Below are 115,343 nucleotides of genomic sequence, written 5' to 3'. Positions count from 1 at the left end.
CGTGCTCGAGCGCCGAGATCACCAGGTGCCGTCCGCTCGGCGATCCCAGCGCGAGGCCCTTGACCGCCGTGTTGATCGACTCCGTGCCGCCGGAGGTGAAGAGCGTCTCGGAGGCGCGGCCGCCGAGGAAGCGGGCCACGTGAGCGCGCGCCGCCTCCAGCGCGCGCGCCGCGGCGTCGCCGAGCGAGTGGCTGCTCGACGGGTTGCCGTACTCCGCGGTGAGGAACGGCCACATGGCCTCCAGCACCTCGCGGCGCACGGGCGAGGTCGCGGCGTGGTCGAGGTAGATCACTCGACCGCGATGTCCAGGCCGAGGTCGAGCGAGCGGACGCTGTGGGTGAGCGCGCCGACGGAGATCACGTCGACCCCCGCCTCCGCGATCGCGCGCACGGTCGAGAGGTCGACGCCGCCGCTCGCCTCGACCACGGCCCGCCCGCCGATGAGGGCGACGCCCTGGCGGAGCAGCTCGGGGGTGAAGTTGTCGAGCATGATCGTGTCCGCGCCTCCCGCCAGCGCGGGCTCGATCTGGTCGAGCCGGTCGACCTCGACCTCGAGGTGCGCCGTGTGCGGGATCGAGGCGCGCGCCGCCCGCAGGGCCGCGGTCAGGTCGATCCCGCGCGCGGCGAGCACCGCGAGGTGGTTGTCCTTTGCCAGCACCGCGTCCGAGAGCGAGAAGCGGTGGTTGCGGCCGCCGCCGCTGCGGACGGCGTGCCTCTCGAGCGCGCGCAGGCCCGCCGTGGTCTTGCGGGTGTCGACGATGCGGGCGCGCGTCCCCTCCACCGCGGCGACGTACTGCGCCGTCAGGGTGGCGATGCCGCTCATCCGCTGCACGAGGTTGAGCGCGACCCGCTCGCCGCGGAGCACGCCGCCCGCGGGGCCCTCGATCCGGGCGAGGGTCTGCCCGGCCTCGAAGACCGCGCCGTCCTCTACGAGCACCGAGCAGCGGATCCGGGAGTCGACCTGCCGCATCGTGCCGACGAGGACGGCGCCGCCGCTGAGGACGCCGGGCTCGCGGGCCATGAGGGCGGCGCTCGCGGTGGCGTCCGCGGGGAGGAGGGTGTCGGAGGTCAGGTCGCCCCAGGGCGCGTCCTCCTCGAGGGCGAGGGTGACGACGCGGTCGATGCTCTGGCGGGTCAGCACGGAAGGGCCGCCTCTCTGGTGGGGGCGGCGGCGCTCGCCGTCGCGGGGTCGGGGGAGTCGGTGCGGTGGTGGGCGCCGACGGAGTGCGTGCGCGCGAGCGCGGCGTCGATGAGAGCGAGGGCGCAGGTCAGCAGGTTCGCGTCCTCGAGCGTCCTCAGTCCGAGCGGAGCGGGCGAGGCGGAGGCGACGAGCACGTCGCGCGCCGCTGTGAGCCCCGCCGCGTTCCGGGAGAGGCCGGCTCCCGCCCACATCGCGTCCTGGAGAGCGGCGCGGTCGAGCGTCATCGGGACGACGGCGCGGGGAGGGGCGACCGGGCCGCCGCTCCAGGAGAGGGAGTCGAGGGCGAGCGCCGCGCGGCGCGCGAACACGACGCCCTCGAGCAGGCTGTTGGAGGCGAGGCGGTTCGCGCCGTGGACGCCGGTGCGGGCGACCTCGCCCACTGCGAGCAGCCCGGGGAGGCTGGTGCGCCCGTCCAGGTCGGTCGCGATCCCGCCCATCCAGTAGTGCGCGGCCGGAGTCACGGGCAGCAGGTCGTCGGCGAGCGAGAGCCCGTTCTCGCGGCAGGCCGCCGAGATCGTCGGGAACCTCTTCGCCAGCACCTCGGAGTCGATCGCCCGGGCGTCCAGGTGCACGGGCAGTCCGCCCTGCAGCCGCATCCGCTCCGCGATCGCGCGCGCCACGACGTCGCGCGGCGCCATCTCGGCCTCGGGGTGCACCCCGGCCAGGAACCGCTCGCCGGCGGCGTCGCGCAGCACCGCGCCCTCGCCGCGCACCGCCTCCGAGACGAGGAAGCCGCCCGGCAGCGCGAGCGTGGTCGGGTGGAACTGGTAGAACTCCAGGTCCGCCGTCTCCGCTCCCGCCCGCAGGGCGGCGGCGAGTCCGTCCCCGGTCGCGACGGACGGATTGGTGGTGTGCCGGTAGAGCTGCCCGGCGCCTCCGGTGGCCAGCACGACCGCGTCGGCCGCCAGGCGCTCGAGCACGCCGTCGTGCAGGACGTCGGCGCCCGTGACCGAGCCGCCCTCCCCCACCAGGTCGACCAGGGCGGCGTGCTCGCGCACCTCGACGGACGAGGCCCGCACCGCCGCCACGAGAGCGGCCTCGATCGCGGCGCCCGTCGCGTCGCCGCCGGCGTGCAGGATCCGCGGACGCGAGTGGGCGCCCTCGAGTCCCCGCGCCAGCTCGCCGCCCTCGCGGTCGAAGCCGACGCCCCACTCCTGCAGCACCGCGACAGCCTCCGGCCCCTCGGCGCAGAGCACCTCGACCGCCGAGCGCACGGCGAGGCCCGCACCGGCGGTGAGCGTGTCCTCCACGTGCAGCGCCACGGAGTCGTCCGGCGCCGTGACCGCGGCGATCCCGCCCTGCGCGGCGCGCGTCGACGACTCCGCCAGCGCGCCCTTGGTGACGAGCAGCACCTCGTGGCGGTGCTGCGCCGTCAGCGCGGCGACCAGCCCGGCGATGCCGCTGCCGACGACGACGACCCGCGCCATGTCAGACCGCCGTCGGCCCGGCGGGCGGAACGGCCGCGAGCATCCGCTCGAGGGCGGTGCGCGCCTCGGCCTGCACCGATTCCGCGACCTCGATGCGGTTGAGCACCGTCCCCGCGACCAGTCCCTCGAGCACCCAGGCGAGGTAGCCGGGGTGGATGCGGTACATGGTCGAGCAGGGGCAGACCACGTCGTCGAGGCAGAAGATCGTGTGCTGCGGGTACTGGACGGCGAGGCGCTGCACCAGGTTGATCTCGGTGCCGATCGCGAAGGTCGATCCCGCGGGTGCCGCCTGGATCGCCTTCACGATGTAGTCGGTCGAGCCGTACTCGTCGGCCGCGTCGACGACCGCCATCGGGCACTCCGGGTGCACGATCACGCGCACGCCCGGGTGCTCGGCGCGCGCCTTCGCGATCTGGGCCGTCGTGAAGCGCTTGTGCACCGAGCAGAAGCCGTGCCAGAGGATCACCTGCGCGTCCAGGAGCGTCGCGGTGTCGGAGCCGCCCTGCGGCTTCCGCGGGTTCCACATCGGCATCCGCTCCAGCGGCACGCCCATCGCCTTGGCGGTGTTGCGGCCGAGGTGCTGGTCGGGGAAGAACAGCACCCGCTGCCCGCGCGCGAACGCGTCCTCGAGCACGGTCGCCGCGTTCGAGGAGGTGCAGACCACGCCTCCGTTGCGGCCGCAGAACGCCTTCAGCGCGGCGGAGGAGTTCATGTACGTGACCGGGACGAGCGGCACGCGGCCGTCGGCGTCCGGCTCGGTGCCGTAGAGCTCGGTGAGCTCGGCCCAGGCGTCCTCGACGGAGTCGATGTCGGCCATGTCCGCCATCGAGCAGCCGGCCGCCAGGTTCGGGAGGATCACGGCCTGCTCCGGTCCGGAGAGGATGTCGGCCGTCTCCGCCATGAAGTGCACGCCGCAGAAGACGATGGCCTCGGCGTCGGGCCGGCTCGTCGCCGCCTTCGCCAGCTGGAACGAGTCGCCCACGTAGTCGGCGTACTGCACCACCTCGTCCCGCTGGTAGAAGTGCCCGAGCACGACGACCCGCTCGCCGAGCGTCTCCTTCGCCGCGAGGATGCGGTGGTGCAGCTCGTCGGCGCTCGCCGTCGTGTACTCCTCCGGCAGACGTCCCTGGACCGGGGCGTCGGCCGGGATCGGGTCGGCCTGGGAGGCGCCGGGCCCGTAGGCGGGCAGGCCGAGGTCGAACGACCAGGGGGCCTCCGCGAGCTCGGGCGCGCAGGTGGCGCCGGGCGCGGAGCCGCCCTCGATGAGCCGGATGGTGCTGTCGACGGATGTCACGGTGTTCTCCTCGTGAGGCGGGTGGGGGAGTCGGGCGGCGCGCTCAGACGGGCAGCGGGCCGTTGTCGACGAGCGCCGCCGACTCGTCGTAGCGGTAGAGGCGCGGGGGACGGTGGCGGGTGCCCGTCAGGCGCTCCCCGGTGGGCACCACGGTGCCGGAGCTCTCGATCGTCCGGCGGAAGTTGGCCGGGTCGAGGGGCTTCTGCAGGACGGCCTCGTGGACCTCCCGCAGCTGGGACAGGGTGAAGGCGCCGCCGAGGAAGGCCTGCGCGATGCGGGAGTACTCCATCTTGTTGCGCAGGCGCCAGAGGGCGTAGTCGACGATCAGTCCGTGGTCGAAGGCGAGCTCGAGCGGCAGATCGGTGCAGAGCCAGGCGACGTTCTCTCCCACGATGGCCTCGTCGGCCTCGGCGGAGCGCACGAGCGCCCAGTAGACGATCGACACGACGCGGTCCTCACCGGGGGAGCGGTCGGTGCCGCCGACGGCGTAGAGCTGCTCGAGGTAGCGCGGAGCCAGGCCGGTGGTCTCGCGGAGAGTGCGGCGGGCCGACTCGGCGAGATCCTCGTCCGGATGCAGCGGTCCGCCGGGCAGTGCCCAGAGTCCCTCGAACGGCTCGCGGATGCGCCGGACGACGGGGATCCAGACGGTGCTCGCTCCGGTCTCCGGGTGCGGCCGCAGGGCGAAGATCACCGTCGACACGGCAAGCTGCACGTCCGGCATCCGATGCCCCCTACTAAGAGTCGCACCGACTGTAAGTGCTGGGATCAGCTTAGTGTCACCAACACCTGAACACCTAGCGGGAGAAGCGACACGCCGCTACGGGCCCGCCCCGCCCGCTAGGCTGACCGCACAACCGAATACCGGGCCGCAATACGCGACGCGGGAGAGCCGACTCAGGTCGGCACCGAAGGAGCAAGCCTCCCCGCCAATCTCTCAGGTCTTGTACCGCGTCGAACTGGCCACTCTGGAAAGCGATCCGCTCGGATCCGCCCATGGTGAAAGCGCTCGACCCCTCGGGGCGGCGCGAATCTCTCAGGCTCCACGACAGAGGGGGAGTTCCCACGGCACTGCTGTGCTCTGCCGCGAACGCGGCGCGAGTCCAGCACTGCGACGAAATGGAGAACTCATGTCCGAGACCCCGACGACCAGCCCCGAAGCCCGCTACTCGCCCCTGCACGAGGTGCACGTCGCCGCCGGCGCGTCCTTCACCGACTTCGCCGGGTGGCAGATGCCGGTCCGCTACTCCGGCGATCTCGCCGAGCACCACGCCGTGCGCACTGCCGCCGGCCTCTTCGACCTCTCGCACATGGCCGAGATCCTCGTCGTCGGCCCCGAGGCGGTCGACGCCCTCGACTACGCGCTGGCGAGCGACATCTCGGCCGTCGCCGCCGGCCGCGCGAAGTACACCCTTCTCCTGGAGCGCACGGGCGGCGTGATCGACGACCTCGTCGTCTACCGCACGGGCGAGGACCGCTTCATGGTCGTCGCGAACGCGGCCAACCGGCACATCGTCGTCGAGACGCTCCGCGACCGCACCGCGATGTTCGAGTGCGAGCTGTTCGACGAGAGCGACGACGTCGCCCTCATCGCGCTGCAGGGACCGCGCTCGCTCGAGATCCTGCAGAACGTCCAGGGCCTCGCCGTCGAGACCGAGCGGGGAGCGGAGTCCGTGCTCGACACGGACGACGCCGCCCGCCTCCTCGCGGAGCTGCGCTACTACCGCGCCGTGCCCGCGACCTTCGAGGCGCATCCGATCCTGATCGCGCGCACCGGGTACACGGGCGAGGACGGCTTCGAGATCTACGTCTCGCCCGACTCCGCTCCCGCGCTCTGGCAGGCTCTCGCCGAGACCGGCGCCGGAGCGGGCCTCGTCCCCGCCGGCCTCGCCGCCCGCGACACCCTCCGCCTCGAGGCGGGCATGCCGCTCTACGGCCACGAGCTCTCCCGCGACGTCTTCCCCGCGCAGGCCGGCCTCGGCCGCGTCGTCGCCTTCGGGAAGCCGATCGACTTCGTCGGCCGCGCGGCCAGCGAGGAGGGGCCCTCCGGAGACGCTCCCGTGCTCGTCGGGCTCGTCGGCGAGGGCCGCCGCGCCGCCCGCGCCGACTACGCCGTCCTCTCCGGCGACGACGAGGTCGGAGTGGTCACCAGCGGCGTCCTCTCGCCGACCCTGGGCGTCCCGATCGCGATGGCCTACGTCACCCCCGCCTCCGCGCAGCCCGGGACGGCGCTCGCCGTCGACATCCGCGGCACGCGCCTCCCGATGACCGTCACCGAGCTCCCCTTCTACTCGAGAAAGAAGAACTGACATGGCCGTGCCCACCGAGCTGCAGTACACCTCCGACCACGAGTGGATCCGGGTCGACGGAGAGGTCGCGACCGTCGGCATCACCGCCTACGCCGCCGACAAGCTGGGCGACGTCGTCTTCGTCGAGCTCCCCGAGGCGGGAGCCCGCGTCGAGGGCGGAAGCGTCGTCGGCGAGATCGAGTCGACCAAGTCGGTGGGCGAGTTGTTCGCCCCCGTCGACGGCGAGGTCCTCGAGGCCAACACGGCCGTCGTCGACAGCCCCGAGCTCGTCAACTCCGATCCGTTCGGCGAGGGGTGGCTGATCCGGGTCCGCTTCGACGCCCTGCCCGACGGCCTCCTCGACTCCGCCGCCTACACCGAGCTGGTCGGCGAGTAGATGGCGGCCACCAGGACCCCCGGCGCCTTCGAGTCCCGCCACATCGGGACCGACGCCGACGCGCAGCGCACCATGCTCGCGGCTCTCGGCTACGACTCCGTGGAGGAGCTCGTCACCGCCGCCGTCCCCGAGTCGATCCAGGTCCGCGACCTCCCGCGGGTGCTGCCCGCTCCGGCCACCGAGACGGAGGCGCTCGCCGAGCTGCGCGCCCTCGCCGCGAAGAACACGGTGCGTCGGCCGATGATCGGCCTCGGCTACTACGGCACGCACACCCCCGCCGTGATCAAGCGCAACGTGCTCGAGAACCCCAGCTGGTACACGGCCTACACGCCGTACCAGCCCGAGATCTCGCAGGGGCGCCTGGAGGCGCTGATCAACTTCCAGACGATGGTCTCCGACCTCACCGGCCTCGACACGGCCGGCGCGTCGATGCTCGACGAGGGCACCGCCGTCGTCGAGGCGATGCTGCTCGCGCGCCGCGCCTCGAAGGCGCGCACCGACGTCTTCGTCGTCGACTCCGACGCTCTCCCGCAGACCCTCGCGCTGCTGCGCGGCCGCGCGGAGGCCGTCGGCATCCGCATCGTCGAGCTCCCGCTCTCGCGCACCGCCGCTGAGGAGGTGCCGGAGTGCTTCGGCGCCCTCGTGCAGTACCCCGGCGCGTCCGGGCACCTCTGGGACCCGTCGGCGGTGCTCGCCGCGGTGAAGGCACACGGAGGCCTGGCGGTCGTCGCCGCCGACCTGCTCGCGCTGACCCTGGTGCGCTCGCCGGGCGAGCTCGGCGCGGACGTCGCCGTCGGCACCACGCAGCGCTTCGGTGTCCCGCTGGGCTTCGGAGGACCGCACGCCGGCTACCTCGCCGTCCGCAAGGGACTCGAGCGCCAGCTGCCAGGCCGCCTCGTCGGCGTCAGCCAGGACGCGGACGGCCACCCCGCCTACCGCCTGTCGCTCCAGGCCCGCGAGCAGCACATCCGCCGCGAGAAGGCGACCTCGAACATCTGCACCGCGCAGGTCCTCCTGGCGGTCATGGCGGCGATGTACGCGGTCTACCACGGGCCGGACGGGCTCGCCGCGATCGCCGAGCGCGTGCACGGCCGGGCCGCGCTCCTCGCGCGCCTCCTCCTCGACCGGGGCCACTCCCTCCGGCACGCCGACTTCTTCGACACCGTCTCGGTCGTCGTGCCCGGCGGCGCGGAGGCGGCGGTCTCCCGCGCCCGCCAGGCCGGCTTCGACGTGCGCCTGGTCGACGCCGATACGGTCTCGGTGTCGATCGACGAGACGGTCACCGACCTCGAGGTGATCGCCGTCGCGACCGCCGTCGGGCAGCTGGACTCGTCGTTCGGCTTCCTCGGCGGCTCCGCGCGGAGCATCCCCGCCGAGCTCGACCGCCGCACGCCGTTCCTCGTGCACCCGGTCTTCAGCAGCCACCACAGCGAGACCTCGATGATGCGCTACCTCAAGCGCCTCGCCGACTCGGACTACGCGCTGGACCGCGGCATGATCCCGCTCGGCTCCTGCACCATGAAGCTCAACGCCGCCACCGAGATGGAGGCGGTCAGCTGGCCCGAGTTCGCGGACCTGCACCCGTTCGCCCCCGAGGCGGACGTGCAGGGCTCGCTGGCGCTGATCGACCAGCTGGAGGGGTGGCTCGCCCACCTCACGGGCTACGACTCCGTGTCGCTCCAGCCCAACGCCGGCTCGCAGGGCGAGCTCGCGGGCCTGCTGGCGATCCGCGGCTGGCACCGGTCGAACGGCGACGAGGACCGCACGGTCTGCCTGATCCCCTCGAGCGCCCACGGCACCAACGCCGCGAGCGCGGTCCTCGCCGGCATGCGCGTCGTCGTCGTGGCCTGCGACGAGCTCGGCAACGTCGACCTGGACGACCTCCGGGCGAAGATCGCCGAGCACGCGGGCTCCCTCGCCGCGCTGATGATCACCTACCCGTCGACCCACGGCGTCTACGAGCACGAGGTCGCCGAGATCTGCCGCCTCGTCCACGAGGCCGGCGGACAGGTGTACGTGGACGGCGCGAACCTCAACGCGCTTCTGGGCTTCGCCCGCTTCGGAGACTTCGGCGGCGACGTCTCGCACCTCAACCTGCACAAGACGTTCTGCATCCCGCACGGCGGAGGCGGTCCCGGCGTCGGTCCCGTCGCCGCGAAGGCGCACCTCGCGCCGTTCCTGCCCGGCCACCCGCTCGCGCAGCGGCTCGAGCACGGCGTGGGCACGCAGGGCGAGCGGATCGTCCACGGCGGCGCACCGGTGTCGGCAGCTCCCTACGGCAGCCCCGGCATCCTGCCGATCTCGTGGGCGTACGCCCGGATGATGGGCGAGGAGGGCCTGCGTGCCGCGACCGGGGCGGCCGTCCTCTCGGCCAACTACGTCGCCGCGCGCCTCCGCGAGCACTACCCGGTGCTCTACACGGGGGACAACGGGCTCGTCGCCCACGAGTGCATCCTCGACATCCGTCCGCTGACGGCGGCGACCGGAGTGACCGTGGACGACGTCGCCAAGCGCCTCGTCGACTACGGCTTCCACGCCCCGACCATGAGCTTCCCCGTCGCCGGGACCCTGATGGTCGAGCCGACGGAGAGCGAGGACCTCGCCGAGATCGACCGCTTCATCGACGCGATGATCGGGATCCGGGCGGAGGCCGACCGCGTCGGCGCGGGGGAGTGGCCGGTGGACGACAACCCGCTGCGCGGCGCCCCGCACACCGCCGAGTGCCTGACGGCCGAGGAGTGGACACACCCCTACAGCCGCGAGCAGGCCGTCTACCCGGTCCGCTCGCTGGTGCGCGGCAAGTACTGGCCGCCGGTCCGCCGGATCGACCAGGCCTACGGCGACCGCAACCTCGTCTGCGCCTGCCCGCCCATCGAGGCCTTCGCCTGATCCGCCCGCACGCGCTCGTCCGCAACCGAGGGTGAGAGAGCAGGAACGGAGCCTCGAGCCCTTCCTGTCATCTCCCACCCTCGGCTGCGGATACCGGTGGTCCCGCACAGGCGCGGAGTGGGTCGCAGTCCTCCCGATCCGGGGGGAACGGCGCACGGCGATCCCGATGCACGAGGGAGCCCGACCGTGGGGAACGCGTGGTGGAGGTGCCGGCACGGCTCGACGGAGTCGCGACGAGCGAGCAGCTCCACCGTGCGGGCGTCACGCCGCGGCAGTGGAGAGCCGAGGCGCGGTCCTGCGGCTTCTCGGATGCGATCGGTCCGTCGTCACGTCCGCGGAGCCGGCGGCGCGAACAGCTCGGGCCAGAGGGCGACGGCCAGCGGGTACCCGACGAACGAGACGATGTCGATGATCGAGTGGGCGATCACCAGGGGCAGGGTGCGGCCGAAGCGCTGGTAGAACAGTCCGAACACCAGGCCCATGACCACGTTCCCGATGAAGGGCCCGATGCCCTGGTACAGGTGGTAGCTGCCCCGGAGCAGCGCACTGGTCACCAGGATCCGCCACCGCCCCCAGCCCAGATCGCCCAGGCGGGCGAAGAGGTACCCGATCACGACGACCTCCTCCTGCACTCCCGCCCGGATCGCGGAGAGCACGAGCACCGGCACCGTCCACCAGTACGCGTCCAGCGGCGAGGCCACCACCGCCACGGTGATGCCCAGCGCGCGTCCGACGGCGTACAGCGCGATGCCCGGCGCGCCGATCGCCACCGCGAGGACGGTCCCGGTCCCCAGGTCCGCGAACGGCCGGCGCAGGTCGAGCCCCAGGCGCCCGAGCGGACGGCCCGAGCTCTGCCAGAGCAGGAACGCGCAGAGGGCCACCGGCACCAGGTCGAAGAAGAGCGCGAGCAGCTGGTAGACGAGGTCGAAGCCCGGGCGGTCGCTGAGGGCGCCGTTGATCGTCGCGGTCTGGTCGGCCAGTGCGGTCGAGCGGGTGAGCCGGTTGGCGATCGAGACCACCGAGTAGACCGCGGAGGCGCCCACCGAGAGCCCGAGGACCAGCAGGATCTCGATGCGGATCCGGCGGCGTCCGGGCGCGGATCCTGACGGGTCGGTGGACACTCCGTGCGTCTCCTCTGAAGTCGATGTGTTGCGCGGCGGCCGCCCGGCACGCACGTTTCATGCAGAACAGCGCAAGGATTCCACCTCCCGGTTACCGCTGTGTAACGGTTGCCACATGCTTTTGTGCAGATAGCGGGCGAATACATAGTCTCGTTGAAGGCATCCGCGCGACGGCCACCAGTCTCGTGCGCCGCCGCCGTCGCCACGCGCACGGCACTCCACGCGTCAGGGAAACCACTTCTCGCGCGCCCCCACATCACTGGAGGAATAGTGAACATCAGACGTTACGGATTCGGGGCTCTGGCGCTCGTCGCCGCGAGCACGCTGGTCCTGGCCGGCTGCAGCAGCTCGAACGACTCGGGCGGAGGTGCATCGGGAGGCGACGCCGCCGCGATCATCTCCACCAACGGCTCCGAGCCGCAGAACCCGCTGATCCCGACGAACACCAACGAGGTGGGCGGCGGCAAGATCCTCGACGAGATCTTCGCGGGCCTGGTCTACTACGACGCCAAGGGCGCCCCCGAGAACGACGTCGCCGAGTCCATCGAGTCGGACGACGCGCAGAACTACACGATCACAATCAAGTCGGGCCTGACCTTCACGAACGGCGACCCGGTCACCTCCAGCTCGTTCATCGACGCCTGGAACTACGGCGCCAAGCTGTCGAACAACCAGCTCAGCGCGTCGTTCTTCTCGAACTTCGAGGGCTTCAGCGACACCGAGGACAGCGAGCTCACCGGCCTCAAGGCCGTGGACGACACCACCTTCACCGTCGCGCTCAAGTCCCCGCAGTCGGACTTCCCGATCAGCCTCGGCTACTCGGCGTACTACCCGCTGCCCGCCGCCGCGTTCGACGACATGGCCGCCTTCGGTGAGAACCCGATCGGCAACGGCCCGTACAAGCTCGACGGCGACGACGCGTGGCAGCACGACGTCCAGATCGAGCTCGTCAAGAACGACGAGTACACCGGCCCCCGCGAGGCCCAGAACGGCGGCCTGAAGATCGTCTTCTACGCCACCCAGGACGCCTCTTACGCCGACCTCCTCGGCGGCAACGTCGACGTGATCGACCAGATCCCGGACTCCGCCTTCGGCACCTTCGAGAGCGACCTCGGCGACCGCGCCGTGAACCAGCCCTCGGCCGTGTTCCAGTCCTTCACCATCCCGGGCCGTCTCCCGCACTTCGACGGCGAGGAGGGCCAGCTCCGCCGCCAGGCGATCTCGATGTCCTTCGACCGCAAGGAGATCACCGACGTGATCTTCGAGGGCACCCGCACCCCGGCCTCCGACTTCACCTCCCCGGTGATCGACGGCTACAGCGACGCCCTCTCCGGCGCCGACGTGCTCGAGTACAACCCCGACGAGGCCAAGGCGCTGTGGGCTCAGGCCGACGCGATCAGCCCCTGGGACGGCACCTTCAAGATCGCCTACAACGCCGACGGCGGCCACCAGGGCTGGGTCGACGCGGTGACCAACTCGATCAAGAACACGCTGGGCATCGACGCCGAGGGCGACGCGTACCCGACCTTCGCCGAGGCGCGCACCAAGATCGTCGACCGCTCGATCGAGACCGCGTTCCGGACCGGATGGCAGGCCGACTACCCGAGCCTCTACAACTTCCTCGGACCGCTCTACGTGACCGGCGCCTCGTCCAACGACGGCGACTACTCGAACCCCGAGTTCGACACCCTGCTCCAGCAGGGCCTGTCGGACGCCGACGCCGACGCTGCGAACAAGACGTTCCAGCAGGCCCAGGAGATCCTCCTGAAGGACCTCCCGTCGCTGCCCCTGTGGTACGCGAACGTGACCGGCGGCTACGGCGAGGGCGTGTCGAACGTCGAGTTCGGCTGGAACTCGGTGCCGCTCTACTACGAGATCACCAAGAACTAAGCTCGAACCACTGGGGCGCTTCGCCCGTGCCGTCGGCCACCAGGTCACGGCACGGGCGGAGCGCCCTGTTTCGGTCACAATCGAATGAGGTCCCCATCCATGCGACTCCGGAACCGGCTGGGCTGACATGCTCGCCTACATCGTCCGACGCATCCTGCAAGCCGTCCCCGTGCTCATCGGCACCACGTTCCTCATCTACTTCATGGTCTTCTCCATGCCGGGGAACCCGCTCCTGTCGCTCTTCGGCGACAAGACGCCGAGCCCCGCACTCCTCGCCCGCCTCGAGGAGCAGTACCACCTGAACGAGCCCTTCTTCGTCCAGTACCTGTACTACCTGGGAGGCGTCGTCCGCGGCGACTTCGGCATCTCGTTCTCCGGCCAGTCCGTCAACGAGATCCTCGCCCGCACCTTCCCGGTCACCCTGACGCTCGCCATGATGGCGATCGTCATCGAGATCGTCGTCGCGCTGACCATCGGCCTCATCAGCGGTCTGCGCAAGGGCAGCTTCTTCGACGCGAGCGCGCTGGTCGTCAGCCTCCTGCTCGTGTCGGTGCCGATCTTCGTGCTCTGCTTCATCGCGCAGTCCTTCTTCGCGATCCAGCTGGGATGGTTCCCTCCGACCGTCGGAGCCGACGCGTCGTTCCAGAGGCTGCTGCTGCCCGCGATCGTGCTCGCCCTGTTCGTGGTCGCGTCGGCCATCCGCCTCACGCGCGGCTCGGTCATCGAGACGGCCGGCTCGGACTTCGTCCGCACCGCGTACAGCAAGGGGCTCTCGCGACGCCGCGTCATCCCCGTGCACGTCCTGCGCAACTCGCTCATCCCGGTCACGACGCAGTTCGGAGCCGACTTCGGCCTCCTGATCGTCGGCGCGACCGTGACCGAGGGCATCTTCAACGTTCCCGGAGTCGGGAACACGCTCTATCAGGCGATCATCCGAGGTGAGCGGCCGACCGTCGTCTCCTTCGTCACGGTCATGGTGCTGTTCTACCTCGTGGTGAACATCCTCGTCGACCTGCTCTACGCCGTACTCGACCCGAGGATCCGCTATGCCAAATGAGTCCACCGGCGGCGCGCAGAAGGCCCGCCGCATCGACCACTTCGTGGCCCCGCTCGAGGAGACGCCGATCGCGTCGGTCGACGCCGTCAGCCTCGACGAGAAGCCCAGCAACCTCTGGACCGACGCGTGGCGCGACCTGCGCAAGCGGCCCATGTTCTGGATCTCGGGCGTCCTGATCCTCGTCATCATCGCCGTCGCGCTGTTCCCGGGCCTGTTCACCTCGGTGGACCCCCGCCAGTGCGCGCTCTCGTTCAGCAACCAGGGCCCCGGCGACGGCAGCCTGCTCGGCTACACCAAGCAGGGCTGCGACGTCTTCTCGCGGATCATCCACGGCACGTCCACGTCGCTGACCGTCGGCCTCATCGTGATCGTGATCACGACGGTCTCCGGCGTCATCGGCGGCGCGCTGGCAGGCTTCTTCGGCGGCTGGGTCGACACCGTGATCATGCGCCTCGGCGACATCTTCTTCTCGATCCCCTACATCCTCGCCGCGGTCGTCATCATGTCCGTCTTCTCGGCCTACCGGAACGTGTTCGTCATCGCCCTGGCGATCGGCGCGTTCGCCTGGCCGACGACGGCGCGCGTCCTGCGCTCCGAGGTCCTCCGCGTGAAGCAGGCCGACTTCGTCGGCGCCGCCACCGCGACCGGCCTCTCGCGCATGGCGATCCTGTTCCGGCACGTGCTGCCGAACTCGATCGCCCCCGTCATCGTCGTCACGACGATCTCGCTCGGCGCGGCCATCACCGCGGAGGCGACGCTGTCGTTCCTCGGCGTCGGCCTGCCCGGCTCGGTCATGTCCTGGGGCAACGACATCAGCCAGGCCCAGCGCGATCTGCGCACCAACCCGCAGACGCTGATCTACCCGTCGATCGCCCTGACGGTCACGGTGCTGAGCTTCATCCTCCTCGGCGAGTCGCTCCGCGACGCGCTCGACCCGAAGGCGAGGGCCCTCCGATGACCGCCACGACACCGAACGCACCGCAGGGGCCGCTGCTCGAGGTCACCGACCTCGAGGTCGGCTTCCAGACCGGCAGCGGACTGGTCCCCGCCCTCCGCGGCGTGAGCCTCACGATCGAGCACGGCCAGACCGTCGCGATCGTGGGGGAGTCGGGCTCCGGCAAGTCGACGACCGCCGCCGCGATCATCGGCCTGCTCCCCGGCACCGGCCAGGTCACCGCCGGCTCCGTGCTGTTCGACGGCAAGGACCTCGCGAAGGCGACGAGGACCGAGCTCGAGGACATCCGCGGCCGCCGGATCGGCTACGTCCCGCAGGACCCGATGTCGAACCTGAACCCCGTGTGGTCGGTCGGATTCCAGGTCGAGGAGACCATCAAGGCCAACGGCCTCGCGACCGGTCGCAAGGAGGTGCGCGCCAAGGCGATCGAGGTCCTGCAGAACGCGGGCCTCGCCGACGCGGAGAAGCGCCTCAAGCAGTTCCCGCACCAGTTCTCGGGCGGCATGCGCCAGCGCGTGCTGATCGGCATCGGCCTGGCCGCGGCTCCCCAGCTGCTGATCGCAGACGAGCCCACCTCGGCGCTCGACGTCACGGTCCAGCGCCGGATCCTCGACCACCTCGAGACGCTGACGAAGACCGACGGCACCGCGCTGCTCTTCATCACGCACGACCTGGGCCTCGCCGCCGAGCGCGCCGAGAAGCTCATCGTCATGTACAAGGGCCGCATCGTCGAGTCCGGCGCCTCGGTGGAGGTGCTGCAGAACCCGCAGCACCCCTACACGCAGCGCCTGATCGCGGCGGCGCCCAGCCTCGCGTCGCGCCGCATCCAGTCGACGGCCGGCCGGGCCGTGGAGTCGGTCCCCGGCGAGCCGGAGGCCGTCCGCGAGGTCGACCTGGTCGGCGCGGGCGCCGCGCACCACGCCGGCGCGGTCGCCTCGGGCGCCCCGATGATCGAGGTCGACGGCCTCACCAAGGTCTTCAAGATCCGCCGCGGCGGCCTGAAGGCCGAGGACTTCACGGCCGTCGACAACGTGTCGTTCTCGATCCCGAAGGGCACCACGACGGCGCTCGTGGGCGAGTCCGGATCGGGCAAGTCGACCATCGCCCGCCTGGTTCTGGGCCTCGAGACGGCGACGTCCGGAGCGATCTCGATCGCCGGCCGACGGACCGAGAAGCTCAAGGGCCGCGACATGCTGGCGCTCCGGCGCTCCATGCAGCCGGTGTTCCAGGACCCGTACGGCTCGCTCGACCCGCTGCACAACATCGGCAACACCATCTCGGAGCCGCTGCGGGTGCACAAGGTCGGCGACCGGACGTCGCAGCGCGAGCGCGTCCTCGAGCTGCTCGACCAGGTGTCCCTCCCGCGCGTGATCGCGAGCCGGTACCCGAACGAGCTCTCCGGCGGCCAGCGCCAGCGCGTGGCGATCGCCCGCGCGCTCGCGCTGAAGCCGGAGATCGTGGTGCTCGACGAGGCCGTGTCGGCTCTGGACGTCCTCGTCCAGGCGCAGATCCTCCGCCTCCTCGCCGACCTGCAGGCCGAGCTCGGGCTGACCTACCTGTTCATCACGCACGACCTGGCGGTGGTCCGCGTGATCGCCGACGACGTCTGCGTGATGCAGAAGGGCAGGATCGTCGAGCACGCCCCGACGGACACCGTGTTCGACTCGCCGCAGCAGGAGTACACCCGCGAGCTGCTCGACGCCATCCCGGGCGCCGGCATCGAGTTCGCGGTCTGACCGACCGTCACCTGGGCCCCGGCCCCGCCTGGAGCGCTCCTCGGAGCCCTCCGGAGCGGGGATCCGGGGCCCTTCGCCGTGCGGACGCCTCGCTGCGGTACGATGGATGGTCCCCCTTTTGCACGAGAACACGAGACGAGTCCGTATCCATGGCAAGTGCCACCCGCTCCGACCTGCGCAACGTCGCGATCGTCGCCCACGTCGACCATGGCAAGACCACGCTGGTCGACGCCATGCTCAAGCAGACGAACTCCTTCGACGCGCACGCCCACGTGGACGAGCGCGCGATGGACTCCAACGAGCTCGAGCGCGAGAAGGGCATCACGATCCTCGCGAAGAACACCGCTGTCTCGTACAGCGGCAAGCACGCGAGCGACGGTCCCATCACCATCAACGTCATCGACACCCCGGGCCACGCCGACTTCGGCGGCGAGGTCGAGCGCGGCCTGTCGATGGTCGACGGCGTCTGCCTCCTCGTCGACGCGTCCGAGGGCCCGCTGCCCCAGACCCGCTTCGTGCTGCGCAAGGCGCTCGAGGCGAAGCTCCCCGTCATCCTCCTGGTCAACAAGACCGACCGCCCCGACGCGCGCATCGACGAGGTCGTCGCCGAGAGCCAGGACCTGCTCCTCGGCCTCGCCTCGGACATGGCCGACGACGTGCCGGACCTCGACCTCGACGCGATCCTCGACGTCCCCGTGGTCTACGCCTCCGGCAAGGCCGGCCGCGCCTCGGCGAACAAGCCCGAGGACGGCACGCTGCCGGACGCCGAGGACCTGGAGCCGCTGTTCGAGGCGATCCTCAAGCACATCCCCGCGCCGACCTACGACGACGACGCGCCCCTCCAGGCCCACGTCACCAACCTCGACGCGTCGCCGTTCCTCGGCCGCCTCGCCCTCCTCCGCGTCTTCAACGGCACGATCAAGAAGGGGCAGACGGTCGCCTGGGTCCACCACGACGGCACCCACACCAACGCGCGCATCACCGAGCTGCTGATCACCAAGGCGCTCGACCGCTACCCGGCCGAGTCCGCGGGCCCCGGCGACATCGTCGCGATCGCGGGCTTCCCCGAGATCACCATCGGCGAGACCATCGCCGACCCCGAGGACATCCGCCCGCTGCCGGCCATCACGGTCGACGACCCGGCGATCTCGATGACGATCGGCACCAACACCTCGCCGCTCGTCGGCAAGGTCAAGGGCCACAAGCTCACGGCGCGCATGGTCAAGGACCGCCTCGACCGCGAGCTCATCGGAAACGTGTCGCTCAAGATCGTCGACATCGGACGCCCCGACTCGTGGGAGGTCCAGGGCCGCGGCGAGCTCGCGCTGGCCATCCTCGTCGAGCAGATGCGCCGCGAGGGCTACGAGCTGACCGTCGGCAAGCCCCAGGTGGTCACCCGCCAGGTCGACGGCAAGACGCACGAGCCCTTCGAGCACCTGACGATCGACGCCCCGGAGGAGTACCTCGGCGCGATCACGCAGCTCCTCGCCGCCCGCAAGGGCCGCATGGACGGCATGTCGAACCACGGCACCGGCTGGGTCCGCATGGAGTTCATCGTCCCGTCGCGCGGCCTGATCGGCTTCCGCACCGAGTTCCTCACCACCACCCGCGGCACCGGCATCGCGAACGCGATCCTGCACGGCTACGAGCCGTGGGCCGGCGCGATCGTCACCCGCAACAACGGGTCGATCGTCGCGGACCGCAACGGCGTCGTGACCCCGTTCGCCATCATCGCGCTCCAGGAGCGGATGACCTTCTTTGTGAACCCCACCGAGGAGGTCTACGAGGGCATGGTGATCGGCGAGAACTCGCGCAACGACGACATGGACGTCAACATCACCAAGGAGAAGAAGCTGACCAACATGCGTCAGTCCACCTCCGACACCTTCGAGTCGATGACGCCGTCGCGTCAGCTGACGCTCGAGGAGTGCCTCGAGTTCGCCCGCGAGGACGAGTGCGTCGAGGTCACCCCCGAGGTCGTCCGCATCCGCAAGGTGGAGCTCGATGCGAACGCCCGCGCGCGCATGACGAGCCGCCTCAAGAAGCAGGGCTGAGCCCCGGGCGCCTCGGCGCCCGCCCACGACGAGACCGGCCGGAGCGATGCTCCGGCCGGTCTCGTCGTCTCCGCCCCGGTGCTGCAGCGTGCAGCGCCGGTCCCGTCCCTCGCGGTCCGGATCAGCCCGCCGGACTCGGAGAGGGAGAGGGGGTCGCGGACTCCGCCTCGAGCGTCGAGGTGACGAAGGAGACGAACGCCGCCGCGTCGTCCGGCTTCCCCGTGTACTGCTCGCCGTTCACCAGCACGGTGGGCGTCGACTCGAGCTTCGGCAGCGAGGAGTTCGCGAGGGGGAGCGAGGTGGCCCGCTCGGTCGCGGCCTTCACCCAGGGCCGGAACTCGCCCCCGGTCATGCAGGCGAGGACGTCGTCGTCGGTGACGCCCGCTCCGGTCACCAGCGCCCGCAGAGCGTCGTCGTCGAGGCCCGTCGTCCCCTCCGCCGGCTGCTGCGCGAAGAGCGCCGCGTTCACGGCGAGGAAGCGGTCCGGATCCTCGTCGGCGACGCACGCCGCGGCGTTCGCGGCCCGGCTGGAGTACTCGGAGCCGGCCGAGGAGGAGTCGAGGATCGCCACCGGGTGGATCTCGAGCGTGATCGCCCCCTTCGTCAGCCACGACTGCAGCTGCTCGGCGTTCGCCTTCTCGAACTGCCCGCAGTACGGGCAGAGGTAGTCGACGTAGAGGTCGACGGCGACGACTCCGCCCGCCCGCGTGGCGCTCTCATCGGTCGGGACGGGGGAGGTTCCCGGAGCGATAGCCGCACTCGTCGTCGCCGTCACGGCCGAGCCGTCGCCCGCGAGGACGATGCCGTCGCTGAGCATGTTCGCCGGGCCGGCGCTCGCGACCTCCTGCTGCGACCAGACGTTCCAGCAGACCAGGGCCACGACCGCGAGGAGCCCGACGACCGCTCCGCCCTGCCCGAGCAGCCGGTTCCGGCGCCGCCGGCGCCTCTCCGCTTCGCGGCGCTCCCGCGCCTGCGCTCGGGCGAGCTCCTGGCGCTCGCGCTTGGTCAGGCCGCTTCTCGCACTGTTCCCGGACATCGCCGACGACGCTACGGGCGCAGGCTTCGGCGCGCCGTGGAGTGCGCCCGCCGGATCCTGAGACGGAGTGCGGGTCCTCTCAGGGATCAGGCGAAGAGGCCGGAGCCGAGGAAGTCGGTCTCGTCGCGGGCACCGGGCGGCACCGCGAACACGGCCGAGCCGACGTGCTTCACGTACTCGTTCAGCGCGTCCGTCGCGAGGTTCCGCTGCACGGTGACGAACTGCTCCGGGGAGCGCTGGAACGAGAGGAAGAACAGCCCCGCGTTCAGGCGTCCGAGCTCGTCGTTGCCGTCGACGAAGTTGTAGCCGCGGCGCAGGAGCCGCACCCCGTTGTTCACGCTCGGATGCGCGAGGCGCACGTGCGACTCCTGATCGATCAGCGGGGCACCGGTGGCGCCGGCCGCTGCGAAGTCCGGCTCGGTGGACTCCGTGCCGCCCGAGAGCGGCGCTCCGGACCCCTTGCTGCGGCCGATGACCCGCTCCTGCTCGCCCAGCTGGCTGCGGTCCCACGTCTCGATGATCATCCGGATCTTCCGCGCGACCAGGTAGCTGCCGCCGACCATCCACGCGGGGCCGTCGGAGGACGGGACCCAGACGTGCTCCTGGACGGCGTCGGCCTCCTCGGACTTCACGTTCGCCGTGCCGTCCTTGAAGCCGAACAGGTTGCGCGGAGTCGCCTGGGCGGTGGACGTCGAGGAGGTGCGGCCGAAGCCGAGCTGCGACCAGCGGAGCGAGGCCCGGCCGAACGCGATCCGGCTCAGGTTGCGGATGGCGTGCACGGCGACCTGCGGATCGTCGGCGCAGGCCTGGATGCAGAGGTCGCCGCCGCCGGCCGACGGGACGAGCGCGTCGCCGCGGAAGCGGGGCAGGGCCTGCAGCTCAGGAGGCCGGCGGTCGGCGAGGCCGAAGCGGTCGGCGCCGGACTCGTCCGTGAAGAGGGTCGGTCCGAAGCCGACCGTGACGGTGAGGGACGCGGCGTCGAGCCCGAGCGCCTCCCCGGTGTCCTCCGGGGGAGCCGTGTCCGGCCCGTCCACCGCGCCGTTCTCGCCGACCTCGAGGCCCTGGGTCATCCGGGAGGCGGCGAGCGTCCAGTCCTTCAGGAGCTCGACGAGGTCCTCGCGCGTGGTGCCCGCGGCGAGGTCGAACGCGGCGAAGTGCAGCCGGTCCTGCGCGGCGGTGGTGATGCCCGCCTGGTTCGCGCCGAAGAACGGCACGGTGCGCGGGGCGGAGGAGGCTGTCGCGCTCGCGGACGATGTGACGGCCACCGTGCCGCCCACTCCGGCGGCCAGCCCGGCCGTCCCCGCCGAGACGAGGCCGAGCAGCCCGCGCCGCGAGAGGCGGCGGGGTTCGTCGGCGGGCTGCTCGGACTCCGTCGGCCGGGCTCCCTCGTGCTGCTCGGCGTCCACTATGCGGTCGGCTCCTCGACGCCCAGCACCGTGTGGGTCAGCTGCGAGAGCGGCTCGGAGAGAGCGTTGACCGCGTCCGAGAGCTCCTTCTTCTGCTCCGCGGTGAGAGTGGAGTACGCGGCGAAGCCGGAGTCGATCGAGCCGTACTGCGCGAGCAGAGCGTCGAGCTCGGAGAACCGCTGCGTGATCCGTCCGGTGAGGTCGGCGCCCTCGTCGCCGCTGGCGGTCGCGATCGGCTCGACGTTGCCGAACGCCACCTCCGCGCCCTGGACGTTCGCGGCGAAGTCGGTGAGGTCAGTGCTCGACCACCAGTCCTCCTCGCCCGTGATCTTGCCGGCCGCGACCTCGTCGAGCAGGCCGATGGCGCCGTTCGAGATGTCGCCCACCGAGACGGTGAAGCCGGACGCGTTCACGAGGTCGGCCAGGCTCTGCACGTCGTCGACGAGGCCCTGGCCGAACTGGGCGCGCTGCTCGGGGGTGGAGGGCGCCCAGTCGAGGAGCGCGCTCGTGCCGTCGGAGTTGAGGGCACCCTCCGCGGGGGCCCACAGGTCCTTCTCGATGCGGTGGAAGCCGGTCCAGTCCAGGCCCTCGGCGACGGCGTCGACCTCGCGGTAGTCGATGCGCGGGTCGAGGTCGCCGAACGCCTCCGCGGTCGGCTCGATCCGTTCGTAGAAGACGCGGGTCGACGCGAAGAGGCCGCGCGCCTTCTCGTCGTCGCCTGCCTCGTAGGCCTGCGCGAACTCGGCGACCGCGGGGAGCAGCTCGCCCACCTGCGACTTCACGTACGCCACGTAGTTGGTGACCGCCGCCTCCGTCGCCGCCTTCTCGTCCGCCGACTGCGCGGTGGCCTCACCGGTCACGGTGAACTCGCTCAGCCCGACCGGGGCGCCGACCTGCTGGAACTTGCAGGCGGTGTAGTAGGTGCCCGGCTCGAGCTGAGCGACGTAGGAGACGCTCTGACCCGGGGTCACGTTCTCCTTCTCGCCCACGATCCGCAGCTTGTCCTCGGCCAGGATCTCGAACTCGTTGACGTCCGAGCCGCCGTTGGTCAGTGAGAACGTCACCGCTCCCGCCTCGGCGGTCGCCGTCGACACCTCGCAGGCGTCGTCCCTGATCGCGACGTCGAGCGCGGCGGAGGAGGAGGACGCGGGGGTGTTCGGCACGCAGCCCGTGAGGATCAGCGCCAGGGCGCCGGCTCCGGCGAGGCCGAGGGTGACGCGGGGGAGGGTGGGACGAGCGCGCGAGGACATGCTTCTCCTGGATCGGGGCGAGTGCGCCGGCGGTGCCGGAGCGGGTCAGACGGAGGTGGGAGCGGGAGCGGCGACCGGGGCCGCGCTGCCCCGTCGCGGGCCGCGCAGGCGGACCTGGCGGACGAACAGGGCACCGACGACGACGAGGTAGAGCAGCCAGGCGGCGAACTGCAGAGCGGTCGGCTCGGGCGTGTAGTTGAAGAGGCCGCCGACCACCGCGGTCACGGGCGGCGGGAGGATCGGGCCGAGCGAGAACAGCGGGGTGCCCCAGCCGGGCAGGAGCGACGCCTCCTGCAGGTCGCCGACGCCGTAGGAGAGGACGCCGGCCGCGACGAGGATGAGGAAGCCGCCCGTCCAGGTGAAGAAGCGCCCGAGGTCGATCCGGACGAAGCCCCGGAAGATCAGGTACGCGATGACGACCGAGCTGAGGATGCCCAGCAGCGCGCCGACCGTGCCGACCCACGCGCTGGATCCCGACCCCGCACTGCTCGAGGACACGCTCGCCCAGACGAAGAGCGCCGTCTCGATGCCCTCGCGGCCGACGCTGATGAAGCCGAGGACCACGATGCCGAGGGCCGAACCCGCGACGGCGCCGTCGAGCCGGGACTCGAGGTCGCCCTTGAGGCTGCGGGCGTTCGCGCCCATCCAGAAGATCATCCAGGTGACCAGGCCGACCGCGAGGATCGAGAGGCCGCCGCCGATGAGCTCCTGAGCCTGGAACGACAGGGTCGAGGGGCCCCAGGTGAGGATCGCACCGGTGACGAGCGAGATCGCGATCGCGGCGGCGATGCCGGTCCAGAGCCGCGGCAGCACGTCGCGCCGGCCGAGCTTGGTCAGGTAGGCCACGAGGATGCCGACCACGAGGCCGGCTTCGAGGCCTTCGCGGAGGCCGATGAGGTAGTTTGCGAGCACGCGTGTTCTCTTGGTCGATGGTGGACGAGGAGGGGGCGACTCCCGCCCCGAGTCGATCCGGTCGGCGGGGCTCCGTTGTTCGGTAAGCCTTGCCTAACCCGGGTCGACTGTAGTCCGCTGCCCGGTCGCTGTCCAGAAGCGCCCGCAGCGGAGGCCGCGCAGGACGAGAGGCGGAGAGTGGACGCGGGCCGGGACGCAGCAGCGGAGCGGGTGGTGGCGGTGCACGCCCACCCCGACGACGAGACGATCACCATGGGCGGGACCCTGGCGCGGCTGGTGGCGCAGGGCGCCTCCGTCACCGTCGTCACCGCCACGCGGGGCGAGTGCGGCGAGGTCATCCCCGAGGACCTCGCTCCGCTCGAGGGCTCGGCCGAGCTGGCCGCGCACCGGACGACCGAGCTCGTCGTCGCCCTGACGGCCCTCGGCGTCGCCGACCACCGCTTCCTCGGCGAGGCCGGCGCCCGCGCACCCGGCCTCGCTCCGCGCGTCTACCGGGACTCCGGCATGCAGTGGGGGCCCGGCCGCGTCCCGGTGCCGCTCGAGCCGGTGCATCCCGCGTCCTTCACCGCCGCGCCCGAGGACGAGGAGGTGGCCGATCTCGTCGCTGTCCTGCGGCAGGTCGATGCGGGCGTCGTGCTGTCCTACGACGCGGGCGGCGGCTACGGCCACCCGGACCACGTCCGCACCGCCCGGGTCGCCGAGCGCGCCGCCGAGCTGCTGGGCCTGCGCTTCCTCGCCGTCCTCCCCGACGCGGCCCCGCCCCTCCCCGGGGACGTCGTGATCGAGCTGTCCGCCGAGGACCACGCCCGCAAGCGCGCGGCCCTCGAGGCGCACGCGACGCAGCTGGTGGTCGAGGGCGACGAGGCCCGGCTCTCGAGCGGTCCGCCGTTCCCCATCGGCCGCATCGAGCGCTTCCGCCCGGTCGCGCAGGCGGGGCGTCCGGCGCCGCTGCCGGAGGAGCGTCCGACGCTGGGATCGCGCGTGCTCTCGGGCGTCGCCGGAGTCCTGGTCGGCGCGGTGGTCGGAGCGATCACGACCGTCGCCCATCAGAGCACCGTGTCGGTCGGCGGTGTCGTCCTCCCGGTCGGCCTCGCCGCCTCCCTCGCCGGCGTGCTGCTGCTCCTGCTCGGGCTGCGCCTCGTGCTCATCGACCGGTTCGTCGCGTTCTGCACCGCGATGGGCCTGCTCGGGATGATCGGGCTGCTCGCCCTGCGCAGCACCGGCGGATCCGTCCTCGTCCCGGCGAACGGCCTCGGCGTGGCCTGGACCTTCCTCCCCGCCCTCATCGCCCTCGTCGTGATCGCCTGGCCGCGGCTGCGGGCGGCCGCTCCCGCCGCCGCCCCGCGGCCGGCGGACGCCGACGCCCCGTCGGCCCCCGTACGATAGAGACACTGTTCGAAGGGACCTGGAGCACCGTGACCTACGTGATCGCACTTCCGTGCGTCGATGTCAAAGACCGCGCCTGCATCGACGAGTGCCCGGTCGACTGCATCTACGAAGGCGAGCGCTCGCTCTACATCCACCCGGACGAGTGCGTCGACTGCGGTGCCTGCGAGCCGGTCTGCCCCGTCGAGGCGATCTACTACGAGGACGACCTCCCCGAGGAGTGGTCCGACTACTACAAGGCCAACGTCGAGTTCTTCGACGAGATCGGCTCCCCGGGCGGAGCCGCCAAGGTCGGCGTGATCGCGAAGGACCACCCGGTCATCGCGGCGCTGCCTCCGCAGAGCCACTGAGGCCGCTCCCGTGGCCCTCGGCGCGCTGCCCGACTACCCCTGGGACCTGATGGCGCCCTTCGCCCGCACGGCGGCGGAGCACCCCGGCGGGATCGTCGACCTGTCGATCGGCTCGCCGGTGGACCCGACGCCCGCCCCGATCCGCGACGCGCTCGCCCGCTCGACGGACTCGCACGCGTACCCCACGACCGTAGGCACGCCCGCTCTCCGCGAGGCGATCGCCGCCTGGTACGCGCGGCGGCGCGGAGTCGAGGGCCTCGGGATCGACGAGGTCCTGCCGACGATCGGCTCCAAGGAGCTCGTCGCCTGGCTGCCCTTCCTCCTCGGACTCGGGGAGGGGGACGTGGTCGTGCATCCGCGCGCCGCCTACCCGACGTACGCGATGGGCGCGGCGATCGCCGGCGCCGAGGCGCTCGCCTCCGACGACCCGGCCGAATGGCCCGCGACGACCCGCCTGGTCTGGCTCAACTCTCCCGGCAACCCCGATGGCGCCGTGCTCAACGTGCCCGCCCTGCAGCGCGCCGTCGCGCGTGCCCGTGAGCTGGGGGCCGTGATCGCGGGGGACGAGTGCTACGCCGAGCTCGGCTGGGACGGCCGCTGGGCCGACGAGCCGATCCCGAGCGTCCTCGACCCGCGCGTGGTGGGGGAGGACCGCACCGGGGTCCTCGGCGTCTACTCGCTGAGCAAGCAGTCGAACCTCGCCGGCTACCGCGCCGCCTTCGTCGCCGGGGACGCTGCCCTGATCGCGCGCCTGGTGACCGTCCGCAAGCACGCGGGCATGATCGTGCCCGGTCCGCTGCAGGAGGCGATGATCGTCGCCCTCGCCGACGACGAGCACGTCGCCGCGCAGAAGGAGCGCTACCGCTCCCGCCGCGACCGCCTCCGGCCCGCCCTCGAGTCCGCGGGCTTCCGGATCGACCGCAGCGAGGCCGGCCTCTACCTGTGGGCGACCGAGGGCCGCCCGGCCTGGGAGTCCATCGACCGGCTCGCCCGCCTCGGCGTCCTCGCGGGCCCCGGCGTCTTCTACGGGGAGGGCTTCCCCGAGCACGTGCGCCTCTCGCTGACGGCCTCCGACGAGCGGATCGACGCGGCCGTCGAGCGCCTGTCCGGCGGCCTCTGAGGCGCTCGACCCGGCCGATCCTGGCGGGTTCCGACAAGGCCCTGGCCCCAGCGCTGGGCGATGTCACAGTGCCCCCGCTTTGCCCATAGGCTGTATGTGGTTCGGTCGACGGCGCCTCGCGAGGCCCCGGCTGCACCACGATCCAGACCCGGCGCCGCCCGCTCCGCGCGAGCGCTTCCGGGGTGCGACCGCGACGACCTGGGAGGCGTTGTGACCGAATCCGGCACGCAGAGCGACGGAACCGCGACGGTGGGCTCCGCGGAGCCCGCGACCGGGAGCGCCACGACGCCGCCTCCCGCGCCGGCGGAGCAGGAGCTCCCCGAGAAGGTCACGCTCACCTTCGGCGACCGCACCGCGGACTTCCCGGTCCTGCGCAGCGTCGACGGCTCCTCGAGCATCGACTTCTCGACCCTGTCGAAGCAGACCGGCTTCATGTCGCTCGACTACGGCTTCGTGAACACGGCGGCGACCAAGTCGCAGATCACCTACATCGACGGCGACCAGGGGATCCTCCGCTACCGCGGCTACCCGATCGAGGAGGTGGCCACCAACGCGACCTACCTCGAGGTGGCCTGGCTCCTCATCTACGGCGAGCTGCCGACGGCCGACGAGCTCGCGGGCTTCGACGAGCGCATCCGCCGCCACACGCTCCTCCACGAGGACCTCAAGCGCTTCTTCGACGCGCTCCCGCACAGCGCGCACCCCATGTCGGTGCTCTCGGCCGGAGTCTCGGCCCTGTCGACGTACTACGAGGACAGCTCCAACCCGAAGGATCCGGAGGCGGTGGAGCTCACCACGATCCGCCTCCTGGCGAAGCTGCCCGTGATGGCGGCGTACGCCCACAAGAAGGCGATCGGCCAGGCGTTCCTCTACCCGGACAACTCGCTGAGCTTCGTCGACAACTTCCTCCGCCTCAACTTCGGAACGATGGCCGAGCAGTACCAGGTCGACCCGGTGCTCTCGAAGGCGCTCGACCGCCTCCTGATCCTCCACGAGGACCACGAGCAGAACGCGTCGACGTCGACCGTCCGCCTCGTCGGCTCCACCGAGGCGAACCTCTACGCCTCCGTCTCGGCCGGCATCAACGCCCTGTTCGGCCCTCTGCACGGCGGAGCGAACGAGGCGGTGCTCACCATGCTCGGCCGGATCCGCGAGTCGGGCGAGAGCGTGTCGACGTTCGTCGAGCGGGTGAAGAACAAGGAGGAGGGCGTGCGCCTGATGGGCTTCGGCCACCGGGTGTACAAGAACTACGACCCGCGCGCGAAGCTGGTCAAGGAGAGCGCCTCCGAGGTCCTGCAGGCCCTCGGCGTGAAGGACCCGCTGCTCGACATCGCGATGGAGCTCGAGGCCCTCGCTCTCGAGGACGACTACTTCAAGGAGCGGCGCCTCTACCCGAACGTCGACTTCTACACGGGCGTCATCTACAAGGCGATGGGCTTCCCGACCCGGATGTTCACCGTGCTCTTCGCGATCGGCCGCCTGCCCGGCTGGATCGCCCACTGGCGCGAGATGAACACCGACAAGCAGACCAAGATCGGCCGCCCGCAGCAGCTCTACATGGGGTCACCCGAGCGCCACTGGCCGACCGACCGCTGACCGGTCCCCGAGAGCCCGTCCCCGCCGGGGGCGGGCTCTCGCTGTGCAGCGCACCCGCCTCTCGTCAGCCGTCCGAGGCTCGAACCTCTCCTTCGAGGCGGGACGCAGAGCGGCGTGGTCGCCGCGGACTCGATCAGCACGGTTCGTCCCGGGGTGCCGCCTGCTGGGCCCGGCGGCGCCGGACGCCCGTCCTCAGGCGTGCAGGGCGGCGTTCAGCTCGATGCCGGCGCCGGTGCGGGGGAGGACCTCGACGGCTCCGGTGAGTGAGTTGCGGCGGAAGAGCAGGTTCGGCACGCCCGAGAGCTGCACGGCCTTCACGGTCTGCGGGGCGCCGTCGGCGCGCGGCGCTCCGCCGACCACGACGACCTTGGTGCCGGCGGTCACGTAGAGGCCGGCCTCGACGACGGTGTCGTCGCCGAGGGAGATGCCGATGCCCGAGTTCGCACCCAGCAGCGCCCGCGCGCCGATCGAGACGCGCTGCACTCCTCCGCCCGAGAGGGTGCCCATGATGGACGCGCCGCCGCCGATGTCCGAGCCGTCGCCGACCACGACGCCCTGCGAGATGCGCCCCTCGACCATCGAGCTGCCGAGGGTCCCGGCGTTGAAGTTGACGAAGCCCTCGTGCATCACCGTCGTGCCGGGTGCCAGGTGCGCCCCGAGGCGGACGCGTGAGGTGTCCGCGATGCGCACCTTCGCGGGGGTGACGTAGTCGGTCAGCCGCGGGAACTTGTCGATCCCGGTGGCCTGGATGCCGTGGCGCCGGAGCGAGGGTCGCAGGCGGGTGAACGACTCCGGCGAGACCGGACCGGCGTTCGTCCACACCACGTTCGGCAGGTGGGCGAAGACGCCGTCGAGGTTCACCTCGTTCGGGCGGACCAGGAGGTGCGAGAGCAGGTGCAGCCGCAGGTAGGCGTCGGACGTGGAGGCGGGCGGCGCCTGCACGTCGATCTGCAGCGTGACCACGTCGATGCGGACCTCGCGGCGCGGATCCTCGCCGGCCTGCTCCTCGAACTCCGCCGGCACGATCCAGGGGTCGCGGCCGGCCGGGATGGTGCCGAGGCGCGGCTCCGGGAACCAGGTGTCGAGGACGGTGCCGTCGGCGGCCACGGTGGCGAGCCCGTATCCCCAGGCGGAGGCGGGCGCGGAGGAGTCTGCGGAGTGCTCGAGGGTCATGCCGATCAGGGTAGCGCGGAGCGTCCGGCCGCTACCCTGGGGCGCATGGCCGATCCGACCACCGCCCCTCCGCTCGATCTGCGCACCGATCCGGTCGCCCTGACGCGGATCCTCTGCGACATCCCGTCCGTCTCGGGCGACGAGCTCGAGATCGCGGACGCGGTGCAGTGGGCGCTCGAGCAGTACGACCACCTCGAGGTCATCCGCGACGGTCACACCGTCGTGGCGCGGACGAACCTCGGCCTCGACCAGCGCGTCGTGATCGCCGGGCACCTCGACACGGTGCCGGTCAACGGCAACCTCCCCGTCGTCGCCGAGACGATCGACGGCGTCGAGCACCTGGTCGGCCGCGGGACCGTCGACATGAAGGCCGGAGTGGCGGTGCAGCTCGTCCTCGCCGCCGAGCTCTCCGATCCGGCCGTCGACATCACCTGGATGTGGTACGACAACGAGGAGGTCGCAGCGGACCTCAACGGCCTCGGCCGCCTCTCCCGGCACCGCCCCGACCTCTTCTCCGCCGACTTCGCGGTGCTCGGCGAGCCGACCAGCGGAGCAGTGGAGGGCGGCTGCAACGGGACGCTCCGGGTCGACGTGGTCACCCGAGGCGTCCGCGCCCACTCCGCCCGCAGCTGGGTCGGCGAGAACGCGATCCACGCGGCCGCGCCGATCCTCGACCGCCTCGCCGCCTACGTGCCGCGCGAGGTCGAGGTCGAGGGCCTCGTGTACCGCGAGGGCGTCAACGCCGTGCGCGTCACCGGCGGGGTCGCGGGCAACGTGATCCCGGACCTCTGCACGGTGCAGGTCAACTACCGCTTCGCCCCCGACCGGTCCGGGGAGGAGGCGCTCGCCCACCTCGAGGAGCTCTTCGAGGGGTTCGAGGTGACGGTGGACGATCTGGCCGAGGGCGCCCGCCCGGGGCTGGACGCACCTCTGGCCCAGGCCTTCCTCGCGGCCGTCGGAGCCGAGGCGAAGCCCAAGTACGGCTGGACCGACGTCGCGCGGTTCTCCGCCATGGGCATCCCGGCTGTCAACTACGGACCGGGCGACCCGCTCCGGGCCCACGCCGACGACGAGCGCGTGGCGGTGCACGAGATCACCGAGTGCACCGAGGGCCTCCGCCGCTGGCTGACCGCGTCCTCGTGAGCGCGAGCGCCACGGCCGTCCCCGTCCGCCTCCGCCTGCGCCTGGTCCCGTGGTGGGCGCGGGTCCTCCTGGTGTACATCGCGACCCGCGTGGTCACGACGGTGATCCTGCTGCAGTTCGCCGCGCACCAGCTCGCGAACCCGTGGACCGGACCCTCCCCGTCCTACTCGGCCTTCGCGTCGATGTGGGACGGCCGCTGGTACGAGATCATCGCGGCCACCGGGTACCCCGGCTTCCTGCCGATCACGCAGGACGGCCACGTGGGGGAGAACGCCTGGGCCTTCATGCCGCTCTACCCGGGCGTCGTGAAGGCGCTGATGGCGCTCACCGGCCTCACCTGGGCTCCGGCCGCCGTGACCGTCTCCGTCCTGTGCGGAGCCGGAGCCTGCCTCGTCCTGTACCGCCTCTTCCGGCACTCCCTCGGCGAGTCGCAGTCGCTGACGGCGGTGCTGCTGCTCTGCGTGGCGCCGACCTCGCCGCTGATGCAGCTCGCCTACGCGGAGTCGATGGCGATGCTCCTGACCGCGGTCACGCTCCTCCTCCTGGTGCGGCGCCGCTGGCTCGCGGTCGTGCCCGTCGTGCTGCTGCTGGGCCTGACCCGGCCGAGCGGGCTCGCCTTCGCGGCCGCGCTCGGCCTGTACGTCGTCTACCGGTTCGTCCGGCGCCGCACGGAGCCGTTCCCGCGGTCGGAGTGGCTGCCGGCCGTGGGCCTGACGGCGTGGGGGCTCGTGGTCGGCTTCCTCTGGCCCGCCGTGGCGTGGGCCGTCACCGGGTCGATGACCGCGTACACCGACACCGAGCTGGCGTGGCGTGCGGTCTACATCGGCTACCAGGAGCTGCTCCCGCTGACCCCGTGGTTCCAGGGCGGCGCCTGGTGGGGCTCGTGGTGGTTCGGTGCTCCGGCCGTCGGCGTCGTGCTGGTGGTGCTCCTGCTGGCGGCGTTCGTCGGGATCCTCGCCGCACCGTGGACACGGCGGCTCGATCTCTTCAGCCGGGCCTGGGTCGCCGGGTACGGCGTCTACCTGCTGGCGTTCTTCTTCCCGCAGTCGAGCACCTTCCGGCTGCTGGGCCCGATGTTCCCGCTCGTCGGAGCGCTGGCGGTGCCGCGCTCGCCGGTCTTCCGCGTCGCGCTGGTCCTGCTCGGGATCGGCGGCCAGATCGTCTGGATCTCGATCTGCTGGGCCGTCGCCGGATCGGACTGGACCCCGCCGTGATCGTGCCGAGCGCCCGCCCGGCGCGGTGCTCCTCCGGGGACTCCCGACTCCCGCACGGGTATGCTCGTCGGAATGTCTCCCCTCACGCCAGCCGGTGAGCCGCGACACGCGTCGCCCCTCCTCCGGCCGACCCGCCGGCGAGCCGCGGCGACACCCGCCCGCTCCCCGCTGACGACCCCCTCCGCGACGAACCACGGGCCGCTCGCGTGAGCGCCACCGCGATCGCGCCGGAGACGGAGGACGCCTCTCCGTCCCGCTCCCGCTGGGGTCTGCTCCGGAGGATCCCGTGGTGGATCCAGGTGCTCCTGGTCTTCGCCGTGTCCCGCGTCGTCACGACCGTGATCATGCTCCGTGTCGGCGCCGTGCGTCAGGGCGTCGAGTGGACGGGACTCCGCGACACCTACGTCCGGTTCGCGACGACGTGGGACGGCGGCTGGTACGAGCGGATCGGGATGACGGGGTACCCGTCGGTCCTGCCGCTCTCGCCGTCCGGAGCCGTGGAGCAGAACCCCTGGGCGTTCATGCCCGTCTACCCGTTCACCGTCCGCGGCCTGATGAACATCACCGGGCTCGACTGGGCGAACGCGGCGGTGCTCGTCGCCCTGGTCTGCAGTGCAGCGGCGTGCCTGGTGATCTACCGGCTGTTCCGCGTCTCGCTCAGCGAGGGCCAGGCGCTGATGGGGATCGTCTTCTTCTGCGTCGCTCCGACGTCCCCAGTCCTGCAGATCGGCTACGCGGAGTCCGGCGGCATCCTCCTGACGGCCGTGCTGCTCCTCCTGCTGGTTCGCCGCAAGTGGATCTGGACGTTCCCCGTCGTGCTTATCGTGGGGCTCCTGCGCCCGAGCGGTCTCGCGATCGCGGCGATGACGGGCCTCTACTTCCTCTACCGCGTCTGGCGCCACGTGCGCGGCACCGAGCCGTTCGCCCGCCGGGAGTTCGCCTTCACGGTCTCCCTCACGGTCTGGTCCCTCGCGGTGGGGTTCGCCTGGCTGCTCATCGCCTGGGCGGTCACCGGCTCCTTCACCGCCTACACCGACACCGAGCTCGCCTGGCGCAGCGTCTTCATCGGCGAGGGCGAGCTCATCCCCTTCACCTCCTGGTTCGCCGGCGGGGGCTGGTGGGGAGGCCTCTGGTTCGGCTCGCCGATCACGGGCATGGGCATCACCGTCGTGGTGGTGCTCGGATTCCTGGCGATCCTGTTCTCGCGGGCCACGCGCAGCCTCGACGTCTACTCGCGGCTCTGGGTCGGCGGCTACGCGATCTACCTCTTCGCGTTCTTCTACCCGCAGTCGAGCACGTTCCGCATCCTGATGCCGATGTTCCCGCTGGCCGGGGCGCTCGCGGTGCCGCGGTCGACCCTCCTGAGGGTGTTCGTGGTGGCCGCATCGATCGTCGGGCAGATCGTCTGGGTGCTGCTGTGCTGGGTGTTCACCCCCGGCGACTGGTCCCCGCCGTGATCGGCTGACGCCCGACTTCCGGGCGCGGTTCGGAACACCCCCGCGGATGCACGATAATAGGGGGATACGTCACGAAAGGGGAACTCTATGGCGGCCATGAAGCCGAGGACCGGAGACGGACCGATGGAGGCTGTTAAGGAGGGCCGACTCATCGTCGTGCGCGTTCCGCTCGAAGGAGGCGGACGCCTCGTCGTCTCGGTCAACGATGCAGAGGCGAAAGAGCTGCACGACGCGCTCGCGTCGGTGGTGTCTCCCGCCTGATCCGCACCGTCGTGAACGCCCGTCGCACACCGTGCGGCGGGCGTTCCGTCTGTCCCCGGTCGGCCGCGCTCGTCAGGCGCGGCGCTTGTTGGCCTGCAGCAGGCCGTCGCCGATCGGCGAGAGCACGCTGACCACGGCGGGGGAGGCGCAGACCTCGGCCACCAGCGTGCGGAACGCCGTCGCGATCTCGTCGCGCTGCGCGGGGTTGGCCACGCGTCCGCGCCAGAGCGCGTGGGGGACGAGGACCGTCCCGCCCGGACGGACGAGCCGCAGCGCGTGCTCGACGTTCTCGATGACCTGCAGCGGATCGCCGTCGACGAAGACGATGTCGTAGGAGTTCTCGTTCATCCGGGGCAGCACCTCGAGGGCGCGGCCCGGGATGAGCCGGAGCCGATTCGGCGAGATGCCCGCCTCGTGGAACTGGGCGCGCGCGTGCTGCTGGTGCACCGCCTCGGAGTCGATCGAGGTGAGCATGGCCTCGGGGGCGCCGTCGAGCAGCCACAGGCCGCTCACTCCGGTGCCGGTGCCGATCTCGATGATGGAGGTCGCGCGCGCCGCGGCGGCGACCAGCGCGGCCTGCGCGCCGATCGAGGGGGAGACGGCGTCGATGCCCAGCTCGACCGAGAGCCGGCGGGCCGAGGCGATGGCCTCCGACTCGACGACCGCGTCCTCGGCGTACTTCCAGTTGGCATCCTTGTCGGACACGGGGGCGCTCCTCTGATCGGTGCACCGGGCGGATCGCGCCCGGGCATCGTCAGGGTACGGTGGCGCGCGGGCTCCGCGAGGGAGGCGCGGCGGGTTAGTGTTGTCCTCGTGTTCGGTCTGACGTTCGACAAGCTCCTCATCATCGGGGTCATCGCCGTCTTCGTGCTGGGTCCCGACCGCCTCCCGCACTACGCCGCCCAGCTCGGGCAGCTCGTGCGCAAGGTGCGCGGATTCGCCACGCAGGCCCGGGAGCGCGTCAAGGACGAGATGGGCGACGAGTTCAACGACGTCGACTGGAAGAAGCTCGACCCGCGCCAGTACGACCCCCGCCGCATCATCCGCGACGCCCTGCTCGAGGACGATCCGGCCCCCACCGTGAAGCCGCCCACCGCTGTCGCCGCTCCGGTCGTGCCGGGCGGCACCGGCTCCGCGCAGGACAGCTACTACACGACGATGCAGCGCTCCGTCTCGTCCGGCACGCTCTCGAGCGTCGCGCCGCCGCCGATCGACTCCGAGGCCACCTGAGCCCTGCTCCGCGAGGAGCGCCGGGAGGGCGTCCCGGCCGACGCCGCCCGTACCAAGCCGCGCGGAGGCGTCAGCCGACGGCGAGCGGAAGCCGACGGCCGGTCAGTCCCCGCGGCCGCGCGGCGAGCGTCGCCGCCAGGGCGTCGATCGCCCGGGCAGCAGGATCCTCCGGATCGCCGACGACGACGGGCACCCCCTCGTCGCCCCCCGCCCGCAGCGCGACGGAGATCGGCAGCGACGCGAGCAGCGGTACTTCGTCGCCCGCCGCGGTGAGCCGACGCGCGACCTCGGCCCCGCCTCCGCTGCCGAAGAGCTCCAGCACCGAGCCGTCGGGCTGCGGAAGCCCGGACATGTTCTCGACCACTCCGACGATGCGCTGACCCGACTGGCGTGCGAGCGCTCCACTGCGCTCGGCCACGTCTGCGGCCGCCGGCTGCGGTGTGGTGACGATGAGGACCTCCGCATGCGGGAGCAGCTGCCCGATGGAGATTGCCACGTCCCCCGTGCCGGGAGGCAGATCGAGCAGGAGCACGTCGAGGTCGCCGAAGTACACGTCGGTGAGGAACTGGGAGATCGTGCGGTGCAGCATGGGCCCGCGCCAGGAGACGGCCGCCCCGCGGGTGTCGCCCTCGAGGAACATCCCGATCGAGATGACCTTCACGCCGTGCGCCACCGGCGGCAGCATCAGCTCGCCGACGCGGGTGGGCCCCGCGACGCGCCCGTCGTGCATCAGGCCGAGCAGGCCGGGGATGGAGAAGCCGTGCACGTCGGCGTCCACGAGGCCGACAGCGAGACCCCGCTGAGCGAGGGCGACCGCGAGGTTGGCGGTGACGGTCGACTTGCCGACGCCGCCCTTGCCGCTGGTGACCGCATACACGCGGGTGAGCGAGTCCGGGCCGAAGGGCATGCTCCGGCGCCCGCCTTGGAGACGCTCGGTGAGGGCGGTGCGCTGCGCCGGCGTCATGACTCCGACCACGACGTCGACCGCCGTGACTCCGGGAGCCGAGGCCGCGGCCTCGCGCACGTCGCGCTCGATCGCGGAGGCGGCCGGGCAGCCGACGATGGTCAGCCGGATCGCGACGCGGACGGCTCCGTCGGCCCCCGCCTCGACCGACTCGAGCATGTCGAGCTCGGTGATGGGCTTCCGGATCTCCGGATCGACGACGCGGGCCAGCGCCGTCCTGACGGCGGTCTCGATGGCGGCGACGTCAGGCATCGCGCCGCTCGGGCTCCTGCGCCCGATCCTTCTCGAGCTCCTCGAGCAGGCCGCGCAGCTCCGAGCGGATGAAGTCCTTGCTCGCCATGTCGCGGATCGCCAGGCGCAGGGCCACGACCTCGCGCGCGAGGTACTCGGTGTCCGCGAGGTTGCGCTCGGCCCGCTGACGGTCCTGCTCGATCTGCACGCGGTCGCGGTCGTCCTGGCGGTTCTGCGCGAGCAGCAGCAGCGGCGCGGCGTAGGAGGCCTGCAGCGAGAGGATCAGCGTCAGCACCGTGAAGCCGAGGGCCTGCGAGTCGAAGCGCGCGTCCGCGGGCCCGTAGGTGTTGAACATCAGCCAGAAGACGCAGAAGATCGTCATCCCGACCAGGAACCACGGCGTGCCCATGCCGCGGGCGAACGACTCGGTCAGGCGGCCGAAGCGGTCGCTGCTCGGGCGGTTCCGTCGGGAGAGGACGCGGGTGCGCAAGCCCTTCGGAGCGTCCAGGCGCCGGTCCTGCTTGGTGTCCCTAGCCACGCGCGCCCCTCCGTCCCCGTCGTGTCCTGCCTGTCGCCGCGGGTGCCGGCGGCACGAGCGGGACGCCCTGCGTCGCCGTCGTCACCGGCTTCCTCGGTTCGTCGTCGTCGCCGTGGCTGCGCCAGTCGTCGGGGAGGAGGTAGTCGAGGACGTCGTCGATGGTCACGACGCCGACGAGGCGGTGGGACGCGTCGACGACGGGCACCGAGACGAGGTTGTAGCTGGCCAGGATCCGGGCGACCTCGGCCGCCGAGGTCTCGGGCGTGATCGGGTCCATGCTCTGGTCGAGCAGGGTGCCGAGGCGCTCGTGCGGCGGGTAGCGGAGCATCCGCTGGAAGTGCACCATGCCGAGGAAGCGGCCGGTCGGCGGCTCGTAGGGCGGCAGTGTGACGCAGACGGCGGCGCCGAGGGCCGGGGCGAGCTCGTGGCGGCGGATGAGGGCGAGACCCTCGGCGACGGTCGCCTCGGAGGAGACGATGATCGGCTCCGTGGTCATCAGACCGCCGGCGGACTCCGGAGCGTAGGTGAGGAGCATGCGGACGTCGTCCGCCTCCTCGGGCTCCATCAGCTCCAGGAGCGCCTCGCCGCGCTCCTCCGAGAGCTGGGCGATCAGGTCGGCCGCGTCGTCCGGCTGCATCTGGTCGAGGACGTCGGCGGCGCGGTCGTCGTCGAGCCGGCCGAGGATCTCGACCTGCTCGCTCTCGGGCATCTCCTCGAGCACGTCCGCGAGGCGGTCGTCCGAGAGCTCGCCGGCGACCTCGAGCATCCGCTGCTGCGGCAGGTCGAGGAGCGTGCTGGCGAGGTCGGCGGGCTTGAGCTCGGAGAGGCTGGCGACGTACTGCTCGGCGGACTGCGCCTCGGTCGAGACGCTCTCGCGGACCTCGCGCCAGCCGGCGAAGGCGGTCGCGCCCTTGGCGAAGGGGGAGGGGCTGGTCTTGGGCCGGCGGACGAAGAGCTGCGCGAGCTCCCACTCGCCGGGAGCGGCCTCCTCGATCGCGACGTCCTCGACGACCGCGTCACCGGAGCCGTCCACGAAGCTCACCCGGCGGCCGAGGAGCTCGGCGATGACGCGGACCTCGCCGCCCCGCTGCTCGAAGCGGCGCACGTTGATCAGCCCGGTGGTGATGATCTGGCCGCTGCCGATGCTGGTGACCCGGCCGATCGACACGAAGACGCGACGGCGCCCGGGGATCTCGACCACCAGGCCGACCACCCGCGGGGCGTCGTTCTGCCGGTAGACCAGGAGCACGTCGCGGACCTTGCCGACGCGATCGCCGGCCGGGTCGAAGACACTGCATCCGGCCAAGCGCGCGACGAAGACTCTGGCGGAACTCACGGCTACAAACCTAGTCCCGTGCAGCCGGGCGGACGCCGAGCGTTCCCGGCTCGCCCTCGGCCGGTTCTCCGAATCCGTTCAGAGACCTTCAAGTGGCCTGTGCGATTCTGTCCGGGTGACTCAGCAGACGCCGTTCAGCGGCCGAGGGCCGGCCTTCCCCACGATCCCGCGCGGGGAGATCCTCGCCACGTTCGACACGTACCAGGAGGCGCAGGCCGCCGTCGACGTGCTCGCCCGCGCCGACTTCCCGGTGCGCCAGCTCGCCATCATCGGCAACGAGCTCAAGAGCGTCGAGCGGGTGACCGGCAAGCTCACCTGGGGCCGCGTCGCCCTCGCCGGAGCGGCCTCCGGCGCCTGGCTCGGTGTCTTCCTGGGCCTCCTGCTCATCATCTTCTCGCCGACGACGGAGTTCTCCTTCCTCATCGCGGCGGTCCTCCTCGGCGCCGGCTTCGGGATGCTCTTCGGGCTCGCCTCCTACGCCGTGAACCGCCGCCGTCGCGACTTCACCTCGACCATGCAGGTGATCGCGACCAGCTACTCCGTGCTCGTGGACCCCGAGGTGGTCAACCGCGCGCGCAACCTGCTCGACGGCGGCACCTCCCCGGCGGAGGCGCCGCAGACGGCCTGGGCTCCGCCGCCCGCTGCGATCGGCGACCCGCAGCCGCAGCCCGTCCGCCCCGAGGACGACCCGCGCTGACGATCCTCCACGAAGGTCCCCGGCCCGCCGGGGGCCTTCGTCGTTCCCGGGGCGGGGCGGCTCAGGCGGAGCCGACGGGCGGGAGGACGATGTCGACCGCGAGACCCCGGGGGGAGCGGTTGACCAGGGCGACCGTCCCGCCGGCCGAGAGCACGGTGGTGTGCACCAGGGCCAGTCCGAGACCGCTGCCGCCGGAGGCGAGGGTCCGGGAGTCGTCAGGGCGGGAGAAGCGGTCGAAGGCGACCGGGATGAAGGCGTCGGGCATCCCCGGTCCGTCGTCCGAGACGCTGAGCATCAGGCGCCCGTCCGACTGCGAGAGGGAGGCGACGATCATGCCGCCGCCGTTCATCGCCTGGATCGCGTTCCTCACGAGGTTGTCGATCACCCGGCCGAAGTCCTGGGACGCGACCGCGTAGAGCCGGGCCGGCTCGCGCTCGTCGATCTCGTAGTCGATCTCCACCCCCGACTCCGAGGCGAGCAGGCGGGTGCGGTCGACGGCGCCCACCAGCTCGTCGACGAGCTCGGCGAAGGGAGCGGTCGGGCGGACGGTGCGGCTCTCGATGCGCGAGATGTCGAGCAGGGCGGACGCGAGGCGCACGAGCCGGTCGACGCTCTTCTGCGCGTCGAGGATGACCCGGTCGACCGCGACCGGATCGTCGACGCGATGGTGGGCGATCTCGAGCTGCGCGGAGAGCGCGGCGAGGGGAGTGCGGAGCTCGTGGCTCGCATCCGACACCATCTGCTTCTCCCGGGCCAGCGACGCGGTCTGCTTGGTCAGGAACGCGTTCAGCGTCACCGCGAGCTCGTCGATCTCGTCGCGCGTGCCGACGACCGGGAGCTGGTCGCCCTGCCCGGGCTCGGCGGCGATCTGATCCGCGCGCGCCCGCATCCGCCGCACCGGGGCGAGGGCCGCGCCCGTCAGGATCCACGAGGCGAGCCCGAACGTGACGACGAGGAAGATCGCGGCGTAGACGAGCACGTGGGCGAAGTCGTCGAGGACGAGCTGCGACGCGGCCTGGTCGCGCGCGGAGGCGACCTGCCAGACGCCGCGATCGCTCTCGATGGCCGTGAAGCGGACCAGGTAGCTGCCGTTCGCCGTCGTCACGTCGGCGTACCGGGGCGAGGTGTCGGCCGGCTCCTCCGCCAGAGCGCTGAGCACCTCGCCGCTCAGCCGCGAGGGCATGGTCGAGGTGCTGACGCTCCCGTCGGGCGCGAGGGCGAGGAACAGCTGGCCCGTCGACGAGCCCTGCGTGCGCGGGACGTTGCCCGCCGAGATGTCGCGGCGCACCTCGTCCTCGATCGACATCAGGATCGTCCGCTCACTGCGGTCGACGATGCCGGTGACCACCTGGTAGAAGAGCAGCGCCGCGAGCGCGAAGAGGGCGGTCGCCACAGCGACCGTTCCCACGGTGATCCTCGCGCGGATCGAGAGCGCGCCGACCCTGCGGCGTGCCGTGCTCATCCGCGACACGGGCTACTCGACCGGGCGGAGGAAGTAGCCCTTGCCGCGGACGGTCACGATGCTGACGCCCGTGTCCTCGGTCGGGAGCTTCTTGCGCAGGTAGCTGACGTACTGGTCGACGATGTTGTTGTCGACGATCTCGCCGCCGCCCCAGATCTCGGAGAGGATCCGCTGGCGGGTCACCACGGAGCCGACGGGAGTGATGAGGAGCTTGAGGAGCTCGAGCTCCTTCGGGCTGACGTGGATGCGCGAGCCGTCGGCGGTGCGCCGGATGCTCGATCCGTCCACGGTGATGCGTCCGACGTCGATCGAGGTGGACATCAGCGACGGGCTGCGGCGCAGGAGGGCCCGGAGGCGCGCGTTGAGCTCGGTGAACGCGAACGGCTTGGTCAGGTAGTCGTCCGCTCCGGCGTCGAGCCCGAAGACGCGGTCCTCGATCGCGTCCCGCGCGGTCAGCAGCATGATCGGCGTGGGCCGGCCGAGCTCGCGGATCCGGCGGCAGATCTCGAAGCCCGACATCGCCGGGAGCATGACGTCCACGATGGCGGCCGAGAACTCGGCGTTGCTGAACGCGACGAGCGCGTCGATGCCGTTCGTGGTCAGCACGGCCTCGTAGCCGGCGTCTTCGAGGCCGCCGACGAGGGCCTCACCCATGGCTGGATCGTCTTCGACGACAAGGATCTTCACGCGCTCACCCTACGGCCCGGCTCCCAGGAGGACGCTCTGGGCTGGCCGTGTGTCGATCCGATGCGGGATCGACCCATCCGATCGGCGCTCGGCGACGAATGAGGAATGACAGACCGCTCGGGGGCGTGGCGGGAGAGGCGCGATCAATGGCGCAATTCTACTCTTCTCCCCCCGTCGGCCCGATGATACTGTTCGCGAAGTTCACCTCTACCGTCACCCGAAGGCGGCACAAACATGCTCAATATTCTTTCCATCTGGGCGCGTCTCGCGCTGTCGGTCCTCCTGTGGATCGTCCTTCTCCCCGTCATGCTCGTCCTGCTGCCGTTCCGCACGGGCAGGAGCGCCTCGCTCCCCGCCCTGCGACCGGTGCCGGTTCCCGCATCGACGGTGGCGATCGACACCCGGAGCACCAGCGGCGCGTACTAGGCCCACTTCCCGGTCGTTCCGGGCCCGACGCCCCGCTCCCATGAGCTCCGGCGTCGTCCGCCCACCGATCCCCGACACCCGAACAGCCGTGCCTCTCTCCGCCAGGAGGGGGCGCGGCTGTTCGTCGTTCCCCGGGTCGATCCCGACTGACCGACAGATGTCGATTTCGGCTACTCTCGATCGCGAGCCGCGTCAAGCCCTTCGCAGAATCTCAGGGACTGGCAATACAGTGCTCGCACATGGTTCACCGATCGGAAGGAACACGGATGCTTCGCGCCACGCTCGACACCGCTGGGATCCAGCTCGATTCGACCACGGGAGCCCCCGTGCGCCCCGACACCCCGGTCTCGGTGGTCGCGTCGGCGCCTCAGAGCCTGATCTCGCGGATGCTCGGACGCCGCCGCTGCGAAGCCTGCGGAGCGGCCTCGGCCCGTCGCCGCGACGGCTTCTGCTCGGCCGCCTGCGCCGGCACCTTCCACCTCTACGAGTGAGCCCGACCGGCCGAGTGCCGGTGGTGAACGTTCCGAAGGCCCGTGATCGACGATCGCGGGCCTTCGTGCTGTCTCGGGAGTGTCGGAGCGCCGGGTGAGGAGCGCCACGGTCGGACTCGGTCGCCCACCGGGTGACGCCGCTCGGTCCGTGATGGAGGGGTGCGCCTCGAGGGGCGTCGAGCACCGGAGCTGAGCGCCCATGTGCGAGGAAGGAGAGCGGAGGACCGCGGATGTGCCCCCAGTAGGATTCGAACCTACGCCCCTGCCTCCGGAGGGCAGTGCTCTATCCCCTGAGCTATGGGGGCCAGGAGTGCCTGACCACATTAGCACCCGGGCGGGGCGGGCCCCGACGCCGGGAGCGGTCCTCGCGCATGCCACGATGGAGCCATGCTGCGCACTGTCTCCGCCTCGCTGGATCTGCGTCTGAACGGCCCGACCGACCTGATCTTCCTGGTGGCGGCGACGCCCACGGGCGACTCGTTCGAGGACTCCTTCACCGTCCGGCTCGACGGGCAGGACGTGCCGGTGCGGGAGTTCCCGGCGCGGCACGGCGCCCGCGTGCACCGCGTCGCGGGGAACGAGGGCGACCTGCGGGTCGAGTACCGGGCGCGGGTCGCCGGGCACGGCGCTCCGGACGAGCCGAGCGAGCTCGAGCTCGTCGAGTACCTGCGGCCGAGCCGGTACGCCGAGGCGGACGTGCTCGGCGGGATAGCCCGGCGCGAATTCGGGCGGGCCCGGGGCTTCGAGGCGCTGACGGCCGTCGAGGAATGGGTGCACGGCCACCTGTCGTACGTCTACGGGTCGACGGTCGGCACCGGGGGAGCGGCGCAGGTCATCGAGAGCGGCCAGGGCGTGTGCCGGGACTTCGCGCACACGGTCGCCGGGCTGCTCCGCGCCCTCGACATCCCCGCCCGGGTGACGGCGGTCTACGCGCCGGGCCTCGAGCCGCGGGACTTCCACGCGGTCACGGAGGCCTGGGTGGGCGGCGCCTGGCACGTCGTGGACGCGACCCGGCTGGCTCCGCGCGGGTCGATGCTGCGCATCTCGTCCGGCCGGGACACGGCGGACACCGCGTTCCTCAGCAGCTACCTGACGGACCTGCGCCTGACCGGGATGAGCGTGGAGGCCGACTGCGACGCGGCGCTCGTCGACGACCACGTCTCGCCGGTGCGCCTGGGCTGACGCCGGGGCTCAGCCGGCGAGGACGCCGATCGCCGACCGCACGAGCGGCTCGGGGTCGCCCGGCTCGACGAAGGAGGCGCTGGACGCCTCGATCCAGTACTCGCCGACGAAGGCGTCCGCGACGCCCCGCCCCTCGGCCACCTGGTAGTAGCCCTCGATCTCCGGCGGCTTGCCGTAAGTGGGGACGGCCTTGCTGGTGGTGAAGAACTCGTTCTTGAGCGCCTCGATCACCGCGGGGTCGAGGTGGGCCACGGCCAGCTGCAGCTCCGCGCCCGAATCGTCGGACCATCCGCAGACCAGGCCGTCGTACTGGGCGATCTCCTCGGAGACGGCGGTGGTCCCGATGCCGTCGTCCGGGGAGAATCCGCCCCACAGGCCCGCGAGCGCCGAGGCCGGGACCAGCTGCTCGCAGGCGAGGGGGATCGGCGTGCCGCTGACGGCGCCGCTCGCGCTCGGCTCCGGGTCGGCCGCGGGGGAGCAGCCGGAGAGGGCCGCCGCGGCGAGGGCGACGAGGAGGAGGGCGGCGGGACGGCGCATGCGTCGCACCCTAGCAACGCCGCCCTGCCGAGCGGTCCCACGGTGCAGGAGGGACGGGGGGCGCGGGCGCGGCGGCCGGTAGAATCGCTCCCCGTGACTCCCGAACAGCTCGCCGCCTCCCTGCACGCCCTCGTCCTCGACGCCGTGCAGCGACGGGGGAGCGATGCGGGCGTCGAGCTCTCGGACGTCGTGCTGGAGCGCCCGAAGAACCGCGACCACGGCGACTGGGCCTCGAACATCGCGATGAAGCTCGCGAAGCGGGTCGGCGCGAACCCGCGCGAGCTCGCCGCCGAGCTGGCCGAGGGGCTGGGCGCGGTCGAGGGCGTCGCCACCGTCGAGGTCGCCGGTCCCGGCTTCCTCAACGTCCGGCTCGAGGCCGCGGCCGCGGGTGCCCTGGCCGGCGCGATCGTCGATGCGGGCGAGGCCTACGGCACTGGGTCCGCCTACGCCGGCGTCCGGATGAACCTCGAGTTCGTCTCCGCCAACCCCACCGGCCCCATTCACATCGGCGGGACGCGCTGGGCGGCGGTCGGCGACAGCCTGGCACGGATGCTCCTCTCGCAGGGCGCCGAGGTGACCCGCGAGTACTACTTCAACGACCACGGCGCGCAGATCGATCGCTTCACGCGGAGCCTCCTCGCCGCCCACCGCGGCGAGCCGACCCCGGAGGACGGCTACGGCGGCGCCTACATCGGCGACATCGCCGAGCGCGTCGCCGCCGCCTACCCGGGCGACCTCGCCGTCCTGCCCGAGGAGGAGCTCGCCGAGACCTTCCGCTCCATCGGCGTCGAGCTGATGTTCGGCGAGATCAAGCAGAGCCTGCACGAGTTCGGCGTCGACTTCGACGTGTACTTCCACGAGAACTCCCTGCACGAGTCGCGTGCCGTCGACCGCGCGATCGAGCGCCTCCGCGAGCTCGGGCACATCTTCGAGGCGGACGGCGCCACCTGGCTGCGGACCACCTCGTTCGGCGACGACCGCGACCGCGTCATCATCAAGAGCGACGGGGAGGCGGCCTACATCGCGGGCGACCTCGCCTACTACCTCGACAAGCGCGAGCGCGGCTTCGATCGGGCGATCATCATGCTCGGCGCCGACCACCACGGCTACATCGGCCGGATGATGGCGATGTGCGCGGCGTTCGGCGACACCCCGGGCGTGAACCTCGAGATCCTGATCGGCCAGCTGGTCAACCTGCTCCGCGACGGCGAGGCGGTCCGGATGTCCAAGCGGGCGGGGACCGTCGTCACGATGGAGGACCTCACGGAGGCCGTCGGCGTGGACGCCGCGCGCTACTCGCTGGTGCGCTCCTCGGCCGACTCGACCCTCGACATCGACCTCGACCTGCTGACCAAGCGGAGCAACGACAACCCCGTCTACTACGTGCAGTACGCCCACGCGCGCACCCGCCAGGTCGCGGCGAAGGCCGCGGCGTCGGGCGTCCCCGTCGAGCCGTTCGCGCCCGAGACGCTGGTGCATCCGACCGAGTCGGCTCTGCTCGGCGGCCTGCAGGAGTTCCCGCGCATCGTGGCGCACGCCGCGGAGCTGCGCGAGCCGCACCGCGTCGCGAGGTACCTCGAGGAGGTCGCCGGCCTCTACCACCGCTGGTACGACAACTGCCGGGTCGTGCCGCAGGGCGAGGACCCGGTCGAGGCCGTGCACTCGACCCGGCTGCGCCTGAACGAGGCGACCGGGCAGGTGCTCCGCAACGGGCTCTCCCTGCTGGGCGTCACGGCCCCGGACCGGATGTGAGCGCGTCGGGGGCGGCGCCGCGGCGCCGGCGCGGGGGACGCGCGGCCGTGGTGGTCGTCGTGGTGCTGGTGCTGCTCGTGGTCGCGGCGGTGGTGGGCGACTCGCTCGCCCGCCGCGCCGTCGCGGACCGCGCCGCCGCGAGCCTCCGCGAGGCGCTCGCACTGCCCGCGGACCGGGCGGTGGACGTCGACGTCGCGGGCTGGGCCGTGCTCCCGCAGCTCGTCTCGGGGCGGCTGGACCGGCTCGACCTGCGCAGCTCGGACGTGACGTTCGGCGAGCTCGACGGCGACGTCGCCGCGACCCTGATCGGGGTGCCGGTGAGCGGCGTCGGAGCGGTCGTGTCCGGCAGCACGACGGTCGCGATCGACGCGGCCTCGGTGTCGCGGCTCGTCACCGAGCGCAGCACCGTTCCTGTCGACGAGGTGACCCTGGACGCTCCGCTCGTGCGCGTGACCGCCTCCGCCGAGGTGCTGGGCCTCCGGCTCGGCGCGGGCGTGGGGATGGAGCTCGCCGCCGTGGACGGCGCCATCCGGCTGACCCCGGCCGAGGTCTCCGCCGCCGGTGCGACCTTCTCGGCGACCGACTTCCGCGACCGCTTCGGCGCCGTCTCCGGCGACCTGCTCGCTCCGTCCTCCGTGTGCATCGCGGACTCGGTGCCGCGCGGACTGACGCTGACCGGGGTCGAGGTCGCCGACGAGTCGCTGAACGCGAGCTTCGCGCTCTCTCCGACGTTCCTGAGCGACCCCGCGGAGCAGGAACCGGGCACCTGCGCCTGAGCCCGCGCGGAGCCGCCGCCCCGGACCGGTAGGATCGGAGCCCTGTGCCGGCGTCTTCCGCGGGCCGAACACTGACATCGCTGGCTTCAGGGGTCAATCCGGACCCGCTCGCCCCGCAGTGACGCTCCCACTCTCTCCTGTGAGGTCTCACCCGTGGACACCGTCGACGCCCGCGCCCGCGCCCCCCGGCATCCGCTCGCGCCTGAGTGGCTGCACACGCCCGCCGACCCGAACGCCCTGGCCGACGGCGTGTGGCCGGACAGCGCCGAGCGCGGCGAGGACGGCGGGATCCGGATCGCCGGAGTGCCCGTCGCCGAGCTGGTGCGCGAGCACGGCACTCCTCTCTACGTGGTGGACGAGGCCGACGCCCGCCGCCGGGCCGTCGAGATGCGCGAGGTCTTCGCCCGCGAGCTCGGCCGCATCGGCACCGGCGTCACCGTCTACTACGCGGGCAAGGCGTTCCTCTCGACCGAGGTCGCCCGCTGGATGCGCGACGAGGGCCTGAACCTCGACCTCTCCAGCGGCGGCGAGATGGCGGTGGCCCTCGCCGCCGGGATCGAGCCCGAGCGCTTCGGCCTCCACGGCAACAACAAGTCGCTCCGCGAGATCGACCGGGCCGTCGAGGTGGGCGCGGGCACGATCGTGCTCGACAGCCTCGTCGAGATCGAGCGCGTCGCAGCCGCGGCCGAGCGGCACGGCCGCGTGCAGGCGGTGCGCCTCCGGGTCAACAGCGGAGTGCACGCGCACACCCACGAGTTCCTCGCCACGGCGCACGAGGACCAGAAGTTCGGCCTCGCACTCGCCGACTGCCCGGCCGCGGTCGCCCGCATCCGCTCCTTCTCCTCCCTGCGGTTCCTCGGGCTGCACTGCCACATCGGATCCCAGATCTTCGGCTCCGCCGGGTTCGCGGAGTCGGCGTCGCGCCTGCTCGACGTCCACGCGGCACTGCTCGCGGACGGCCCCGTGCCGGAGCTCAACCTCGGCGGCGGCTTCGGCATCGCCTACACCAGCGCCGACGACCCGACGCCGATCGCCGAGATCGCGGCCGCCGTCGCCGACGCGGTCGCCGAGCAGTGCGCCGCCCGCGGCGTCCCGGTGCCGCACATCGCGATCGAGCCCGGCCGCTCGCTGATCGGGCCCGCCGGCGTCACCCTCTACGAGGTGGGCACCGTGAAGGACGTGACGGTCGGCTCCGAGGGCTCGACCGCGGTCCGCCGCTACGTCAGCGTCGACGGCGGCATGAGCGACAACGCCCGTCCGGCGCTCTACGGCGCCGACTACACGGCGCGGATCGCCGACCGCTCCTCCTCGGCCGAGCCCGCCCTCGTGCGGGTGGCCGGGAAGCACTGCGAGTCGGGCGACATCGTCGTCCACGACGACTTCCTGCCCGCGGACGTGCGGCCGGGCGACCTGCTCGCCGTCGCCGCGACCGGCGCCTACTGCTGGTCGCTCGCCAGCAACTACAACTACCTCGGGCGCCCCCCGGTGGTCGCCGTCCGCGACGGGCGCTCGCGCGTCCTCGTGCGCGGCGAGACCGAGGAGGACCTCCTCCGCCGCGACGCCGGCATCGAACGAAAGGCCACCTCCCGATGATCGAGTACCGCAGCCTCCGCGTCGCCCTGCTGGGCGCCGGGTCCGTCGGTGCCCAGGTGGCGCGCCTCCTGCTCGACCACGGCGACGAGCTCGCCCAGCGCGTGGGGGCGCCGCTGGAGCTCGTGGGCGTGGCCGTCAGGGACGTGGACGCGCCCCGCACCGCCGACATCCCGAAGCACCTGCTCACCACCGACGCCGAGTCGCTGATCCTGGGCGCCGACATCGTGGTCGAGCTGATCGGCGGGCTGGAGCCCGCCCGCAGCCACATCCTCACGGCGATCTCGTCGGGCGCGGACGTGATCACGGCCAACAAGGCGCTGCTCGCCGCCCACGGCAACGAGCTCTTCGAGGCCGCCGACCAGGTGGGCGCCCAGCTCAACTACGAGGCGGCCGTCGCCGGCGCGATCCCGATCATCCGGCCGCTGCGCGACAGCCTCGCCGGCGACCGGGTCCACCGCATCCTCGGCATCGTCAACGGCACGACCAACTACATCCTCGACCGGATGGACACCGAGCACGCGAGCCTCGAGGACGCGCTCGCCCGCGCGACCGAGCTCGGCTACGCCGAGTCCGACCCGACCGCCGACATCGAGGGCTACGACGCGGCGCAGAAGGCGGCGATCCTCGCCCGCCTCGCGTTCCACACCGACGTCCCGGTCACCCTGGTGCACCGCGAGGGCATCACCGGCATCACGAAGGCGCAGGTCGACCAGGCCCGCGACTCCGGCTACGTGATCAAGCTGCTCGCGATCTGCGAGCGGCTGACCGACGCCAAGACCGGCGTGGAGGGCGTGTCCGCGCGGGTCTACCCCGCGCTCGTGCACCGCTCCCACCCGCTCGCGGCCGTGCACGGGGCCAACAACGCGGTCTTCGTCGAGGCGGAGGCGGCCGGCGACCTGATGTTCTACGGCGCCGGCGCCGGCGGGATCGAGACGGCCTCCGCCGTCCTCGGCGACGTCGTCTCGGCCGCCCGCCGCCACGTCGTCGGCGGCCCCGGCCTGGTGACCAGCGCGAGCTCCGGGCTCGCGGTCCTCCCGATCGGCCACGTCACGACCCGGTACCAGGTCACCCTCGAGGTGCTCGACCGCCCCGGCGTGCTCGCGCAGATCGCGGGCGTCTTCGCCGACCACGGCGTCTCGGTCGAGACCCTGGTGCAGACCCCGCCCGGCGCCGACCCGCTGGAGGAGCAGGGCGGTGCGGAGCGGCGCGAGCCGACCGCTACCCTGGTCATCGGCACGCACGCCGCGGCGGAATCCGATCTGGCGGCCACCGTCACCGCCCTCCATTCGCATGGTTTCGTCGGCGCCGTGACGTCCGTTCTACGAGTTGAAGGAGCCTGAGATGGCCAAGCAGTGGCGCGGAGTCCTGCACGAGTACGCGGACCGCCTCGATGTCACCGAGGCGACCCCGGTCATCACTCTCGGCGAGGGCGGCACGCCGCTCATCCCCGCGGCGGCCCTCTCGGCGCGCACGGGCGCGAAGGTGTGGGTCAAGTACGAGGGCATGAACCCGACCGGCTCCTTCAAGGACCGCGGCATGACCATGGCGATCTCGAAGGCCGTCGAGCACGGCGCGAAGGCCGTCATCTGCGCTTCGACCGGCAACACCTCCGCGTCGGCCGCCGCCTACGCGACGCACGCCGGCATCACCGCGGCCGTCCTGGTGCCGGAGGGCAAGATCGCCCTGGGCAAGCTCAGCCAGGCGATCGCGCACAACGCGCAGCTGCTGCAGGTGCAGGGCAACTTCGACGACTGCCTCGACATCGCCCGCGACCTCGCGAAGAACTACCCGGTCCACCTGGTCAACTCGGTGAACCCGGACCGCATCGCCGGACAGAAGACCGCGGCCTTCGAGGTCGTCGAGGTGCTGGGCGATGCTCCGGACTTCCACATCGTCCCGGTCGGCAACGCGGGCAACTACACCGCCTACTTCCGCGGCTACTCGGAGGAGCTGGAGCGCGGCGAGTCGACCCGCCTCCCGCGCATGTTCGGCTTCCAGGCCGAGGGCTCCGCTCCGATCGTGCACGGCGCCCCGGTCCGCCACCCCGAGACGATCGCCAGCGCGATCCGGATCGGCAACCCGGCCTCGTGGGAGCTCGCCCTCAACGCGCGCACCGTCAGCGACGGCTACTTCGGCGCGATCAGCGACGAGAAGATCCTCGAGGCGTACCGCATCCTCGCGGGCGAGGTCGGCGTCTTCGTCGAGCCGGCGTCGGCGATCAGCGTCGCGGGGCTCCTCGAGCGCGCCGAGGCCGGAGCGATCCCGAAGGACGCGACCGTCGTCCTGACGGTCACCGGCCACGGGCTCAAGGACCCGCAGTGGGCGCTCCGCACGGCCGACGGCGCGGACATCACGCCGACCGTCGTCCCGGTCGACACCGCCGCGATCGCGGACGTGCTGGGGCTGGCCGGCGCATGACCTCGGCGGTTCCCGTCGGCCGCACCGTCCACGTCAAGGTCCCCGCCACCTCGGCGAACCTGGGCCCCGGCTTCGACACGCTCGGCCTGGCGCTCTCGTTCTACGACGAGCTCGACGTGACGGCCGTCGCGGCCACGGGTGCGCGGGTCACCGTGCACGGAGTCGGCGAGGGCGAGGTGGCGACCGACGAGACGAACCTCGTCGTGCAGGCCATCGCGTACACGTTCGCCGACCAGCGGCAGGAGATGCCCGGCATCGAGGTGATCGCGCGCAACATCATCCCGCACGGCCGCGGGATGGGCTCGTCCGGCGCCGCGATCGTCTCCGGCATCATGGCCGCGAAAGGCCTGCTCGAGGGCGTCGTCGAGCTCGACTCGGACGACCTCCTCCGCATCGCCACCGAGATGGAGGGGCACCCCGACAACGTGGCGCCCGCACTGTTCGGCGGCCTCACCATCGCCTGGGTCGAGCCGCACGCCTCCGGCGCCGACGACTCGCCGCTGCGACCGCGCTCCAAGAAGCTCATGGTCCACCGCGGCGTGTCCCCGGTCGTCTTCGTGCCCGAGCACACCATGTCGACGCGGCTGGCACGCTCGCTGCAGCCGCAGAGCGTGCCGCACGAGGACGCGGTGTTCAACGTCTCGCGCTCCTCGCTCCTGATCGCCGCTCTCATCCAGAGCCCGGAGCTGCTGTTCGCGGCGACCGAGGACAAGCTGCACCAGAACTACCGCGCGGCCGCCATGCCCGAGACCTCAGCGCTGATCGCGCTGCTGCGCTCGCACGGCTACGCGGCGGTCGTCTCGGGTGCCGGACCGAGCGTCCTGGTGCTCTGCAGCGACCCCGCGCAGCGCCTCGCCGCCGCGGATCTGGTGGAGCGGGAGGCCCCCACGCCGTGGCGCGCGCACATGCTGGCCGTCGACTTCAAGGGTGCTACAGTGGGGATCGCATCCCGAGGAACCGCGTAACGAGCGGAATCTGTCCGACGGATCGTCCCGACAACCACGGCCATCACATCGTGTGAAGGGCGCCCCTGCTCCTCTTGCAGACCGGCGCCTGGTCTCCGGGCCCTCTCCTCGCTCTCTGCGGCAGTCGGTCCCGGCGGCCGAGAGCATCGCGTGGATCAGAACACGCGATGGCACCGCACGGTCGATGAGCTCTCCCGGTGAGCACTCGTTCCCGGGGGGAAGGAACCCTCTCCAGTGACAGACGTCAACACCCACGGCTCGACCGTGGACCTCACCGCCGACCTCTCCGGTCTGCGCGTCGCCGAGCTCCAGGCTCTCGCGACGCGGCTCGGCCTCGGCGGCGCCTCCAAGCTCCGCAAGGGCGAGCTGGTCCAGGCCATCTCGGACCTGCGCGCAGCCTCCGCCGAGGACGCGCCCGCCGCGATCGCCGACGCGGTCGCTCCGGACGACGCAGCGGTCGCCCCGGACGTCGACGCCACCGGCGTCGAGGCCGAGCCGGCCGATGTGGCCGAGCAGTCCGCTCCGCAGCCCGAGGCGCCGGCGGAGCTGCCGACGCCCGTCGAGAGCACCGAGGCCGACACGGCCGACGTCCTCGAGCAGGCCGCGCCCACCGTCGACGAGCCCTCCGCGACGGCCGCCGAGTCGGCCCCCGTCGAGCTCGAGCTCCCCGCGGCGGCCGAGCCGGTCGCCGAGCCCGCCGAGCGCGCGCCCCGCCGACGCAGCTCGCGCCGCGCCTCCAGCGGCACCGTCGCCGCCGGCGAGCACCTCAACATCCCCGGCGGGACCGGCGTCGAGTCGCTGATCCCCGACCTCCCCGTCATCGAGCAGGACCGCGACGCCGACCAGGCCGCGAAGCCCGTCATCGACATCGAGCTGCCCAACGGGCCGGAGTCGGACGACTCCTCCCGCGAGGGCGGCCAGCGCGAGCGCCGCGGACGCCGCCGCAGCCGCGGGGGCGCCTCCGAGCAGAGCGAGCAGGCCGAGCAGGCGCCCGCCGAGAACGACGCCGACTCCTCCGACTCCGGCGACCAGCAGGAGCAGCAGGGCGGCGACCAGCAGCAGAACGGCGACCAGCAGGGCACCGGCCGCGGTCGCAACCGCCGCAACCGGAACCGCAACCGCGGGGACGACCGCCAGAACGATGCTCAGCAGAGCCCCGCCGCGCAGTCCCAGCCGCAGAACGGTCAGGGCGCGCGCGCCGCGCAGTCCGAGGGCCAGCAGGCTCCTCAGCAGAACGGCTCCGGACAGCCCCAGAACGGCCAGCAGGCCGAGGGCGAGGACGGCCGCCGCAGCCGCTACCGCGACCGCAAGCGCCGCGGCGGAGCGATCGGCGACGACTTCGAGCCCGAGATCGGCGAGGACGACGTCCTCATCCCGGTCGCTGGCATCCTCGACGTCCTCGACAACTACGCCTTCGTGCGCACCACCGGGTACCTGCCCGGCGTCAGCGACGTCTACGTCTCCCTCGGACAGGTCAAGAAGTACAACCTGCGCAAGGGCGACGCGGTCGTCGGCGCCATCCGCCAGCCCCGCGAGGGCGAGGGCGGCGGCCGCCAGAAGTACAACGCGATCGTCCGCGTCGACTCGATCAACGGCCAGACCGTCGAGGAGGCCGCTGCGCGCGTCGAGTTCCAGAAGCTCACGCCGCTCTACCCGACCGAGCGCCTGCGCCTCGAGACGGAGCCCGGCAAGCTGACCCAGCGGATCATCGACCTGGTCGCCCCGATCGGCAAGGGACAGCGCGGCCTGATCGTCGCGCCGCCCAAGGCCGGCAAGACCATCGTCCTGCAGCAGATCGCCAACGCGATCGTGCAGAACAACCCCGAGGTCCACCTGATGGTCGTCCTGGTCGACGAGCGTCCGGAGGAGGTCACCGACATGCAGCGCACCGTGCGCGGCGAGGTCGTCGCCTCCACCTTCGACCGCCCGGCCGAAGACCACACGACCGTCGCCGAGCTCGCGATCGAGCGCGCCAAGCGCCTGGTCGAGCTGGGCCACGACGTGGTCGTGCTGCTCGACTCCATCACCCGGCTCGGTCGCGCCTACAACGTGACCGCTCCTCCCTCGGGCCGCGTGCTCTCGGGCGGCGTGGACGCCTCGGCGCTGTACCCGCCGAAGAAGTTCTTCGGAGCGGCGCGCAACATCGAGAACGGCGGCTCGCTCACCATCCTCGCGACGGCGCTCATCGAGACCGGCTCGAAGATGGACGAGGTGATCTTCGAGGAGTTCAAGGGCACCGGCAACATGGAGCTGCGCCTCTCCCGTCACCTCGCCGACAAGAGGATCTTCCCCGCCGTCGACGTGAACGCCTCCGGCACGCGCCGCGAGGAGATGCTGCTCAGCGCCGACGAGGTCAAGATCACCTGGAAGCTGCGCCGCGCCCTCGCCGGGCTCGACCAGCAGCAGGCGCTGGAGATCATCCTGTCGCGCCTGAAGGAGACCTCGTCCAACGTCGAGTTCCTCATGCAGGTCTCGAAGTCGGCCGTCGGCCCGGCCACCGCCGGCCACGGCAACGGCCACCACTAGCGCCCCGACGTCCGCGGTCGCCCCTGTCACCGGGGGCGGCCGCGGGCGTTTTCGCGTCCCCGGGCGATGAGCCCGACCCCGACCACCTCCGGAAGCCAGGACCCCATGTTCGAATCCGTCAGCGTCCTCCTCGCCGAGCACGAGGACCTGCAGACGCAGCTCTCCGACCCGGCCCTTCACGCCGATGCCGCCCGCGCCAAGAAGGTCAACCGGCGCTACGCGGAGCTGAGCCAGATCAAGGCGGCCCACTCCGCCTGGATCCAGGCCGGCGAGGACCTCGAGGCCGCGCGCGAGCTCGCCCGCGAGGACGAGGCCTTCGCGGAGGAGGTCCCCGAGCTGGAGGAGTCGCTGCGGGTGGCGCAGGAGAAGCTGCGGCGCCTGCTCATCCCGCGCGACCCCGACGACGGCCGCGACGTCATCATGGAGATCAAGGGCGGCGAGGGCGGAGCCGAGAGCGCGCTGTTCGCAGCCGACCTCCTCCGGATGTACCTCCACTACGCCGAGGCGAAGGGCTGGAAGACGGAGATCCTGGACCGCGACGAGTCCGACCTCGGCGGCTACAAGAACGTGCAGGTCGCGATCAAGAGCAACGCCACCGATCCCTCGCAGGGCGTGTGGGCGCACCTCAAGTACGAGGGCGGCGTGCACCGGGTGCAGCGCGTCCCCGTGACCGAGTCGCAGGGGCGGATCCACACCTCGACCACGGGCGTGCTCGTGTTCCCCGAGGTGGACGCGCCCGAGGAGGTCGCGATCAACCAGAACGACCTGAAGATCGACGTCTACCGCTCCTCCGGTCCCGGCGGGCAGTCCGTCAACACGACCGACTCCGCCGTGCGGATCACCCACCTCCCGACCGGCATCGTCGTGTCGATGCAGAACGAGAAGAGCCAGCTGCAGAACCGTGAAGCGGGCATGCGCGTGCTGCGCGCCCGCATCCTGGCCCGCCAGCAGGAGGAGATCGCCGCGGCGGCCTCGGACGCGCGCAAGACGCAGATCCGCACGATGGACCGCTCCGAGCGCATCCGGACCTACAACTTCCCCGAGAACCGCATCGCCGACCATCGCACCGGCTACAAGGCGTACAACCTCGACGGCGTGATGAACGGCGCGCTCGACCCGGTGGTGGAGAGCGCCATCCAGGCCGACGAGGAGGCCCGCCTGGCCGACATCGGCTCCGAGGAGGCGTGACCCTCGTGACCACCGGTGTCGACGCGCGCACCCTCCTCGCGGACGCGGTCGCCCGCCTCGCCGCCGCCCGCGTCCACACGCCGGACGTCGATGCGGAGCTGCTTCTCGGGCACCTGCTCGGGCTCGGCCGCGGCCGGCTGCAGGCGCGCCTCATCACGGGGTTGAGCGTCGACGAGGAGCACGCCGCGGCGTTCGCGAGCGCTATCGAGCGCCGGTCGGCTCGCGAGCCCCTGCAGCACATCACCGGGATCGCACCGTTCCGCTCGCTCGAGCTCGCGGTCGGACCCGGCGTGTTCGTCCCGCGACCCGAGACCGAGGGCGTCGCGCAGATCGCGATCGACGCGCTCCGCGCGGTCGTCGACCCGGAGCCGATCGCCGTCGACCTCGGCACGGGCAGCGGAGCCCTGGCGCTCGCGCTCGCGCATGAGGTGCCGCACGCGCGAGTGATCGGCGTGGAGAACGCTCCCGAGGCGTTCATCTGGGCCCGCGGCAACCGCGAGCGGCTCGGGCTCGAGAACGCCCGCATCGTCTTCGACGACCTCGCCCGCGCGCTTCCCGAGCTGGACGGCACCGTCTCGGTCGTCGTCTCGAACCCGCCCTACATCCCGGCCGCCGCCGTCCCGCGCGACCCGGAGGTGCGCCTGTTCGACCCGCCCTCGGCTCTCTACGGCGGCGAGGACGGCCTGGACGTCGTCCGCTCGCTCTCGGCGACCGCCCTCCGCCTGCTCCGCTCCGGGGGAGTGCTGGTGATGGAGCACGGCGAGCTGCAGGGCGCCGAGATCCGCGCCCTGCTCACCGCCGACGGCTGGCGCGGAGCGACCACGCAGCGCGACCTCACCGGCCGCGACCGCGCGACGGTGGCGGTGCGCTGACGCGTCGCGGAGCTCTGCTAGCCTCAGCGGCGATCCGGTGGCCGCACCGGGCAGGCAGGCTCGGGAGGCTCGCATCGCCGCTGCACGCGATCGGCCGCGCCATGGGCTCCGCCGCCCGCTGCTGATCGTCCTGGCCGTCGTGGTGGTCGCGGCCCTCGTCGTAGTCGCCGTGCGGCTCCTCGAGCGGAGCGACGGAACTGCTCCCGTGGCCTGCGCGCCGTCGTCCGTTTCCGCGTCGCCCGCGCCTGCCATCGGCTCGGTCGACGACTACCTGGGCGGCCGGTCCTACCTCCGCGGCGTCAACGTGTTCGATCTGCAGTCGCGCGTCGACGTCGGAGTCGACTGCACCGCCGGGAATCCGGCCGAGAGCTACGAGTTCCTGGCGGACCGCGGGCTCACCCTGGTCCGGCTCGCGGTGCCCTGGTCGCTCCTGCAGCCGCAGGCCGACGGGGAGAGCACCGACGACGCTCTGGCGAAGGGGCTCGATCCGGCGGCGGTCGCGCTGCTCCGGACCGAGATCGCCGCCATCGGCGCCGCCGGCATGCGCGTCGTGCTCGACCTGCACAACAACGGCACCTATCCGGCGAGCCAGGGCGATCTGCCCGAGGGGACCGTCTGGTTCGGATCCGGGCTCTCGGTATCCCAGGCGCAGAGGGTCTGGACCCTGCTCGCGGCGGAGTTCCAGGACGACGGACGCATCGCCGCCTACGACCTCTTCAACGAGGTGAAGCGGTCGCTGGTCCCCGTCGAGACCTACAAGGCCTACACGCAGGCCGTGGTGTCGGCCGTCCGGGGGACGGGCGATCGGCACACGATCTGGGTCGAGGGGATGCGGGAGGCGACGACGGGCACGGTCGCCGCGATCGCACCCGAGGGGCCGTGGATCCAGGACCCGCTGGACCGGATCGTGTACTCGCAGCACTTCTACCCCGGCGGCACGGGCACGACCCTGCGCTCGGACAAGCAGGGCGGCAACGACGAGCAGGTCTTCGTGGCGGCGGTGACGACCTTCGGGCAGTGGTGCCGGCGGTACGGGGTGCACTGCTCGGTCGGGGAGGTCGGCTGGCCCAGCGATCACAGCCTCTCTCTCACCGCGGGCGGCGCTGGCTCCTGGACGGACGTCGGCGAAGCCTTCTACACGGCCGCCGACAGCTACGGCCTCGACGTCACGTACTTCGGCTCCACGAGGAAGTCGGACTGCGGCTGGCTGATGGCCTACTGCGGCGACGATCACGAGATCGACGACGCGCGCTCCCAGAGCTCCGTGATCGAGGCGCACCTCACGCGCTGAGCGCAATTGTCCCCCTCGTGGGAGGGGGTCTCCTCGAATAAGCCTCACTCGCGCCACCCGCCGACGACCCCTTCCGACAATGGGGGCGCGGGGCTCTCCCCGCGCCCACGACCGCATGTCCGGGAGGCCCCCCTTGATCGGCGACCGAGCCACTCACGAGAACCCGGGGCGTCCCGCCTCCCTCCTGCGTCGCGGTGTCCTCGCCGCCGGTGCGATCGGGGCGGTCGGCGCCTGGAGCGCCGCCGCAGCCCCCGCCGCCGAGGCCGCGGTCACGATCTCGCAGGGCGAGCTCGACCGGATCGCCGTGGTCGCCTCCGCCGCCCGCTTCTCGGGCATCGACGCGACCGGCGCGACGGACTCGAGCGCCGGCCTGCAGAAGGCGATGAACGCCGTCCCCGAGGGCGGCCTGCTGGTGATCCCGACCGGCACCTACCTCGTCGGGACCTCGCTCTACCCCCGGCTCGCCAAGTCCCTGCGGGTGAGCGCGCACGGGGCGACCCTCGTCGCCACCTCGTCGAAGCCGATCTTCTCGGTCTCCGGGGCCTACGGCACCGTCCTCCCCGTCACCGCCGTGACGATCGCCGCTCCGGCCGGAGCCTCCGCCGTGTCGCAGCTGAGCGTCGGCGGCACACCGGACTGGGCTCCCGGCACGATCGTGAAGATCGTCTCGGACGACCCGATCCCGGAGCGCCGGCCGGGGGACGGCGTCGTCGAGTCCCGCCTGGGCGAGTTCGCGGTCGTGCGCTCCTCGTCCGGATCGACGGTGGTGCTCGGCGGAGTGCTCCGCGAGACCTACAGCACCAACATCCGCGTCGCGCAGATCTCGGACCAGACCTTCTCGATCGAGGGAGGCACCCTGATGGTCGCGGCCGCGCGCGCGACCGCGTCGAACGAGCCCCTCGTCTACTTCTCCCGCCTGCGCTATCCGCAGCTGCGCTCGGTGACGGTCACCCGCGCCTCGGGACCGGTCTTCCGCTTCACCTCCTGCTACGGATACCTCGTCGAGGACGCGGTCGTGCGCTTCGCGACCGACGACGCGGGCTCGTCGATCCTGGGGTACGGCGTCTCCGACGTCGGGAGCAGCTTCGGCCAGGTCGACCGCGGCGTGTACTCGCATGTGCGCCACTCCTACTCCGACGACACCAACCGCGTCGCGGCCAACAGCGATCTCGCCGGCTACGGCCGCACCTACGGCACGGTCGTCTCGGGAGTGAACGCGCTGATGACCACCTCGAGCGCCTTCGACACGCACCACTGCTCGGAGGGAGTGACCTTCATCGGCTGCACGGCCACCTCCGGCATCGGCCAGGGCAGCCAGGGGCAGTCCGGGTACCAGCTGCGGGGGATCGGGCACCGGGTCGTGGACTGCACGGCCCGCTTCGTCGAGAACGGCGTGATCGTGCAGGACGAGGCCAAGGGCGGGGACTCGCGCTCGCACCAGATCAACGGATTCCGCGCGTTCGACGCCCGGGGAGCCGCGGTGCGCGTCGTCCGTCGACCCGCCGGGCACCCGAGCGCCGGCGTCTTCGACCCCTCGCCGACGGTGACGGCCTCGGACATCTACGCCGAGCGAACCGGAGCGCTGCTGGTCAGCTACAACGCCTCGGTCGTGCTGGCCGGAGGCGTGTTCCGCGCGGGCGCGAGCAATCCCGGCACCGGCGATTACCACGGCATCTACTCCGAGAACAGCCTGCTGCGGATCCGCGACACCATCCTCGACTTCGAGGCCAACACCTCCGGCACGCCCCGGCCCATCGGCTCGGGCAGCACAGCGGGCGCGGTCCCGGGTCAGCAGCGCACGGAGATCGACGGACTGGAGGTGCGCAGCACGCCCGACGTGGTCGCCCGCACCTGGGGCGTCTTCAGCGGAACGGACCACCTGGTGCGCGCCCGCAATGTGCGGTTCAGCTACCCGTTCCGCTACATGCCGGGGGAGAACCTGTCGCCCCAGTCGTCCATCGAGTGGCGGTGCGACGTGCCCGCCGACGGAGCGACCGAGGTCGCCACGTCCGGCGTCTTCGTCTGGGGCAACAACGAGGTCACGACGACCCAGAAGCGCCTGCCGCTCTCACCCGACCCGGTGATCATGGTGCGACTGGTGTCCACGAACACGCTCACGATGGCGGCCCTGCCTTCGGGCTCCGTCTTCGGTCAGCGGCTGCACCTGCTGCACGCCGGGGCACGTCCCGTCACCGTGCGCCACGGTGCGGCGGGCGGCACCGCGCTCACCGGTGGTCAGGACGTCGCCGTCGATCCGGGCGGGCAGCTGCTGCTGTTCTGGGACGGCGGGGCCTGGCGGCAGTCGGTCTAGCCGTCCGGCTGCGCGGACGGCCGGCGCCCGACGGTGCAGCCGCGTCAGCGGGGCAGGTGCTGCCGGTGCCGCTTCGGCGATTCGGCCTTCGACGGCGGCACCGGAGGCGTCTTCGCTCGCCGAGCAGCGACGGCCACGGCGAAGACCAGGGGCCAGAGCGCGAGGGGCACGCCGGGGTTCGAGAAGTGGCTGTGGATGGTGGAGATCACCACGAGCACGACCAGCAGGATCGCGACCGGGAACACGGCCGCGGCTCCGAGCATCCGGCGGGAGCGGAGCACGACGGCGAATGCGACCAGCAGCAGCAGGACCTCGGGGAGGAGACCGAGGACCCCGCTCGCGATCAGCGTGCGCATCCACTCGGACTCGGGCGACACCCACACCAGCGAGGACGGCCGCACGGGCCAGCCCTTGTCGACGGCCGAGTAGACCTGGGTGCCCCAGCCGCTGAGCGGACGCTCCGCGATGGCGGGGAGGGTCTCCGTCACCCAGATGTTGACCCGGTAGCCGATGGTCTGCGGCAGCCAGGAGTACTGGGCGATCGCGTACTGCGACTGCCCGGACTGCTGCTCCAGGCGTGCGGCGATGCTCTGCCCGAGCACGAGCCAGCCGGCCGCCAGCACGGCCACCCCCGAGAGCACCAGGACGGGGCGGGCCTTCAGCCGCAGGGCCGTGAGAGCCAGGATGACCGCTGCGGCGCCGATCGTCGCGAACGTCAGCGTCGTGACGGCGCCCGCGAAGAGCACGGTGAGGGCCGCGACCGGCCAGGGGGCGAGCTTCGTGCCCGCGGAGCTGATGATGAGGTCGACGCAGGACGCCGCGATCACGCAGGCGAGGTACCCGCCGAGAGCGGTCCAGTGGCCGATCGTCGACGTGCCCCGGATGTCCCAGCCGCTCGAGAGCCGCTCGGCGAGACCGCCGGAGCTCGTGATCTGCACCAGCACCTCGTTGACGCCGGGCACGCGCAGCAGCTGCGCGATCGCGATCAGCGCGACGAGCACGCCCGGTGCGCTGAACCCTCGGAGGAACGGCGCCAGGTCCGACGGAGCGCGGACGACCATACGGACCGGGAAAGTGGCCGCATAAGCGACACCGACAGTGAGGAGCACGCCGATGAAAGGCGAATGCCTCAACTCGCCCGAATTCACGAGCTCGAGCATTCCCCAGGCGATGAGGACAAGAAGGAAGGAGTAGTCGAGAGAAGTCAGTCTCACTCGGGCGAGAGGAGCCCTGTCCTTCCAGAGGAGTGCCGTGAGGAAGGACAGCCCCACGAGCAGCATGCTCACTCCCTGGAAAGGGCCGAGAGCGTTGATCTGGACTCCGACGAGTCCTGCCGCGGAGCCCAGGAGCACGCCTACCAGAAGCGGCCTTCTCGCTCGTCGAGGATCACTCGAGGGCATTCCGTGCCGCGCGACTCTCTGCCGCCCGTTGGGGGGGACAAGAGCTGACCGATTGTTCGAGATGGGATCGTCTTCCGTCGAGAGCGCGGGCGCCGCTCGCTAGCGGTGATATCACGCGGTGAGGCAGATGTGCCGAGTGCCGTTAGTCTAGGTCGGCGTCGTGATTCTCGCATGCCGCAGGACGAGGAGAGCATACTTCTGTGCCGAAGATCGACGTGGTCCACTGGAATCCCGCACAGCCGATCAGTCGCGCCCCCTGGGCCCGATTCGTGCCGATCCGCAGGAGAGTCGACAACTTCGGCGATCTGCTCGGCCCGATGATCGTGGAGCGGATCCTGCAGCGCGAGGGGATCTCGCCCGGCTCCGCGCCCGAGCGCCGCCGACTGCTCGCCGTGGGGTCGATCCTCAAGCTCGCCCGCGACGGGGACACCCTGTGGGGCATCGGGGCGAACGGCAAATCGCTGGACGCACGGTTCGATTTCACCGACCTCGACGTCCGGGCCGTCCGCGGTCCTCTGACCCGCGGCTTCCTCCGTGCCCGGGGCATCGCCGTCCCCGAGGTCTACGGCGACCCGGGCCTGCTCGTCGGCACCCTCTGGGGTCGCGACGAGCTGCGCCGCAACACCCCCGACCGCCGGGTGACCGTCCTCCCCAACTTGAACGATCTCCGTCGGATGCGCGCCGACGGGACCGCCCCGCGGGCGGAGGACGGCCTCGTCGAGCCGACGCGCCCCGTCCTCGAGGTGCTGGGCGCGATCGCGGCGAGCGACCTCGTCGTCGGTTCGTCCCTGCACGCGATCGTCGTGGCGGAGTCGCTCGGGATCCCGGCTCGGCTCGTGGCCTCGGCGAGCGAGCCCGATTTCAAGTACCGGGACTACTACGAGGGCTCCGGACGCGCGGGCTTCACTCCGGCCGCGACCGTCGCCGAGGCGATCCAGGCGGGGGGCGAGCCGCCCCTGGACTGGCGTCCGGACGCGCTGCTCGAGGCCTTCCCGCGCGATCTCTGGGGGAGCGTCGTCGAGGCTGCGCGGTGACGATCGCCGGTGACGCCGCCCGCGGCGCCGCTGCCACGCTCGGCGGGCAGTGGATCCGCTTCGTCCTGCAGCTGGGCGCGCTCGCGGTCCTCGCGCGGCTTCTGAGCCCGGACGACTACGGAGTGGTCTCCATGGTGCTGGCCATCGCCGGAGTCGCGACGCTCCTCGGCGACTTCGGGCTCTCCATGGCGTCGATCCAGTCCAGCGACGTGACCGACGCCCAGCGCAACAACCTGCTCTGGATCAACGTCCTCCTCGGGCTGGTGCTGGGCGGGATCGTGTTCCTGCTCGCAGTGCCGATCGCTGCGTTCTACGGGCGCGACGAGCTCGTCCCGGTCTGCCAGGCGCTGTCCGCGGTGTTCGTGGTCAACTCCGTCACGGCCCAGTTCAAGGCCGAGGTCTCCCGCCGCTTCCGGTTCCGCTGGCTCGCCGCCTCCGATGTGCTGGCGCAGCTCGTCGCCTCCACGGGCGCGGTCCTGCTCGCGCTGTCGGGAGCGGGCTACTGGGCCCTCGTCGCCCAGCAGCTGCTGGTCGCGGTCACGACCCTGGTCGTCCTGGTGATCGGTGCCGGCTGGCTGCCCGGCCTGCCCTCGCGCACGCAGGGCATGCGCGCGTTCCTCGGCTTCGGCGCGAACACGGTCGGGGTGCAGCTGGTCAACTACATCAGCGGCAACGCCGACAGCGTGTTGATCGGCCGGGTCTGGGGAGCCGGCGCGCTGGGCGTCTACGACCGCGCCTACCAGATCTTCCGGATGCCGCTCCAGCAGATCGCCGCGCCCATGACCAGGGTCGCCTTCCCCGTGCTCTCGCGGATGAAGGACAGCCCGGAGTTCGAGCGGTACGTGCAGCGGGCCCAGCTCGTGCTCGCCTACGTCATGGGCGGAGTCTTCTTCGCGGCAGCCGCGCTCGCCGACCCGATCATCGAGATCGCGCTCGGCCCCGGCTGGGACGACTCGAAGACGATCTTCCGGATCCTCGCGATCGGCGGCGTCTTCCAGGCGCTCGGGTTCGTCTACTACTGGGTGTTCCTGGCGAAGGCGCTGACCGGGCTCCAGCTGCGGTTCAGCATCGTCTCGCGCTCGCTCATGGTCGTCTTCATGGCGATCGGAGTGGTGTGGGGGCCGATCGGCGTCGCGATCGGCAGCACCGCCGGCCTCGTCCTGAACTGGGTGGTGCTCTCGTTCTTCGCGGTGCCGCGCGCCGGCATCGACGTGAGGGCGCTCCTCCTGCAGGCCTGCCGTCCGCTCGCGCTCGGTGTCGCGATCGTCGTCGTCTCGCTGCCCGCGCTGGCACTGACCGCCGGGCTCGGCGCCCTGGGGCAGCTGCTGATCGTGGGCGCGATCGACCTGGCGATCGCCGGGCTCGCCGTCCTCCTCCTCCGGGCCTACCGGGAGGACGCGCGGCTCCTCCAGCGGACCGTCCTGGCGATCCGCCGACGCTGAGGTCGCCGACGTCGCGGAGGGCGCCCGGCCCGGGCGCCCCGGCGGTCAGAGGGTCAGCGACCTGCGGAGCCCGGCGAGGCGCTCCCGCCCCACGGCGAGGTCGGCCAGGAGCCGGTCCCTCTGACCGAGCAGGGCCTGCGCCCGCTCCACGGCGTCGGCCTCGCCGGTGACGTCCTTCTCAGCGAAGGCAACCGGCAAGGTCGTGACTGCGGCGAACGTGCGGCGCACCTTCTCCGGGTCGCTCGTGGTGAAGCCGATCGGGACGGCGCCCTCGGTCATCCCGAGGATGAGGGCGTGGATCCGGTCGCTGACGACCGCGGCGCAGTCGCGGTAGAGCTCGCGCACCCGCTCCTCGTGGTCGGCGTGCGAGACGGAGGCGTCCCAGCTCAGGACGGTGCCGTCCAGGTCACGGGCGAGCTCGCCGCAGCGCTGCTCGTCCTCCTGCATCTGATCGACGACGACTACGCGGGCGTCGAGCGAGCGGGCGAGTGCGCGCACCGTCCCGAGCCAGACCGCGGTCGGGGCCGGACGGTCTCCCCTCAGCGCGACGGCGATCGTGCGGCGCTGATCCGCGGGACGGAACCGCTCGGGCGCGCTGCCCAGCGCGAAGGCCCAGTCCGGAGCGACGGTCCCGACGCCCAGATCGGCACGGCTGTCGGGGTCGCGCCAGCTGATCGTCCCGGTCAGGGAGAGCATGCGTCGGAACCACCGGCGGGGGAGGGATCCCTGGTCCCGCCGCAGCGCGATGCCGAGCGCGACGGGGCGGCCGCCGCCGAGGCGCGAGCGGGTCAGCAGCGCCGTCTGCCAGGCGGAGTTGACGAGGAAGCGGCGATCGAGGACCCATTCGCCCGCGTTCAGCGCGAAGCCCATGCGGGAGCCGCGCGGGCCGACGGCGAGGGCGGCACGGAGCCAGCTCGAGCGGGAGTGGTAGACCACGTCCTCCGTGGACAGGCCCAGGCCCGAGATGTACGCGGAGTGGGTGCCGGCGTAGACGTGCAGCTGTCCTTGATCGCGCAGTGCGTCGAGGTACGCCCGGCGGAGCACCGAGTCGCCCAGGTTCTCCTTCTGGCCGCTCGGGTTGACGAAGATGCGGGTGCTCATGAGGTCCCTCTTGTTCGGCGGGCACGAGCGACGGGGGCGTCGACCGCGAGGTGGTAGGCGCGGGCGTAGGACGCGCCGACGGCGCTCCAGTCGCGTCCCGCGAGGACGGGTCCCGATGCGGGGAGATCGGCGGTCGCACGGACGGCGGCGAGCAGGTCGTCGCGGTCGATCCCGCCGTCGAACATGCGCACCCACTCCTGCCCGACCTCGTCGGCGAGCAGGACGTTCGCCGGGGTGCGCGGCACGAGGACGGGGCGGCCGAGCGACAGCGCGACCAGCAGGATGCCCGAGTTGTGCATCTCGGTGTAGGGGAGGATCACCAGCTGCGACGAGGTCATCTCGGCGACCATCTCCTCGTCCGGCACGAAGCCGAAGCGCGTCGTGACCCGGGCGTCGAGGGAAGCGGCCCGGGCGATCCGCTCGGCGAGGGCGGCGGGCGCCTTGCCGACGACGCCGAGGACGAGCTCCGGATCGTCCAGCTCCCGGAAGACCTCGACCAGGCGCTCGACGTTCTTGTAGGGCTCGATGCGGCCGAAGTACAGCAGGCGTCCCGGTTGCATCGGGGCGCTGTGCTCGAGCGGGAGCACGTCCCGGTAGTGGCCGTGCGGGATGAGGACGGAGCGTGCACTCCCCGGCACCGGCGTCACCCCCGTCAGGGTCACGAAGAGGTCCGTGCGGCGCTCGAGAGCGGACAGGAGCACCGTCTCGATGCGACCCCCGGGGGCGTGCGGCTCGAGATTGTGCAGAGTGCGGACCACTTTTCCCCGAGAGAGCGACGATCGAGCGATAAAGAGCGCGAACAATGCCGTCCGCGCCGCGGCTATCGGCTTCGATCTCCCTCTCATCAGGAATTCCGGCCAGTGGACGTGGAACACGTCCCATCTGCCGATCAAAGCCTTTCTCCAGGAGAAGAAGGAGAAGTCGATATCCTCTGGAGCGAAGCGCGTCACCTGGTCGACGAATCGTGTGGTTCCGTCCGGCGGAGCGACGGAGAGGAGGACTCGGACGGTATTCCTCTTCGGGGCCGGATCGGTCACGCGTCATTCCCTTTCGAAGTGTTCAGGATATGGAGTCCCATTCGGGAATCCGACGATTGTCGGTCGGACGAACGGGTGTCATGCCCTCGTCCCGCACTGTCTGTAATACTCGACGAACCGAGGTGAAGGCTAATCGAACGGGTTCGCGGGCGAGGTGAACGATTCTCGCCGTCATGACCCCCCAACGGGTAGCCGTACCGGTCTCGGTCCCGAATTCCCCGGTGTTACCGTCAAGTGATCCGTCTGGAGACCCTCGCCCCGTGAAAGCACTGTATCTATCCGGCGCTCCGCGCCTGTCGACCAAGCCCTCCACCGAGAGTCTGGGCCCGCGCTCGCACATTCTCGGCGTGATCAACGGCTTGGAGCAGAGCGGCGTCCGGGTCGAGCGCTTCATCGTCGGCGACGCGATGCCGGAGGCGGTGCACGGGCAGGGGTCGGAGAGCCGCATGTCCGGCTCGCGCCTGTCCATCGTGGCGACCGACGTCTTCCGGCTGGTCTCCCGGGTGCGCTCGCGCTTCCAGCTGAAGCGCCGGGTCTCCGGGTCGACCGCCGACTTCGCCTACGAGCGGTACGCGCTCTTCCAGGAGCTCGGCTCCCTCGCCCGTCGCGCCACCGGGGCCGTCTGGGTCCTGGAGGTCAACGCCCTCCTCGCCGTCGAGGCGACCAGCGAGCGACGGGCGACCACCAGCCGCGCGCTCGCCGAGTGGATGGAGGGACGCACTCTCCGCCGCGCCGATCTGATCGTCGCCGTCACGGACGCCCTCGCCGACCAGCTCACCGCCCGGTACGGCATCCCCCGGGAGCGCATCCTCGTCGTCGCCAACGGCGTCGACCACACCGTGCACCGCCCCGCAGAGATCGTGGACGGGACCCGCACCCCGAGGATCGGGTTCCTCGGCACGCTCTACCCGTGGCAGAACGTCTCCTCGCTGGTCGAACTGCTGGCCTCGGAGGACCTGGGCGAGGTCCACCTCGACATCGCCGGCGACGGACCGGTCCGCGCCGACCTGGAGAGGCAGGTCCACGAGCTCGGCCTCGCGGATCGTGTCACCTTCCGCGGACGGGTGCACCCCGATGACGTCCCTGCCTTCCTCGCCGGCGTCGACCTCTGCTTCGCCGGACACTCCAGCGCCAACGGCAGCTACTTCTCCCCGCTGAAGCTCTGGGAGTACCTCGCCGCGGGCAAGCCGGTGGTCGCGAGCCGGCACGACGTGACGGCGGGCCTCCAGCGCGAGGGCTATCCCGTCGTCTGCTACGACTCGGCAGGAGAGGAGGACCTGCGCAGTGTCCTCACCGAGAGCGTCCGCTCGCTGCCGGAGCTCTCCCGGGTCGCCGCCGACCGTCAGCGCGACGTCTGGGCCGAGCACTCGTGGGCCCGCCGCGTCGAGACCATCGTCACCTCCGTGAAGGAGACCGCATGACAGCCGCTGCGCGCACTGCGCTCCCCTTCGACCTCGGTCATGTGGACGCCCGGACCGCTCCGGAGATGATCGCCGAGATCCTCGCCGGCGAGCACCGCGGCCGCATCATCGGGAACCTCAATCTGCACGGGCTCTACATGGCGCAGACCGACGAGCACTTCCGCCGGTTCTGCGAGAAGGCCGACACCGTGCTGATCGACGGCTGGCCGATCCTGGCGCTCGCCCGAGGAACGGCGGTCGACTCGCCTCTGACTCCGCAGCACCGCATCGGCAGCACCGACTGGCTGTTCCCGCTGATCGAGAACGACGAGCCTCTGGTGGTGGTCGCCGTGGGCGGCACGCCGGAGTCCTCGGCCAAAGCGGCGGAGGCGGTCGCCGCCCGCACGTCCCGGATGACCTGGCTCGCGTACGACGGATTCGACCAGCAGTGGCACGGCATAGGCGACGAGCGGCCGCTCGCCGAGTCGCTCGCCCGTGCCGATCTCGTCCTGGTCGGGATGGGCATGCCCCGCCAGGAGCGCTGGATCCTGGAGAACCGGGACCTCGCCCCGCGGGCGGCGTTCGCGAACGTGGGGGGCTGCCTCGACTACATCGCCGGCACGCAGGCGCTCGCCCCGCGGTGGATGGGCGCCCTGGGCGTGGAGTGGCTGTTCCGCCTGGCGCGCGACCCGCGCCGCCTCGCGGCCCGCTACCTCCTCGAGCCGCTGCAGCTGCTCCGCATCGTCCTGTCCGGTCGGTCCCGCGCGAAGCGGACGCCCGGCCCGTGCGACTCTCCGCGGCCCTCCGGCCGGGTGTCGACCGGAGTCGGCCCGCACTGATCCCCGCGGCGGGCCGCCTCAGGCCTGAGCGGAGTACTTCTCCTCGGTGGCGGCCTTTGCGGGGCGCCACCAGTCCTCGTTGGCGCGGTACCAGTCGATGGTGGCGGCGAGTCCGGCGTCGAAGTCGGTGTAGCGGGGGCGCCAGTCGAGTTCGGTGCGCAGGCGGGTGGAGTCGATGGCGTAGCGGAGGTCGTGTCCGGCGCGGTCGGTGACGTGGTCGAAGGCGTCCTCGGGTTGTCCGAAGGCGGTGAGGATGCGGGTGACGACGTCGAGGTTGCTCTTCTCGCCGTCGGCGCCGATGAGGTAGGTCTCGCCGATCTCGCCGCGGTCGATGATGGCCCAGACGCCGGTGTTGTGGTCGTCGACGTGGATCCAGTCGCGGACGTTGGCGCCGGTGCCGTAGAGCTTGGGGCGGATGCCGTCGATGGCGTTGGTGATCTGGCGGGGGATGAACTTCTCGACGTGCTGGTAGGGGCCGTAGTTGTTGGAGCAGTTGGAGATCGTGGCGCGCACGCCGAAGGAGCGCACCCAGGCGCGCACGAGGAGGTCGCTGGCTGCCTTGGTCGAGGAGTAGGGGCTGGAGGGGTTGTAGGGGGTGTGCTCGGTGAAGCGCGCGGGGTCCTCGAGCTCGAGGTCGCCGTACACCTCGTCCGTCGAGATGTGGTGGTACCGCACGTCGTGCGCGCGCATTGCCTGCAGGAGCGCGAAGGTGCCGATGACGTTCGTCGCGAGGAAGGGCGTCGGGTCGTGCAGGGAGTTGTCGTTGTGCGACTCCGCGGCGAAATGGACCACCAGATCCGCGTCGGCGACCAGCCGGTCCACCAGCTCGGCGTCGGCGACGTCGCCCTCGACCAGCCGCACTCGGTCGGCGACGGGGGCGAGGGAGTCGCGGCTGCCTGCGTAGGTGAGCTTGTCGAGCACGGTGATCCGCGCGTCGGGACGCTCGCGCAGGGTGAGGTGGACGAAGTTGCTGCCGATGAAGCCGGCACCGCCGGTGACGAGGATCCGCACGGGTTCTCCTGGAGGTCGGGAAGGTCGGGGGAGGCCGGGCTCAGCGGCCCGCGTTCACGCCTTCGAGGCTGAGCAGGCGGTGGAGGTAGGCGCCGTATCCGCTCTTGACCAGCGGTGCGGCGAGCTCGGCGAGGCGGGCGTCGTCGATCCAGGAGTTGCGCCAGGCGATCTCCTCGATGCAGCCGATCTTGAATCCCTGCCTCTGCTCGATCACGCGCACGAACTCGGTCGCCTCGATCATGGAATCGAAGGTCCCGGTGTCGAGCCAGGCCGTTCCCCGGTCGAGGACCTGGACGTTCAGCCGCCCCGCCTCGAGGTAGCGCTCGTTGATCGTCGAGATCTCGAGCTCGCCGCGGGCCGAGGGCGTGATCGTCTTCGCGATCGCCACGACGTCGTTGTCGTAGAAGTAGAGGCCGGGCACGGCGTAGTTGCTGCGCGGCTGCTCGGGCTTCTCCTCGATGGAGACGGCTCGGAAGTGCTCGTCGAACTCGACGACGCCGTAGGCGCGCGGGTCGGCGACCTGGTAGGCGAAGATGACGGCGCCCTCGATCGTGGTGTTCGCCGCGAGGGCGGTGCCCAGGGCGGTGCCGTGGAAGATGTTGTCACCCAGGACCAGGGCGACGGACTCGTCGCCGATGAACTCCTCGCCGATCAGGAACGCCTGCGCGAGCCCGTCGGGGGAGGGCTGCACGGCGTACTCGATCCGCATGCCCAGGCTCGACCCGTCGCCCAGCAGGGCGCGGAACTGGTCGTTGTACTCGGGGGTCGTGATCACGAGGACCTCGTCGATCCCGGCCATCATCAGCGTCGACAGCGGGTAGTAGATCATCGGCTTGTCGTAGATCGGCATCAGCTGCTTCGAGATGCCCTTGGTGATCGGCCACAACCGCGACCCCGAACCACCCGCGAGGACGATGCCCCTCATCGGAGCAGCCCCGGGTGAGGAGCGGCGGCGGGGGTCCGCTGCACCGCCGAGGGGAGCGTGAAGATCTGCGGGGAGAGGGTCACGGAGCCGACTCTATCGGCGGCGCCTCGGTGCCTCCGCATGCCGGTGCAGCGGGCGCGGAACCCGTGGCGGGGACTGACGGTCGAGCGACCGCTGCCGACGCGATCCGACTCCGTGAGCGGCGCGCACGCCGCCTCCGCGTCCGTATCGCGCCTCCCACTCGGAGGCCGCCGGGCACGGGGATAACTTCTCCGACGTCCGCGGCTCCGCCTGCCGCGACGGAGAGAGGTACCGCCCTGTGCACGAGGTCATCGACCAGCGGGACTCCGCGCTCCTTACGTCTCCCGGTCCCTGCCGCCGATTCCCCCTGACGGGGGGAGTCCGCCCGTGCTGACCATCGGGATCGTCGCCCTCGATGCCTGGCACGCGGCTCCGCTCGAGCGCGCCTGGCGCCGCCAGGGACACCGCGTGGTCGTGGTGACCGGTGACCCGGAGGGGTTCAGCGGGGCGGAGCTCCGCACCAGCGTGCTCGCCCGCTTCCTCGAGCCCGCCAGCCGGAGGGGCGCCGGGTCCGTCGGGCTCGCCGTCGTCACGCGCCGGGCCCGCCGACTGCTCGCCCCGGAGCGGCCCGACCTCGTGGTGGCTCTCCCGGGGACGGCCGTGGAGCTCGCCGGGCTCGCTCCGACGACCGTCCTCCTGGCCGACGACCTCCCGGCGCTCCCGCGCCTCCGGTTCGAGGAGGAGCGCCGCGGTGCTGTCGTCGTCACCCCGACGGAGCGGCTCGCGTCCGCCCTCGCGGGAACGGTCGTGCCCCTGGGCCTGCCGGACGCGTCGTTCCCGACACCGTCCGCCCCCGACGGGCCCCTCCGCTTCGCCGCCGTGGGAGCATTCGGTCTCGACCGGGGCGCCGAGCGGCTCGATCTCCTCGCCCGGCTGGACGGCACCGAGTACGTCACCGTGATCGACGACGGCGGCGGCATCGCCGACGACCTCGCGTCGGGGCTGCGCTCCGTCGGCGAGCAGGACCGCGACGGCGTCGTCGAGGTGCTCCGCCACTCCCACGTGTACGCCCACCTGACGCCGTCGACGACCGGCGCGGCCGCCGGACTCGACGCGCTGGCGAGCGGGCTGCCGGTCCTCGCGATCGAGTCGAGCGTCCTGGCCGATCTCTGCGCGGCGGGGGCGGGCGTGGTCCTCTCCGACGACGCGACGCGCGAGGAGTACGAGGACGCCCTCCACCGGCTCCGGCGCGAGTGGACGGCTCTCTCCCGGGGAGCCGCCGAGCTCGCGCGGGAGCGCCCGTGGTCCGTCGCGGCCGAGGAGATCCTCGCCCTCGCGGAGGGACGCGTCCGTGTCGCCTGAACCGGTCCCGGCTGTCGGCGCCTCCGCCGACGCGATGCTGCCGAACGCCGTCGCCCTGCGCCTGGCCGCCGTGCTGGTGCAGTACACCCTGCGGACGCACGGCGTCCGCAGCCTCGTGGTGAAGGGCGAGGGTCTGCACCGCCAGGGGATCCGCGCGCCGATGACGTCGGCCGACGTCGACCTCTGGGTCGACCCCGAGCGCTTCGACGAGGCTCTCGGGCTGCTCGCCTCGATGGGCTGGCGCCGCCGCGCCGAGGCTCTCAGCTGGACGCTCTTCGTCGACCACTCGATCACGCTCGTCCACCCCTCGTGGCCGTGCGACGTCGACGTCCACCGCTCCTTCCCGGGTGCCTTCGAGGAGGAGCGGATCGTCTTCGACCGCCTCTGGGCGGCCGCCGAGGATCTGCCGCTGAGCGACGAGACCCTGCGGATCCCCGGGCGCGCGCACCACCTCGTGCTGCACGCCCTGCACCAGCTGCGCAGCGCGCGCTCCGCTTCGGCGACCACGGCGCTGGCGGTTCTGAAGGCGCACGGCGCCGGCCTTCCGAGCGAGGAGCGCGAGGCGATCCGCGACGCGGCCGTCGAGCTCGGCGCGCAGACGCCGATGACGGAGCTCCTCACCTCCTGGGGAGTCCCCTCCGCGCCCGAGGAGCGCTACCGGCACGCCCAGACTCTCTGGGACGTGCGCCGCAGCTCCGACCGGCACACCTTCAACTGGCTGCACGCCGTGGCGTCCGCTCCCTGGCGCCTGAAGGGAGGCCTGCTGCTGAGAGCCGCCTTCCCCACCCGCGCGGATCTCGAGGCGAGCCATCCCGAGGCGACGACGGTCCGGCGTCGGCTCCGGCTCCGGGGGGAGCGGACCCTGCGGGCGCTCCGAGGCCTCCCCTCCGCCCTCACCGGTTTCGCCCGGGTGGCGCTGAGCGGCCGCAGCGAGGAGCAGGGCCCGGCGTCCTCGTTCGAGGCGATCGCGGTGGCCACGGCGCCGGTGAGCGACCTCCCGGCCTCGTCCGACCCCGCGGCGAGCGCCGTGCATCCGGTGGAGGGCTCCGCCGAGGCGCAGGGTGGCAGCGCGCCGCCGGCCCAGCGCTTCGCCGTCGAGCGCACGGACCGTCAGGTCTACGTGCTCGACCTGTCCCGCCCGTCGGTGCCCCCGATCGTGCTCTCGCTGAGCGCCGCCTCGGTCTTCGAGGCCGTGATCCGGCAGCGCCGGCCCCGGGACGAGGTCGTCGACCTCCTCGCCGATCACTACGACGTCGACCGCGGGACGATGGGCCGCGACGTCGACGCCGTCCTGGCCGAACTCGACGTCCGCTTCCCGGGCGCGGTTCCCGACGGGGCGCTCTCATGAGGGCCGCCCGTTCCCGATCCCTGCGGATCCTGCACGTCCTCGACTCCTTCGAGGACGGCGGAGCGCAGCGTGTGGCCCTCTCCCTGGGCGCGTGGAGCCGCGAGCACGGCTGCGAGACCGCCTACTGGGGGCGTCCCGGGCCGCTCAGCGACCGCGCCGCGCAGGAGTCGCCCGTCTTCGTGGTGCCGAGACCCGGACAGGGCTTCGCGGCCGATCTCCGCGAGCTCGCTCTCGCCGTCCGCCGGTTCCGCCCGCACGTCCTGCACGCCCACCAGCGCCGCGAGGCTCTGCTGGCCCTCCTCGTCGGCGCCGCGCTCGGTGTCCCCGTGGTCGAGCACGCGCACACCGAGCTGCCCGGGATCGACAGGCGAGCGCTCTCCTTCCGCTCCCGGCGGGTGTTCGCCGTCTCCGCCTCCGTGGGGCGGATGGTCGTCGAGGGCTACGGCCGCCCGCAGGAGCGCGTCGTGGTCACCGGCAACGCCCCGGCGAACGTCACCGCGGAGCCCGCGCTCGCGCCGGAACTCGCCGAGCCGGTCGTCCGCGTCCTCGGCATCGGGCGGCTCGCGGAGCAGAAGGACCCGGTCCGCTTCCTCGCGGCCGTCGAGGCCCTCGCCCGGGTCCGGCCCGTCACCGGCACCTGGCTCGGCGACGGTCCGATGCTGCCGGTGCTGCGCGAGCGCGCCCGGGGAGCCGGAGTGGTCGACTTCGCCGGTCCGTCGGCGGACGTGACCGGAGCGCTGGACGCGGCGCACCTCCTCCTGTCGACCTCGCGGTGGGAGGGGACTCCGCTCGTGATGCTGGAGGCGATGGCCCGCCGTCGCCCGGTCGTGGCGACCGACGTCGGCGGTGTGGGCGAGCTGCTCGCCGACGGTCGGGGCCTCCTGCTCCCCGCCGACGCCGACGGGGAGCGGATCGCCGAGCTCCTCGCCGCCGCTCTGGAGCGACCCGAGGGGCTCCTGATGCAGGCCGACCGCGCGAAGGCGTGGGTGGACGAGGCCGCCTCACCCGACGCCGTCTTCGGACCCGTCGTCGCCGCCTACCGCGAGCTCGGGGGCCGACGGTGAGCGGGGGCGTGCACTCGGTGACCGTCGTGGCTCCCTGCTACAACGCGATCGCCCGGCTCGACGGCTTCCTCGCGCGGCTCGCACTCACTCTCGGACCGGGGATGCGGGTCGTCCTCGTCGACGACGCGTCCTCGGACGGCACGGCGGAGGTGCTCGAGAAGTGGGCCGAGGGACGCGAGGACGCCCGGGTCCTGCTCCTCGAGCAGAACGGCGGCGTCGCTGCCGCCCGGAACCGCGCCCTCGACGGCATCGACTCCGAGTTCGTCTGGTTCGTGGACGTCGACGACGAATGGGACACGGAGATCCTCCGGACCCTCACCGCCGAGGCCGAGCGGACGGCGGCCGACGTCGTCGTCTGCCGGGCGCTCTACCGCACCCGGCAGTCGACCTCCGGACGCGTGATCGACGGGCTCGACCGGCGCGAACTGGTCTCGTCCGAACTCGCTCTCGAGCGGATGGCGTCCGGGCGCCTGCACGGCTTCCTCTGGAACAAGCTCTTCCGCCGCGCCGTCCTGCAGGAGGAGCTCTTCCCGCGCTTGAGCTCCCAGTCCGACTTCGTCGGCGTGCTGCGGGCGGTCCAGGCGTCGGAACGGGTGCTCTTCGTGCCGGAGATCCTCTACTCCTACGTCCACACGGCGTCCTCGATCACCCGTCGGCGCGACCCGGACCTCCGGAACCTCCTGGTCTGCGCCGAGGAGATGCGCGCGGCGCTCGCCCGAACGTTCGAGGAGGTGCCGCGCCCGCTGTCGGACTGGTTCACGACCTGGTTCTACGCCGTCCCCGTCGCGCTCACCCCGATCCGCCAGAACTCCGACGCGGCGCTCGTCGAGACCGGCGTCCGGCTCGGGTCCGAGGCGCTGCGCGACGTCCGCGTGCTCCGCTCCGCGCGGTCGCCGCGGCTGCTCGTCCTGGGGCTGGTGCTCAAGCGCGTCCCCGCCGCCTTCACGGCGCTCAGCCGGATCCTCTACGCCGTGCACGACACCCGCCGCCGGCTCTCCGATCGGAGGAGCACCCGGTGGACGACGTGACCGTCCCCGTGCAGGCGGCCGCGACCGGCCCCTTCCGCACACCAGCTCCGTTCCCTCCCTCCCGCACCGACCCCCGAGGAGCACCGGCATGACCTCCTACATCACCGGCCGCATCGAGCGGATGCCGGCCAGCATCACCACGCTCGACGAGGCGGCGGAGGCCGTGCTCGAGCTGTCCCGGAGCGGCCGCGACGAGCTGGTCGTCACGCCGAACACCGACCACTTCGTGCGCTGGAAGCACTCCGGCGAGTTCCGGCGGTACTACGGCCGGGCGTCCCTCGTGGTGCTCGACGGGGCGCCTCTGGTCTGGCTGGCCCGCTCGTACGGCCACCGCACGGCGAGCCGCGTGACGGGCATCGACCTCTTCACCGAGGTCTGCCGCCGTGCGGCGCTCGAGGGTGCGCCGGTCGCTCTCATCGGCGGACGCCCCGGAGTCGGCGATCGCGCAGCCGCCGAGCTGCAGCAGCGCTTCGCCGGGCTCCAGGTTCCGGTCGTCGTCTCGCCGGAGCCGGCCGAGCTCGCGGACGACGCCTACCTCGCCCGCCTCTCCTCGACTCTGCGCACGGCCGACGTCCGCATCGTCGCGCTCTGCCTCGGCTCCCCCAAGCAGGAGGAGGTCCGCGAGCGCCTGCTCACCGTCGGCGGCACGGGAGCGGTGTGCCTCGGCGTCGGCGCCGCCGTGGACTTCCTCGCCGGCGAGATCCCGCGGGCGCCGCTCGTGGTGCAGCGCCTCGGCCTCGAGTGGGCGCACCGGCTCAGCCGGGAGCCCGGCAGGCTCTGGCGGCGCTATCTGGGCGACGCCGTGCGGGTGCTGCCGAGCGTGGTCGCGGCCCTCCGCTACCGGGTGCGCCGTGCCGTCCGCTGAGCACGCGGGCGGCGTCGCCGGCGAGAGGCCGCTGGTCCTGGTCTGGAAGCGCGCGTGGCTGCAGGACTCCGAGACGTTCGTCCGCAATCAGATGCACGGACTCGAGCGCTGGCGCGCCCTCGGAGTGGGCCTCGAGCGCACCGGCTCGGGCGTCCTCCACGACCGCACGGACATCGTCCTGCACGATCCGATCACCCCTCGCGGGCGGCGGTCCCTCCTCCTGCGGTGGTTCGGAGTGTCACGACGGCTCGACGCGATCGTCGATGAGCACCGGCCCGCCCTCATCCATGCGCACTTCCTCATCGACGCCGTCTCCATCGCGCGATATGCACGGAGGAGGCGCCTCCCGCTCGTCGTGACGGGGCACGGCTACGACGTGACCAGCTGGCCGCTCGCGACCGGAGCTCCGCGCCTGCTCCGACCCCTCGCCCGCGCTCACCGCGCCCTCGAGGCCCGCGCCGTCTTCCGCACCGCGCACGCGGTGATCGGGGTCTCCCGCTTCATCACCGACGGGCTCCTGCGCCTGGGGGCGGACCCGCGGCGCACTGGAGTGGGCTACATCGGCGTCCCGACCTCCCGCCCCGAGGCCGCACCGGCTGCGGAGCGCGCGGGAATCGTCTTCGTCGGACGCCTCACCGACAAGAAGGGCGTCCCGGATCTGCTCGAGGCGGTCGCCGCCCTCCCCGGACCGATCCGCGACGTCCCCCTGACCGTCGTCGGCGACGGCCACCTGCGGGAGGCACTCGTCGAGCAGGCGGCGCGGCTGCGCCTGCGGGTGACCTTCACCGGCTCCCTGCCCCCCGCCGAGGTCGCTCGCCTCCTCGCCGGCGCCGCGGTCTTCTGCGCACCGTCGCGGACCGCGGCGACAGGCGACTCCGAGGGCTTCGGCATGGTCTTCCTCGAGGCCGCGCTCGCAGGCGTCCCTGTCGTCTCGTACCGCCACGGCGGCGTCCCGGAGGCGGTCCAGGACGGCGTCACCGGGCTGCTCGTCCCGGAGGGGGACGTGCCCGGCCTGACCGGGGCGCTCGCCGCCCTGCTCCGGGACCCGGACCGCGCGACGCGGATGGGCGCGGCCGGGCGGGAGCGCGTGCTCGCCTCGTTCGACCTCGCCGAGCGGATCCGCGACCTCGAGGACCTCTACGACCGGACGGCCGGGCGGTCAGCGTCGACGACGGACGGAGATCGCGGATGAGCCGCGCCGAGCACCGCGCCGACGATCCGCGACCTGGCCTCCGTCCGGCCTCCGCCGGGCGGGAGAGGTGAGCCTGCGCCGGAGCACCGTCGACGCGACCGCCTGGACGGCGGTCTCGTTCGCCGTCGCGCTCGTCGTGCAGCTCGGGCAGTTCGCGCTCCTGGCGAGACTGCTGGACCCCTCCGAGATGGGGATCATCGCGATCGTCGCCCTGCTCAACGCGTTCGTCGACATCTTCCTCGGCATGGGGGTCGCCCAGGCGATCATCCAGCGCCGGCGGGCGACCAGCTTCGAGCTCTCGTCGGTCTTCTGGCTCAACCTCTCCGTCGGGCTCCTGGTCACCGTCGCCGTCCTCCTGGGCGCCGCACCGATCGCCTCCCTGCTCGGGTCCGCCGCCGCGGCGCCGGTCCTCACCGTCGCCTCGCTCGTGTTCGTGGGCAGCGCAGCCGGGCAGGTGCCGAGAGCGGTGCTCGAGAAGGGGATCCGGTTCCGAGCGGTCGCCGTGTCCGAGACGATCGCTCTCGTCGGCGGCTTCGCCGTGACGGTCTGCCTCGCGGTCTCGGGCGCGGGGGCGCTCTCCTACGCGTGGGGGCTCGTCGCGACCGCGGCTCTGCGCTCCGTGCTCGCCCTCGTGCAGGCCCGCCGCTGGTTCCGGCTGCGGTTCCGGTTCCGGATCCGCGAGACCGCCCGCTTCCTCTCCTTCGGCGTCTTCCAGACCCTCGACGGCATCGTCAACTACCTGGGGTCGAACGCCGGCTCGCTCGCGATCGGCCGCCTGCTCGGACCGGCCCAGCTGGGCGGGTACACCCTGGGATACAACCTCGCCGTGAACCTCCCCGCGAGGGTCAACCCGATCGTGACGCGAGTGATGTTCCCGGTGTTCTCCTCGATCCAGCACGACCGCGAGCGCGTCGCGCGGAACCACCTCCGCGTCACCGCGGTGCTCAGCATGGCGAGCATCCCGCCGCTGATCTTGGTGGCGCTGCGCTCCGAGGAGATCGTGCGACTGTTCTACGGACCCGGCTGGGGCTGGATCGCGGGCATGACGAGCGCACTGACGGTGGTGGGCGCGGTGCGGGCGATCGGCAATCCGGTCGGCTTCATCCTGATGGCGATGGACCGGGTGCGGTTCGGGCTGGTCGTGAACATCGTGAAGACCGCGATCACGGTCCCGATGATCGTCGGCGGGGGAGTGCTGTTCGGACTCGACGGCTTGATCGGCGGGCTGCTGCTCTCGAGCGCTCTCGGCTTCGCCGTCACCTGCGCCGTGCTGCGGGTGGTGCTCGGAGTGCGCCTCGGTGCGTTCCTGCGCGCGTGCGCGGCGGGGCCGCTGCTCGCCGCACCGATGGCGATCGTGCTGCTTCTGCTCCGCATCCTCCCCGAGGGCGCGCCCCTGCGGCTGCTCCCGGTGGAGCTGGCGCTCGCGGGCCTCGTGCTGGGAGCGACCGCCCTCCTGGCGCCGGGGCGCGACATCGCCGAGGCGCGATCGCTCGTCCTGTCACGACTGCCCGCCCGGTTCCGGCCCGGCGCCGCCGCCCCGGTCGAGGTCGCCGTGGTGCTGGCCGCCGAGGAGCGCTTCGACGGCAGCGGGGGAGCCGTGGCGACCTGGGTCCGCGAGACGGTGTCCCGGTCCTCGCTCCGGATCGCCGTGCACGCGCCGTGGTCGTCGGCGTCACCGGGCGTGGACGTCAGGCCCCATCGTCTGTACCGGCGGATCTACGCGGTCCAGCGGCGCGCGGCACTCCTCCTGGCGCATCGACGCGACAGCGACCCCGGCGCCGAGCTGCGCCGGCTGTCCTTCGGCGGGCGCTTCTGGCTGCTGGTGCTCGCTCCGTCGCTGCGCCGTGTCCCGACGGTCTGGATCCACAACCGCCCCCGCTACGCCGTGCGCCTGCGCCGCCTGGGCTACCGGGGGCGGATCGTCGCACACCTGCACAACGACCTGCTCGATCACCTGCCGCCCGATCCCGCCGCGGCCCGGCGCTACCTCGACGCGGTCGACGAGTGGATCTTCTGCAGCGAGTTCCTGCGCGCCCGAGCGGTCGACCGGTACGGCCTGATCACCACAGCCGTCCTGTACAACGGGGTCGTCCCTCCGCCCGAGGTCCCGCCGGCGCCGCTCGGCGGGACTGCGGAGGCGGTCTTCGCCGGGCGACTGGTGGCCGAGAAGGGAGCCCGCGAGGCCGTCGAGATCGTGAGGCGGATGCGGACCGAGCACGGCGCCGATCTGCGACTGGTCATCGCCGGCGCATCGGGCCTCGGGGACGATGCGACGCCCACCCCGTACGTCCGAGCGCTCGACGAGGCGGTCGCCACCCTGCCCGGCGCCGTGCGCCGGCTCCCGTTCCTCCGGCACGAGGACCTGCTGGAGCTGTTCGGCTCCTCGGCGCTCCTGCTCTACCCCTGCCGCTGGAACGAGCCGTTCGGGATGGTGGTGGTGGAGGCGCTCTCGCGGGGGATCCCCGTCGTGACGGTCGAGCGCGGAGGCCTCCCCGAGATCCTGCGCACCTCCGACGGAGTGGTCGACGGATCCGTCCTCGTCCCACCGGGCACGGAGGAGGAGGTCGCGGACGCCGTCCTCGCGGAGCTCCCCGCCCTCATCGCCTCGCTGCGCGATCCCCGGCGACGCGCGGAGGTCGCTGCGGCGTCGCGGCGCCGAGCGGCGGACTTCGGCTGGCCGGGCATCGCCCGCCGCGCGGACGAGCTGCTGGCAGACCCCCGTGGCTGAGGCGCGGGGCCGCCGCGCGCACGCGGATCGACGTTCCGCGCCAAGCCCGTCGAGGCTCGTGCCGCGCGATTAGTGTCGGCGCGACATGCCACCTGCATCCCCTCTCCCGCCCGCGTCCGCCGACGCCACCGCCTCTCCCGTGCTGCTCGATCCGCCTCCCGCCCCGGACCGGCGCCCGCGGACGACCCTCCCGCCGCGAGAGGTCGGCCCGTCGTCCCGGAATCGGCGCGCCGCTCCTCCGCTCCGCCAGACGGAGGCCGCCACCGGCACCTCCGCGGAACGGCTCTGACATGGGTCGCCACGCCGACGACGCCCTCCTCCGCCGCCCGACCGCCTCTCGTCCCTCCGTCATCGCCGCGACCCGCGTCACCGACGCTACGGAGACCCGCGGGCGGCCGTCGCGCGCGCCGGCGGATCCCGCTCAGCGGCGGCACGAGCGGATCGTCCTCGTCTTCCTCGCGGTGCTCCTGGCGCTGAGCGTCGTGCAGCTCTACACCCTGGGCCCCGTCACCGCTCCGGTCGCCTGGAGCCTGCTCTTCCTTCCGTACTCCGTGGCGCGGCTGCGCGGCGGGCGGATCGACCGGTTCGTGGTCGTGGTCCTCCTCGTGATCGCCGGCACCCTCTTCGCGCTCACCTACTCCGGAGCACGCGCGGCCGCGCTGCGCGACGTGGTCTCCGTCGTCTCCTTCCTCACTCCGTACCTGGCCGTCCGCGGGCTCGGCGACGGCGCCTGGCGTGTCGTCGGCCGCGCCCTCAACTGGGCGGCGCCCGTGTTCCTCCTCCAGGTGACGCTCACGATCCTCTTCCAGCTCGATCCCGTGCAGGAGACCGCCTACCTCCGGTGGCCGGACGCGGTGCTGTTCTCCGACACCTACGTGCGGGACATCTTCACGACGTCCTTCAACAACGTCCTGCAGGAGAAGTCGGGAGGGTTCTTCCTCAACGGCAACATCGCCTCGATGTACATGGCCACGACCGGCGCGCTGGCCTTCGCCGTCTGGAGACGGCAGCGGGGGAGGCTCCTCCTGCTCGTCGCCGTCGCCGGGCTGGTCGGCGCCCTCTTCACGCTGTCCAAGACCGCGATCGTCCTCGCGATCGTCCTGCCCCTGCTGGTCGCCGCGATCCGCGGACTCAAGGGACGCAGCCTCGGTCCGGTCGCCTGGATGATCACCATCCCCTCCGGGATCACGGCCGTGTACGCCGTCGCCGTGTCCTTCCCTCAGCTGGCGGAGGCGGGCCTGCTCACGCTCGGGGCCCGCGGCGACTTCCTGCGCCTGGCTGCGAGTGCGTTCCCCGACAACTGGCTGCTGGGGCTGGGGTACGGCGGATGGCAGGAGCTGTGGCTGGCGCGCGGGTCGCAGTTCACCCAGCACAGCGAGCCGCGCCCGCCTCACAACCTCCTCGTCACCGCGTGGACCAACGGCGGGCTCCTGATCGCGCTCCCCGTCCTCGCGTTCCTCCTCCTCGCCACCGTCGCCGTCGTGCGCCTGCTCCTCCGGGTCGCCCGGAACGAGGCCGTCGCCGTCGGGGCGCTCGCCGTCGCCGTACTCTGGACGTTCCTGCACGGGATGGCCGACAACACCACATGGTTCGGCGATCAGCACTCGCTCGCGACGCTCGCCGTCTCCGTGGCGCTCGTGGGCGTCCTGTCGGCGGAGGCGCCCGCCACGCCGGGCCGAGTGCCTCACGGAAGCGCTCCGGCGGCCTCGGCCGGCGCGGGTCGGGCGCCGCTGCGACGGCCGCCGAGCCCCGGCCTCGGGCGGCGCTGACGCGACCGCCGCGCCGCAGCCGGTCCGGACACGGACCGCGCCGGTATCATCGACCCGTTATGGCACGCATCTACGACTGCTCCGTCGACACGGACCTCCTGACCGGCACCCGTCTCGCGCGGACGGCCATCGGCCGCGGCGAGCTCGTGGTGATCCCCACCGACACCGTCTACGGCGTCGCGGCCAACGCGTTCGACGCCGCCGCGGTCCAGCGCCTGCTCGACGCGAAGGGACGGACGAGGCAGTCGCCGCCGCCCGTCCTGATCGGGGACGTGGCCGCCCTCGACGCCCTCGCCGAGAACGTGCCGGAGGCGGTGCGTGACCTCGCGCGCGAGTTCTGGCCCGGCGGGCTCACCATCGTCCTGCACGCCCAGCCCTCACTCGTCTGGGACCTGGGCGAGACGCGCGGGACCGTGGCGCTGCGCATGCCGGACAACCCGGTCACGATCGAGCTCCTCGCCGAGACCGGCCCGCTGGCGGTCTCCTCCGCCAACCGCACCGGGCAGCCCTCGGCCACGACCGCACAGGAGGCGTTCGACCAGCTCGGCGACTCCGTCGACGTCTATCTCGACGCCGGCGCCGCCGGATCGCGCTACAGCGACCGCCCCGCGGGCGCCAGCGAGTCCTCCACGATCGTCGACGCGACAGCGCTGAGCTTCGAGGGCGGCACCCTGCGCATCCTGCGCCAGGGCGTCGTGTCGGCCGAGCGGATCCGCGAGGTCGTCGGCGACCTGCTGCCGGATCCGGACGCGCCCCGCGCCGAGACGTCGGAGCCGGACGCCTCCACGGTCGGCGCGGCGCAGGCCGGGGACCAGCAGGAGCCCGCCGAGACCGCGACCGGCAGCGACCCGTACGCCTTCGAGCGGACCCCGACAGCGCGCCCCGACTGGGCCTCCGGCGCCCGCCTGCAGGACGACTCCGCTCCCGTCGATTCCGCCGATGCGCCGGACACGGGCTCGTCGAGCACGAACGCGCCGACGCCCAACACCGGCACCGGCGCCGCCCGCACCGACGCCGCTCCGGGTGAGTAACCGGTGATCACCTTCGCCCTCGTCTCGCTCGCGGTCGCGCTCGTGACCGGAGCGCTGTCGTGGGTCATCTGGAAGCTGAGCCTGAAGTACCGGCTCTACCCGAAGATCCGCGTCAGGGACATGCACACGCGGCCGACCCCCCGCCTGGGCGGCATCGCGATGTTCCTCGGGATCCTCGTCGGCTTCGGCATCGCCTCCCAGCTGCCCTACTTCCGGCTGGTGTTCGCCAATCCCGAGCCGATCCTCGCGATCCTCGGCGCGAGCCTGCTCATCGTCCTCATCGGCGTCGCCGACGACATCTGGGACCTGGACTGGACCACGAAGCTGGCCGGTCAGCTGATCGCCGCCGGCCTGATCGCCTGGAAGGGCGTGCAGATCGTCTCCCTGCCGATCGGCGGCCTGACCGTCGGCTCGCCGTGGATGTCGCTGATCATCACCGTGCTCGCGATAGTCCTGGTCACCAACGCTCTCAACTTCATCGACGGCCTCGACGGCCTCGTGGCGGGCGTCGCCCTGATCGCCAACGGGGTCTTCTTCCTCTACAGCTACCTGCTGGTGCAGCAGACCTCGCCCACCGACTACTTCAACCTGGCCTCGCTCATCGCGGTCCTGCTCGTCGGCGCCTGCGCCGGATTCCTCCCCATCAACTGGCGTCCGGCGCGGATGTTCATGGGCGACAGCGGCGCACTGCTGATCGGGATGCTGATGGCCACCTCGGCGATCGCGGTCACCGGCCAGATCGACCCGGCCCAGCTCGCGGCGAAGGAGCTCCTGCCCGCGTTCATCCCGATCATCCTGCCGTTCGCGATCCTCGTGGTGCCGCTGATGGACTTCGGCCTCGCCGTGATCAGGCGCCTGCGCGCGGGAAAGTCGCCGTTCAGCGCCGACCGGAAGCACCTGCACCACCGCCTGCTCGACATGGGGCACTCCCACCTGCACGCCGTGCTGATCTTCTACGCGTGGACCGCCGTCGTCGCCGTCAGCTGCCTGCTGATGTTCGTGGTCGACGTGCTGTGGGTCCCGCTCGTCTTCCTCGGAGTCGGTCTGCTGCTCTGCACCGTCGTCACGCTCGCCCCGCTCAGCCGCCGCAAGCGGCTCGAGGCGGCGGCGCAGTCCGCGGAGGCCTCACCCGTCCTCGACCCCCTCGACCGCGCGTCCTCGACGGAGCTGCTCCGTCCGCCGGCCGGACTCCCGATCGACCGGGACACGACAGCGCCGACCACGGCGCGGAAGGAAGCATCATGACCGGAGCCTCCCCGGCCACCCCCCGTCCGCAGCCCGCGTCCGTCCCCGTCCTGCGCCGCGCGCTGGTCGTGGGCGGCCTCTTCGTGCTCGCCCTGGCCGTTCTCGGCACCGTCGTCGGCGGGATCGCCGCCGGGGGAGAGGGCGCGATCGGAGCCCTCCTCGGCGCGATCGTCGGCGGCGTGATGGTGCTCCTCACCGCCGCGAGCATCCTCGTCGCCAACCGCCTCGACATCGGCGGGTTCTTCGCCGTCGTCCTCGGCACGTGGCTCGCCAAGTTCGTGCTGTTCGTGATCGCCGCCCTGGTCCTGCGCGATCAGCCGTGGCTGAACAGCATCGCGATGTTCGTCACGATCATCGTCGCCGTCCTGGGGTCCCTGGTGATCGACGTCCTCGTCGTCTCGCGCTCGCGCATGCCGAACGTCAGCGACATCGCTCGATGAGGACGAGCCGAACGGTTCCTGAGAGGACCACGATTCGGCTCTCAGGCCGTTCTGTTGCTACAGTAGGGACGAATCCCGCAGGCGAACGTGTCCTCAGATCGTCTCATCGTTGATGGCGGTCGTCGAGCACGATCGCCGTCCGAGCGGAAAACCCCACCTTTCGTCGTCGCGAGAGCGTTGCGTCCGAATGATTCGATTCGGTCGGCTGCAACGTGCCACGCCCCGAATTCCAGGAGCTAGCGCTGTTTGCTAACGCTGTGACCCTGTTGGTCTCGTCCTCGACCGGTGAGAGTGACTTCCACACCCCGTCGATCTCCGAGTTCTTCCCGCCTGGTTTCCTCTTCGAGGGAACCCCTTTCGAGATCAACCGCGTCATGCTGGTCCGCTTCATCGCGGTCATCGCACTGATGCTGTTCTTCTGGCTCGGGACGCGCAAGCTGCGCCTCGTCCCCGGCCGCTTCCAGAACGTCGTCGAGCTCGCGTTCGACTTCGTCCGCGTCACCATCGCCAAGGACATCCTCGGCGAGAAGGACGCGCGCCGGTTCCTCCCGATCCTCGTGACGATCTTCTTCGCGATCATCTCGATGAACCTGACCGGCATCGTCCCGTTCCTGAACATCGCGGGCACCTCCGTGGTGGGCATGCCGCTCTTCCTCGGCCTGGTCGCCTACGTGACGTTCATCTACGCGGGCATCAAGGACCGGGGGATGGGCTTCTTCAAGAACGCCCTGTTCCCGCCCGGAGCGCCGTTCCTGATCTACTTCATCCTCACGCCGATCGAGCTGCTGCAGACGTTCATCATCCGTCCGCTCTCGCTCGCACTGCGGCTTGTGATGAACATGATCGTCGGCCACCTCCTGCTGGTGCTGTGCTTCTCGGCCACGCAGTTCTTCCTCTTCAGCTCCCAGATCGACCCGGGCTTCAAGCTCTTCGGCGTCGTGACCTTCGCCTTCGGCGGTGCGTTCACGCTCTTCGAGCTCCTCGTCGCCGTGCTGCAGGCCTACATCTTCACCCTCCTCGCTGCGGTCTACATCCAGTTGGCCGTCGCCGAGGAGCACTGACCCCACTACTCACGGGCTCCCGCCCGTTCTCACGATCACCCCACTGAAAGGACCCACTCGTGGACTCAGTCACCGTTCTCGCCGAACTCACCGGCAACATCGCGACGGTCGGTTACGGCCTCGCAGCGATCGGCCCCGGCATCGGTGTCGGCATCGTCGCGGGCAAGACCGTCGAGGCCATGGCGCGCCAGCCCGAGATGGCGGGCCGCCTCCAGACCACGATGTTCCTCGGCATCGCGTTCACCGAGGTGCTCGCGCTCATCGGCCTCGCCACCTACTTCATCTTCGCGGCGTAGTCGTGTTCAGCACCGCTGTGAACATCGCTGCGGAAGAAGGTGACGTCCCCGCGGTCATTCTGATCCCGGAGTTCTACGACTTCTTCTGGTCGGGGGTGATCTTCCTCATCCTGCTGTTCTTCTTCTGGAGGCTGGTCCTGCCGCGCCTGCAGAAGATGCTCGACGCGCGCTCCGCCGCGATCGAGGGGAACATCGCGAAGGCCGACGAGGCCCAGCGACAGGCCGAGGCCGCCCTCGAGAAGTACACCGCCCAGCTGGCCGAGGCCCGCGCCGAGGCCGGAGCGATCCGTGAGAAGGCGAACGCCGACGGCAACGCGATCGTGGCGGCGAAGAAGGAGCAGGCGCAGGTCGAGGCCGAGCGCATCCTCCACAACGCGCACGCCCAGATCGAGGCGGACCGTCAGGCCGCCGTGGTCTCGCTCCGCTCCGAAGTCGGAACCCTCGCCATCGACCTCGCCTCCGGCGTGATCGGCGAGAGCCTCAACGACGACGCGAAGGCGTCCGCGATCGTGGACCGCTTCCTCGCCGACCTCGAGGCCTCGGAGAAGGCGAACAACTGATGGGCAGCGCGTCCAGGCAGGCACTCGCATCGGCGAAGGCGGAGCTCTCCGCCCTCGCCGGTCAGGCGTCCCTCGACACGGCCCAGCAGCTCTTCGAGGCCGCACGGGTCATCGACGGCCAGGCGCAGCTGCGCGCGGCCCTCGCCGACCCGAGCGCCGACTCGAGCAGCAAGCAGGCTCTCGTCGCCCGCGTGTTCGGTCCTTTCGGCGAGCCGGCCAAGCGCCTGCTCACCGTGATCGTCGGCCACCGCTGGTCGAGCCCGAGCGACATGGTCGCCGGGGTCGAGGAGGTCGGGGTCCGCGCGATCGCGTCGTCCGCTCCGGAGGGCGTCAACCTCGAGAAGGAGCTCCACTCCTTCGGCGAGGTCGTCGCCTCCGACGCCCAGCTCGAGCTCGCGCTCGGCAGCAAGCTCGCCGCCGCCGACTCGAAGGTCGCGCTCGTGCAGCGCCTCCTCGAGGGCAAGGCCGCGGCCGAGACGCTGGCGATCCTCCGGCAGCTGATCGCGCACCCGCGCGGTCGCCGCATCCCGGAGCTCGTCCGCTTCGCAGCAGGCGTGGTCGCCGACCAGGGCGGGTTCATCCTCGCCACGGTCTCGGTCGCCGCACCGATCGCCCCCGAGCAGCTCGACCGGCTCCGCTCGGCGCTCACGCGCCAGTACAGCCGACCGGTCTCCGTCAACGTCGTGGTCGATCCCTCCCTCCTGGGCGGGATGCGCCTGCACGTCGGCGACGAGGTCATCGACGGAACCGTCTCCGCACGGCTGTCCGACCTGAAGCTCCAGCTCGCGTCCTGACGGGCGCACGTATCCTCAGAGGGCACTGCCCTCGACCCCCGCACCATCCAGGTCAGGCCCCGACGACCTCTTCGGCTCGCACGGACCCAACGAATAGGAATTCCCATGGCAGATATCACCATCAGCCCGGATGAGATCCGCGACGCGCTGAAGGACTTCGTCTCGTCGTACGAGCCGGGCAAGGCCTCCACCACCGAGGTCGGCTACGTCATCGACGCCGCCGACGGCATCGCCCACGTCGAGGGCCTCCCCGGCGTCATGGCCAACGAGCTCATCCGCTTCTCCAACGGTGTCCTGGGCCTGGCCCAGAACCTCGACGAGAACGAGATCGGCGTCGTCGTCCTCGGCGAGTTCTCCGGCATCGAGGAGGGCATGGAGGTCACCCGCACCGGCGAGGTCCTCTCGGTCCCCGTCGGCGACGGCTACCTCGGCCGCGTCGTCGACCCGCTCGGCAACCCGATCGACGGACTCGGCGAGATCGCCTCCGAGGGCCGCCGCGCCCTCGAGCTCCAGGCTCCCGGCGTCATGTCGCGCAAGTCGGTCCACGAGCCGCTGCAGACCGGCATCAAGGCCATCGACGCGATGATCCCGGTCGGCCGCGGCCAGCGCCAGCTCATCATCGGCGACCGCCAGACCGGCAAGACGGCCATCGCGATCGACACGATCATCAACCAGAAGGCCAACTGGGAGTCGGGCGACACGAACAAGCAGGTCCGCTGCATCTACGTCGCCATCGGCCAGAAGGGCTCGACCATCGCCTCGGTGAAGGGCGCGCTCGAGGACGCCGGAGCGATGGAGTACACGACCATCGTCGCGTCCCCCGCCTCCGACCCCGCCGGCTTCAAGTACCTCGCCCCCTACACCGGCTCGGCCATCGGCCAGCACTGGATGTACGGCGGCAAGCACGTCCTGATCATCTTCGACGACCTGTCGAAGCAGGCCGAGGCCTACCGCGCCGTGTCGCTCCTCCTGCGCCGCCCGCCGGGACGCGAGGCGTACCCGGGTGACGTCTTCTACCTGCACTCCCGTCTGCTGGAGCGCTGCGCGAAGCTGTCCGACGAGCTCGGCGCCGGCTCGATGACCGGTCTCCCGATCATCGAGACCAAGGCGAACGACGTCTCGGCCTACATCCCGACCAACGTGATCTCGATCACCGACGGCCAGATCTTCCTCCAGTCCGACCTCTTCAACGCCAACCAGCGTCCCGCGGTCGACGTGGGCATCTCGGTCTCGCGGGTCGGCGGCGACGCGCAGGTCAAGTCGATCAAGAAGGTCTCCGGCACGCTGAAGCTCGAGCTGGCGCAGTACCGCTCGCTCGAGGCCTTCGCGATGTTCGCCTCCGACCTCGACGCCGCCTCGCGCCGTCAGCTCGCCCGCGGCGCCCGCCTCACCGAGCTGCTCAAGCAGCCGCAGTACTCGCCGTACCCCGTCGAGGAGCAGGTCGTCTCGATCTGGGCCGGAACGAACGGCAAGCTCGACGAGGTTCCGGTCCCCGACGTGCTGCGCTTCGAGCGCGAGCTCCTGGACTACCTGGGCCGCAACACCCAGGTGCTGAACACCCTCCGCGACACCAACGTGCTCTCCGACGACACCGTCGCCGAGCTCAACCGTGCCGTCGACGGCTTCAAGCTGGAGTTCCAGACCGGTGAGGGCAAGCCGCTCGCCTCGGTCGGGCGCGAGGAGCATCAGGCCATCGCGGCCGACGAGGTCGGCCAGGAGAAGATCGTCAAGGGCCGTCGCTGACCAGCGGCACCCCGTCGATTCGCCACTTTTAGGACAACAGGAGACACATGGGAGCGCAACTCCGGGTCTACCGGTCGAAGATCCGCTCGGCCCAGACGACCAAGAAGATCACTCGGGCCATGGAGCTGATCTCGGCCTCGCGCATCCAGAAGGCGCAGAACCGCGTCGCTGCCGCGGCGCCGTACTCGAACGCGATCACGCGCGCCGTGTCCGCTGTCGCGACCTACTCGAACGTGGAGCACCCGCTCACGACCGAGCGCGAGAAGCTGGACACGGCCGCGATCGTGATCTTCACCTCCGACCGCGGCCTCGCCGGCGCGTTCTCCTCGAGCGTGCTCAAGGAGGCCGAGGAGCTGGCCGCGCTGCTGCGCAGCGAGGGCAAGGAGGTCGTCTTCTACCTGGTCGGCCGCAAGGCGAACGCGTACTTCTCGTTCCGGAAGCGGGCCAGCGTCCGCGTCTGGACGGGCGGCACCGACCAGCCCGTGTTCGAGACGGCGAAGGAGATCGCGGACGCGGTCGTCGAGTCGTACAACCTCGATGACGAGGAGGGCGGCGTGGACGAGATCCACCTCGTCTACAACCGCTTCGTCAGCATGGTCACCCAGCAGCCGACCGTCGTCCGGCTGCTGCCGCTCGAGGTCGTCGAGGGCGCCGAGGAGCAGAACAGCGAGCTGTACCCGCTCTACGAGTTCGAGCCCGACCCCGAGACGGTCCTCGACCGCCTCCTGCCCGTGTACGTCGAGAGCCGCATCTTCAACGCGATGCTGCAGTCGGCGGCCTCGGAGCACGCGGCACGCCAGAAGGCCATGAAGTCGGCGAGCGACAACGCGGACACGCTGATCAAGACCTACACCCGTCTCGCCAACAACGCCCGCCAGACCGAGATCACGCAGCAGATCGCCGAGATCGTCGGCGGCGCCGACGCCCTGTCCTCCTCCAAGTAAGAGGGCTCCGCTCCACACAGTTTCGACTCCGCCCTCCGGGAGCGGTGAGACCACAGAAGGAAGTAGCAATGACACTGACCGCACCTGAGGCGGCGACCGGGACGTCGGGCGGGGCCATCGGCCGCATCGCCCGCGTCACCGGCCCCGTCGTTGACATCGAGTTCCCCCACGACGCGATCCCCGAGGTCTACAACGCGCTCTACACGCACGTCGAGGTCGAGGGCGTCTCGAGCAAGCTGACCTTCGAGGTCGCGCAGCACCTGGGCGACGACCTCGTCCGGGCCATCTCCCTGAACCCCACCGACGGACTCGTCCGCGGCCAGGAGGTCCACGACACCGGCCTGCCGATCTCGGTCCCGGTCGGCGACGTGACCAAGGGCAAGGTCTTCAACGTGATCGGCGAGGTGCTCAACGCCGACGCCGACGGGAAGATCAACGGAGAGTCGTTCGAGATCACCGAGCGCTGGCCGATCCACCGCAAGCCCCCGCAGTTCGACCAGCTCGAGTCCAAGACCGAGCTGTTCGAGACCGGCATCAAGGTCATCGACCTGCTCACTCCGTACGTGCAGGGCGGCAAGATCGGCCTGTTCGGCGGAGCGGGCGTCGGCAAGACCGTCCTCATCCAGGAGATGATCCAGCGCGTCGCGCAGGACCACGGTGGAGTGTCCGTGTTCGCCGGCGTCGGCGAGCGCACCCGTGAGGGCAACGACCTCATCGCCGAGATGGAGGAGGCGGGCGTCTTCGACAAGACCGCTCTCGTCTTCGGCCAGATGGACGAGCCGCCGGGAACGCGTCTGCGCGTCGCCCTGTCGGCACTGACCATGGCGGAGTACTTCCGCGATGTGCAGAAGCAGGACGTGCTGCTCTTCATCGACAACATCTTCCGCTTCACGCAGGCCGGCTCGGAGGTGTCGACCCTGCTGGGCCGCATGCCCTCCGCGGTGGGCTACCAGCCGAACCTCGCCGACGAGATGGGTGTGCTCCAGGAGCGCATCACCTCGACGCGCGGACACTCGATCACCTCGCTGCAGGCGATCTACGTCCCCGCCGACGACTACACCGACCCGGCGCCGGCGACCACCTTCGCCCACCTCGACGCGACCACCGAGCTCTCCCGTGAGATCGCGTCGAAGGGCCTCTACCCGGCCGTCGACCCGCTCACGTCCACCTCGCGAATCCTCGACCCCCGCTACCTGGGCGCCGACCACTACCGTGTGGCGACGAACGTGAAGCAGATCCTGCAGAAGAACAAGGAGCTGCAGGAGATCATCGCGATCCTCGGTGTCGACGAGCTGTCGGAGGAGGACAAGATCACGGTGTCGCGTGCGCGCCGGATCCAGCAGTTCCTCTCGCAGAACACCTACATGGCGAAGAAGTTCACCGGTGTCGAGGGATCGACCGTCCCGCTGAAGGACACGATCGAGTCGTTCGACGCGATCACCAAGGGCGAGTTCGACCACGTGGCCGAGCAGGCGTTCTTCAACGTCGGCTCGATCTCGGACGTCGAGGAGAAGTGGACCCAGATCCAGAAGGAGAACGGCTGATCATGGCCGGGACCCTGAAGGTCAGCGTCGTGTCCGCGAACGCCGAGGTGTGGTCCGGAGAGGCGAAGCAGCTCACGGCTCGCACCGTCGAGGGCGAGATCGGCATCCTCGCCGGCCACGAGCCGATGCTCGCGATCCTCGCCACCGGCGAGGTGCGCGTCACGGCCCTGGACGGCACGCGTCTCACCGCGCAGGCCGACGACGGCTTCCTGTCCGTCGAGAACGACGTGGTGACCGTGGTCGCCCGTCAGGCATCGCTGGTCTAGTACACCGCCGCTCACCGCGGCACGGAGGGGCCGGACGATCATCGCGATCGTCCGGCCCCTTCGTCGTGCCGCCCGTCCCTCTTCTCCGAAGGAGTCCTGTGCACTTCCTGCTGCCACCGTCCGAGACGAAGCGCGACGGCGGCGACGAGCCGTTCGTGCTCGAGTCGCTCGCCTTCCCCGAGCTCCACCCGAAGCGGCGCGAGCTGGCGGAGGCGCTGATCGCGCTGGCCGGGGACCGCGAGCTCTCGGCCCGGGCGCTGAAGCTCGGTCCGCGTCAGCTCGGCGAGATCGATCGCAACGCGGCGCTCGCGACCGCGGCAGGCCTCCCCGCGGTCGACCGCTTCGACGGGGTGCTCTTCGATGCGCTCGACGCGCGCAGCCTCGATCCCGGTGCACGGGAGGTGCTCGGTCGGACGGCGATCGTGCAGTCCGCGCTCTGGGGGCCGATCCGCGCCCTCGACCTGATCCCTGCCTACCGTCTGTCCCACGACTCCCGTGTCCCGGGGAGGCCGCTCAAGCGCTGGTGGGCAGCGGAGGCCGGGCGGGTGCTGAGCGCGCTCGACGGGCTCGTCCTCGATCTGCGGAGCGAGGCGTACGCGGCGCTCGGACCGGTTCCCTCGGGCGAGGGGCGGTTCTTCGTCCGCGTCCGCTCGCGCGGGGCCGACGGCGCCCTCCGGTCGCTGAACCACTTCAACAAGCAGGGCAAGGGGCGCTTCGTCAGGGCGCTGGCGGAGGACCGGGTGGCGACGGAGTCACTCGGCGAGCTCTCGGCGTGGGCGGCCGGGCGCGGGTTCCTGCTCGCCGAGAACCGGCACACGGGAGAGCTCGACCTCGTCGTGCCGGAGTCGTAGGCGTCAGCGTCGGCGCCAGCAGCCGGTGAGGTGATCGTCGACGACTCCGGCCGACTGCATCAGCGCGTACGCGGTGGTCGGTCCGACGAAGCGGAGCCCCGCGGCCTTCAGCGCTCGCGCGAGCGCCGTCGACCCGGGCGTCGTCGCAGGGACGTCGGCGGCTCGGACCACCCGGTCCTCGACGTCCGGATCGTGGAAGGACCACACGAGCTCGTCGAGCGCGCCCTCGCCTCTCTGCTCGAGGAGCGCGAGCACGGCCCGGGCGTTGTCTCGGGTGGCTATGACCTTCGCGCGGTTCCGGATGATGCCGCTGTCCTCCATCAGCCGCTCGACATCGGTGTCGTCGTACCGGGCGACCCGGGCCGGATCGAAGCCGTCGAAGGCCTCGCGGAACCTCGGCCGCTTGCGGAGGATCGTGATCCAGGAGAGGCCGGACTGGAACGCCTCGAGGGAGATCTTCTCGAACAGCGGGCGATCTCCGTGCAGCGGGGTGCCCCATTCCTCGTCGTGGTAGCGGCGGTACTCCGGATCCGCGCCGCTCCAGGCGCAGCGGACCAGGCCGTCCTCTCCCTCGACGAGTCCGTCGGCCGTGCTCATCGGTGGGCGATCCCCTCGTGATCGAGAAGCCAGGCTTTCGTGGCGACGCCCTCGCCCGCGCTGAAGCCGGTGATCCGTCCGTCGCTCGCGAGGACGCGGTGGCAGCCCACGATGATCGGCACCGGGTTCGCACCGACCGCTCCGCCGATCGGCCGGCCCGCTCGGGGGCGACCGGCGGCCGTGCCCAGTGCGCCGTAGGAGGTGATCTCCCCGAAGCCCAGAGCCTGGAGCCGCTGCCAGATCTCGAGCTGGAAGGGCGTGCCGCGCAGAGCGACCGGCAGATCGAAAGAGCGGCGGGTCCCGTCGAAGTACTCGTCCAGCTGCTCGACGGCCCTCAGGAGTACCGGAAGGTCCGACTCCGGGAGGTGCTCGTGCGGGAGCAGACCGGCCTGCTCGATGGCGAGCGAGACGATCGCATCGCCGTCGCTGCCCACCTCGATGCGGCCGAGGGGGCTCGTCGTCCGTCGGACGTGAAGGGGAGTCGTTCTCATGCGTCGAGAGTATCCGCGGGACTCCCCACCGACCGGCGGGAATCGGACACCGGTGCAGAACTCGGCCGATCGGTCCCCGTGGAGGGATTCCTGGCCGGAGGGCGCCATCCGTGCGACTGCGATTCGGTGTCGATGGGATCTCTCCCTCCACAGGCGGCGGTCTCGAGATCCTTCCGATGATCCCGGAGGACCGTCGCTCCCGCCGGGTGCGGTGGTCGGCAGGATCGCAGCATGACCTCCTCAGCGCTCTTCCCCCACCCCGCTCCCGCCTCGCGTGTCCCGGCCTCACCCGACGACGCCGCCCTGTTCCACGCCGCTCACGGGTCCCGGCGGGGTGCGGCCGAGGCGAGCCTCGTGCTCGTCCCGTTCCGGGCCGGCGCGCCGAGCGGCTCGCTCCGCTTCGAGCTGTCGGGGGCGGATCCGTCCCTGATCGCGCGGGCCAGCCTCGGTGCGCTCGGCCGGTTCGGGCGGGTGCAGCGAGCACTCGCGCTGGTGCATCCCGGCGAGGCGGGTCCGGAGTCGTGCGAGGGACTCGTCGCCGCCCTCGAGGAGCGTGCGCGCCGGCTCCCCGGCCTCGCCCTCCGCGTCGCCGTGCTCCCGTCGTCCGGCCGCGACGACGGGCTCGAGGCCGGCGACCGGGACGACCCGCGAGCGGTGGCCGCCGCGGTCGACCGTCTCCTCGACCGCCACCCGCGGGCCGAACTACCCGACGTGCTGTTGCACGGCGTCGACGACCTCGTCCGGCGAGCTCTCACCGGTCCCGATCCCGAGGTCCGGCCTGCGGGCCTGGCTGCGCTCGTCGTGGCCGTGCAGCGCAGCCGCGGTGCGGACCGCGTGCTGCGGTCGGCGCGGAGCGGTGACCCCGGCGCGGCGGGAGCGCTCGCCCCGCTGCTCCGCCGTGCCGCCGTCGTCGCACCCGCGAGCGAGCGAGCCGGAGTGCTCGTCCTCCTCGCGCGGATCCTGGCCGGTGAGGGCCGTGCCGACGAGGCCGGACGGCTCGCCGACGAGGCCTTCGCTCTCGATCCGCACCACGCAGGTGCGCGCCGGGTCGCGGCCGCACTCGCCGCCGATCGGCGGGAGCGCGCCGCGTGAGGTCGCTAGAGCCGCGACCAGGCCTCGGTGAGAACGCTCCGGAGGATCTGCTCGATCTCGTCGAACTCGCGCGGGCCGATGGTGAGCGGCGGCGCGAGCTGGACGACGGGATCGCCGCGGTCGTCCGCCCGGCAGTACAGCCCCGCGTCGAAGAGCCCCTTCGAGAGGAATCCGCGCAGCAGCCGCTCCGACTCGTCCTCGTCGAACGTCTCCTTCGTCGCCTTGTCCTTCACCAGCTCGATGCCGAAGAAGTAGCCGTCGCCCCGGACGTCGCCGACGATCGGCAGGTCGAGCAGCTTCTCGAGCGTGGACCGGAAGACGGGCGAGTTCTCGCGCACGCGCTCGTTCAGGCCCTCCTCCTCGAAGATGTCGAGGTTCTCGAGCGCGACCGCGGCCGAGACGGGGTGGCCGCCGAAGGTGTAGCCGTGCGGGAAGACGACCTGACCGTGGCGGAAGGGCTCGTAGATCCGATCGCTGACGATCGTCGCGCCGATGGGGGAGTAGCCGCTGGTCATCCCCTTCGCGCAGGTGATCATGTCCGGCACGTAGCCGTACTCGTGGCAGGCGAACATGTGCCCGATACGGCCGAACGCGCAGATCACCTCATCGGACACCAGCAGCACGTCGTGCTTGTCGCAGATCTCGCGGACCCTCTGGAAGTACCCGGGAGGGGGCGGGAAGCAGCCGCCCGAGTTCTGCACGGGTTCCAGGAACACGGCGGCCACCGTGTCCGGCCCCTCGAACTCGATCATCTCCTCGATGCGGTTCGCCGCCCACAGGCCGAACGCCTCCAGGTCGTCGCCGTGCTCGGGAGCCCGGTAGAAGTTGGTGTTGGGGACACGGAAGCCGCCCGGCACCAGCGGTTCGAACATTGACTTCATCCCGGGGATGCCCGTGATCGCGAGCGCTCCCTGGGGAGTGCCGTGATACGCGACCGAGCGCGAGACGACCTTGTGCTTGCCCGGCTTGCCCTGCAGCTTCCAGTAGTGCTTGGCGAGCTTGAAAGCCGTCTCCACAGCCTCGCCGCCGCCGGTCGAGAAGAAGACCCGGTTGAGGTCGCCCGGCGCGTGGTCGGCGAGCCGGTCGGCCAGCTCGATCGCCGAGGGGGTCGCGTAGGACCAGAGCGGGAAGAAGGAGAGCTCGGACGCCTGCTTCGCCGCGGCCTCCGCCAGTCGGCGCCGCCCGTGTCCCGCATTGACGACGAAGAGGCCGGACAGGCCGTCGAAGTACTTGCGCCCGGTGCTGTCCCAGATGTGGTGTCCCTCGCCGCGCGTGATGATCGGCACGCCCGCGCCCGAGTCCATCGTCGACTGACGGGTGAAGTGCATCCAGAGGTGGTCCTTCGCCTTCTTCTGCAGGGAGGCGTCGTCGGTCCCCCCAGGCGCGTCGGTCCCGCGGACGGGATCGCCCGACTCGAGGCCGGAGGTCGAGAAGGCTGTCTCGGTGGTCATCTTTTACCGCGTTCCCCAGTTGTAGAACTGCTTGTGGAGCTTCAGATAGACGAAGGTCTCGGTCGAGAGCACGCCGGGAAGCGACCGGATCTCCTGGTTGAGCAGGGCGATCAGATCGTCGTCGTTCTCGCACACGACCTCGGCGAGGATGTCGAAGGAGCCGGCCGTCAGCACGACGTAGTCGACGGCGGGGATGGAGGCGAGCCGGTCCGCGACGTCGCGGGTGTCGCCGGTGACGCGCACACCGATCATCGCCTGGCGGTAGAAGCCGAGCTGCATCGGATCCGTCACCGCGACGATCTGCATGACGCCCGACTCGGTGAGCTTCTGCACCCGCTGCCGGACGGCCGCCTCGCTCAGGCCCACGGCCTTGCCGATCTCGGCGTACGAGCGCCGACCGTCGGCCTGCAGCTGCTCGATGATCGCCTTCGACACCTCGTCGAGCTGGACAGGACGCTGAGAGGGCGGGCGAGACGGGGCCATGCGGCGATTCTGGCAGTCCACGGGTGCCCGGGCAAGTGGATCCGCACGTCGGAGCTCGATCCGGCATCGGATCCGGTGGTCGGAGCGTCGACCCGTCTGCGCGACGGACATCGGGCGACAGCGATGGCGGCCGGCTCGGCGGAGGGCCGTCAGCGACTACCATCGGGAGGCGGCAGGGCACCCCTGGAGCCGGCGGTCACGGGCCGTCGGACCGGACGGCCGCGGGCCACGGGGATGCGAGGAGCAGCGATGACGCAGATCGGACGCAGCCGCGCGTCCGTCACCGTCCCCGTCTCCGCCTGGAGCTCCGACGCGCCCTCGGCCGAAGTGACCCTCGGCTGGGCCGCGCGCACCGAGACCGGCCACGTGCGCAGCGCGAACGAGGACAGCTACCTCGCCAAGAGCCCGCTCTTCGCTGTCGCCGACGGGATGGGCGGGCACGCGGCAGGAGAGGTCGCCAGCGACGCGGTCGTGTCGCGCCTGTCCACCGCGGCGCTCGGCGCGACCGTCGGAGCGGAGGAGATCGACCGGGCGCTTCGGGAGGCGGTCGGGGACATCGCCCGGCAGTCGCACACGGCCGACGTCGGCACCGGGACCACGGTCACCGGGATCGCGCTCACGGTGGTCGGGGGAGAGCCCTACTGGTCCGTCTTCAACATCGGCGACTCGCGCGTGTACCTGAGCGTCGCCGGGACCCTCGTGCAGCTCACCGTGGACCACTCCATCGTCCAGGAGCTGGTCGACGCGGGCCTGATCTCCCGCGACGAGGCCGACGTGCATCCGCACAGCAACGTGATCACCCGCGCGGTCGGCTTCCACGAGGCGCCCGTCCCCGACTACCGGCTCGTGCCCGTCCTCGCCGGATCGCGTCTGCTGATCTGCTCGGACGGACTCACGAAGGAGCTGACCGATGCCGGCGTCGGCCACCTGCTCAGCGGCACCGGCTCCGCTCAGGAGGCGGCCGACGCCCTGGTCGACGCCGCGCTGGACAACGGCGGGCGCGACAACGTCACCGTGATCGTCGTCGACGTCCTCGCGGTCGCCGGCGACGAGGAGGCCGGCGCGCCGGTCTGACGAGCAGCGCTCCGGCACGGGACGGCCGCGGCGGCGGTGCCGCCGGACCGCCCGCACGCGCCGAACGGCCGTACGACGGTCCTGCGACTGCCGGTTCGCGTCGGGTTCGGCCGGCTCGGGGCTCCCCGCGCCGGCGCTGGGTACGATGGTGAGCGGAAGGGCGTTCTCGGTGATCTGCAGCACGTGTGGCTCCAACCTCGCTCCCGGGGCGATCCTCTGCGGCGAGTGCGGTTCGTCGGTGGCGGCGCATGCCCCGACGGGTGCGTCCCGCCCCTCGTCCTCCGGCGACACGACGGTCCTCGATCCGTCCCGCCGTGCCTGGCTGCCGGGCCTGGCCCCCGGCCGGCACCGGCGTCCCGCCCCCGGCGCTCCGATGGCGCCGCCCTCGCAGGGGCTCGTGCGCCTCAGCTTCGCGACCGGGCAGCACGCGATCGTGACCGGCAACGGCCTGATCGGACGCCAGCCGCTCCCGGACCCCAACGAGACGTTCCGGCACATCCTCGCGATCCCGGATCCGTCGCGATCCCTCTCCAAGACCCACCTCGAGTTCGGCTTCGACGAGGGCGGGCTCTGGGTCAGGGACCGCTGGTCGGCCAACGGGTCCGTGCTGGTCGCGCCGACCCAGGCGCCGCTCCCGCTCGAGGCCGGCCGCCGCTACCGCGCGAAGCTCGGCAGCCGGATCCTGCTCTCCTCCGTCGAGATGGCGGTCGAGCGCGTCGACGGGTCCGCCGGCGGCTCGGGACGCCCGCCCCTCACCCGCTGACGGCACGGCCTCCGGGGACCGAATCGGCGGTCGACACGGCCTCCGGGTGCGGAATTCGTGACGATCATGTTTCCGGATGAGCGTTCTCCTCCGTTCGCCGTGACAGGCGGATGAGCGCTGTGCCAGTATTTCCCCACGTTCGGCCCCCGAGGCACGAGCCCCGACGCAGTCAGGAGCCCCCGCTATGACCCGTCCCCTCCCGAGGGATCCCGTCCTCCGCCGGGCCGTCGCCGCGGCACGCTCGCACGAGCGCGAGCGCCGGGCGGTCCTCTCGCGTCGGGCGGTCCTCGGCGGGATCGGCCTCGGAGCGGGTGCCCTCGCCCTGGCCGCCTGCGCCCCGCAGACCCGTGCCGCTCCGACCGCCGCCGCCGACGGATCGGCCGGCGACCCGCGCCTGGTGTGGGACAACTGGCCCGCCTACATGGACGAGGACGACGACGGGAACCACCCCACGCTCCAGGGCTTCGAGGAGCAGACGGGCATCGCGGTGACCTACAACGTCGCCGTCGACGACAACAACTCGTACTACGGCAAGGTGAAGGACCAGCTCGCGCTCGGGCAGTACATCGGCGCCGACACGGTCTGCCTGACGGAGTGGATGGTCTCGCGCCTGGTCCGCCGCGGCTACGTGCAGGAGCTCGACCACGCGAACATCCCGAACATCGCCAACCTCACGCCCTCGCTGGCGAACCCCGACTTCGATCCGGGCCGCCGGCTCTCCCTCCCGTACCAGGCGGGGTTCTCGGGCATCTGCTGGAACAGGGAGAAGCTGCCGAACGGGCTCTCGAGCATCGAGGAGCTATGGGATCCGTCGCTCCGCGGCCGCGTCGGCGTGCTGAGCGAGATGCGCGACACGATCGGGCTCATCATGCTCGCTCAGGGGACGGACATCGCCGGTTCCTGGGGCGACGACGAGTACATGAACGCGATCGACGTCTTCCGCGAGCAGGTCGACGCCGGACAGATCCGCAACATCAAGGGGAACGCGTACCTCAACGACCTGCAGAACGAGGACACCCTCGCGGCGATCTGCTGGTCCGGCGACATCACCCTGATCAACGCCGAGGCCGGCGACAAGTGGGAGTTCGCCTTCCCCGACTCGGGCGGCGCGCTCTGGAACGACACCTTCGTGGTCCCGATGGGCTCCGAGCGCAAGGCCAACGCCGAGGCCCTGATGAACTACTACTACGAGCCCGAGGTCGCCGCCGAGGTGGCCGCCTGGGTCAACTACATCACCCCCGTGGATGGAGCGAAGGACGTCATGGAGAGCATCGATCCGGAGCTGGCCGAGAACCAGCTGATCTTCCCCGACGAGGACACGCTCGCGCAGGCGCACGTGTTCCGGACCCTGACCGCCGCGGAGGAGAAGGAGTACCAGGCCGAGTTCCAGAAGGTGCTCCTGGGCATCTGATGGCGATCGGGACCTTCGCCGAGAGCGGCGCCGACCTCCAGCTGGTCGGGATCAGCAAGCAGTACCCGGGCTTCACGGCCATCGACTCCCTGGACCTCACCATCCCGGCGGGCTCCTTCTTCGCCCTGCTGGGCCCCTCGGGCTGCGGCAAGACGACGACGCTGCGCCTGGTCGCCGGGCTCGAGGAGCCCTCCGCCGGCCGGATCCTCATCGGCGGGCGGGACGTCACCGAGACGAAGACGTACCAGCGGCCCGTCAACACCGTGTTCCAGTCGTACGCGCTGTTCCCGCACATGTCGATCCTCGAGAACGTCGCCTTCGGCCTGAAGCGGCGGAGGATCGCCGACCCCGTCGGCAAGGCGCACGAGGCGCTCCGCCTGGTCGAGCTCGACCACCTCGCCCAGCGCCGCCCCGCGCAGCTCTCCGGTGGTCAGCAGCAGCGGGTCGCCCTCGCGCGCGCCCTCGTCAACCGGCCCGCCCTGCTCCTGCTCGACGAGCCGCTCGGCGCCCTCGACCTCAAGCTCCGCCGGCAGATGCAGCTGGAGCTCAAGTCGATCCAGGAGGAGGTGGGCCTCACCTTCCTCCACGTCACGCACGACCAGGAGGAGGCCATGACGATGGCCGACACCGTCGCGGTGATGAACAAGGGCAGGATCGAGCAGATGGGCGCGCCGGAGGAGCTCTACGAGCTCCCGCGCACCGCGTTCGTCGCGAACTTCCTCGGCCAGTCCAACCTCTTCACGGGTGAGGTGGTCGGCAGCACCGACCGCGCACTCACCGTCGACGCGGGCGGGCACCGGATCGTCGTGCCCGTCGCCCGCTGCGCCCGCACGAGCGGGGAGATCACGGTCGGCGTCCGCCCCGAGAAGCTCCTGCTGCTGACGCAGGAGCCGCCGGCGGACTCCGGCCGGAACGTGCTCGGGCCCGGTCGCGTGGTCGACGTCTCCTTCAGCGGGGTCAGCACCCAGTACACGATCCGGATGCCGGGCCTGGGCCCGGTGGTCGTCTTCGCGCAGAACATGGTCTTCGGGCCGGTCGTCGGCGAGGGAGCGGAGGTGTGGGTCGGCTTCAGCACCGAGCACGGCTTCGGACTCGCGGACGAACCGGGCTCGGTCCCGCGCTTCGAGGCGGACGACTCCACCAGCGCCATCGCCGTGCAGCGCCGGGGGCTCCTGGCCGGTCGCAGCGGGGGAGCGTAGGCATGGCCTTCGCCGCCTTCGCCACGGGGCAGGCGGATCCTCAGGACGCTCCGGTCCGCCGGCGGTCGACGATCGCGCTGGTCCTGCTGCTGCCGGGCATCGCCTACATGCTGCTGTTCTTCCTGGCGCCGCTCATCTCGCTCGTGCTCACGTCCTTCCAGGCCGAGGTGCCGGACGGGGACATCGGCGAGTACGCCCCCGGCTTCGCCTGGCAGAACTACCTCGTGGTGATGGGCGACTACTGGCCGCACGTGCTCCGCTCCTTCGGCTACGCGCTGATCGCGACGGTGCTCGCGCTGGTGATCAGCTACCCGCTGGCCTACTTCATCGGAGTGAAGGCGCGGCCCTGGCCGCTGCTGCAGAACCTGCTCCTCACGCTGGTGATCGCGCCCTTCTTCATCAGCTTCCTGCTCCGGACGCTGGCGTGGAAGCAGATCCTCGCGGACGAGAGCCCGCTCGTGCAGGCGCTCAAGGCCGTGGCGGTCCTGCCGAGCGACGGCCACCTCACGGGGACGCCGATCGCCGTGATCTTCGGCATCACCTACAACTTCATCCCGTTCATGACGCTGCCGCTGTACACGACGCTCGAGCGCCTCGACGTGCGCCTCCTGGAGGCCGGGTCGGATCTCTACGCGCACCCCGCCTCCGTGTTCTGGAGCGTGACGGTCCCCCTGTCGATGCCGGGCATCGTCTCGGGCACGCTGCTGACGTTCATCCCCGCGGCGGGCGACTACATCAACGCGAGCCGGGACTTCCTCGGCTCGTCGCAGACCTCGATGGTGGGCAACGCGATCGAGGCGAACTTCCTCACGCTCGAGAACTACCCGGCGGCCGCCGCGCTCTCGATCGTGCTGATGGCCGTGATCCTGGTCATCGTCGGCTTCTACGTGAAGCGCAGTGGAACGGAGGACCTCCTGTGACCGCGACGGCCGACCGTCCGCTCGCGAGCGCCCAGGAGGCGCTCGGCGCGCCGCCCCCCGCCCCGGTCCGGGGCCGCCGCCGCTTCCGGGGCCTCGGGCTCGGCGTCTACACGGCGCTGGCGCTGCTCTTCCTGCTCATCCCTATCGGGTACACCTTCGTCTTCTCCTTCAACGACTCGGGGAAGAGCAACCTCGCCTGGCGCGGGTTCACCCTCGACAAGTGGGTGTCGGCCTGGACCAGCGAGGAGGTGATGACCGCCTTCGGGAACAGCCTGCTGGTCGGTGTGATCGCCACCGTGCTGGCCACTGCGCTCGGCACCATGATCGCCATCGCGCTCGTGCGGTTCCGCTTCCGGTTCCGGTCGGCGATCAGCCTGCTGCTGTTCCTCCCCATGGCGACTCCGGAGGTGGTGCTCGGAGCCGGCCTCGCCGCGCAGTTCCTCAGCGTGGGCGCCGAGAAGGGGCTGGTCACGATCGTGCTGGCGCACACGATGTTCTGCATCAGCTTCGTCGTGGTCACCGTGAAGGCGCGGGTGGCGAGCCTGGACCCGAAGCTCGAGGAGGCGGGACGCGACCTCTACGCGTCGCCGAACCAGGTCTTCTGGCGGATCACCTTCCCGCTGCTGCTGCCCGGCATCCTCGCCGCGGCGCTGCTCTCGTTCGCGCTGAGCTTCGACGACTTCATCATCACGAACTTCAACTCCGGATCGGTCACCACGTTCCCGAAGTACATCTACATCGCGGCGGCGCGCGGCATCCCGGCGGAGGCGAACGTCATCGCGTCGGCGGTGTTCGTCCTGGCGATCCTCGTGGTGGTGATCACGCAGGTCTCCGCGGCGGCCCGGGCGAAGCGCCTCGCGCGCGAGCAGTAGCTCAGGGCGTGCCGGGAGGTGCGGTCAGACGTAGGAGGCGCGGATCGCGCCGACCGGGCGCCCGCCGCCCGACACGATCGGGTTCAGCCGCACCAGCACGTCGTTCGCCGCGGTCCGGTCCACCGCGTCCGCCTCGACCAGGAGCTTCAGCGCGACCACGGTCGCGGCGCGGAGGCTCCCGTCGAGGATCTTCAGGGCGACGGTGGTGCCGTCGGGCGAGGCCATCACGAGTACGCCCTCGGCGCCGAGCTTGGCGACCAGGCCCAGGCGCTCGATCACGACGGTGTTGTCCCGGCCCGGGCCGTCGATCGCCCACGCGTTCTCGAGGATCGCGGCCGTGAGGACGCCGGCCTGGCGGTAGAGGCCGAACGGTGAGGCGGGGGAGGAGGACACGATCCGCGAGACGCCCTTCGCCAGCGCGGTCAGAGGAAGGGCGTGCACGGGAGCTCCGCAGCCGTCGATCCCCGAGGCAACGACGCGCTCGCCGGTGAGGCGCTCGATCGTGTCGACGATGTGCTGCTGCAGCGGGTGCGTCCGCTCGAGGTAGTCCTCGGTGCTCCAGCCGTTCTGCACGCACGCCAGCAGCATCGCCGCGTGCTTGCCCGAGCAGTTCATGTAGAGCGGGTCCGGAGTCGCGCCCGCCCGCAGCAGCTGAGCGCGGGTCTCGGAGTCGCCGGGCCAGTCGGCCGGGCACTGCAGGGCGGTGTGGTCCAGGCCGGCGCGGAAGAGCAGGTTCTGCACCAGCGCCACGTGCTGGGGGATGCCGGCGTGGCTCGCGGTGGCGATGACCGCCTCCGCGCCGTTCAGCTCGACTCCGGCGGTCATCACCGCAAGGGCCTGGAACGGCTTGAGGCAGGAGCGGGGGAAGACGGGAGCCGTCGGGGTGCCGAGGCTGCGGGCGACGCGGCCCTCGGAGTCGAGGAGGACGGCGGAGCCGGCGTGGCGCGACTCGACGAACCCGGATCGCTCGACGACGGCCAGCTCGACGGACTCGGCGACGGTGAAGGTTCCTGCTGGCATCCCCCCATCCTGCCCGATGCGCCGACCGGTCCCGCGCTCCCGGAGACGCCGAAGGCCACCGGGGAGCGCATCGGCGCCCGCGGTGGCCTTCGGAGGATCGCGCCTAGAGGGTGGCGAACGCGTCGGCGATGACCGACACGGCGTCGTCGAGCAGCTCGTCGGTGAGGGCGAGGCTCGGCAGGAAGCGGACCACGTTGCCGTAGGTGCCGGCGCTCAGCACGAGGACCCCGTGCTGGGCGGCGTAGTCGATGATTGCCTGGACCGCGACGGCGTTCGGCTCCTTCGTGGTGCCGGCGGTGCCGGGCTGCACGAGCTCCATCGCCATCATCGCGCCGATGCCGCGGACGTCGCCGATGATGTCGTAGCGCTCCTGCAGGCCTCGCAGCGCCGCGCCCAGGCGTGCGCCGATCCGGTCGGCCTCGGCGAGGAGGCCCTCGCGCTCGATGCGCTCGAAGACCGCGACGGCGGCGGCGGCGGCGACGGGGTTCCCGCCGAAGGTGCCGCCCAGTCCGCCGGCCTGCGCCGAGTCCATGATCTCGGCACGGCCCGTCACGCCCGCGAGCGGCAGGCCGCCGGCGATGCCCTTGGCCGAGAGGACGAGGTCGGGGACGAGGCCCAGGTGCTCGCTGGCGAACCAGGCGCCGGTGCGGGCCATGCCCGACTGGATCTCGTCGGCGACGAAGACGATGCCGTTGGCCGTGCACCACTCCTGCAGTGCCGGGAGGAAGCCGTCGGCGGGGACCATGAAGCCGCCCTCGCCCTGGATGGGCTCGGCGACGAGGCAGGCCAGGGCGGACGCGCCGACGGTCTTCTCGAGGTACGAGATCGCGCGCTGGGCGGCCTCGGCTCCCGACAGGCCGTCGTGGTACGGGTAGGAGCTCGGGGCGCGGTGGACGTCGCTGGCGAAGGGTCCGAAGCCCAGGCCGTAGGGCAGCGCCTTGAAGTTCATGGCCATCGTGAGGTTCGTGCGGCCGTGGTAGGCGTGGTCGAGCACCGCGACGCCGGGGCGGCCGGTGTGCTTGCGCGCGATCTTGACGGCGTTCTCGACCGCCTCGGCACCGGAGTTGACCAGGACGGTCTTCTTGGCGAAGTCGCCGGGGGTGTGCTGGGCGAGCAGCTCCGCGACGCGGATGTAGGGCTCGTACGGAGTGACGGTGAAGAGGGTGTGCGTGAGGCGCGCGAGCTGCTCCGCGGCGGCCGCGACGACGGAGTCGTCGGTGTGCCCGATCGTCGTCACGCCGATGCCGGCGCCGAGGTCGATGAAGCTGTTGCCGTCGACGTCGACCAGGATCGCGCCGTGCGCGCGGTCGATGTAGACGGGGAGCGCGGTGCCGACGCCGGTGGGCACGACGGCGAGGCGGCGCTCGTGCAGGGCCCGGGATCGCGGCCCGGGGATCTCGGTCGCGACGCGCCGCTCCTGGGGGACTGCGGACGTGGGAACCTGGGGGGCGAGCGTGTCTGTCATGGTCCTCGGAGTCTACCCGCGGGGGTTCCGCGTCCAGAGGTCCAGACCGGCGCGACCGGCCTGATCCACCGCCGTCGAGGAGGAGCCCGATGAAGTCCGAGCACGAGTACGCGGTGTCCGTCGTCTGGGAGGGCGACCGGGGCACCGGCACGAGCGGCTACCGCGAGTACGGGCGCCAGCTGACCGTCACGGCGGAGGGCCCGGCGCCCATCCTCGCCTCGGCCGACACGCCCTTCCGGGGCGACGCCGACCGCTGGAACCCGGAGCAGCTGCTCCTCGCGGCGCTCGCGCAGTGCCACCTCCTCTCCTATCTGCACGTGGCGGTCAAGAACGGAGTCGTCGTCACCGGCTACACGGACGACGCGGTGGGCTCGATGCTGCAGGAGGGGGAGAGCGGCCGCTTCACCTCGGTGACCCTCCGGCCCCGCGTCACTGTCGCCGAGGAGTCGATGGTGGCGATCGCCCAGACGCTGCACGCCGAGGCCTCCCGGCTCTGCTTCATCGCGAACTCGGTGAACTTCCCCATCGCCCACGAGCCGGAGGCGTCCGCGCGCTGAGGCTCAGCGGCGCTCGTGCGGGAGCGCCCGGCGGATGCGCTCGACCGTGGTCGTCGGCGGCGACTCGTTGTACGCACCGGCGAGCTCCTGCCCGGAGAGCGCGTGGACGGCCGCCATCACCTCGTCGGTGGCGTGGCGTCGGGCGCGGCCGGAGTCGGCGGAGCCGTGCCGCGAGAGGTCCAGCGGAGCCCCGAAGCGGACCGTGATCCGGTGCAGGCGCGGCACCCTCGTGCCCACCGGCTGGAGCTCCTGTGTGCCGATCATGCCGACGGGGACCACCGGCGCGCCCGTGGTGAGGGCGAGCCATGCCACTCCGGTGCGGCCCTTGTAGAGGCGCCCGTCGCGGGAGCGGGTGCCCTCGGGGTAGACGGCGAACGCCTCGTCCCGCTCGAGGATCGCCCGGCCGAGGTCCAGCGCCTCCTGAGCGGCCTGGCCGGCGCCGCGCTCGACCGCGACGGCTCCGACGCTCGTGAAGAACGCGCGCGAGAGGGCGCCCCGCACGCCGGTCCCCGTGAAGTAGTCCGACTTGGCCAGGAACTGCACCGGCCGCGGGGCGAGCAGCGTCAGCACCGGGGAGTCGATGAACGAGAGGTGGTTGGCCGCCAGGATCACGCGTCCCTCGGCCGGGACGTTGTCGCGCCCCTCCACGATCGGTCGGTAGACCAGCCGGCCGACGCCGCCGATGGACAGGCGCGCCAGACGCGCGGAGAGGCCGATCCCCGGGGGAGTCGGCCTCTCGTGGTCGTCGTCGATCCGCATTCCGACGAAGCTACCGGGGCGTCCATGCCGCTCCGGTCATGCGGCGGATCAGCCGAACTGGGCGAGCGCCTCCTCGATGACCGTCGCGGCGTCGTCGATGAGCTCCTCGCTGATGACCACGCTCGGCATGATCCGCAGCACGCTGTCCCAGCTGCCCGCGTCGAGGACGATCACGCCGTTCGTGGTGGCGTGCTTCAGGATCGCGGTGAGCGCCTCCGGGTACTGCTTCTTCGTGCCCGGGTGAACGAGCTCGACGCCCCACATCGCACCCTTGCCGCGGACCTCGCCCACGACCGCGAAGCGCTCGGCCCAGTCGCCGATCCGCGCCTGCAGCAGGCGCTCGACCCGCTGCGCCTCCTCCAGCAGGCCCTCGGACTCGATCGCCTCGAACGTCGCGAGCGCCGCGGCGGTGGAGACGGGGTTGCCGCCGAACGTGCCGCCGATGCCGCCGGGCTGCACGGCGTCCATGATCTCGGCGCGGCCGGTGACGGCGGCGAGCGGGAAGCCGCCGGCGATGCCCTTGGCCGTCGTGATGAGGTCCGGGACCACGCCGTGGTGCTCGATGGAGTACCAGGTGCCGGTGCGGGCGATGCCGGCCTGGATCTCGTCCGCGACGAAGACGATGCCGTTCTCGGTGCAGAACTCGGACAGGCGGCGGAAGTAGCCCGGCGCCGGGATGATGATGCCGCCGTCGCCCTGGATCGGCTCGACGAAGAGCGCGGCCAGCTCCTGCGCGCCGATGTGGGTGGTGATGTAGTCGATGGTGCGCTCGGCCGCCTCCTCGCCCGTCATGCCCTCGGGGTCGCGGAACGGGTAGCTGATCGGGAGGCTGTAGATCTCTCCCGGGAAGGGGCCCATGCCCGCGCGCTCCGGCCAGGGGCGGTAGGTCATCGCCATCGTGAGGTTGGTGCGGCCGTGGAAGGCGTGGTCGAGCGTCGCGATGGCGCGGCGGCCGGTGAACTTCCGCGCGATCTTGACGGCGTTCTCGACCGCCTCCGCGCCGGAGTTGACCAGGATCGAGTGCTTCTCGAAGTCCCCGGGGGTGATCTCGGCGAGCTTCTCGGCGACCCGGACGTAGTTCTCGTACGGAGTGACGGTGAAGAGGGTGTGCGTCAGCTTCTCGGCCTGCGCGGCGGCCGCCGCGGCGACCGCGGGGTGCGCGTGGCCGATGGTGGTCACTCCGATGCCGCAGCCGAGGTCGATCAGGCGGTTGCCGTCGACGTCGACCAGGACCGCGCCCGACGCGTGGTCCATGTAGATGTTCGCGAGCGTCCCGGCGCCGCGGGAGACGCTGGCGACGCGGCGCTCCTGGAGGGCGACGGAGCGCGGGCCGGGGAGCTCGGTGACGAGCTCTCGGGACTGGGGGACCGAGAATTCACGCATGCTCCGATGGTAGGCCTGGGACCGTTCGAGGACCCGCACCCAGCGCGTTGCGAGGCGCGCCGTGCAGGATGGAGGCGATCCCCGAACGTCCACCGGCCGCCGCCGGTCACGAAAGGTGCCCCTGTGCGCAGAACCCTCGCGATCCTCGCCGTCCTCGGCGCCTCCCTGAGCCTGGCGGCCTGCACCCCCGGGGAGCCGGATGCAGCGCCGTCCGCCTCCGCCACCCCGCTCGGCTGCGCGACCGAGGGCGAGGCGACCGCCGCGGTGCAGACCAGCGGCGACTTCGCCACCAAGCCGGTCACCGTGTTCCCCAGCCCGGTCAGCGTGGACGCCACCGAGCGCTCCGTCGCGATCGAGGGCACCGGCGAGGAGGTCGCCGAGGGCGACACGGTGCTGGTCGACTACACGCTCTACAACGGGACGAGCGGTGCCGAGTTCTCGGCGAGCAGCTACGCGTCCGGTGGCCGCGCGGCCTTCGAGGTCGACACCGACCAGTACCTCGCCGGCCTCGTGAAGGCCGTCAACTGCGCGACCGTCGGCTCGCGCGTCGTCGCCGTCGTTCCCCCGGCCGACGCGTTCGGCGACGCCGGGCAGAGCCAGTTCGGCATCGCCGCGACCGACTCGATCGTCATGGTGATCGACGTCGAGCAGATCGTGCCGACCGCCGCCGACGGCGAGCCGCAGCCCCCGGTCGACGGCCTGCCGACGGTGGCGCTCGCCGAGGACGGGGCGCCCACCGTCACCATCCCCTCGACCGACCCGCCCGCCGACCTGCAGCTCGCCGTCCTCAAGAAGGGGAGCGGCGCGACCGTGGCCGACGGCGACCAGCTGATCGTGCAGTACCAGGGCGTGGTCTGGGGCACCGGCGAGGTGTTCGACCAGAGCTGGGGGAAGCCCGCTCCCGCCGCCTTCGGCACCGGCGACGTGATCGAGGGCTTCAAGGAGGCCGTGGTCGGCCAGACCGTCGGCTCGCAGGTGCTGGTCACCATCCCGCCGTCGAAGGGCTACGGCGACCAGGGCAACCAGAACGCGGGGATCAGCGGGACCGACACCCTCGTCTTCGTGGTCGACATCCTCGCCATCAGCTGACCGGGAGGCGCTGGGTGCTCCGTGCCAGGATGGGCGGATGCGCAGGGTCATCATCCTCGGCTCGACCGGGTCCATCGGCACGCAGGCTCTCGACGTCATCGGCGCGAACCGCGAGCGGTTCGAGGTGGTCGGCCTCGCCGCCGGCTCGAACCGGACGGCGGTCGCCGAGCAGGCGTCCGCGTTCGGCGTCGAGCACACGGCGTTCGGCGCGGAGGAGGCCGAGCAGCTGATCCGCTCGGTCGACGCGGACGTCGTGCTGAACGGGATCACCGGCTCGGTGGGGCTCGGCCCGACGCTCGCGGCGCTCGAGGAGGGCAGGACGCTCGCCCTCGCCAACAAGGAGTCGCTGATCGTCGGCGGCGAGCTCGTCACCTCGCTCGCCGGTCCCGGCCAGATCGTGCCGGTCGACTCCGAGCACTCCGCGATCGCCCAGGCACTCCTCGCGGGCGAGCACCGCGAGGTCCGCCGCCTCGTGCTGACCGCGTCCGGCGGGCCGTTCCGGGGACGCGACCGCGCCTCCCTCCGCGACGTCACCCCGGCGCAGGCGCTCGCGCACCCGACCTGGGACATGGGCCTGGTCGTCACGACCAACTCCTCCACCCTGGTCAACAAGGGGCTCGAGGTGATCGAGGCGCACCTGCTCTTCGACGTCCCCTACGACCGGATCGACGTCACCGTGCACCCGCAGTCGGTGATCCACTCGATGGTCGAGTACGTCGACGGCTCGACGATCGCCCAGGCCTCGCCGCCGGACATGCGGCTCCCGATCTCGCTCGGCCTCGACTGGCCGCACCGCGTCGCCGGGGTCGGCGTCCCGCTCGACTGGACCCGCTCCCACTCCTGGACGTTCGAGCCGCTGGACGAGGAGGCGTTCCCCTCGGTCCGGCTCGCGAAGCGCGTCGGGGAGGCGGGCGCCTCCTACCCGGCCGTGTTCAACGCGGCGAACGAGCAGGCCGTGCAGGCGTTCCACGCCGGGCGGATCGGCTACCTCGACATCCTCGAGACGGTGGAGGCGGTGGTCGACGCGCACAGCGTCGACGGCGCGCTGACCCGCGAGTCGCTGGCCGCGGCGGAGGAGTGGGCGCGCCGCACGGCGGACGAGCGGATCGCCGGAGTCTGACCAGGGGTCATCCGGACGGGCTCCGTCTCCGCGGATCCGTGTCGGCGGACGTCGCGCCGCTGATCCGCTCGGCCGCGGAGTTCATCGGATCCGTGCAGGCGCACCCCAGCGTGGACGGGCGGGCCCGGCCTACAGTGTGTCGGTGGAATCCGTGCTGCTCTTCGTCCTCGGCGTCGTCATCATCGCCGTCGGCGTCGCCCTCTCCATCGCCCTGCACGAGGTCGGGCACCTCCTCCCCGCCAAGCTGTTCGGGGTCAAGGTCACGCAGTACATGATCGGGTTCGGGCCGACCCTCTTCTCCCGGCGCCGCGGCGAGACGGAGTACGGCGTCAAGGCGATCCCGCTCGGCGGCTACATCGCCATGATCGGCATGTACCCGCCGAAGCACCCGGGGGACCGGCCCACGGAGTCGAGCACCGGCTTCTTCAACGGCCTGGCGTCCTCCGAGGCCCAGCTCGAGGAGCCCCGGCGCGGCGCCTACGCCACGATGATCGACGAGGCCCGCGCCGCCAGCGCCGAGACGATCGGCGACGGCGAGGACCACCGCGCGTTCTACCGGCTCCCCGTGTGGAAGCGCGTGATCGTCATGGCCGGCGGCCCCTTCATGAACCTCGTGATCGCCACGGTCCTCTTCACCGTCCTCCTCTGCGGCATCGGGATCCCGCAGAGCACCAGCACCCTCGCCGCGGTCTCGCAGTGCGTGGTCCCGGAGTCGCAGCGCGCGACCGCGACCTGCACCGCCGACGACCCGCTGGCACCCGGAGCCGCGGCCGGCCTGCTGCCGGGCGACACGATCACGGCGATCGACGGCACTCCGGTGAGCACCTGGAACGACCTGACCCCGATCATCCAGCGCTCCGCGGGCGTCCCGCTCAGCGTGTCCGTCCAGCGCGACGGCGCCCCGCTGACCCTCACGATCACCCCCGCCGAGAACGAGGTCGCGGTGACCGACGCGAACGGCGCCCCCGTCACCGACGCCTCCGGTGCGATCGAGACGCAGACGGTCGGCTTCATCGGCATCTCGCCCACATCGGCCCTCGCGCAGCAGCCGATCACCGCGGTGCCCGAGACGGTCTGGTCGAACATCACCAGCGTCGCCCACGTCATCCTCAACCTGCCGCAGCGCCTCATCGACGTCGCCCAGGCGGCGTTCGGCTCGGAGGCGCGCGACGCCAACGGCCCGATCAGCGTCGTCGGAGTCGGCCGGATCGCGGGCGAGATCGCCGCCTCCGACCAGCTCCCCGTCGTGTCGAAGGTGCAGACGATGGTCGGCGTCCTCGCCTCGCTCAACGTCGCCCTCCTCGTCTTCAACCTGGTGCCGCTGCTCCCCATGGACGGCGGCCACATCGCCGGCGCCCTCTGGGAGGGCCTGCGCCGCCGGATCGCCAAGCTCTTCGGACGCCGCGACCCCGGCCCCGTCGACATCGCCCGCCTGCTCCCGCTCACCTACGTCGTCGTCCTCGTCCTCGGCGGCATGAGCGCCCTCCTCATCTACGCCGACATCGTCAAGCCGATCACGCTGTTCTGAGTTGGATTCCACGCCGGGCCTCGCCCGGCGTGGCGCGGTCGGCTTCTCGGGGTGGGGGCGTGGGTGGAGCGGGGTGCGGACGGCTAGGGCGAATCGCTGGGACGCGATTCACCCGTTCGCCTCGAGGGTGGGAGGGCGGTCGCTGACCGGCGTGGCGCGGTCCGCTCTGTGAAGCGAGCGGGCTGGCAGCGTCTGCGGTGAATCGCTCGGACGGGATCGGCGGTTCGGCTCGGGGTGCGGCGACCGCGGATCGTCGTGCGGTCTCGGGCTGAGAGCAGGTGCGGTGGACGGGTTCCGAGGCGCGCAGGAGGGGCGGCGGCTGGGAAGGTGCGGCGAGCGGACGAGGGGTCCCGCGGCGCGCGTACGATGGGGCGCGTGCCAGCAGTGAATCTGGGTCTTCCCAAGGTCCCCATGACCCTCGCCCCCCGCCGCAAGTCCCGCCAGATCAAGGTGGGCAAGGTGCTCGTGGGCGGTGACGCGCAGGTCAGCGTCCAGTCGATGTGCACCACACCGACGACGAACATCAACGCGACCCTCCAGCAGATCGCCGAGCTCACCGCGTCCGGCTGCGACATCGTCCGCGTCGCGGTGCCGAGCCGCGACGACGCGGAGGCGCTGCCGATCATCGCCAAGAAGAGCCAGATCCCGGTCATCGCCGACATCCACTTCCAGCCCAACTACGTCTACGCCGCGATCGACGCCGGCTGCGCCGCGGTCCGCGTGAACCCCGGCAACATCCGCAAGTTCGACGACCAGGTCGGCAAGATCGCCGCCGCCGCGAAGGCCGCCGGCGTCTCGATCCGCATCGGCGTCAACGCCGGCTCGCTCGAGCCGAGCATCCTGCAGAAGTACGGCAAGCCCACCCCCGAGGCCCTCGTCGAGAGCGCCGTCTGGGAGGCCAGCCTCTTCGAGGAGCACGACTTCCACGACTTCAAGATCTCGGTCAAGCACAACGACCCCGTCGTCATGGTGAAGGCCTACCGCCAGCTCGCCGAGCGCGGCGACTGGCCCCTCCACCTCGGCGTCACCGAGGCCGGCCCCGAATTCCAGGGGACCATCAAGTCCGCCACCGCCTTCGGCATCCTCCTCGGCGAGGGCATCGGCGACACCATCCGCGTGTCCCTCTCGGCCCCGCCCGCGCAGGAGGTCAAGGTCGGCCTGCAGATCCTCCAGTCGCTGAACCTCCGCGAGCGCAAGCTCGAGATCGTCTCCTGCCCCAGCTGCGGCCGCGCGCAGGTCGACGTCTACACGCTCGCCAACGACGTCACCGCCGGCCTCGAGGGCATGAGCGTCCCGCTGCGCGTCGCCGTCATGGGCTGCGTCGTCAACGGACCCGGCGAGGCCCGCGAGGCCGACCTGGGCGTCGCCTCCGGCAACGGCAAGGGCCAGATCTTCGTCAAGGGCGAGGTCATCAAGACCGTCCCCGAGGCCGAGATCGTCCAGACCCTCATCGAGGAGGCCAACCGCCTGGCCGCCGAGATGCCGGCCGACGACACCTCGACCGGAGCCCCGGTCGTCACCGTCGGCGCGAACTGACGGCGCGGGGCGGATCGACGTGGTCCGCCCCGCACTGCGCCTCGCGCTCGTGGTCGTCGCCGCCGCGCTCCTCGCCTCCGGTGTCGCCGCGCTCCGCAGCGGCCCGTCCTCCGAGGCCGGCGAATGCATCGACAGCCGCAGCCCGCAGGACCCCTTCGGCTGCGACCGCTGGGTGCTGACCGCGGCCGAAGGGGAGACCCCGTACACGGCCTGGGTCGAGGACGCCCGCGTCCGCCTCCGCTCCGAGAGCGTCGGGGGTGCGCCGACCCTGGTCGTCGGCACCGGCTGCCTCGTGGTCAGCGCCGCCTACCGGATCGACGACGGCGTGCTGATCCCCGGCGACGAGGTGACCGGATCCGACACCTGCTCCGACACGCCGAGCCCCGAGGCCATCCGGCTCCGGGCGCTCCTCTCCGGCCCGATGACGATCGGCGGCACCCCCGATGACGTGCTGCTGGACGGCACGGGCGGAGCGGTCGTCTTCTCGCGGATCCCCGACTGAGGCTCCCGGCGCCCTCGCGAGCCGGGGGAGCGCAGCGGATAGGATCGTCCCTCGTGGTCACCCGTCTCTCGCATCTGTTCGTCCGCACGCTCCGGGAGGATCCCGCCGACGCCGAGGTCGCGGGCCACCGCCTCCTCGTCCGCGCGGGCTACATCCGCCGTCAGGCGCCCGGCGTCTTCGCCTGGCTGCCGCTGGGACTGCGCGTCAAGCGCCGCATCGAGCGGATCATCCACGAGGAGATGGAGGCCGCCGGCGCCCAGGAGGTGCACTTCCCCGCGCTCCTGCCCCGCGAGCCCTACGAGCTCTCGGGGCGCTGGACCGAGTACGGCGACGGCGTGTTCCGCCTGAAGGACCGCAAGGACGCCGACTACATGCTGGCTCCCACGCACGAGGAGTTCTTCACGCTGCTCGTGAAGGACCTCTACTCCTCCTACAAGGACCTGCCCCTGTCGATCTACCAGATCCAGGACAAGTACCGGGACGAGGCGCGGCCCCGCGCGGGCCTCCTGCGCGGCCGCGAGTTCACGATGAAGGACGCGTACTCCTTCGACTACACCGACGCCGGCCTCGACGCGAGCTACCAGCGCCAGCGCGACGCCTACGAGCGGATCTTCGCCCGCCTGGGCCTGGAGTACGTGATCGTGCAGGCCGACGCCGGAGCGATGGGCGGCTCCCGGAGCGAGGAGTTCCTGCACCCCACCCCCGTCGGCGAGGACACCTTCGTCCGGTCGGCGGGAGGGTACGCGGCGAACGTCGAGGCGTACCGCACGCCCGTCCCCGCGGCGCTGCCCGTCGAGGGCCTGCCCGAGGCGCGCGTCTTCGACTCGCCCGACACCCCGACCATCCAGACCCTGGTCGACCTGGCGAACGCGACGCAGCCCCGCCCCGACGGCCGCGCCTGGACCGCCGCCGACACCCTGAAGAACGTCGTCCTCGCGCTCACCGCGCTCGACGGCACCCGCGAGCTCGTGATCGTCGGCCTGCCCGGCGACCGCGACGTCGACCTCAAGCGCGCCGAAGTGGCCTTCGCCCCGGCCGAGGTCGAGGCCGCCACCGCGGAGGACTTCGCGAAGCACCCCGGACTGGTCAAGGGCTACATCGGACCCTGGTCGGCCGAGGGAGCCGTCCTGGGCGAGGAGTCGGCGACCGGCGTCCGCTACCTGCTCGACCCGCGCGTGGTCGACGGCACCGCCTGGATCACCGGGGCCAACGTCTCCGGGCAGCACGTCCTCGACCTGGTCGCCGGCCGCGACTTCCACGGCGACGCCACCGTCGAGGTCGCGGACGTCCGCACCGGCGACGAGGCGCCCGACGGCTCGGGCCCGATCGAGACCGCCCGCGGCATGGAGATCGGCCACGTCTTCCAGCTCGGCCGCAAGTACGCCGACGTCCTCGGGCTGAAGGTGCTCGACGAGAACGGGAAGCTCGTCACCGTCACGATGGGCTCCTACGGCATCGGCGTGACCCGCATCCTCGCCATCATCGCCGAGGCCACCCACGACGACCGAGGACTGCTCTGGCCCGCGAACGTCGCGCCGTTCGACGTGCACGTCATCGCGACCGGCAAGGACGCGGCGGCTCTCGAGCTCGCCGAGTCGGTCGGCGCCTCCCTCGAGGCCGCCGGCCGCGACGTGCTGATCGACGACCGCCCGAAGGTCTCGCCCGGCGTCAAGTTCGGCGACGCCGAGCTGATCGGGGTGCCCGTGATCGTCATCGCGGGCCGAGGAGCGGCCGACGGGATCGTCGAGCTGTGGGACCGCCGGTCCGGCGAGCGCGAGCAGCTCCCGGTCGCCGAGGCGCTCGCCCGGCTGGGCGCCTAGACCCGACACGCCGAGGGCCCCGCCACCGCTTCCCGTGGCAGGCGGGGCCCTCCGTGCGTCGGCAGGATCCGCGGGTGGAACCCCGGGCCGCGTCGGGTACCCTTGAGGGCTGATCCGGGTGAGAGCCCGGCAGGCGAACGACCGCGGTCACCACCGCGGCATCCAAGTGAATAGAGAGAAAGGCCCGCCCGTGGACATCGACCTGAGCGTTCTGCGACTCATGGAGCGCGAGCGCGAGATCCCCTTCGAGGAACTCGTGCAGATCATCGAGCAGGCGATCCTGACCGCCTACCTCAAGCACATCGGCCAGGCCGACGACGCCGACAAGGCCACCGCCGTCGACGCGCGCGTGCACCTCGACCGCAAGACCGGTCACGTCTCGGTCTTCGTGCCCGAGCTCGACGAGGAGGGCGCCGTCGTGGGCGAGGCCGAGGACTCCCCGCGCGACTTCGGCCGCATCGCCGCCTTCGCCGCGAAGCAGGTCATCAACCAGCGCCTGCGCGACATCGCCGACGAGCACGTGCTCGGCGAGTTCAAGGGCCGCGAGGGCGACATCGTCGCCGGCGTCATCCAGCAGGGCCCCAACCCGCGGATGATCCACGTCGACCTCGGCTCCATCGAGGCGATCCTCTCGCCCGAGGAGCAGGTGCCCGGCGAAGACTACAGCCACGGACGCCGCATCCGCGTCTACGTCACGAGCGTCGGCCGCGGACCCAAGGGCCCGTCGGTCCAGGTGTCCCGCACCCACCCGTCGCTGGTGCGCAAGCTGTTCGCCCTCGAGGTCCCCGAGATCGCGTCCGGCGTGGTGGAGATCGTCTCCCTCGCCCGCGAGGCCGGCCACCGCACCAAGATCGCGGTGCGCGCGACCGAGCCCGGCGTGAACGCCAAGGGCGCCTGCATCGGCGAGCTCGGCCAGCGCGTGCGCGCGGTGACCGCCGAGCTCAACAACGAGAAGATCGACATCGTCGACTACTCCTCCGACCTGCCGACCTTCGTCGCCAGCGCGCTCTCGCCCGCCAAGGTGACCAGCGCGTTCGTGATCGACCAGAGCCTCAAGGCCGTCCGGGCGCTCGTCCCCGACTACCAGCTCTCGCTCGCCATCGGCAAGGAGGGCCAGAACGCCCGCCTCGCCGCCAAGCTGACCGGCGCGAAGATCGACATCCAGCCCGATTCGGTGATGGACGGGGAGTGATCCCCGAGCATCGGCCGTGCGGGGGAGCGGTCCCGGAGGGGAGGGAGTAGAGTGGAAGCCGTCAGAACGTGCGTCGGCTGCCGTCTGCGCGCCCCCCGGGCCTCTCTTCTGAGGCTGGTCCTCCACTCGAACGTCCTCGCGGTAGACCCGCGTGCCGTCCGTCCTGGTCGGGGAGCGTGGCTCCACGACACTGCCGACTGCTACGAGCTCGCGGTCAAGCGCCGCGCGTTCGGAAGAGCGTTCCGGACACGCGAGAGCGTGGACGCGAGCGAGCTGGAGCAGTACATCGCACGATCCGACCGGCTCGGCCCCTCGACCGGAGGGGCCGGAGCAGCGCACGATCACACCATAGAGAACAGGCAGAACGGCCCGTGAACTGATCATGAGCGAAGACTGATGAGCGGCTCGAAATGAGACCCGTCCGTTCGTGACGCCTGCCCCCGTCTTGGGTGCAGGCCCAAGACAGGAGAGAAGTGGCAAAACCACGCGTACACGAGATCGCATCCGAACTGGGTGTCGATAGCAAGGTCGCACTTGCGAAGTTGAAGGAGCTCGGCGAGTTCGTCAAGGGCCCGTCCTCGAGCATCGAACCCCCG

104 protein-coding genes, 1 tRNA gene and 1 riboswitch (2 of these 106 only partly in view) are annotated in these 115,343 nt (G+C 71.7%); of the genes, 73 read left to right on the top strand and 32 right to left on the bottom strand.

Annotated features, from left to right (window positions below; all coding sequences use genetic code 11):
- The 5 genes in view from C5B92_RS01010 to C5B92_RS00990 are tightly spaced (at most 43 nt apart) and all read right to left on the bottom strand, a layout consistent with a single transcriptional unit that may run on beyond the window.
- On the bottom strand, positions 1-292 hold the beginning of the coding sequence (locus C5B92_RS01010; protein ID WP_104349996.1) for a cysteine desulfurase family protein. The gene continues 815 nt to the left of window position 1, outside the view; the window shows 292 of its 1,107 coding nt (coding positions 1-292); its start codon is at positions 290-292; its stop codon lies beyond the left edge, outside the window.
- On the bottom strand, positions 289-1,140 hold the full coding sequence (gene nadC / locus C5B92_RS01005; protein ID WP_104255089.1) for a carboxylating nicotinate-nucleotide diphosphorylase: 852 nt from the start codon (positions 1,138-1,140) through the stop codon (positions 289-291). Before nadC ends, C5B92_RS01010 begins: the two co-directional genes overlap by 4 nt.
- Positions 1,134-2,627, bottom strand: coding sequence for an L-aspartate oxidase (gene nadB, locus C5B92_RS01000; protein WP_104255088.1), 1,494 nt, complete (start codon positions 2,625-2,627; stop codon positions 1,134-1,136). Before nadB ends, nadC begins: the two co-directional genes overlap by 7 nt.
- Position 2,628: 1 nt before the next feature.
- Complete coding sequence (gene nadA / locus C5B92_RS00995) at positions 2,629-3,921, bottom strand: quinolinate synthase NadA (protein ID WP_104255087.1); 1,293 nt, start codon at positions 3,919-3,921, stop codon at positions 2,629-2,631.
- 43 nt (positions 3,922-3,964) lie between these two features.
- On the bottom strand, positions 3,965-4,642 hold the full coding sequence (locus C5B92_RS00990) for an NUDIX domain-containing protein (RefSeq protein WP_104222969.1): 678 nt from the start codon (positions 4,640-4,642) through the stop codon (positions 3,965-3,967).
- 150 nt (positions 4,643-4,792) lie between these two features.
- Positions 4,793-4,880, top strand: a riboswitch (glycine riboswitch).
- 168 nt (positions 4,881-5,048) lie between these two features.
- On the opposite strand from C5B92_RS00990, the gene gcvT reads away from it, so the two are divergent.
- The 3 genes from gcvT to gcvP are packed head-to-tail and all read left to right on the top strand — an operon-like array spanning position 5,049 to position 9,492.
- Positions 5,049-6,227 (top strand): glycine cleavage system aminomethyltransferase GcvT, encoded by a 1,179-nt coding sequence (gene gcvT, locus C5B92_RS00985; RefSeq protein WP_104349995.1) that lies wholly within the window; start codon positions 5,049-5,051, stop codon positions 6,225-6,227.
- A 1-nt stretch (position 6,228) separates the two neighbouring features.
- Positions 6,229-6,603 (top strand): glycine cleavage system protein GcvH, encoded by a 375-nt coding sequence (gcvH, locus tag C5B92_RS00980; protein ID WP_104237541.1) that lies wholly within the window; start codon positions 6,229-6,231, stop codon positions 6,601-6,603.
- On the top strand, positions 6,604-9,492 hold the full coding sequence (gcvP, locus tag C5B92_RS00975; RefSeq protein ID WP_104349994.1) for an aminomethyl-transferring glycine dehydrogenase: 2,889 nt from the start codon (positions 6,604-6,606) through the stop codon (positions 9,490-9,492).
- A 326-nt stretch (positions 9,493-9,818) separates the two neighbouring features.
- Here the strand turns inward: gcvP and C5B92_RS00970 are convergent, their stop codons facing one another.
- Entirely contained in the window at positions 9,819-10,613 is a 795-nt protein-coding gene (locus C5B92_RS00970) for a CPBP family intramembrane glutamic endopeptidase (RefSeq protein WP_104349993.1), read from the bottom strand.
- A gap of 270 nt (positions 10,614-10,883) precedes the next feature.
- Between C5B92_RS00970 and C5B92_RS00965 the strand changes: the two genes are divergently transcribed.
- The 5 genes from C5B92_RS00965 to typA all read left to right on the top strand — a co-directional run bounded on the left by C5B92_RS00965 (position 10,884) and on the right by typA (position 18,305).
- Positions 10,884-12,503 (top strand): ABC transporter substrate-binding protein, encoded by a 1,620-nt coding sequence (locus C5B92_RS00965; protein WP_104222974.1) that lies wholly within the window; start codon positions 10,884-10,886, stop codon positions 12,501-12,503.
- Positions 12,504-12,630: 127 nt separating this feature from the next.
- A complete protein-coding gene (locus C5B92_RS00960; protein ID WP_104222975.1) occupies positions 12,631-13,560 on the top strand; it encodes an ABC transporter permease in 930 nt (309 codons plus the stop codon).
- Entirely contained in the window at positions 13,550-14,518 is a 969-nt protein-coding gene (locus C5B92_RS00955; RefSeq protein ID WP_104222976.1) for an ABC transporter permease, read from the top strand. The genes C5B92_RS00960 and C5B92_RS00955 overlap by 11 nt, the downstream gene beginning before the upstream one ends.
- On the top strand, positions 14,515-16,251 hold the full coding sequence (locus tag C5B92_RS00950) for an ABC transporter ATP-binding protein (RefSeq protein ID WP_104237546.1): 1,737 nt from the start codon (positions 14,515-14,517) through the stop codon (positions 16,249-16,251). Before C5B92_RS00955 ends, C5B92_RS00950 begins: the two co-directional genes overlap by 4 nt.
- A 149-nt stretch (positions 16,252-16,400) precedes the next feature.
- On the top strand, positions 16,401-18,305 hold the full coding sequence (gene typA / locus C5B92_RS00945) for a translational GTPase TypA (RefSeq protein WP_104222978.1): 1,905 nt from the start codon (positions 16,401-16,403) through the stop codon (positions 18,303-18,305).
- Positions 18,306-18,426: 121 nt separating this feature from the next.
- Here the strand turns inward: typA and C5B92_RS00940 are convergent, their stop codons facing one another.
- The 4 genes from C5B92_RS00940 to efeU form a co-directional block, all read right to left on the bottom strand.
- A complete protein-coding gene (locus C5B92_RS00940; RefSeq protein WP_104349992.1) occupies positions 18,427-19,341 on the bottom strand; it encodes a thioredoxin domain-containing protein in 915 nt (304 codons plus the stop codon).
- A gap of 86 nt (positions 19,342-19,427) precedes the next feature.
- Positions 19,428-20,747, bottom strand: a complete 1,320-nt coding sequence (gene efeB / locus C5B92_RS00935; RefSeq protein WP_104349991.1) for an iron uptake transporter deferrochelatase/peroxidase subunit — start codon at positions 20,745-20,747, stop codon at positions 19,428-19,430.
- Complete coding sequence (gene efeO / locus C5B92_RS00930; RefSeq protein ID WP_104249553.1) at positions 20,747-21,997, bottom strand: iron uptake system protein EfeO; 1,251 nt, start codon at positions 21,995-21,997, stop codon at positions 20,747-20,749. Before efeO ends, efeB begins: the two co-directional genes overlap by 1 nt.
- A gap of 45 nt (positions 21,998-22,042) precedes the next feature.
- Positions 22,043-22,909 carry an iron uptake transporter permease EfeU gene (efeU, locus tag C5B92_RS00925; protein ID WP_104232741.1) on the bottom strand — a complete coding sequence of 289 codons (867 nt, stop codon included), beginning with the start codon at positions 22,907-22,909 and terminating at the stop codon, positions 22,043-22,045.
- Positions 22,910-23,086: 177 nt separating this feature from the next.
- Between efeU and C5B92_RS00920 the strand changes: the two genes are divergently transcribed.
- From C5B92_RS00920 to C5B92_RS00905, 4 genes are all read left to right on the top strand, one after another.
- Positions 23,087-24,295 carry a PIG-L family deacetylase gene (locus C5B92_RS00920; RefSeq protein WP_146076874.1) on the top strand — a complete coding sequence of 403 codons (1,209 nt, stop codon included), beginning with the start codon at positions 23,087-23,089 and terminating at the stop codon, positions 24,293-24,295.
- A gap of 29 nt (positions 24,296-24,324) precedes the next feature.
- Positions 24,325-24,645 (top strand): ferredoxin, encoded by a 321-nt coding sequence (fdxA, locus tag C5B92_RS00915; protein ID WP_104222984.1) that lies wholly within the window; start codon positions 24,325-24,327, stop codon positions 24,643-24,645.
- Between the two features lie 10 nt (positions 24,646-24,655).
- Positions 24,656-25,765: a succinyldiaminopimelate transaminase gene (gene dapC, locus C5B92_RS00910; protein WP_104349990.1), complete on the top strand. Its 1,110-nt coding sequence runs from the start codon at positions 24,656-24,658 to the stop codon at positions 25,763-25,765.
- Positions 25,766-25,975: 210 nt separating this feature from the next.
- Positions 25,976-27,361, top strand: a complete 1,386-nt coding sequence (locus tag C5B92_RS00905; RefSeq protein ID WP_258061197.1) for a citrate synthase — start codon at positions 25,976-25,978, stop codon at positions 27,359-27,361.
- 192 nt (positions 27,362-27,553) lie between these two features.
- On the opposite strand, the gene dapD is transcribed toward C5B92_RS00905, so the two are convergent.
- Positions 27,554-28,534 carry a 2,3,4,5-tetrahydropyridine-2,6-dicarboxylate N-succinyltransferase gene (gene dapD / locus C5B92_RS00900; protein WP_104232738.1) on the bottom strand — a complete coding sequence of 327 codons (981 nt, stop codon included), beginning with the start codon at positions 28,532-28,534 and terminating at the stop codon, positions 27,554-27,556.
- A gap of 45 nt (positions 28,535-28,579) precedes the next feature.
- Here dapD and dapE point away from each other — a divergent pair, with 45 nt between their 5' ends.
- From dapE to C5B92_RS00880, 4 genes are all read left to right on the top strand, one after another.
- Positions 28,580-29,677: a succinyl-diaminopimelate desuccinylase gene (gene dapE, locus C5B92_RS00895; RefSeq protein ID WP_104255079.1), complete on the top strand. Its 1,098-nt coding sequence runs from the start codon at positions 28,580-28,582 to the stop codon at positions 29,675-29,677.
- Positions 29,674-30,891, top strand: a complete 1,218-nt coding sequence (locus tag C5B92_RS00890) for a hypothetical protein (protein WP_258061196.1) — start codon at positions 29,674-29,676, stop codon at positions 30,889-30,891. Before dapE ends, C5B92_RS00890 begins: the two co-directional genes overlap by 4 nt.
- A gap of 206 nt (positions 30,892-31,097) precedes the next feature.
- Complete coding sequence (locus tag C5B92_RS00885) at positions 31,098-32,348, top strand: hypothetical protein (RefSeq protein WP_104255078.1); 1,251 nt, start codon at positions 31,098-31,100, stop codon at positions 32,346-32,348.
- Between the two features lie 87 nt (positions 32,349-32,435).
- Positions 32,436-32,609, top strand: coding sequence for a DUF3117 domain-containing protein (locus C5B92_RS00880; RefSeq protein WP_068208299.1), 174 nt, complete (start codon positions 32,436-32,438; stop codon positions 32,607-32,609).
- A gap of 72 nt (positions 32,610-32,681) precedes the next feature.
- On the opposite strand, the gene C5B92_RS00875 is transcribed toward C5B92_RS00880, so the two are convergent.
- The gene (locus C5B92_RS00875) at positions 32,682-33,314 is read right to left on the bottom strand and encodes an O-methyltransferase (protein ID WP_104222989.1); all 633 of its coding nucleotides are present in this window, start codon (positions 33,312-33,314) and stop codon (positions 32,682-32,684) included.
- 108 nt (positions 33,315-33,422) lie between these two features.
- Between C5B92_RS00875 and C5B92_RS00870 the strand changes: the two genes are divergently transcribed.
- Entirely contained in the window at positions 33,423-33,839 is a 417-nt protein-coding gene (locus C5B92_RS00870) for a twin-arginine translocase TatA/TatE family subunit (RefSeq protein ID WP_146076468.1), read from the top strand.
- Between the two features lie 70 nt (positions 33,840-33,909).
- Here the strand turns inward: C5B92_RS00870 and C5B92_RS00865 are convergent, their stop codons facing one another.
- The 3 genes from C5B92_RS00865 to C5B92_RS00855 are packed head-to-tail and all read right to left on the bottom strand — an operon-like array spanning position 33,910 to position 36,908.
- Positions 33,910-35,055 (bottom strand): Mrp/NBP35 family ATP-binding protein, encoded by a 1,146-nt coding sequence (locus tag C5B92_RS00865; RefSeq protein ID WP_104349989.1) that lies wholly within the window; start codon positions 35,053-35,055, stop codon positions 33,910-33,912.
- Positions 35,048-35,572: a DUF1003 domain-containing protein gene (locus C5B92_RS00860; RefSeq protein WP_104222991.1), complete on the bottom strand. Its 525-nt coding sequence runs from the start codon at positions 35,570-35,572 to the stop codon at positions 35,048-35,050. The genes C5B92_RS00865 and C5B92_RS00860 overlap by 8 nt, the downstream gene beginning before the upstream one ends.
- Positions 35,565-36,908, bottom strand: a complete 1,344-nt coding sequence (locus C5B92_RS00855) for a magnesium transporter MgtE N-terminal domain-containing protein (RefSeq protein WP_104225554.1) — start codon at positions 36,906-36,908, stop codon at positions 35,565-35,567. Before C5B92_RS00855 ends, C5B92_RS00860 begins: the two co-directional genes overlap by 8 nt.
- A gap of 115 nt (positions 36,909-37,023) precedes the next feature.
- Here C5B92_RS00855 and C5B92_RS00850 point away from each other — a divergent pair, with 115 nt between their 5' ends.
- Positions 37,024-37,605, top strand: coding sequence for a general stress protein (locus tag C5B92_RS00850; RefSeq protein ID WP_244230618.1), 582 nt, complete (start codon positions 37,024-37,026; stop codon positions 37,603-37,605).
- 61 nt (positions 37,606-37,666) lie between these two features.
- Here C5B92_RS00850 and C5B92_RS00845 read toward each other — a convergent pair whose 3' ends face one another.
- Both C5B92_RS00845 and C5B92_RS00840 read right to left on the bottom strand, forming a co-directional pair.
- Complete coding sequence (locus C5B92_RS00845; protein WP_146076469.1) at positions 37,667-39,067, bottom strand: cell wall metabolism sensor histidine kinase WalK; 1,401 nt, start codon at positions 39,065-39,067, stop codon at positions 37,667-37,669.
- A 12-nt stretch (positions 39,068-39,079) separates the two neighbouring features.
- Positions 39,080-39,754 carry a response regulator transcription factor gene (locus tag C5B92_RS00840; protein WP_258059273.1) on the bottom strand — a complete coding sequence of 225 codons (675 nt, stop codon included), beginning with the start codon at positions 39,752-39,754 and terminating at the stop codon, positions 39,080-39,082.
- A gap of 234 nt (positions 39,755-39,988) precedes the next feature.
- Here C5B92_RS00840 and C5B92_RS00835 point away from each other — a divergent pair, with 234 nt between their 5' ends.
- Both C5B92_RS00835 and C5B92_RS00830 read left to right on the top strand, forming a co-directional pair.
- Positions 39,989-40,180 (top strand): hypothetical protein, encoded by a 192-nt coding sequence (locus C5B92_RS00835; protein ID WP_104249560.1) that lies wholly within the window; start codon positions 39,989-39,991, stop codon positions 40,178-40,180.
- Positions 40,181-40,446: 266 nt separating this feature from the next.
- Entirely contained in the window at positions 40,447-40,671 is a 225-nt protein-coding gene (locus tag C5B92_RS00830; protein WP_104349988.1) for a hypothetical protein, read from the top strand.
- A gap of 233 nt (positions 40,672-40,904) precedes the next feature.
- Here the strand turns inward: C5B92_RS00830 and C5B92_RS00825 are convergent.
- Positions 40,905-40,976, bottom strand: a tRNA-Arg gene (locus C5B92_RS00825).
- Between the two features lie 82 nt (positions 40,977-41,058).
- On the opposite strand from C5B92_RS00825, the gene C5B92_RS00820 reads away from it, so the two are divergent.
- The gene (locus C5B92_RS00820) at positions 41,059-41,853 is read left to right on the top strand and encodes a transglutaminase family protein (RefSeq protein ID WP_104232730.1); all 795 of its coding nucleotides are present in this window, start codon (positions 41,059-41,061) and stop codon (positions 41,851-41,853) included.
- Positions 41,854-41,862: 9 nt separating this feature from the next.
- Here the strand turns inward: C5B92_RS00820 and C5B92_RS00815 are convergent, their stop codons facing one another.
- On the bottom strand, positions 41,863-42,390 hold the full coding sequence (locus C5B92_RS00815) for a hypothetical protein (RefSeq protein ID WP_104237561.1): 528 nt from the start codon (positions 42,388-42,390) through the stop codon (positions 41,863-41,865).
- Between the two features lie 93 nt (positions 42,391-42,483).
- Here C5B92_RS00815 and argS point away from each other — a divergent pair, with 93 nt between their 5' ends.
- From argS to C5B92_RS00760, 11 genes are all read left to right on the top strand, one after another.
- On the top strand, positions 42,484-44,142 hold the full coding sequence (gene argS / locus C5B92_RS00810) for an arginine--tRNA ligase (RefSeq protein WP_104255074.1): 1,659 nt from the start codon (positions 42,484-42,486) through the stop codon (positions 44,140-44,142).
- 47 nt (positions 44,143-44,189) lie between these two features.
- Positions 44,190-44,918 carry an LmeA family phospholipid-binding protein gene (locus tag C5B92_RS00805; RefSeq protein WP_104255073.1) on the top strand — a complete coding sequence of 243 codons (729 nt, stop codon included), beginning with the start codon at positions 44,190-44,192 and terminating at the stop codon, positions 44,916-44,918.
- A gap of 153 nt (positions 44,919-45,071) precedes the next feature.
- Positions 45,072-46,511 (top strand): diaminopimelate decarboxylase, encoded by a 1,440-nt coding sequence (gene lysA / locus C5B92_RS00800; RefSeq protein WP_104255072.1) that lies wholly within the window; start codon positions 45,072-45,074, stop codon positions 46,509-46,511.
- Complete coding sequence (locus C5B92_RS00795; RefSeq protein WP_104223002.1) at positions 46,508-47,851, top strand: homoserine dehydrogenase; 1,344 nt, start codon at positions 46,508-46,510, stop codon at positions 47,849-47,851. The genes lysA and C5B92_RS00795 overlap by 4 nt, the downstream gene beginning before the upstream one ends.
- A gap of 1 nt (position 47,852) precedes the next feature.
- A complete protein-coding gene (gene thrC / locus C5B92_RS00790) occupies positions 47,853-48,929 on the top strand; it encodes a threonine synthase (protein ID WP_104223003.1) in 1,077 nt (358 codons plus the stop codon).
- Positions 48,926-49,894, top strand: a complete 969-nt coding sequence (gene thrB / locus C5B92_RS00785; protein WP_104255071.1) for a homoserine kinase — start codon at positions 48,926-48,928, stop codon at positions 49,892-49,894. The genes thrC and thrB overlap by 4 nt, the downstream gene beginning before the upstream one ends.
- Before the next feature lie 234 nt (positions 49,895-50,128).
- Positions 50,129-52,420 carry a transcription termination factor Rho gene (gene rho, locus C5B92_RS00780; RefSeq protein ID WP_104274296.1) on the top strand — a complete coding sequence of 764 codons (2,292 nt, stop codon included), beginning with the start codon at positions 50,129-50,131 and terminating at the stop codon, positions 52,418-52,420.
- A 105-nt stretch (positions 52,421-52,525) separates the two neighbouring features.
- A complete protein-coding gene (prfA, locus tag C5B92_RS00775) occupies positions 52,526-53,608 on the top strand; it encodes a peptide chain release factor 1 (RefSeq protein ID WP_104232724.1) in 1,083 nt (360 codons plus the stop codon).
- Positions 53,605-54,480 carry a peptide chain release factor N(5)-glutamine methyltransferase gene (gene prmC / locus C5B92_RS00770; RefSeq protein WP_104255069.1) on the top strand — a complete coding sequence of 292 codons (876 nt, stop codon included), beginning with the start codon at positions 53,605-53,607 and terminating at the stop codon, positions 54,478-54,480. The genes prfA and prmC overlap by 4 nt, the downstream gene beginning before the upstream one ends.
- Before the next feature lie 37 nt (positions 54,481-54,517).
- Entirely contained in the window at positions 54,518-55,771 is a 1,254-nt protein-coding gene (locus C5B92_RS00765; protein WP_104349987.1) for a glycoside hydrolase family 5 protein, read from the top strand.
- Between the two features lie 133 nt (positions 55,772-55,904).
- On the top strand, positions 55,905-58,082 hold the full coding sequence (locus C5B92_RS00760; protein WP_104349986.1) for a hypothetical protein: 2,178 nt from the start codon (positions 55,905-55,907) through the stop codon (positions 58,080-58,082).
- Between the two features lie 44 nt (positions 58,083-58,126).
- On the opposite strand, the gene C5B92_RS00755 is transcribed toward C5B92_RS00760, so the two are convergent.
- A complete protein-coding gene (locus tag C5B92_RS00755; protein WP_181028709.1) occupies positions 58,127-59,296 on the bottom strand; it encodes an O-antigen ligase family protein in 1,170 nt (389 codons plus the stop codon).
- Positions 59,297-59,682: 386 nt separating this feature from the next.
- Between C5B92_RS00755 and C5B92_RS17115 the strand changes: the two genes are divergently transcribed.
- Both C5B92_RS17115 and C5B92_RS00745 read left to right on the top strand, forming a co-directional pair.
- The gene (locus tag C5B92_RS17115; RefSeq protein ID WP_104349984.1) at positions 59,683-60,516 is read left to right on the top strand and encodes a polysaccharide pyruvyl transferase family protein; all 834 of its coding nucleotides are present in this window, start codon (positions 59,683-59,685) and stop codon (positions 60,514-60,516) included.
- Complete coding sequence (locus C5B92_RS00745; protein ID WP_181028708.1) at positions 60,513-61,958, top strand: lipopolysaccharide biosynthesis protein; 1,446 nt, start codon at positions 60,513-60,515, stop codon at positions 61,956-61,958. The genes C5B92_RS17115 and C5B92_RS00745 overlap by 4 nt, the downstream gene beginning before the upstream one ends.
- A 45-nt stretch (positions 61,959-62,003) precedes the next feature.
- On the opposite strand, the gene C5B92_RS00740 is transcribed toward C5B92_RS00745, so the two are convergent.
- On the bottom strand, positions 62,004-63,059 hold the full coding sequence (locus C5B92_RS00740) for a polysaccharide pyruvyl transferase family protein (RefSeq protein ID WP_104349983.1): 1,056 nt from the start codon (positions 63,057-63,059) through the stop codon (positions 62,004-62,006).
- Complete coding sequence (locus C5B92_RS00735; protein ID WP_181028707.1) at positions 63,056-63,817, bottom strand: glycosyltransferase; 762 nt, start codon at positions 63,815-63,817, stop codon at positions 63,056-63,058. The genes C5B92_RS00740 and C5B92_RS00735 overlap by 4 nt, the downstream gene beginning before the upstream one ends.
- A gap of 539 nt (positions 63,818-64,356) precedes the next feature.
- Here C5B92_RS00735 and C5B92_RS00730 point away from each other — a divergent pair.
- Entirely contained in the window at positions 64,357-65,517 is a 1,161-nt protein-coding gene (locus C5B92_RS00730) for a glycosyltransferase (protein ID WP_181028706.1), read from the top strand.
- Positions 65,514-66,335 carry a WecB/TagA/CpsF family glycosyltransferase gene (locus C5B92_RS00725; protein WP_104249576.1) on the top strand — a complete coding sequence of 274 codons (822 nt, stop codon included), beginning with the start codon at positions 65,514-65,516 and terminating at the stop codon, positions 66,333-66,335. The genes C5B92_RS00730 and C5B92_RS00725 overlap by 4 nt, the downstream gene beginning before the upstream one ends.
- 18 nt (positions 66,336-66,353) lie before the next feature.
- Here the strand turns inward: C5B92_RS00725 and rfbB are convergent, their stop codons facing one another.
- The gene (rfbB, locus tag C5B92_RS00720) at positions 66,354-67,346 is read right to left on the bottom strand and encodes a dTDP-glucose 4,6-dehydratase (protein WP_104349981.1); all 993 of its coding nucleotides are present in this window, start codon (positions 67,344-67,346) and stop codon (positions 66,354-66,356) included.
- Between the two features lie 40 nt (positions 67,347-67,386).
- Positions 67,387-68,271 (bottom strand): glucose-1-phosphate thymidylyltransferase RfbA, encoded by an 885-nt coding sequence (rfbA, locus tag C5B92_RS00715; RefSeq protein WP_104223010.1) that lies wholly within the window; start codon positions 68,269-68,271, stop codon positions 67,387-67,389.
- A 408-nt stretch (positions 68,272-68,679) separates the two neighbouring features.
- Here rfbA and C5B92_RS00710 point away from each other — a divergent pair, with 408 nt between their 5' ends.
- From C5B92_RS00710 to C5B92_RS00615, 20 genes are all read left to right on the top strand, one after another.
- The gene (locus tag C5B92_RS00710) at positions 68,680-69,654 is read left to right on the top strand and encodes a hypothetical protein (RefSeq protein WP_104255061.1); all 975 of its coding nucleotides are present in this window, start codon (positions 68,680-68,682) and stop codon (positions 69,652-69,654) included.
- Positions 69,644-71,002 (top strand): PqqD family peptide modification chaperone, encoded by a 1,359-nt coding sequence (locus C5B92_RS00705; RefSeq protein WP_104255060.1) that lies wholly within the window; start codon positions 69,644-69,646, stop codon positions 71,000-71,002. Before C5B92_RS00710 ends, C5B92_RS00705 begins: the two co-directional genes overlap by 11 nt.
- Complete coding sequence (locus C5B92_RS00700; RefSeq protein WP_104255059.1) at positions 70,999-72,066, top strand: glycosyltransferase family 4 protein; 1,068 nt, start codon at positions 70,999-71,001, stop codon at positions 72,064-72,066. Before C5B92_RS00705 ends, C5B92_RS00700 begins: the two co-directional genes overlap by 4 nt.
- An 8-nt stretch (positions 72,067-72,074) precedes the next feature.
- Positions 72,075-73,094, top strand: a complete 1,020-nt coding sequence (locus C5B92_RS00695) for a glycosyltransferase family 2 protein (RefSeq protein WP_181028705.1) — start codon at positions 72,075-72,077, stop codon at positions 73,092-73,094.
- Positions 73,095-73,182: 88 nt separating this feature from the next.
- Positions 73,183-73,959, top strand: coding sequence for a WecB/TagA/CpsF family glycosyltransferase (locus tag C5B92_RS00690; protein WP_104255058.1), 777 nt, complete (start codon positions 73,183-73,185; stop codon positions 73,957-73,959).
- Positions 73,946-75,151 carry a glycosyltransferase gene (locus C5B92_RS00685; RefSeq protein WP_104255057.1) on the top strand — a complete coding sequence of 402 codons (1,206 nt, stop codon included), beginning with the start codon at positions 73,946-73,948 and terminating at the stop codon, positions 75,149-75,151. Before C5B92_RS00690 ends, C5B92_RS00685 begins: the two co-directional genes overlap by 14 nt.
- 67 nt (positions 75,152-75,218) lie before the next feature.
- Entirely contained in the window at positions 75,219-77,879 is a 2,661-nt protein-coding gene (locus C5B92_RS00680) for an MOP flippase family protein (protein WP_104255056.1), read from the top strand.
- A gap of 290 nt (positions 77,880-78,169) precedes the next feature.
- Positions 78,170-79,648 (top strand): O-antigen ligase, encoded by a 1,479-nt coding sequence (locus C5B92_RS00675; protein ID WP_104255055.1) that lies wholly within the window; start codon positions 78,170-78,172, stop codon positions 79,646-79,648.
- A 59-nt stretch (positions 79,649-79,707) separates the two neighbouring features.
- Entirely contained in the window at positions 79,708-80,679 is a 972-nt protein-coding gene (locus tag C5B92_RS00670) for an L-threonylcarbamoyladenylate synthase (RefSeq protein ID WP_104255054.1), read from the top strand.
- A 3-nt stretch (positions 80,680-80,682) separates the two neighbouring features.
- Positions 80,683-81,924: an MraY family glycosyltransferase gene (locus tag C5B92_RS00665; protein ID WP_181028704.1), complete on the top strand. Its 1,242-nt coding sequence runs from the start codon at positions 80,683-80,685 to the stop codon at positions 81,922-81,924.
- Positions 81,921-82,364, top strand: a complete 444-nt coding sequence (locus C5B92_RS00660) for a hypothetical protein (protein WP_104255053.1) — start codon at positions 81,921-81,923, stop codon at positions 82,362-82,364. Before C5B92_RS00665 ends, C5B92_RS00660 begins: the two co-directional genes overlap by 4 nt.
- A 257-nt stretch (positions 82,365-82,621) precedes the next feature.
- On the top strand, positions 82,622-83,425 hold the full coding sequence (atpB, locus tag C5B92_RS00655) for a F0F1 ATP synthase subunit A (protein ID WP_068254016.1): 804 nt from the start codon (positions 82,622-82,624) through the stop codon (positions 83,423-83,425).
- Between the two features lie 59 nt (positions 83,426-83,484).
- Complete coding sequence (locus C5B92_RS00650; protein ID WP_055794702.1) at positions 83,485-83,721, top strand: ATP synthase F0 subunit C; 237 nt, start codon at positions 83,485-83,487, stop codon at positions 83,719-83,721.
- A 2-nt stretch (positions 83,722-83,723) separates the two neighbouring features.
- A complete protein-coding gene (locus tag C5B92_RS00645; RefSeq protein ID WP_258061195.1) occupies positions 83,724-84,281 on the top strand; it encodes a F0F1 ATP synthase subunit B in 558 nt (185 codons plus the stop codon).
- Positions 84,281-85,075, top strand: coding sequence for a F0F1 ATP synthase subunit delta (locus C5B92_RS00640; RefSeq protein WP_104232703.1), 795 nt, complete (start codon positions 84,281-84,283; stop codon positions 85,073-85,075). Before C5B92_RS00645 ends, C5B92_RS00640 begins: the two co-directional genes overlap by 1 nt.
- Before the next feature lie 105 nt (positions 85,076-85,180).
- Entirely contained in the window at positions 85,181-86,818 is a 1,638-nt protein-coding gene (atpA, locus tag C5B92_RS00635; protein WP_104223023.1) for a F0F1 ATP synthase subunit alpha, read from the top strand.
- Positions 86,819-86,865: 47 nt separating this feature from the next.
- Positions 86,866-87,762 carry a F0F1 ATP synthase subunit gamma gene (locus tag C5B92_RS00630; RefSeq protein ID WP_104223024.1) on the top strand — a complete coding sequence of 299 codons (897 nt, stop codon included), beginning with the start codon at positions 86,866-86,868 and terminating at the stop codon, positions 87,760-87,762.
- 68 nt (positions 87,763-87,830) lie between these two features.
- The gene (atpD, locus tag C5B92_RS00625) at positions 87,831-89,306 is read left to right on the top strand and encodes a F0F1 ATP synthase subunit beta (RefSeq protein ID WP_104223025.1); all 1,476 of its coding nucleotides are present in this window, start codon (positions 87,831-87,833) and stop codon (positions 89,304-89,306) included.
- A gap of 2 nt (positions 89,307-89,308) precedes the next feature.
- Positions 89,309-89,572 (top strand): F0F1 ATP synthase subunit epsilon, encoded by a 264-nt coding sequence (locus C5B92_RS00620; RefSeq protein WP_104223026.1) that lies wholly within the window; start codon positions 89,309-89,311, stop codon positions 89,570-89,572.
- Positions 89,573-89,670: 98 nt separating this feature from the next.
- Positions 89,671-90,423: a YaaA family protein gene (locus C5B92_RS00615; RefSeq protein WP_104349980.1), complete on the top strand. Its 753-nt coding sequence runs from the start codon at positions 89,671-89,673 to the stop codon at positions 90,421-90,423.
- A 3-nt stretch (positions 90,424-90,426) separates the two neighbouring features.
- Here the strand turns inward: C5B92_RS00615 and C5B92_RS00610 are convergent, their stop codons facing one another.
- Entirely contained in the window at positions 90,427-91,020 is a 594-nt protein-coding gene (locus C5B92_RS00610) for a DNA-3-methyladenine glycosylase I (RefSeq protein WP_104349979.1), read from the bottom strand.
- Positions 91,017-91,511 (bottom strand): methylated-DNA--[protein]-cysteine S-methyltransferase, encoded by a 495-nt coding sequence (locus tag C5B92_RS00605; RefSeq protein WP_104291518.1) that lies wholly within the window; start codon positions 91,509-91,511, stop codon positions 91,017-91,019. Before C5B92_RS00605 ends, C5B92_RS00610 begins: the two co-directional genes overlap by 4 nt.
- A 231-nt stretch (positions 91,512-91,742) precedes the next feature.
- On the opposite strand from C5B92_RS00605, the gene C5B92_RS00600 reads away from it, so the two are divergent.
- Positions 91,743-92,603 (top strand): hypothetical protein, encoded by an 861-nt coding sequence (locus C5B92_RS00600; protein WP_104349978.1) that lies wholly within the window; start codon positions 91,743-91,745, stop codon positions 92,601-92,603.
- A gap of 5 nt (positions 92,604-92,608) precedes the next feature.
- On the opposite strand, the gene C5B92_RS00595 is transcribed toward C5B92_RS00600, so the two are convergent.
- Both C5B92_RS00595 and C5B92_RS00590 read right to left on the bottom strand, forming a co-directional pair.
- Positions 92,609-94,054, bottom strand: a complete 1,446-nt coding sequence (locus C5B92_RS00595) for an aspartate aminotransferase family protein (protein WP_104349977.1) — start codon at positions 94,052-94,054, stop codon at positions 92,609-92,611.
- A gap of 3 nt (positions 94,055-94,057) precedes the next feature.
- Positions 94,058-94,537 carry an Lrp/AsnC family transcriptional regulator gene (locus C5B92_RS00590; RefSeq protein WP_104223032.1) on the bottom strand — a complete coding sequence of 160 codons (480 nt, stop codon included), beginning with the start codon at positions 94,535-94,537 and terminating at the stop codon, positions 94,058-94,060.
- Positions 94,538-94,786: 249 nt separating this feature from the next.
- Between C5B92_RS00590 and C5B92_RS00585 the strand changes: the two genes are divergently transcribed.
- From C5B92_RS00585 to C5B92_RS00560, 6 genes are all read left to right on the top strand, one after another.
- Entirely contained in the window at positions 94,787-95,611 is an 825-nt protein-coding gene (locus tag C5B92_RS00585; RefSeq protein WP_104349976.1) for a PP2C family serine/threonine-protein phosphatase, read from the top strand.
- Positions 95,612-95,849: 238 nt separating this feature from the next.
- On the top strand, positions 95,850-96,374 hold the full coding sequence (locus C5B92_RS00580; RefSeq protein ID WP_104349975.1) for a hypothetical protein: 525 nt from the start codon (positions 95,850-95,852) through the stop codon (positions 96,372-96,374).
- 184 nt (positions 96,375-96,558) lie between these two features.
- Positions 96,559-97,785 carry a PotD/PotF family extracellular solute-binding protein gene (locus C5B92_RS00575; protein WP_104283435.1) on the top strand — a complete coding sequence of 409 codons (1,227 nt, stop codon included), beginning with the start codon at positions 96,559-96,561 and terminating at the stop codon, positions 97,783-97,785.
- Complete coding sequence (locus C5B92_RS00570; RefSeq protein WP_104223036.1) at positions 97,785-98,984, top strand: ABC transporter ATP-binding protein; 1,200 nt, start codon at positions 97,785-97,787, stop codon at positions 98,982-98,984. The genes C5B92_RS00575 and C5B92_RS00570 overlap by 1 nt, the downstream gene beginning before the upstream one ends.
- A gap of 2 nt (positions 98,985-98,986) precedes the next feature.
- Entirely contained in the window at positions 98,987-99,904 is a 918-nt protein-coding gene (locus tag C5B92_RS00565; protein ID WP_104348289.1) for an ABC transporter permease, read from the top strand.
- A 116-nt stretch (positions 99,905-100,020) separates the two neighbouring features.
- A complete protein-coding gene (locus tag C5B92_RS00560; protein WP_258060352.1) occupies positions 100,021-100,776 on the top strand; it encodes an ABC transporter permease in 756 nt (251 codons plus the stop codon).
- Between the two features lie 24 nt (positions 100,777-100,800).
- Here C5B92_RS00560 and C5B92_RS00555 read toward each other — a convergent pair whose 3' ends face one another.
- A complete protein-coding gene (locus C5B92_RS00555) occupies positions 100,801-101,796 on the bottom strand; it encodes an asparaginase (protein WP_104349974.1) in 996 nt (331 codons plus the stop codon).
- Between the two features lie 103 nt (positions 101,797-101,899).
- Positions 101,900-103,261, bottom strand: a complete 1,362-nt coding sequence (gene gabT / locus C5B92_RS00550; RefSeq protein ID WP_104223040.1) for a 4-aminobutyrate--2-oxoglutarate transaminase — start codon at positions 103,259-103,261, stop codon at positions 101,900-101,902.
- An 89-nt stretch (positions 103,262-103,350) separates the two neighbouring features.
- Here gabT and C5B92_RS00545 point away from each other — a divergent pair, with 89 nt between their 5' ends.
- Positions 103,351-103,818, top strand: coding sequence for an OsmC family protein (locus tag C5B92_RS00545; RefSeq protein ID WP_104349973.1), 468 nt, complete (start codon positions 103,351-103,353; stop codon positions 103,816-103,818).
- A 3-nt stretch (positions 103,819-103,821) separates the two neighbouring features.
- On the opposite strand, the gene C5B92_RS00540 is transcribed toward C5B92_RS00545, so the two are convergent.
- On the bottom strand, positions 103,822-104,577 hold the full coding sequence (locus C5B92_RS00540) for a 1-acyl-sn-glycerol-3-phosphate acyltransferase (protein WP_104223042.1): 756 nt from the start codon (positions 104,575-104,577) through the stop codon (positions 103,822-103,824).
- A 48-nt stretch (positions 104,578-104,625) separates the two neighbouring features.
- Complete coding sequence (locus C5B92_RS00535; protein ID WP_104223043.1) at positions 104,626-105,960, bottom strand: aminotransferase class III-fold pyridoxal phosphate-dependent enzyme; 1,335 nt, start codon at positions 105,958-105,960, stop codon at positions 104,626-104,628.
- A gap of 123 nt (positions 105,961-106,083) precedes the next feature.
- Between C5B92_RS00535 and C5B92_RS00530 the strand changes: the two genes are divergently transcribed.
- The 9 genes from C5B92_RS00530 to infB form a co-directional block, all read left to right on the top strand.
- The gene (locus C5B92_RS00530; protein WP_159939270.1) at positions 106,084-107,049 is read left to right on the top strand and encodes an FKBP-type peptidyl-prolyl cis-trans isomerase; all 966 of its coding nucleotides are present in this window, start codon (positions 106,084-106,086) and stop codon (positions 107,047-107,049) included.
- Between the two features lie 37 nt (positions 107,050-107,086).
- A complete protein-coding gene (gene dxr / locus C5B92_RS00525) occupies positions 107,087-108,169 on the top strand; it encodes a 1-deoxy-D-xylulose-5-phosphate reductoisomerase (RefSeq protein ID WP_104349972.1) in 1,083 nt (360 codons plus the stop codon).
- A 142-nt stretch (positions 108,170-108,311) separates the two neighbouring features.
- Positions 108,312-109,697: an RIP metalloprotease gene (locus C5B92_RS00520; protein WP_258061194.1), complete on the top strand. Its 1,386-nt coding sequence runs from the start codon at positions 108,312-108,314 to the stop codon at positions 109,695-109,697.
- 375 nt (positions 109,698-110,072) lie between these two features.
- Positions 110,073-111,233: a flavodoxin-dependent (E)-4-hydroxy-3-methylbut-2-enyl-diphosphate synthase gene (gene ispG, locus C5B92_RS00515; RefSeq protein ID WP_173244694.1), complete on the top strand. Its 1,161-nt coding sequence runs from the start codon at positions 110,073-110,075 to the stop codon at positions 111,231-111,233.
- A 19-nt stretch (positions 111,234-111,252) separates the two neighbouring features.
- Positions 111,253-111,735 carry a hypothetical protein gene (locus tag C5B92_RS00510; protein WP_104225178.1) on the top strand — a complete coding sequence of 161 codons (483 nt, stop codon included), beginning with the start codon at positions 111,253-111,255 and terminating at the stop codon, positions 111,733-111,735.
- 53 nt (positions 111,736-111,788) lie between these two features.
- Positions 111,789-113,555 (top strand): proline--tRNA ligase, encoded by a 1,767-nt coding sequence (locus tag C5B92_RS00505; protein ID WP_104225179.1) that lies wholly within the window; start codon positions 111,789-111,791, stop codon positions 113,553-113,555.
- Positions 113,556-113,745: 190 nt separating this feature from the next.
- Positions 113,746-114,747 (top strand): transcription termination factor NusA, encoded by a 1,002-nt coding sequence (nusA, locus tag C5B92_RS00500; protein ID WP_104225180.1) that lies wholly within the window; start codon positions 113,746-113,748, stop codon positions 114,745-114,747.
- Positions 114,748-114,798: 51 nt separating this feature from the next.
- A complete protein-coding gene (locus C5B92_RS00495; protein WP_104225593.1) occupies positions 114,799-115,122 on the top strand; it encodes a YlxR family protein in 324 nt (107 codons plus the stop codon).
- 98 nt (positions 115,123-115,220) lie between these two features.
- Positions 115,221-115,343 carry the 5' end (the start) of a translation initiation factor IF-2 gene (gene infB / locus C5B92_RS00490; protein ID WP_104246572.1) on the top strand. Its footprint extends 2,763 nt past the window's final position, so only the first 123 of its 2,886 coding nucleotides appear in the window; the start codon lies at positions 115,221-115,223; the stop codon falls past the right edge of the window.

The organism is Rathayibacter sp. AY1A4, assembly GCF_002930955.1.
Classification (GTDB): Bacteria; Actinomycetota; Actinomycetes; order Actinomycetales; family Microbacteriaceae; genus Rathayibacter.
The sequence above is the reverse complement of the archived record's forward strand: the minus strand, read 5'-3'. Positions and strand labels throughout refer to the sequence as shown.

Excerpts from the sequence above, each read along its gene's own strand:
- nadB (WP_104255088.1), bottom strand. The coding sequence starts at position 2,627 with ATGGCGCGGGTCGTCGTCGTCGGCAGCGGCATCGCCGGGCTGGTCGCC.
- C5B92_RS00990 (WP_104222969.1), bottom strand. The coding sequence starts at position 4,642 with ATGCCGGACGTGCAGCTTGCCGTGTCGACGGTGATCTTCGCCCTGCGG.
- gcvT (WP_104349995.1), top strand. The coding sequence starts at position 5,049 with ATGTCCGAGACCCCGACGACCAGCCCCGAAGCCCGCTACTCGCCCCTG.
- gcvH (WP_104237541.1), top strand. The coding sequence starts at position 6,229 with ATGGCCGTGCCCACCGAGCTGCAGTACACCTCCGACCACGAGTGGATC.
- gcvP (WP_104349994.1), top strand. The coding sequence starts at position 6,604 with ATGGCGGCCACCAGGACCCCCGGCGCCTTCGAGTCCCGCCACATCGGG.
- C5B92_RS00960 (WP_104222975.1), top strand. The coding sequence starts at position 12,631 with ATGCTCGCCTACATCGTCCGACGCATCCTGCAAGCCGTCCCCGTGCTC.
- C5B92_RS00955 (WP_104222976.1), top strand. The coding sequence starts at position 13,550 with ATGCCAAATGAGTCCACCGGCGGCGCGCAGAAGGCCCGCCGCATCGAC.
- C5B92_RS00950 (WP_104237546.1), top strand. The coding sequence starts at position 14,515 with ATGACCGCCACGACACCGAACGCACCGCAGGGGCCGCTGCTCGAGGTC.
- typA (WP_104222978.1), top strand. The coding sequence starts at position 16,401 with ATGGCAAGTGCCACCCGCTCCGACCTGCGCAACGTCGCGATCGTCGCC.
- C5B92_RS00940 (WP_104349992.1), bottom strand. The coding sequence starts at position 19,341 with ATGTCCGGGAACAGTGCGAGAAGCGGCCTGACCAAGCGCGAGCGCCAG.
- efeO (WP_104249553.1), bottom strand. The coding sequence starts at position 21,997 with ATGTCCTCGCGCGCTCGTCCCACCCTCCCCCGCGTCACCCTCGGCCTC.
- dapD (WP_104232738.1), bottom strand. The coding sequence starts at position 28,534 with ATGACCCTCGAGCACTCCGCAGACTCCTCCGCGCCCGCCTCCGCCTGG.
- dapE (WP_104255079.1), top strand. The coding sequence starts at position 28,580 with ATGGCCGATCCGACCACCGCCCCTCCGCTCGATCTGCGCACCGATCCG.
- C5B92_RS00880 (WP_068208299.1), top strand. The coding sequence starts at position 32,436 with ATGGCGGCCATGAAGCCGAGGACCGGAGACGGACCGATGGAGGCTGTT.
- C5B92_RS00865 (WP_104349989.1), bottom strand. The coding sequence starts at position 35,055 with ATGCCTGACGTCGCCGCCATCGAGACCGCCGTCAGGACGGCGCTGGCC.
- C5B92_RS00845 (WP_146076469.1), bottom strand. The coding sequence starts at position 39,067 with ATGAGCACGGCACGCCGCAGGGTCGGCGCGCTCTCGATCCGCGCGAGG.
- C5B92_RS00835 (WP_104249560.1), top strand. The coding sequence starts at position 39,989 with ATGCTCAATATTCTTTCCATCTGGGCGCGTCTCGCGCTGTCGGTCCTC.
- C5B92_RS00830 (WP_104349988.1), top strand. The coding sequence starts at position 40,447 with ATGCTTCGCGCCACGCTCGACACCGCTGGGATCCAGCTCGATTCGACC.
- C5B92_RS00820 (WP_104232730.1), top strand. The coding sequence starts at position 41,059 with ATGCTGCGCACTGTCTCCGCCTCGCTGGATCTGCGTCTGAACGGCCCG.
- C5B92_RS00815 (WP_104237561.1), bottom strand. The coding sequence starts at position 42,390 with ATGCGCCGTCCCGCCGCCCTCCTCCTCGTCGCCCTCGCCGCGGCGGCC.
- C5B92_RS00795 (WP_104223002.1), top strand. The coding sequence starts at position 46,508 with ATGATCGAGTACCGCAGCCTCCGCGTCGCCCTGCTGGGCGCCGGGTCC.
- thrC (WP_104223003.1), top strand. The coding sequence starts at position 47,853 with ATGGCCAAGCAGTGGCGCGGAGTCCTGCACGAGTACGCGGACCGCCTC.
- thrB (WP_104255071.1), top strand. The coding sequence starts at position 48,926 with ATGACCTCGGCGGTTCCCGTCGGCCGCACCGTCCACGTCAAGGTCCCC.
- prfA (WP_104232724.1), top strand. The coding sequence starts at position 52,526 with ATGTTCGAATCCGTCAGCGTCCTCCTCGCCGAGCACGAGGACCTGCAG.
- C5B92_RS00740 (WP_104349983.1), bottom strand. The coding sequence starts at position 63,059 with ATGAGCACCCGCATCTTCGTCAACCCGAGCGGCCAGAAGGAGAACCTG.
- C5B92_RS00725 (WP_104249576.1), top strand. The coding sequence starts at position 65,514 with ATGACAGCCGCTGCGCGCACTGCGCTCCCCTTCGACCTCGGTCATGTG.
- rfbA (WP_104223010.1), bottom strand. The coding sequence starts at position 68,271 with ATGAGGGGCATCGTCCTCGCGGGTGGTTCGGGGTCGCGGTTGTGGCCG.
- C5B92_RS00700 (WP_104255059.1), top strand. The coding sequence starts at position 70,999 with ATGAGGGCCGCCCGTTCCCGATCCCTGCGGATCCTGCACGTCCTCGAC.
- C5B92_RS00690 (WP_104255058.1), top strand. The coding sequence starts at position 73,183 with ATGACCTCCTACATCACCGGCCGCATCGAGCGGATGCCGGCCAGCATC.
- C5B92_RS00675 (WP_104255055.1), top strand. The coding sequence starts at position 78,170 with ATGGGTCGCCACGCCGACGACGCCCTCCTCCGCCGCCCGACCGCCTCT.
- C5B92_RS00670 (WP_104255054.1), top strand. The coding sequence starts at position 79,708 with ATGGCACGCATCTACGACTGCTCCGTCGACACGGACCTCCTGACCGGC.
- C5B92_RS00660 (WP_104255053.1), top strand. The coding sequence starts at position 81,921 with ATGACCGGAGCCTCCCCGGCCACCCCCCGTCCGCAGCCCGCGTCCGTC.
- C5B92_RS00640 (WP_104232703.1), top strand. The coding sequence starts at position 84,281 with ATGGGCAGCGCGTCCAGGCAGGCACTCGCATCGGCGAAGGCGGAGCTC.
- atpA (WP_104223023.1), top strand. The coding sequence starts at position 85,181 with ATGGCAGATATCACCATCAGCCCGGATGAGATCCGCGACGCGCTGAAG.
- C5B92_RS00630 (WP_104223024.1), top strand. The coding sequence starts at position 86,866 with ATGGGAGCGCAACTCCGGGTCTACCGGTCGAAGATCCGCTCGGCCCAG.
- atpD (WP_104223025.1), top strand. The coding sequence starts at position 87,831 with ATGACACTGACCGCACCTGAGGCGGCGACCGGGACGTCGGGCGGGGCC.
- C5B92_RS00620 (WP_104223026.1), top strand. The coding sequence starts at position 89,309 with ATGGCCGGGACCCTGAAGGTCAGCGTCGTGTCCGCGAACGCCGAGGTG.
- C5B92_RS00610 (WP_104349979.1), bottom strand. The coding sequence starts at position 91,020 with ATGAGCACGGCCGACGGACTCGTCGAGGGAGAGGACGGCCTGGTCCGC.
- C5B92_RS00605 (WP_104291518.1), bottom strand. The coding sequence starts at position 91,511 with ATGAGAACGACTCCCCTTCACGTCCGACGGACGACGAGCCCCCTCGGC.
- C5B92_RS00600 (WP_104349978.1), top strand. The coding sequence starts at position 91,743 with ATGACCTCCTCAGCGCTCTTCCCCCACCCCGCTCCCGCCTCGCGTGTC.
- C5B92_RS00595 (WP_104349977.1), bottom strand. The coding sequence starts at position 94,054 with ATGACCACCGAGACAGCCTTCTCGACCTCCGGCCTCGAGTCGGGCGAT.
- C5B92_RS00590 (WP_104223032.1), bottom strand. The coding sequence starts at position 94,537 with ATGGCCCCGTCTCGCCCGCCCTCTCAGCGTCCTGTCCAGCTCGACGAG.
- C5B92_RS00585 (WP_104349976.1), top strand. The coding sequence starts at position 94,787 with ATGACGCAGATCGGACGCAGCCGCGCGTCCGTCACCGTCCCCGTCTCC.
- C5B92_RS00575 (WP_104283435.1), top strand. The coding sequence starts at position 96,559 with ATGACCCGTCCCCTCCCGAGGGATCCCGTCCTCCGCCGGGCCGTCGCC.
- C5B92_RS00570 (WP_104223036.1), top strand. The coding sequence starts at position 97,785 with ATGGCGATCGGGACCTTCGCCGAGAGCGGCGCCGACCTCCAGCTGGTC.
- C5B92_RS00565 (WP_104348289.1), top strand. The coding sequence starts at position 98,987 with ATGGCCTTCGCCGCCTTCGCCACGGGGCAGGCGGATCCTCAGGACGCT.
- C5B92_RS00555 (WP_104349974.1), bottom strand. The coding sequence starts at position 101,796 with ATGCCAGCAGGAACCTTCACCGTCGCCGAGTCCGTCGAGCTGGCCGTC.
- gabT (WP_104223040.1), bottom strand. The coding sequence starts at position 103,261 with ATGACAGACACGCTCGCCCCCCAGGTTCCCACGTCCGCAGTCCCCCAG.
- C5B92_RS00545 (WP_104349973.1), top strand. The coding sequence starts at position 103,351 with ATGAAGTCCGAGCACGAGTACGCGGTGTCCGTCGTCTGGGAGGGCGAC.
- C5B92_RS00540 (WP_104223042.1), bottom strand. The coding sequence starts at position 104,577 with ATGCGGATCGACGACGACCACGAGAGGCCGACTCCCCCGGGGATCGGC.
- C5B92_RS00535 (WP_104223043.1), bottom strand. The coding sequence starts at position 105,960 with ATGCGTGAATTCTCGGTCCCCCAGTCCCGAGAGCTCGTCACCGAGCTC.
- dxr (WP_104349972.1), top strand. The coding sequence starts at position 107,087 with ATGCGCAGGGTCATCATCCTCGGCTCGACCGGGTCCATCGGCACGCAG.